This window comes from Pusillimonas sp. MFBS29, from assembly GCF_020687695.1.
Classification (GTDB): Bacteria; Pseudomonadota; Gammaproteobacteria; order Burkholderiales; family Burkholderiaceae_B; genus Pusillimonas_C.
This window is the reverse complement of the sequence record NZ_JAJEWL010000002.1, coordinates 401,462-496,428: the sequence shown is the minus strand read 5'-3', so window position 1 is coordinate 496,428 and position 94,967 is coordinate 401,462. Positions and strand designations below refer to the sequence as shown.

The window sequence follows — 94,967 nt, the reverse complement described above, 5'->3', positions numbered from 1 at the left end:
TCCGAGACCTATCGGCGCATTGCCCAGCAGTACTTTCCCAATGCCATGATCGTGGCTGATCGCTTTCATGTCGTGCGGTTGGTGAACCAGCATTTTCTGAAGCTATGGCAGCAGCACGACCCCGAGGGGCGCAAGAACCGCGGGCTACTGAGCCTGATGCGGCGCCATCACTGGAAGCTGTCTGCGGTGCAAAAGGAGCGGTTGCACCAGTACCTGGCCCAGTCGCCGGTGTTGAAGGCTCTGTATTTTGCCAAACAGCAGTTGAATGGATTTTTGGTGATGAAGAACATGAGGGCCGGGCGAGCGCAGCGGCTGTTGCCTAAGTTCCTGGCCTTGATCCGCCAGTTCGAGCAAAGTCCAGCCAAGACGCTGGCTGCCACGTTAACATCATGGCTTGAACCGATCGTGCGGATGTGGCGATTTAGCAAATCCAACGGGATTACCGAAGGGTTCCACACGAAGATGGAGATGCTCTCACGCAGAGCGTATGGATTCAGGAACTTTGAGAATTACCGTATGAGAGTCTTGGCTCAATGCGGTTGGAATGGTGTAATTAACCGAGTGTGATGAATGCCCTGATCCCCCGATAACGGAGTAGAGCCGCAAGGTCGGTGTCGCCAGGGGCAGGGTATTGGTAATCAAACAGCGCCTGCGGGAAACCGTAGAAGTCATGGATGGTTCGGGGATTGGGCATGGCAGTGATGGCTGTGGCACCGAAATACCAGTGTGCAGAAATGACAAGCAGCGCTTTGGGCCGGGGAAGATTCCGCCCGAATGCTTGCCACGCTTCGGTATAGCCATTCTGCTCGAACGTATTCATGGGACTTCCGTGGCCGACAAACAAAGCGGGTGTCTTGCTCATGTTCATTCCTTTAACGGTTGGTAATCCTGCTTTACGCTGTTCTGCATTCTAGCGGTTCAGGATCATGTGCGCAGCAGGGCAGTCGTGCCGTGTCGCGGGCTTGCGAGCCATGAGCGGATCGTTTTCAGTGGTGGAGTACGGGCGCAAAAAAACCCGCAAAGCCTTATGCTGTGCGGGTTATGTGGCTACATGGCCGGTTGTGTGCAACCTTATATGCAACCATGTAAGCAAGTATCTGGTAGGCAGTACTGGATTCGAACCAGCGACCTCTACGATGTCAACGTAGCGCTCTAACCAACTGAGCTAACCGCCTAGAAAGAACGAGATTCTATCCTATATATTTATTGTTTGTCAAAACGGGTTTTTTCACAACACCAGAGATTCCGTTAGCCGGGGTTTATCGCGCTATTTGCGGGCTGGCCGGCAGACAGCGCCGCAACAGGTGTTACACTTGAAGAACTTCTAATTTATGTATTCAAGCCCAATGACCACTACGCGAACTACGACCAGGCATTTCTAGCTGTCGCCGCGTACGGTTTATCTGCTAACTAGCAAAACAATATTCCCAGAACGCGGCTAGTGCCGCGTTTTTGCATTTCAGGACGTTCTATGGTTCAAATTACATTGCCCGATGGTTCACAGCGCGAATATCCCGGTCCGGTCACGGTCAGCGATGTGGCGCACTCCATTGGAACGGGACTGGGTCGTGCCGCACTGGCAGGCCGCGTAAGCACCGGAGGCGCCGAAGCCCGCCTGGTAGATACCAGTTTTGTGATTGAGCAAGATGCGAACCTGGCAATCATTACTGCAAAAGACGCCGATGGTCTGGACCTCATTCGTCACTCCACGGCGCATTTGCTGGCGTACGCGGTGAAATCGCTGTTTCCCGATGCGCAAGTAACCATAGGCCCGGTAATCGACAACGGCTTTTACTACGATTTCTCGTACAAGCGTGCGTTTACGCCTGAAGATCTCGAAGCCATCGAAAAGAAAATGGCCGAACTGGCCAAGAAAGACGAAATCGTTACGCGTGAAGAGTGGATGCGCGACGACGCCGTGGAATACTTCAAGAGCATAGGCGAGCACTACAAGGCTGAAATCATTGCATCGATTCCGTCCAACGAGGCGATCAGTCTTTATCGCGAAGGCGACTTCATCGACCTGTGCCGTGGCCCGCACGTGCCTTCCACAGGCAAGCTCAAGGTTTTCAAGCTCATGAAGGTGGCCGGCGCTTATTGGCGCGGCGACAGCAACAATGAAATGTTGCAGCGTATCTACGGCACGGCCTGGGCCAGCAAGGAAGAGCAAAACGCTTACCTGACCATGCTGGAAGAGGCCGAAAGGCGCGATCACCGCAAGCTGGGCCGCGAGCTTGACCTGTTCCATTTCCAGGAAGAGGCACCGGGCCTGATTTTCTGGCACCCCAAAGGCTGGGTGCTGTGGCAGCAGGTCGAGCAATACATGCGCTCGGTGTACAGTGACAACGGCTACCAGGAAGTCAAGGCGCCGCAAATCCTTGATCTTTCCCTTTGGAAAAAAACGGGTCATTGGGACAACTACGCCGAGAACATGTTCACGACTGAGTCCGAGAATCGTGTCTATGGCCTGAAGCCCATGAACTGTCCCGGACATGTGCAGATTTTCAATGCCGGCCTGCACTCCTACCGTGAACTTCCCATACGTTACGGTGAGTTCGGGCAGTGCCATCGCAACGAGCCGTCCGGTTCCTTGCATGGCATGATGCGCGTGCGCGGCTTTACTCAAGACGACGGCCATATCTTCTGTACCGAAGATCAGCTGCAAGACGAATGCGCCGATTTCACCGCATTGCTGCAGAAGGTCTACGCCGATTTCGGCTTCACCGAGATTCTGTATAAAGTGGCAACCCGCCCTGAAAAGCGTATAGGCTCAGACGAGGTCTGGGACAAGGCAGAGCAGGCGCTCATGGAAAGTCTGAACCGCACGGGTTGTGAATACGAAATCACACCCGGTGAAGGTGCCTTCTATGGTCCGAAGATCGAATACACATTGAAAGACGCCATTGGGCGCCACTGGCAATGCGGCACCATACAGGTTGACTTCTCTATGCCGCAGCGTCTGGGTGCCGAATACGTCGATGCCGGCGATCAGCGCCGTACCCCCGTTATGTTGCACCGTGCCATACTGGGTTCGCTCGAGCGTTTCATTGGCATGTTGATAGAAAACCATGCCGGAGCCATGCCTGCCTGGCTGTCTCCCGAGCATGCCGTAGTGTGCTGCATTTCCGAGTCGTCGGCCGATTATGCGGCAGAAGTTGCTCTAGGCCTGAAAAAACAAGGGTTTAGAGCGTTTTCCGATTTGCGTGGTGAAAAAATCACCCGTAAAATCCGCGAACACAGTATGCAAAAGGTTCCTTACATACTGGTAGTCGGCGAAAAAGAGCGTGAAACCGGACAAGTAGCGGTACGCGGGCGCGGCGGTGTCGACCTGGGGGTCATGTCGGTCAACGACTTTACCGAGCACCTGCGTAATGCCATCAATACCCGTCATAATGGCGGTGAGTCCGGCCAAGCCTGATTTTTTTATTAATTCTAGGAGTTTTAGACATCGCAACCGAAAAAGCCCATCGCATCAATGGCGAAATTCGTATTCCCGAGGTGCGTCTTATTGGAGTAGACGGCGAGCAACTGGGGGTCGTAAGAACCTCCGAAGCGCTCCAGCTATCAGAGCAACACGAAGTCGACCTTGTCGAGATCGCGCCTAATGCGTCGCCGCCTGTATGCCGTCTGATGGATTACGGCAAGTTCAAATACCAAGAACAAAAACGCCAGCATGAGGCCCGTGCGAAACAGAAGGTTATCCAGGTTAAGGAAGTAAAGTTCCGTCCTGGCACCGATGAAGGTGACTATCAGGTCAAGCTGCGCAATTTGCGCCGCTTCATTGAAGATGGCGATAAAGCCAAGGTGACTTTGCGCTTCCGTGGCCGTGAAATGGCGCACCAGGAACTGGGCATGCGCGTACTCGAACGAGTGCGTGATGATCTGGCTGAAATTTGTCAGGTTGAAGCGATGCCCAAACTTGAAGGCCGCCAGATGGTCATGGTGCTTGCGCCACGCAAGAAAACCGCGCCAGGCAAGGCAGGCGACTAGGCGGCTGGCTCTGCGTCCCATTAACGCCCTTGTCGGTCAACACCGGCAAGGGCAGGCAGGTGCGTTTTATGCATGTATTGTTTGTTATCGATCCTTTACCCACGCTGAAGGCTTATAAAGACTCTTCAGTGGCAATGATGCGTGCACTGACGGCAAGGGGCCATACCCTTAGCGTCGCATATCAGCAGGGGCTGTATATCGACGAAGGCGCCGTCAAGGCCGTGTCTACAGGCATAGGTCTGGTGCCCGATGCCGATCTGCACGAGCAAGGCTGGTGGGTCGAACGGACACCATCCTGCGAGACCCTGTTGTCGGAATTCGACGCCGTGGTCATGCGCAAGGACCCCCCATTCGACATGGAATACGTGTATGCCACGCATTTGCTCGAATATGCGCAGGGGCAGGGCGCGCGGGTATTCAATTCGGGTGCAGCCATACGCAACCATCCGGAGAAGCTCACGATTACCGAGTTTGCAGAACTGACATCGCCTACGATAGTTACGCGCGATATGGCACGCTTGCGCGCCTTCCATGCCAAGTACAACGATGTCATCGTCAAGCCGCTGGACGGCATGGGCGGGACGGGCATATTCCGCATGCGCGAAGCAGAGCCCAACATCGGCGCCATACTGGAAACGCTTACCGAGAACGGTACGCGATCCATCATGGCTCAACGCTACATTCCGGAAATTGCCCAGGGCGACAAGCGTATTCTGTTGATAGGCGGCAAGCCTGTGCCTTATGCGCTGGCTCGCATACCGCTGGCAGGCGAAACGCGGGGCAACCTTGCTGCCGGCGGGCGTGGTGTGGCGCAGCCCCTGACCACGCGCGATCTCGAGATCGCCGAAATCGTCGGCTCGCGCCTTGCGGGCCGAGGACTGCTGTTGATCGGGCTGGATGTCATCGGCGATTACCTTACCGAGGTCAACGTCACGAGTCCGACTTGTTTCGTGGAAATTACCGAGCAAACCGGTTTTGATGTAGGCGACTGTTTTGCTGCAGCGCTGGAGCAGGTCGTTGCCAACAGCCCGGACGCGACTGCGGGTGCGAGTGCGGCCTGAAATGACTAGCATAGTATTGGTCATGCACGAGCCTCTTGGTTCGTCTTTCGCGTCTTGTTCGGAACACGTGCTGGGCGAGAAGCCCGATCTGACGGTATTCGATGTGCCGCCCGACGGTGATCCGGAAGTGCTGTCCAGCGAATTGGCCGGCATACTGAAGCAGACCTCTGACGGGCAGGCCACGCTGGTGCTTTGCGATATTTTTGGCGCGACACCATTCAACATTGCGAAGCGAGCGATTAAACTGGTCTCAGAGGAAGGTTACGGCGCCCATCTGATTACCGGCACCAATTTGTGCATGGTGCTTAAAGCCCTGACCGAGCGCCAGGATAACCCTGAGCAACTCAGCAAGAACGTTCAGCTAGGCGCCCAGAAAGGCATTGTCAACGCTGACAACGAATGCAAGTTCTGATCGGCCGGTTCAGGCCGATATTTCTATAAGAAAGAAACTTTATGCCATCCATTGATATCGTCATCAGCAATAAATTGGGGTTGCATGCAAGGGCCGCAGCCAAACTGACTCAGCTGGCTGGCCGCTACCAGAGCGAGATCTTCATTGCGCGCGGTGCGCAGCGCGTGAATGCCAAAAGCATCATGGGTGTCATGATGCTTGCTGCTGGGCTGGGCGTAACCGTCAAGGTCGATGCCGTCGGAGACGATGCGCAACAGGCGCTGGACGACATTCAGGCCTTGTTTAATAATAAATTCGGCGAACCGGAATAAACTACTTTCCCTTGTCAGGAACCGAAATCATGACTATGTCCGTACACACCGATACGCCGGATCTGTGCGCTTTGCTGTGCATGCAGGGGCAGGGTGTGGTCAAGGGCTATGCCATAGGGCGGGCGGCCGTCATGAGCGCTGCGGCACTCGAAGTTGCACACTATCGTATTGCCGAGCACGAAGTCGATGCTGAATGCGAGCGCCTGAAAACGGCGCTGACCAAGGCTCGCAACGAGCTGCAGCTTATGGCGGATACCTTGCCTGAAGATGCGCCACGCGAGCTGGGGCCTTTGCTTACCGTGCACGCATTGCTGCTCGATGATCCCATGCTGCTCGAGCAAACCTGTGCGCTCATCATCGAACGGCAGTACAACGCTGAATGGGCCTTGACCAGCCAGGGACAACTGCTGGTCGAGCAGTTTGCCCTCATGGAAGATGAATACCTGCGTGAACGCGCCGCAGATATTCGCCAGGTCATAGAAAGGGTATTGCGTGTGCTGTCGGGTTCCACAGCGCTTTTGCCCAACCTGCAAGCCGATCTGGGCGACGATCCGCTTATTGTGGTGGCACGTGATATTTCTCCGGCCGACATGCTGCGTTTGCGCGGCGGCCGGTTTGCTGCTTTTCTTACGGATCTGGGTGGCCCGACTTCCCATACGGCGATTGTTGCACGCAGCATGAATGTGCCGGCGGTGGTGGGGCTGGGACATTTCCGTGCGCTGGTGCGCGACGGCGATATTCTGGTTGCCGACGGATTCACCGGTGCCGTGCTGGTTAATCCTTCGGAAAAGGTACTCGAGGAATACCGGCAGCGTCAGGAAGCTTACCGGCTCCAGCGCGCCGAACTTGCCTTGCTGCGGGATACACCCGCCGAAACACTCGACGGTATTCCCATCAAGCTTGAAGCCAATATCGAGCTTCCCGAAGAGGCGCTCGAGGCAGTGGCTGCAGGTGCGGATGGCATCGGCCTGTTTCGCAGCGAGTTTCTCTTCATGGGGCGCCACGATCTGCCGTCCGAGGAAGAGCAATATCAGGCTTATTCCTCGGTGGTCAAAACCATGGGCGGACGCCCCGTCACGATACGTACTCTGGATCTGGGTGCAGACAAGAACCTTGACGGTGACGTAACGGTGGCAGCCAACCCGGCCCTGGGTCTGCGTGCCATACGGTATTGCCTGGCCAACCCTGATATTTTCAGAACCCAGCTGCGTGCCTTGCTGCGGGCATCGTTGCATGGTCATGTGCGCATACTGATTCCCATGATCTCGCATATGCACGAGGTTCGTGCCACCCAAGAGGCCATAGAGCAGGCCTGTGCCAGCCTGGATGCCGATGGCGTTCCCTATGAGCGCAATTTTTCGCTCGGTGCCATGGTCGAGATCCCCGCCATTGCGATTGCCATCGAGCCGTTCGTCGAGGCGCTGGACTTCTTGTCCATAGGAACAAACGACCTCATTCAATATACGCTTGCGATAGACCGGGGTGACAGCGAAGTAGCCGATTTGTATGACCCCATGCATCCCGCTGTGCTGCGTCTGATCGCCCACACGATCAATGCCGGCGAGCGGGCCGGCAAGCCCGTCTCGATATGTGGCGAAATGGCCGGCGATTCCACCGTTACCCGCATGCTGCTGGGCTTGGGTCTTACCGGCTTCTCCATGCATCCCCAGCAATTGCTCGACGTAAAAAATGAAGTGCGCCATGCGCACTCCAATGCCCTGCGTGTGAAAGTAGCGTCTGCCCTGAATCGGGCAGAGCGCATAGATCTGGCTACCTTGTCGGCTTGAAGGCATGTGTGGCGTGTACCCGCCACACATACTTAACGATGGTAGGCTGTTTCACCGTGGGTGCTGATATCCAGGCCTTCCCGCTCGACATCGGCACTAACCCTCAGGCCGCAAGTCTTGTCTGCAATAAAGTATGCGATCCACGCAACGATGGCTGACCAGACTATGGTAACCAGCACACCTTCAGCCTGCAGCCAAACCTGATAGGGAATTTCGCTCAGGCTTTCCAGGCGGGGGCCGCCGAGCGGCTTGGCATTGAATACGCCTGTCAGCAGCGCACCCACAATACCGCCTACGCCGTGTATACCAAACACATCCAGGGTGTCGTCTGCGCCGAGCAGGCGTTTCAGGCCATTCACACCCCATACGCATGCAGCCCCGGCGATGATGCCGATAATCAATGCCCCGCCTGGTCCAACCAGACCTGCTGCCGGCGTTATGCCCACCAAGCCCGCCACGGCGCCCGAGATGCCGCCAAGCAATGAGGGCTTGCCTTTGTATTTCCACTCGATCAGTATCCAGGCGAGCACACCGCCTGCTGTAGCGACCAGGGTATTGAAGAATGCCAGGGCTGCGGTTTCGTTGGCACTGAGTGCAGAGCCGGCGTTGAAACCAAACCAGCCCACCCACAACAGGGATGCCCCGATCATGGCCATGGGCAGGCTGTGCGGCTGCATGGATTCGCGGCCATAGCCTATCCGTTTGCCGACCACATAGGCACCCACCAGTCCTGCGATCCCGGAGTTGATATGTACGACGGTACCGCCGGCAAAATCCAGTGCCCCACGCTCAAGCAGCCAGCCTCCGGGCGCCCAGACCATATGTGCGATGGGGAGGTAGGAGAAGGTCATCCAGATAAGCGTGAAGACCATTACTGCCGAATACTTCGTACGTTCGGCGAAACCGCCTACTATCAGGGCGCAGGTAATACCCGCAAAAGTGGCCTGGAAGGCGGCAAAGCTCAGCTCGGGGATGCTGCCGGCCATTTCGAAAGTATATGTGCCCAGATCGAACATGCCGCTGAACATCAAGCGTGAGAAGCCACCTATGATGGCATTCGCTTCGGTAAAGGCGAGTGAATAACCGTATATGAACCAGAGCACGACCGCCAGTGAAAATGCCGACAGCACTTGCATCAGTACGGACAGGACGTTCTTGGCCCTGACCAGGCCGCCGTAGAATAGGGCGAGTCCGGGAACGACCATTAACAAAACCAGCAGGGTGGAAACACTCACCCACGCCAAATCGGCTTTATCCATTATTTATTCTCCAGTTGCGGACCGGTGCAGCGCATGGCTTGCAGGCCCGGAAATTTGACTTGATGGGTAAGTGGCTCAGAGTGCGCTTTCGCCGGTTTCGCCTGTGCGTATCCGTATCGCTTGTTCTATTGACGTGACGAATATCTTTCCGTCTCCGATCTTGCCGGTGTGTGCGGCAGCGCACAGGTTTTCCAGAGCCTGTTCGACCAGATGATCGGAGACAGCCATTTCAAGACGCAGCTTGGGGAGAAAATCGACCGTGTATTCTGCGCCACGATACAGTTCCGTATGACCCTTCTGGCGACCAAATCCCTTGACCTCGGTGACGGTCATGCCTTGTATTCCCAGTTCAGACAAGGCTTCACGTACCTCGTCCAGCTTGAAGGGCTTGATGATTGCGGTAATAAGCTTCATTGCAGTTCCTCGTGATGTGATGACAAGGATCAAGCAATAGTGATGCCAGTTTTTTACTACAGCTTTTGCACCGGATCGGCACTGCGGCAGGGTGCAAATGGCGCTGCAAGGGCATTAATGTGGTGCATGTCCAGGACGCTGCGCACCAAAACAGGGCATTGCAGGGATGCGCTGGAGTGTAAGCAAACAAGAGCGGCAGCCCGGATTTTGTATCGGTGTGTTCGGGGCCGTGCAAAGGGCGGAATGCTGTAAAGACTTGCCACTTAAGGGAAGTGGGGAAAAATCCCTTCAGCCAAATCAAAAAATAGAAATTAGTATTTACACTAGGTTTGATCGGTATCGGGTTTCTGTCGCTAGAATCATTTTCAAGCCAGTTGTAACAAGCTTGCCGCTGAACCGCTAGTCGCACCGGCATCAGTAGAAACAGACAGACGCGACATTGGATAAGAGAGGTAAATATGAAAAAGACTCGTACACATTTGGCTGTTATTGCCATGGTAGCTTCCATGAGCCTGCTCGCTGCATGTTCGGATGCAGACGATAGCAGCGCACCTATGGATGGTGCTGCCGGTACCGAAGCACCTGCTCCGACTCCTGCTCCTGCGCCAACACCTGCGCCAACACCCGATCCTGCTCCGGAACCAACGCCTGCTCCATCGTCGGGTTCGGCAACTGAGACTACGCCTGCGCCCACCGCCGGCGAACAGCTCTCGTCTGCTGCCGAGAAAATTGGCGATGCGGCTTCCGATGCCGCAAAGTCAACCGCTGACGCCATTAAAGACGGCGCGGCAAAAGCAGATAGCGCCATCCAGAACTCGGTTGGTGATGGCAGCCCCAACCCGGGCGTAACACCTCCCGCAGATGATTCGGCTCCCAAGTCGTAATTCTGCTGCCTGGGCCTGAATTGGCCCGATGGTATCGCCCGCGTTAAGCGGGCATTCGGAACACCCCTGCGCTGCGGCCCAGGGGTGTTTTAATATTGGGAGCAGCCTGCATTACACTAGCGGGTCGTCGCTGCAGGCAAATTCCTGTGCATGTATGAATGAATCCGGAGGTAGCAATGGTTAACCGCAATGATTGGTTTGAAGATTTTCAGAAGAATATGTCCGAGCTCATTGCCAAAAGCCCGGCGGCCGATATCGAGCGCAACGTCAAAGCCATGATGGCGCAAACATTTTCGCGTATGGATTTGATCACTCGCGAGGAATTCGATGTTCAGGCGCAGTTGCTGGAACGCGCTCTGGCCCGAATTACGGCGCTGGAGTCACGCGTGCAGGTGCTGGAAGGCCGGCCAGATACTCCCTTGCAGCCAGGGCCAGGCGCCACCGGTGCCCAATAAATCCGCTGATTCCCCTGCTTTATAGTAGTAGCGCTAATGGATGATCTGCTGCCCGGCAGGTCTTGTGGGCAGAAGGAGCGCTGCATACTGACCCCTGTGTGAAACAGTCATGGGGTTTGCATATGTCTTTAGCTGTGCTGGCCAGCCGTGCACTGTGCGGTCTTCAGGCCCTGCCGGTACGTGTCGAAGTCCATATGGCCCCAGGCCTGCCGGCTTTTCATGTGGTGGGCCTGCCCGATGCCGGCGTACGCGAAAGCCGTGAAAGGGTACGGTCGGCCATACTCAGCAGCGGTTTCGAATTTCCGGCAGGGCGTCTCACGGTCAACCTGGCGCCGGCCGATCTGCCCAAGGAATCCGGACGTTTCGATTTACCCATTGCGCTGGGTATCTTGCTTGCCTCGGGCCAAGTGCCGGAAGTGCTTTCGTCCGGTTATGCCGGCGAGCTTCAGGATTATGTCTTTGCAGGCGAATTGTCGCTAACCGGTGCCATTGCTCCGGTAGGGGCGCCGCTGGCGATTGCGCTGGCCGTGGCGCGCAGCAATCCCGATGCGGTGCTGGTCCTTCCGGCAGGGTGCGCCGGTCATGCGGCGCTGGTGCCCGGTCTTACGGTGTTGTCTGCGCCCACGCTGCTTGATGTGGCAGATCATCTCGCGGGGCTTCGGGCGCTGCCGCCTGCGCAGCCGCCGGTGCTGGCGGCGTGTCCTCATGTCGAACCCTGCCTGTCTGAAGTAAAGGGGCAGGAACTGGCGCGCCGCGTGCTCGAGATCGCGGCTGCCGGTGGTCATAGTCTGCTGATGTCGGGGCCGCCTGGTACCGGCAAAAGCATGCTGGCACACAGGTTGCCAGGCCTTTTGCCGCGTCTGGGCGCCGAGCAGGCGCTGGAAGTGTCAGCGTTGGCAGGTTTAAGTGGTCATCCGGCTACGTTTACCGACAGGCCGCCATTCAGGTCGCCGCATCACTCTGCCTCCATGCCGGCTTTGGTAGGCGGCGGTGCCTATCCCAGGCCTGGCGAGATAAGCCTGGCCCACCAGGGTGTTCTGTTTCTTGATGAGCTTCCGGAGTTCCAGCGGCGCGTTCTGGAGTCATTGCGCGAGCCGCTGGAAACCGGCGTTGTTTCCATTGCGCGCGCCTCGCGAACACTCACTTTTCCAGCCGCTTTCCAGCTGGTCGCAGCCATGAATCCCTGTCCTTGCGGCTGGCAAGGGCACAAGAAGAAAAGCTGCCGCTGCACACCGGATCGTGTCGAAGCCTACCGCAGCAGATTGTCTGGCCCCTTGCTCGACAGGGTGGATCTGCAGATCTCGCTGCCCGCGTCCGAGTCCAACTGGGTCGATTTACCTGAAGGAGAAGCCTCTGAACCCGTGCGTCTAAGGGTGGCGCAATGCAGGGCGCGTCAGCTGCAGCGGCAGGGTACGACCAACGCCAGGCTGGGGGTAGCCGATATCAGCACGCATTGCGGGCTGAATGAACAGGGCAAAATGCTGCTGGCGCAGGGTATGCAGCGCTGGAATTGGTCTGCCCGGGTCGTGCACCGGATTCTGCGGGTGGCGCGCACGCTGGCCGACATGGAGGGGCAGGGACAGATAGCGTCGGTGCATGTTGCTGAAGCCATACAATACCGGCTGCCCTGGAACGGCTAAGTTGTTGCGCGAATCAGTTAGACAAACGGCTTTAATTCATCGTATAATCAAGGGCTTTTCCAAGTGTATGCCCAATTTATGGCAACAAGCCTATTTGGGGTAGCCGGAAAAGAAATCAATAAGTGAATGCCGGGTTGTGCAAGCGCCGCCAGTTTGTTTGGGGGCCACCTACATTCATCAATCACAGAGTTACATCATGCCTAAGATGAAAACCAAGAAAGGCGCTGCCAAGCGCTTTAAGGTTCGTGGTAGCGGGTCTATCAAGCGGGGCCAGGCGTTCAAACGTCACATCCTCACCAAGAAAACAACCAAGAACAAGCGCCATCTGCGCGGTTCGGCTGCCGTTCACGATGCAGATGTGAGCGCAGTCAAGGCAATGTTGCCGTTCGCTTGATAGGAGATCTGATATGCCACGCGTAAAACGCGGCGTTACTGCCCGTGCCCGTCACAAAAAAGTTATTAAAGCAGCAAAAGGTTATCGTGGTCGCCGCGGTAATGTATTCCGTGTCGCCAAACAGGCGGTAATGAAGGCCGGGCAATATGCCTACCGTGACCGCCGCAACAAGAAGCGCACGTTCCGCGCCCTCTGGATCACCCGTATCAATGCGGCTTGCCGTGAACTGGGTGTTTCCTACAGCGTGTTCATCGCCGGCACCAAGAAAGCCTCGATTGAACTGGATCGCAAGGTTTTGGCCGACATGGCCGTAAACGATAAAGCCGGCTTTGCTGCCGTGGTTGAACAAGCCAAGTCTGCTTTGGCTGCTTGATCAATCTCGATTCTGTATTGCTGCAAACGGGGCTCTAGCGGGCTCCGTTTGTATTTGGAAACGCTACCTATGACTCCTTCGGTTGATGACCTGATCGTTCAGGCGCAAGAACAGTTTGCCCAGGCCAGTGATGCTGCGGCACTTGAAAATGCCAAGGCCCGATTTTTGGGCAAGCAGGGTGCGTTAACTGCCCTGATGAAAGGCCTGGCACAGTTGGCTCCTGATCAGAAAAAGGCCGAAGGGGCCCGTATCAACCAGGTCAAACAGCAAATCGAGGGTCTGCTCAACGCCAGGCGTCAGGAAATGGCCCAGGCTGAACTCGACAAGCGTCTGGCAGCCGAAACAATAGACGTCAGTTTGCCGGGGCGGGGCAAGGGGGTAGGGGGCATACACCCCGTCATACAATCGTGGCAGCGCGTTGAGGCCATATTCCGCTCCATCGGATTCGATGTGGCTGACGGCCCCGAAATCGAAAACGACTGGACCAACTTCACGGCCCTGAACAACCCTGAAAACCATCCTGCACGCTCGATGCAGGACACTTTCTATGTCGACATGCAGGATAGCCAGGGCTTGCCTTTGCTTCTGCGCACGCACACCAGCCCCATGCAGGTGCGCTACGCCCGCATGCACAAACCGCCCATCAAGGTTATTGCTCCGGGGCGTACCTATCGCGTAGACAGCGACGCTACTCACTCTCCTATGTTCCACCAGGTTGAAGGCCTGTGGATCGCCGAAGACATTTCTTTTGCCGACCTGAAGGGTGTTTACACGGACTTCTTGCGCGCTTTCTTTGAAACCGAAGATCTTTGCGTGCGCTTCCGCCCGTCATTCTTCCCCTTTACCGAGCCCTCGGCCGAAATCGACATGATGTTTACGTCGGGACCGAACCAGGGGCGGTGGCTCGAAATTTCCGGCTCGGGCCAGGTGCACCCGCAGGTGGTGCGCAATTTCGGGCTCGACCCTGAGCGCTATATCGGTTTCGCATTTGGTTCAGGGCTGGAACGCCTGACTATGTTGCGCTATGGCGTCAATGATTTGCGCCAGTTCTTTGAAGGCGATTTACGCTTTCTGCGCCAGTTCAACCGCTGAAAACCTGCAAACAGGCGGCACTGCGCCTGATCGCGGCCGGCCTGGCCCCGCTGTAAAACGAATACGACGAGTACATTATGCAATTTCCTGAGTCCTGGCTACGTGCTTTTGCAAATCCCGACCTAGACACCGACGCCTTGTCGCATCGCTTGACGATGGCGGGTCTTGAAGTCGAGGAAACCACCACGGTGGCGCCTCCCTTCAGCGGTGTGGTGGTTGCGCATATCAAGGAGATTGCGGCTCACCCCAACGCCGACAAGCTGCGCATTTGCCAGGTCGACGATGGCTCAGGCGAGCTGCTGCAGATTGTTTGTGGTGCGCCCAATGCGGCAGCCGGCCTCAAGGTGCCGCTGGCTCGCGTAGGTGCCGAACTGCCCGGCGGCATGAAGATCGGCGTTGCCAAAATGCGAGGTGTGGCCTCTGCGGGCATGCTGTGCTCGGCGCGCGAGCTTGGTCTGTCACAAGACCACGCAGGTTTGCTCGAGCTCGATCCGGAGGCCCCGGTCGGCGTATCCATACGTACTGCGCTTGATCTGGACGACACGCTGTTCACCCTGAAAATGACCCCCAACCGGGCCGACTGCCTGTCCATTCTGGGTGTGGCACGCGAAGTGTCTGCCCTGACCGGCGTGCCGCTGACACGTCCCGCGTTTGAGCCAGTACCCGTTACCCTGGACGATCGTCTTTCAGTGAGCGTACAGGCGCCTGACCTTTGTGGACGCTTTGCCGGCCGCGTCATTCGCGGCGTCAATGCGCGCGCAGCCACTCCTGACTGGATGAAAACACGTCTGGAGCGTGCGGGGCAACGCTCCATTTCAGCGCTGGTCGATATTTCGAACTATGTCATGCTGGAATTGGGTCGGCCCACTCACGTCTTCGACCTGAAGCGCATACAAGGCGGCCTGACCGTACGCTGGGCGCAACAAGGCGAGCAGCTGGAACTGCTGAACGGACAAACCGTTACCCTTGAGCCTGATGTCGGTGTAATTGCAGCGGGCGATGCCGTCGAAAGTCTGGCAGGCATCATGGGCGGTGAAGCCACCGCCGTGACGCTGGATACGACCGATATCTATCTGGAAGGTGCTTTCTGGTGGCCGGAAGCCATCATGGGTCGCCCGCGTCGTTATAAATTCAGTTCCGAAGCCAGCCATCGCTTCGAGCGGGGCGTTGACTTTGCTTCGATCACCGACGATCTGGAGTTCATGACCCGCCTGCTGGTTGACATCTGCGGTGGCCAGGTCGGCCCTCTGGATGATCAGGTAATCAACTTGCCGGCGCGCGAGCCGGTATCCATGCGTTTGTCACGCTGCCACAAGGTTCTTGGGGTGCAGGTTTCGAGTGCGGAAATAGCAACCATTTTTACCAACCTGGGCCTGCCTTTCGAGGTTCAGGAAGGCGACGTGTTCGTCGTCAGCCCGCCATCTTATCGATTTGACCTCTTCATCGAAGAGGACCTGATCGAGGAAGTGGCGCGTGTATATGGCTTTGAGCGTATTCCCGATGTGCCTCCTGTAGCACGTGCGCACATGCTGGCCAGCCCTGAAGTGCTGCGTGGGCCGCACGCCTTGCGTGCGAGCATGGCAAGCCAGGACTATCAGGAAGTCATCAATTTTGCTTTCGTGGAAGAGTCCTGGGAGCGCGACTTTGCAGGTAACGACAATCCGATCAGGTTGTTGAACCCGATCGCCAGCCAACTGGCGGTCATGCGGTCCAGTCTGATGGGCGGCTTGCTGGCCAATATCGTGCACAATGCCAACCGCAAGCAAAGCCGTGTTCGGGTGTTTGAGCTCGGGCGTGTTTTTGCGCGCGATGACCAGGTCGCCGATGGCGGTCTGACGGTGGCCGGCATCAATCAGCCCCAGCGCCTGGCTGGTGCTGCCTGGGGGCCTGCCGTGGAAGAGCAATGGGGCACTCCATCGCGTCCCGTTGATTTCTATGATGTCCGCAATGATGTTGAATGCCTGCTGGGTGCACGGGCCGGCAATCTGGTGTGTGTCGCCGATACGCATCCCGCCCTGCATCCGGGTCGTTCGGCCAGGCTGGAACTCGATGGCAAGGCTATCGGCTGGCTGGGCGAGTTGCATCCGCGTTGGGCCCAGCAGTACGATCTTGCACACGCGCCAGTAGTGTTCGAGCTGGATGTCGAGGCGATTTCCGTTGGTGAATTGCCCGTACCTGCAGAGCTTTCACGTCAGCCTGTGGTGATTCGCGATCTGGCGGTATTGGTCGATCTGGATGTGTCGTACCAGGATTTGTTAAATACACTTACTCGCGCGATCGAATCTAATGCTACTCTTGGCATCGTCAAAGATATTAAACTGTTCGACGTGTGGCGAGATAAATCGGCCCAAACAGCCGAGAAAAGTATGGCCTTCCGTTTCTGGCTTCAGAATCCGGAAGCTACACTCGACGATGCCACCGTTGAACAATGCATGACACTGCTGCTTGATGCGCTGGTCAGTGCCCACGGCGTACGCCAGCGCGCATAAGGAACAACAAATTATGAATCCGGAACGTACCCTGACCAAGGCTGAGCTGGCGGAGTTGCTGTTTGACCGCGTGGGATTGAACAAGCGTGAAGCCAAGGATATTCTCGATACCTTCTTCGAGGAAATTCGCGACTCGCTTGCGCGCGGTGTCGAGGTCAAGTTGTCCGGTTTCGGTAATTTCCAGGTGCGCGACAAGCCGCCTCGTCCCGGACGCAATCCAAAAACCGGCGAAGTCATCCCTATCGCGGCGCGCCGGGTCGTTACTTTTCATGCCAGCCAGAAACTCAAGGTTGTTGTCGAATCAGCCGGCAAGACCCCTGCATCCATCGGGTAACACATGAGCACCAGCGAAACTCCAGTCACTTTGCCGCCCATCCCGGCCAAGCGCTACTTCACCATTGGCGAGGTCAGCGACCTTTGCTGCGTCAAGCCCCACGTGCTGCGCTACTGGGAACAGGAGTTTACGCAGCTCAAGCCGGTGAAGCGCCGTGGCAACCGACGCTACTACCAGCACCACGAAGTGCTGCTGATCCGTCGCATACGCGACCTGCTGTACGAGCAGGGTTTCACCATAAGCGGTGCACGTAACCGGCTGGGTGATCTGAACGAAGTTCCGCATGACCAGGATGCAGCAGTACGGCTTTCCGGTGCGGAACTGCAGGCTTTGCGCAATGATCTGAGTGCAGTCAAGGACATGCTTTCCCAGGCGCTTGAGCAAACCTCCGGCACCGAACCCATCCAGAACACCTTGCCAACCTGATGGATATTCCCTGCCAGTGCAGGGAGCTATTCCAGCAACCCCGGTATCGCCCTGAGCGAAACCGGGGTTTTGTATTTTTTAGACAATTTTTGTCATATTGATGTCAAAAATCTACAAAAACTAATAAAGGGCTAAATGTTTGGACAAACGGGTCGCAGCACCGTAACTTTATGCCTGTCCCTGTTTATGCTGCGCGCCGGGTCGATTGTTTGTGCCTGTCCGTCACGCCTCTCATGTATTACCCTCCTCCGGTCATTCAAATAGAAGAAAACAACGAGCAACAACTGCTGACAGCGGTGAAGCAGTATGTCGCAAATGGCCCGGCAACGCTTGGCCTCGATGATTTGGCACACGTCACTGGCTGCAATAAAAAGCAACTGTCAAACATCTTTCGCAAGCAGTACGGAATCAGCCTGTCGCAATTCCTGCGCGAGGAGCGCATGTGCCGGGCGCAACGCCTTTTGGTGCAGACGTCACTGGGTATACACGGGATTGCGCAGCGTCTGGGCTATTCCAGTACCGCCAATTTCTCTAACGCTTTTCGCGATCACGTCGGTATGTCGCCAAGTGAATTTCGCGAGAATGCGCCGATAGAATCGATCACGGCCTTGCAAGGCTCAATGCGGTGGTCGTCATCGTCCGAGATCTGATGGAGCCGTACTGACGGCATGCCGCCAGTGCGGGCTTGCTGGACTCCCGGCAAGCACAGTGTAGAATCGGCGAGGACTATATCCGGGGTTCCGCCATGACACTTTCTGTATTCGATATTTTCAAGATAGGCATAGGGCCGTCAAGCTCGCACACTGTGGGCCCCATGCGTGCCGCGCGCAATTTTGCCCGCAACCTTCAGGGGCGCGGCCTGCTGGAGCAGGTGGCAACACTGAATGTAGCGCTGTATGGCTCTCTTGCCGAAACAGGGCGCGGTCACGGCACCGATGTAGGCATTATGCTCGGACTCATGGGCGCCTCGCCCGATACCGTAGAGCCCTCTGATAGCGGTCGCCTGATTGGCCAGATCAAAACGACCGGAAAGCTGGAGCTCTGGGGCGCCCATGCCATTGCGTTCGATCCCGCACGGGCCTTTTCCTACCGGATCAAGCCTATGGTCGAGCATCCGAACGGCATGCGCTTTCAGGCGTTCGATGGCAGCGGAACCAGCATCAGTGATGAGCGCTATGTGTCCATCGGAGGTGGTTTCATACGCGCCCTGGACGTCATTGAAACCGATGAAACCGTCCCTCAGCATGATCCTGTTCCATATGAGTTCTCGACCGGGGCACAGTTGATGGACATTTGCGCTTCAAAGAACCTTTCGATTGCGCAGATCATGATGGCCAACGAAACTGCACTGGCCCCCGAGCACGAGGTCAGGCAAGGTGTGTTGCATATAGCCGATGTCATGAATGCCTGTATAGACCGGGGTTGCGGCATCGACAATCCGCAGGCCGGCCAGATCCTGCCTGGCGGGTTGAAAGTGCGTCGCAGGGCCCCTGCGTTGTATCGCGAATTGCTCAGGGATTCAAACAAGGCCGATGTCCTGTACGCCATGGACTGGGTCAATTTGTTTGCCATGGCGGTAAACGAAGAAAACGCGGCCAGCGGTCGCGTCGTGACGGCGCCCACCAACGGAGCGGCAGGCCTGTTGCCGGCGGTATTGCGGTATTACCAGAAATTCATACCCGGCTATAACGAGCAAGGCGTAATCGATTTTCTCCTGACCGCCGCAGCCGTGGGCTTTCTGTACAAGCAGAATGCGTCGATTTCAGGGGCAGAAGTAGGGTGCCAGGGTGAAGTGGGCGTAGCCTGTTCCATGGCTGCCGCTGGGTTGGCAGCCGTTTTGGGCGGCACGGCGCAGCAGGTGGAAAATGCCGCAGAGATCGGCATGGAGCACAATCTGGGCCTCACCTGCGACCCTATCGGAGGGCTGGTTCAGATTCCCTGCATCGAACGCAATGCCATGGGCGCAGTCAAGGCCATCAATGCAGCAAGGCTGGCGCTGCAGGGCGACGGCGTACATCACGTATCCCTCGATGCAGTCATAGAGACCATGCGCCAGACCGGTGCCGACATGCGCACCAAGTACAAGGAAACTTCTCGTGGCGGCCTGGCTGTTAATGTGGTGCTGTGCTAGCGACCTTGTCTGGCTCAGCTTGTGCAGGCGCGCCGAAAGTTACCATGCGGCCTATGAAAAGTATGGGCCCGCTTGGGCTGGCCGTGGGTGAGCCGCCTTTTGGTTCCAGCGTCATTTCGAAAATTTGATCAGGGCCTATGCTACCCATCAGCGACCCCGGTACCGTAACGGGCTGATTCGGATCGATCAGGCCCAAAGAGCGAGCTTCCGGGATGGTCTTGTTATAGGTCCATAGCTGCACCGAGGCATCGGACGGAATATCGCTGCGAACCTTCGGGCTCATCAATATATTGTTGTTCGGATCTACCGTAACGACCCAGGCCGGCGTAGAGCTGCTTCCGGGCGCCTGCAATATGGCCGCCTGTGTGGGAGCCACCTGGACGATATTGATGGGTGGGGGAACGGGTTCGGATGGAATCAGGGCGAGTGCCAGGGCAAGCAATGCGAAAACCACCGTTGCACAACGCCAGAACCAGATATTGCCTTGCTTTGCGCACTTGCCTCGGCTAGCTTGCGAACTGACACGCCGTTCGGAGGGCTCAACACTGATATGCAGTTCAGGCTCGCTCTGCGTGGCATCGTCCTCAGGCTGCGTATCTGGTGTGGTAATCGTGTCGGAAGATGATAAGGGTGGGGTCGGGGCTGCGTTTGTGCGGGTCGTGGGTACAGAGGGTGTCCCGGTGCTGACTGGCGCTGCAGCGGGCTCCGGAATTACGGGGGTGGTCTGGGTATGAATGGCAGCACTTTCAGGCGCGGGCCGGCTGTCGCTGTCGGGCTTGCGATACAGGCTCGCCGGCGTGGGCATGACATCATGCCCCAGACTGCTTTGTATCCGCTGCAGCAGCAGCGGTGAAGGATCTACCGGCGCCAGCAGATCGGTGAGTTCAAGCAGGCTTTCTTCCCAGGCCAGCGCAGTGCGGGCGGCATCTTGTTCGTTGGCCAGCAGGGCATGCGCCTGAGCCGTTTCGTTGGTATTCAACAGGCCCAGCGTGTATTCGGCCAGGAGAACGGGGTGGGGGGTGCTGCTGCTCATGCTTGTTGCTGCTCCGCGAGCCTGGCCAGCCCTTTTTGTACACGTGCCTTGATATTAGGCGCCGATGCCTTCAGACGCTCGGAAATTTGTTCGTAGTCGTAGCCGTGGTAATAGGCCAGCAGTATGGCCTGGCGTGGAATCTCGTCCAGTTCGTTCAGGGCCTGTGGCAGGCTGTCGGGATCGCCGTGAGGAGGAAGGGCAGGTAGCGCTTCGGACCACGATGCCAGACCAGGGCGTGCGCGACCGGTCTGGCGCAGTTTCATCAGGGCCCGGTAGCGAAGTATGCTGTGCATCCAGGCACGGGCACCGCTTGTTTGCGGGTCGTAGCCGTCTGCATTCTTCCAGATCAGGACGAAGGCGTCGCGAACGAGTTCTTCTGCGCTTGCGCGCTCGGTGAGCATCTTCAGGCCCAGCGCCAGCATGTGCGGGGCCTCTCGCTGGTACAGGTGCTGGAAGGCGTGTTGATCGCCCTGCGCGCACGCCAGCAGCGCAGCTTCGTAGTCAAAAGGTGGAACAGCCATACATTCTCCGATACGCCCCCGTCGGGGTAGAGGGTATTGTATTAGCTGTTCCGGCCTCGTTTGAGTGCAAGCTGAAAATCAGCCGTAACAGGAGTTAACTTACGACGGCTCTATGCCTGCATTTTTGATGATGGTGCCCCATTTTTCAGTTTCTTCCGCCTGAAATTTGGCCAACTCTTCGGGTGTGGAAGTAACAGGCTTGGTGCCGGTCTGTTTGTAGAACTGCTGTGCGGCATCGCGCTTGGACGCGTTGATGATCAGGTCGTTCAGTTTGGATACGACGTCGGCCGGTGTATTGGCGGGTACGTAGGCACCGAACCAATAGCCCATTTTGTAGCCAGGCACGCCGGCACTGTCTATCGTCGGGACATCTGGTGCCAGTGGCAAGGGCTGGTTATCGGTAACGCCCAGTGCACGAAGCTTGCCGGCCTTGACCTGAGGCAGACCCGTGGCCATGTCGGCCATCATCATGTCGATCTGGCCGCCCAGCAAATCGGTAATGACCAATGGATTGCTTTTGTATGGAACATGCAGCAATTCGACATCGGCCATTTGCTGGAACAATTCACCAGCTACCCGGCTGCTGGAGCTGCCGCTGCCAAAGCTGAGCTCGCCCGGCTTGTCTTTGGCAAGCTGAATGAACTCCTTGACGGTCTTGGCAGGCGAATCCAGATTCACCACCATGATCTGTCCGCCGGTACCCAACAGGGAAACAGGCTGAAAATCCTTGACCGGATCGTAGCTCAGTGTCTTGTACAAATGAGGGTTGGCTGACTGTGAAGTATTGGTCGTGATCAGTACACGGTAGCCATCGGGCTGAGCCCTGGCCACGTCGCTTGCACCTATCATGGCACTGGCGCCGGGTTTGTTCTCGATGACGACGACCTGGTTCGTTTGTTCGGTGATGCCTTGTCCGATGGCGCGGGCCAGTTGATCGGTGGCGCTGCCTGGTCCGAACGGAACCACGAAGGTAATGGGTTTGTCGGGATAGCCTGCAGCCACGGCCTGTCCGGCCAAGGGCAGGCTGAGCATGCCGATCAGACCGGCCAGCAGGGTTTTGCGAAATGTTGCAGGTGTCATAAAGGTCTCCTTTTGTAGATATGTTTGAAGCTCAGGTGGGATCCACCAGGTTTGCTTCCGGTGTGCCGTCGAGCATTACCGGATAGTCGAGTAAATGAAAGGACAGGGCCTTGCCATGGGTATCGAGGTTCAGGGCGTCGTTTACGCCGCCGTCAAGAACGCCGTGCAGCACGAAGTTCAGGGCCTGTATCGATTCGATGACGTGGCGTTGTATGCGGACCGGATGCCGGAAAGCGAACCAGTCTGATACCGCTAGCTCTGTAAGTTGTGTCTTGAGCAAGGGAAAGCATTCTGGTCTCAGGGCGATGACGCTGATATTGGATATATCGCCTTTGTCGCCGCTACGGCTGTGTGCCAGTCGGTACAAGGGTATTGTTTTGTGCTGGTTATCCGATGGCATTATGCGTCCTCCATAAAGGACCAGCTGGCCGGTGCCAGTTCACGTGGAATGGTGCTGGACAGACTGTTCAGCCGGGGCCGCAGGGATGTGCGTACACCGCCTCCGCCGGCCGGTCCGCAACAATACAAGGCCGTGACTTCACGCAGCACCCGTTCGGCAACCTCTTTTTGTGCGTGAGTACCGGCAATGCGCAAGCGCACATCGCGTGCGGCGCCGACCGGGTATGCGCGCAAATAATCACCCGCGTCATCGCCAAACACGCTGGCTACGCCTATCAGGTCGGCTCGCAGTGGCATGGCGCTGCCCAGTCGCTTGCGTACGACGTCGGCCGCCAGTCGTGCGCGGGCTTCGGCCTGTACGCCGGCGTATGAAATCTCGGCTTCAGCCAGCCACCCTCCGTGATGGCAAATGTTGACCTTCAGGGTGTCGGGCCGCTGATGGCCTGTAACCTGACCGACGCGCACAACGTCCGGCCCCGACTGGGCCACGGTAACCTGGCTGATGTCGGCCGTGACGTCGGGGGTCAGATAAGCCGCCGGGTCGTGTACCTCGTACAGCAGTTGTTCCTTGACGGTTTGCTCGCTGACCAGCCCGCCTGTGTTGGCTGCCTTGCTGATGGCGATGTCGCCCGCAGCGCTGATTTCAGCGATTGGAAAACCCAAATTATCCATGCCTGGCACGTCCTTGAGGCCGGGCACGGCAAAGTAGCCGCCGCTGACCTGGGTTCCGCATTCGAGCAGGTGTCCGGCTATTGTGGCGCAGCCCAGCCGGTGCCAGTCGTCATCGGCCCAGCCGAAATGAGCCAGGGCAGGGCCAAGCACAAGGGAAGGATCGGCAACCCGACCGGCGACGACAATGTCCGCCCCGGCACGCAAGGCCTGCGCAATTTCGCCTGCACCTTGATAGGCATTGGCACTGACGATGTCCAGTCCGTCCAGGTCGGGGCCAAGTTGCTCGCGCAGATAAGCCAGCTGATCGGGTCGATTAAGCTGGTCGCCCGACAGTACGGCAATGCGTGGGGCGCGCAAGCCCAGTTCCTGGGCCAATAACTGGATCCGGCGTGCTGCTGCCGGAGGGTTGGCGGCGCCGAAATTACTGATGATGCGGATATTGTGCTGCAGGCACATGCCCAGCACCGGGGTCAGTAGATCGACCAGCAGCGGCTCGTAGCCCAGCTCGGGATTGCGGTTCTTTTCAAGTTGCGCCAGGGCGAGCGTGCGCTCGGCCAGCGTTTCGAATATCAGTGCGTGACCACCCGTATCCACGAGCGTGCGGACCACGGGCAGAACGCCATCGCTGCGGTCGCCGGAAAAACCAGTGGCGCAGCCTATCTTGAATGAGTTTGTCTCCATGATCGCGCTTGTCTGTTGTTGCTTTGCCTGTACTATACGGTCATGGTATTAATTAGTTAAATAGAAATATCTTATTCATTGATACTGTTTTTTTATGAATCTTTCGTCACGCCAGTTGCGTGCCTTTGTAGCCCTGGCTCAGGAAAAGCATTTCACCAAGGCCGCAAGCCGTTGCCACCAGACCCAGCCAGCCTTCAGCGCGCTCATACGCTCGCTGGAAGATGCGGCAGGGGTGCGTCTGTTCGACCGAACCACACGCCGGGTCGAGCTAACGCCGGAAGGGCGCCTGTTCAACGAGTCGGCGCAGCGGCTGCTGAACGATCTGGATGCGGTCCTGGGCGATATCCAGGATCATGTTGCCAAGCGCAAGGGTAGCGTGGCCGTGGCCGCCTTGCCCTCACTGGCAGCAGGCTGGTTGCCCGGCATATATGCACAGTTTCACGAACGCTATCCGGGTGTCGAACTGCATCTGCATGATGCCTTGCTGATGCCATGTCTGGATATGGTCAGGCTGGGGGCAGCTGATATTGCGGTGGCGGCCAAAAGCGGCGACATGAACGGTCTGCATGCCGAACCGCTGTGTGAAGACTATTTTTATCTGGTCTGCCGCGACGACCATCCTCTGGCGCAGCATGAGACCGTACGTCTTGCCGAACTCAAGGGCAATGCCATCATTCATCTGGGAAAGGGAAGCAGCATCCGCCAGAGTCTTGCCAGCCACCCGGTGCTTTCCGGCTTGAACGGCTTCCTCGAGGTCGACCATCTGGCAACGGTCACGGGTCTGGTAACGGCAGGTCTGGGCATCAGTCTGTTGCCCTCCATGACCCTGTTCCAGTTCAAGCATGAGCGCATCCGGGTCATTCCTCTGGCGCCGCGCAGCCGAATAAAGCGGTCTTTATATTTGATACGTCGCAGCGATAAAAGCCTGTCCAGTGCCGGGCGTGCCTTCTATGAATTGCTGCTGAGTCAGCGCGGTGTGCTGGCTCAGCGTAACGACCTGAACCCTGACACCGGTACAATTAAGGCAGCAGATACTTTTCCAGCTTCTTCATGAAATTCACTCATCGCGGCCCCGCACCAGCTCGCCGCAACGACTTCCAGACCTTGAAATCCCTGCTGCCTTATGTGTGGCAATTCAAGTGGCGGGTGATCACCGCAATAGCCTGTCTGGTGGCCGCCAAAGTGGCCAGCGTCGTCCTGCCCCTGTATCTTAAAGATATCGTCGACCAACTGAGCGTGCCCGCGACGGTGCTGGTGTTGCCGGTTGCCGCGTTGCTGGGCTACGGTTTTGCACGTCTGGCCACTAGTGTATTCGGTGAGCTGCGTGATGCACTGTTTGCCCGGGTTACTCAGGGCTCAATACGACGTATTGCGGCGCAACTGTTCAAACATCTGTTTGCCTTGTCATTGCGCTTTCACATGCAACGTCAGACTGGCGGCTTGAGCCGTGACATCGAGCGCGGCACCAAAGGTATTGGTTTCCTGCTCAATTTCATGGTTTTCAATATTTTACCGACCTTGCTCGAGATCAGCATGGTGGCTGCCATTTTGCTCTGGCGCTATGACTGGCCGTTTGCCGTAGTCACACTGGGTACGATAGGCGCTTATATTTTATTTACCTTGCTGGTAACCGAGAAGCGCATGGTGTACAGGCGCAGCATGAACGATCTGGACAGCAAGGCCAACAGCAAAGCCATCGATGCACTGCTCAATTATGAAACGGTGAAGTATTTCGGCAACGAGGGCTACGAGCTGGATCGATACGACCGCAACCTGGGCAAATGGGTAGACTCTGCCGTCAAGAACCAGGTGTCGTTGAATTTCCTGAATGTAGGGCAGGGCGCCATCATCACGATTGGCGTGACTGTACTGCTGTGGCTCTCGGCCGATGGTGTGGTCAAGGGCGATATGAGCGTGGGCGACGTGGTGCTGGTTTCGGCCTACCTGACGCAACTTTATGCACCGCTTAATTTCCTGGGGTTCGTGTACCGGGAAATCAAGCACGCCCTGGCCGACATGGAGCGCATGTTCGCCCTGATGGAGCAGGGCCAGGAGGTCGCCGATGCGCCCGACGCCCGCAATCTCAAGACCAGCAATGCGTCGATAGAGTTCGAGCATGTGGATTTCGGTTACGAGGGCAACCGTCAGATTTTGTTCGATGTAAGCCTGACCATACCGGCGGGCAATACCCTGGCGGTGGTGGGTTCCTCGGGTGCGGGCAAATCTACTTTGTCGCGCCTGCTCTTTCGCTTCTACGATGTAACGGCCGGGACCATACGGATCAATGGCAAGGACATCCGCGGTCTCACCCAGGCCAGTTTGCGCCAGCATATAGGCATCGTGCCGCAAGATACCGTGCTGTTCAATGACAGCATTTTGTACAACATTGCCTACGGCAATCCTTTGGCGAGCCAGGATGAAATTGTTCAGGCCGCCCGTGCTGCCAGCATTCATGATTTCATAATGGGGCTACCTGACGGCTACCAGACCCAGGTTGGCGAGCGGGGCCTGAAGCTTTCGGGCGGCGAGAAGCAGCGTGTTGCCATTGCACGTACTTTGCTGAAGAACCCACCCATAATCATTCTGGACGAGGCTACCAGTGCACTGGATACCCGCACCGAACGATTGATACAGGATGAGCTGAACCAGATCGCCAAAGAGCGCACCACGCTCATCATTGCGCACAGGCTGTCCACCATCGTTGATGCGGATGAAATCCTGGTGCTGGATCACGGCAGAGTGCTGGAAAGGGGAACGCATCGCGAGCTGCTGGCACAGCGTGGGCGCTATGCCCAGATGTGGGCTTTGCAGCAGGCTGGGGACGATACGGATTGACCTTTTTTGATTTGCGCATACAGTACCAAAGTAGTACTATATGGTTACTGTAGCAAGTCGGAGGCAGCGAGTGCTGCGCATCAGTAAAATCATCGATTACGGCACCTTGGTGCTAACCCACATGGCGGCCAGCCCTGAACGCATATTCAGTGCGTCGGATCTGGCCGGCGCGCTGGGCTTGGGCCAACCTACCGTCAGCAAGATACTCAAGTTGCTGGGCCAGCATGAATTGGTCAACAGCAGCAGGGGTGCGCGTGGCGGATACATGCTTAGCCGGTCGGCCAGCGAAATCAGCGTGGCCGACATTATAGACGCTTTGGAAGAACAGCCCTTTGGGCTGACTGAATGCACAGCATTGCCTGGCGCTTGCAGCGTCGAGGCCGGCTGCCACATCCGCAGCAACTGGCAGCGCATCAACGCCATTGTAAGGCGTACGCTCGAAGAGGTCAGCGTAGCCGACATGATTCAAACCACACCCAACGAATTTCCCATGAGCAAGCATCCGGTTTCCAAATCAAGTGTCCGGGTCCAATCACGTCCCATGACATGGAGTCAAGCCAAATGAGTTCTGTAACCGAACCCAAAGTCAAGCCAGCGGGAGTCAAGCCCGCCGCCGATCCCATCGAATCTTTCCTCGATCGTGAATATTCGGCGGGCTTTGTGACCGAGATCGAATCGGTCACCATACCCAAGGGGCTGAACGAAGACACCATACGTTTGTTGTCGCAGAAAAAGGGCGAGCCCGAATTCATGCTCGAGTGGCGGCTGGCCGCCTACCGTCATTGGCTGACCATGGATTTGCCCGAGTGGGCCAAGGTCAGTTTTCCGGCCATAGATTTTCAGGATATCAGCTATTATTCTGCGCCCAAAAGCAAGAAAGACGCGCCCAAAAGCCTGGACGAGGTCGATCCTGAATTGCTGCGCACCTACGAGAAGCTGGGTGTGCCTTTGCACGAACGCGCCCGTCTGGCTGGTGTCGCGGTCGATGCCGTGTTCGATTCCGTTTCGGTAGCCACGACTTTTCGCAAGCAGCTGGCTGAGGTCGGCGTTATTTTCTGTTCCTTCTCTGAAGCCGTCAAAGAGCATCCCGAACTGGTTCGCAAGTATCTGGGTACTGTAGTGCCCCCGGGCGACAACTTTTACGCTGCGCTGAACTCGGCCGTATTCTCCGACGGGTCCTTCGTGTTCATTCCCAAGGGCGTACGTTGCCCCATGGAGCTGTCCACATATTTCCGCATCAATGCGCAAGATACCGGCCAGTTCGAACGTACCCTGATCATTGCCGAAGAGGGCGCATCGGTCAGTTATCTGGAAGGCTGTACAGCGCCCATGCGCGACGAAAACCAGCTGCACGCTGCTGTAGTTGAGCTGGTTGCGCTCGACGATGCCAAGATCAAGTACTCCACCGTACAGAACTGGTATCCGGGCGACAAAGACGGCAAGGGCGGTATCTACAATTTCGTTACCAAGCGGGGCGACTGCCGCGGCGCACGTTCGCGCATCTCCTGGACGCAGGTGGAAACGGGCTCGGCCATTACCTGGAAATATCCCAGCGTGATCTTGCGTGGCGATGACTCCACCGGAGAATTCTATTCCGTGGCGCTCAGCAACCACCGCCAGCAGGCCGATACCGGCACCAAGATGATACATATCGGGCGCAATACGCGCAGCACCATCATCTCGAAGGGTATCTCCGCCGGCCATGGCAGCAACGCTTACCGCGGCCTGGTGCGCGTCACGCCCAAGGCCGAGAATGCCCGCAACTATACGCAGTGCGATTCGCTGCTGATAGGCAGCAAATGTGCCGCACATACCTTCCCGACCATGGAAGTGCAGAACCCCTCGGCCAGTGTTGAACACGAGGCCACTGCATCGCGTATCGGTGAAGATCAGTTGTTTTATGCCATGCAGCGCGGCTTGTCCGCGGAAGACGCCGTGTCGATGATCGTCAACGGTTTCTGCAAGGAAGTTTTCAAGGAATTGCCCATGGAATTTGCGGTCGAAGCACAGAATTTGCTCGGCGTAAGTCTGGAAGGCAGCGTAGGTTAATGGAGAAGTCAGTAATGCTCAGCATCAAGAATCTGCACGCCTCGGTCGAAGAAAAGTCGATCCTGCGAGGCTTGAATTTGGAAGTCAAAGCCGGCGAAGTACACGCCATCATGGGGCCTAACGGTTCAGGCAAAAGCACCTTGTCACAAGTGCTGGCCGGTCGCGAAGACTACAAGATAGAAAGCGGTGAAGTCGACTGGATGGGGCAAGACCTGTTGTCCATGTCCATTGAAGATCGGGCCCGTTCGGGCCTGTTCCTGGCCTTCCAGTATCCCATCGAAATACCCGGTGTTTCGAATGCGTATTTCCTGAAGGCTGCGGTCAATGCAACCCGTCGCCACCAGGGTCTGCCCGAGCTTGACGCCATGGACTTCCTGAAGCGCGTCAAGACCGAAATGCAAGCCGTAGGCATGCGTGAAGAATTCCTGTATCGCTCTGTGAACGAGGGCTTTTCGGGTGGTGAGAAAAAGCGCAATGAAGTCCTGCAAATGACTTTGCTTGAGCCCAAGCTGGCCATTCTGGACGAAACCGATTCCGGCCTGGACATCGACGCGCTCAAGGTAGTGGCCGACGGCGTCAACCGCCTGCGCTCGCCAGAACGTGCCCTGATCGTCATCACGCACTATCAGCGCCTGCTCGACTACATCGTGCCTGACTTCGTGCATGTACTGGCCGGTGGCCGCATTGTCCGTTCGGGCGGTCGCGAGCTTGCACTCGAACTCGAAGAGCGCGGCTACGGCTGGATCACCGAGAACGCCCAGGCACAGAAAGGGGCAGCGGCATGAGTACTGTACAAGCCTGGACGGCTGACTTTGCCGCCCGAGGGCAAGGCCTGGCAGGCGCAAACGTACCCTGGCTGGCCGCCCTGCGCAAACGCGCTATCGACAGGTTTGCCAGCCAGGGCTGGCCTACCACCAAACTGGAAAACTGGCGCCACACTTCGCTGGCCACACTTGAGCAGCAGACTTTCCTGCCGGCCGGGCAAGCCTCCGCAGCCGACCTGGTCAGCAAGGTCCGGGCGAACGAGCCCGGTCACTGGCTGGTGTTCATTGATGGCCGGTTCGATGCCTCGCTCTCCGATATCGGAGATCTACCCAGTGGTGCACAAGTGCTGGCGTTGTCAGATGCATTGAACGACGCGCCCGATACCGTACAGGAACTGTTCGGCGATGAAACGCAGGGTTCCAGCACGGCCGCGCTCAATCTGGCCCTGGCCAGCGATGGTGCAGTCATACGGCTGGCTCGTGGTGTTGAACTTGAAAAGCCGGTGCATGTTGTATTCATTGCCGCCAGCCAGCAGGCTGCCAGCTTTCCCCGCAACCTGATTCAGGCAGAGGCCGGTGCGCGTGCGGTGATTGTCGAGCATTTTCTCGGTCAGAACAGCGGTGCCAGCCTGACCAATACCGTGACGCGCGCGCAACTGGCTGCCGATGCACACGTCACCCACTTGAAGCTGCAGCATGAAGATGAACAGGCTTTTCATCTGGGTGCGATCGATGTAGTGCAAGGGAAAGGTTCAGTGTACAACTCGCACTCGATGTCGTTTGGCGCGCGCCTGGCCCGCCACGACATTTCCACCGACTTTACCGGCGATCATTGCGAAACCTTGCTTAACGGGCTGTATTACGTCAATGGCAAGCGCCATGTCGATCACCACACATTGATCGGCCATTCCATGCCCCACGGCGTCAGTCGCGAGTATTATCGCGGGGTTCTGGCTGATACCGCCCGAGGTGTATTCAGTGGTCGTATCCTGGTGGCACCTGGCGCCGACAAGACCGATGCGGTGCAGCGCTCCGACAGTCTGTTGCTGTCGCGCATGGCCAAGGCGGATGCCCGTCCCGAACTGGAAATCTATGCCGATGACGTCAAATGTGCGCACGGCGCCACCGTGGGCCAGATAGACGAAGACAGTCTGTTTTACCTGCGTACCCGTGGTCTGGATGAGTCGAGCGCACGCAGCGTTCTGACTTATGCATTTGCGGCCGAAGCGGTAGCCCGCATCGAACCTGAAGTCTTGCGTCGGCGCATCGTGGGTGCCATACGTTCTTTGGCGCCAGTTGGTCTGGACCTTGGAGAATTTGCATGAATGCACCTACCCTGGTCGAGTCGCAGACGCCTCAATTGAACCTCACGGGTGATTTCCCCATCCTGTCGCGTCCCGTCAAGGGGCGTCGACTGGTCTATCTGGACAACGGCGCCACGACGCAAAAGCCGGCGGCAGTCATTCAGGCGGAATGCCAGTATTACGAGCAGTCCAACGCCAATATTCATCGAGGCGTTCATTTCCTGTCGCAGCACGCTACCGACTTGTACGAGCAGGGCCGGGAAAGTGTGCGTCGCCTGCTCAATGCCGCCCGCGATGAAGAAATCGTCTTTACGCGCGGTACCACCGAATCCATCAATCTGGTGGCTTACAGCTGGGGCTGGGCCAATCTGAAAGAGGGTAATGAAATCCTTGTCACAGGCATGGAGCATCACTCCAATATCGTGCCCTGGCAATTGCTGTGCGAACGCACCGGGGCCCGGTTGCGGGTCGTGCCGGTGACCGACAGCGGCGAGCTCGATATGGACGAGTACCGCGCATTGCTTAATTCGCGTACCCGGCTGGTCGGCATCGTTCATGTATCCAATGCCCTGGGTACCATTAATCCGGTTCAGGAAATGACCCGCATGGCACACGAGGCGGGTGCGCTGGTGCTGGTCGATGGCGCACAGGCAGTGGCCCATACCGTGGTCGATGTGCAGGCCATAGACTGCGATTTCTATGTTTTTTCTGCCCACAAGCTTTATGGCCCCACCGGCATGGGTGCGCTGTATGCACGCTACGACGTATTGAAAGACATGCCGCCTTGGCAAGGCGGTGGCGACATGATTCACACCGTCAGTTTCGAACGCAGCACCTACGCCGATGTACCGCAGCGCTTTGAAGCCGGCACGCCCAATATTGCCGGCGTGGTGGGCCTGGATGCGGCCATCCGGTATGTTCAGGGTGTAGGACTGGAAGCCATCGCCAGCTACGAAGACCATTTGCTGCAGCTTGCCACCGAACAGTTGCTTGAGTTGCCGGGCATACGCCTCATAGGCACGGCCGCTGCCAAGGCGGGCATTTTGTCCTTTGTGGTCGACGGGATCCATCCGCACGATTTGGGCACCATCCTTGACACTGATGGGGTTGCCATTCGCGCCGGACACCATTGCGCCATGCCCTTGATGACACGGTTCGGCATACCTGGCACCGCACGCGCATCGCTGGCCTTATACAACACCGAAGAGGATGTTCTCGCGCTGGTGGCTGCGTTACGCAAGGCTCAAAAATTGTTTGGAACGGGACGCGAAGCATGAGCGATCTACGCGAGCTTTATCAGGAAGTTATCTTTGACCATAACCGTCACCCGCGCAACTTCCATGCCATGGATGACGCCAGCCATCGTGCCGATGGGCATAACCCGCTGTGCGGCGATCAACTGACGGTCTATGCGCAGGTCGATGGCGGCATCGTTCAAGAGGTCAGTTTTATTGGCCACGGCTGTGCCATCTCGACGGCATCGGCTTCGCTGATGACCGAGGCAGTCAAGGGCAAGACCATAGAAGAAGTGGAAGCATTATTCCGCGATATGCACGCCATGCTGACTGAAAAACACCCGGAACAGCGTGATTTCGGCAAACTCGAAGTTTTGTCGGGAGTGCGGGAATTTCCGGCGCGAGTCAAATGCGCCACACTGGCCTGGCATACGCTGCATAACGCCATTACCCAGGCGCGCGATATTGCGCGCACCGAATAGAAAGAGGTCAGTCATGAGTTACACGCGTGAAGACGTCATTGTCAGCCGGGATTGTCCGGCCGTGACGGTTCCTTATGGTTCTCCAGTCACCATAGAAAAAGGCTGCGAGGCAACCATTACCCAACAATTGGGCGGAAGCTACACGGTCATGGTCGAAGGCAACCTGTACCGGGTAGAAGGTGTGGATGGTGATGCTTTGGGTTTCGAGCCCACTGAAGATCCCGTTCACAAATACGACGGCCCGATTACCGAGCAGTACGTCAAAGATGCGGCATGGAGCATGCTGGCTACCTGCTACGACCCGGAAATTCCCGTTGATATCGTGAATCTGGGCCTGGTGTATGCCTGCGACATCATTCCTATCGGTGAAGAGCTCTTTCGCATAGAAGTGAAAATGACGCTGACTGCGCCCGGTTGCGGCATGGGTACATTCATTGCCGACGAAGCACGCAGCAAGTTGCTCTCGATACACGGCGTGGATGCCGTCACGGTTGATCTGGTCTGGGATCCACCCTGGAGCCGCGAGATGATCAGCGAGCCCGCTCGCCTGCAGATGGGCTTGCTGTAGTCCAGCCCAAAGACGCTCCCCGGGCAAACGCCTCATAAACGGCGGCATTGCGGTTGTGCACATCCAGACGCTGGTACAGCGTTTCGGTATGTGCCTTGGCTGTCGCCACCGAAATGTTCAAGTGGCGGCCAACTTCTTTCATGCGAAAGCCGCGCGCAAGCAGTACCAGCACTTCATACTGGCGCGGGGTCAGGCCCAATAGTTCACACTCAATACGCACGACTCGATCGTCGGGCCTGGCTGACGGCGCCCCGTCGGTGGCCGGCCATTTCGACGGCTTCAGACGAGGGAGCAAATCTTTCTGTCCGCTGGCTTCTGCGGTGCTGCTCAAGGGAAAACACCGTCCACCGGCCAGGACCAGCAGGACAGATGCCTGAAGGGTTGCCGGGCAGGTATGCTTGGGTATATAGCCTGCGACTGACGCCGGCAGCCCGTGCAGCCTGTGCGGCATCTCGTCGCTTTCGGCAAGCAGCAATATGGCTTTGGGTGAGTGAACGCGTTCGGTGGCAGCGGCCAGCCGTTGTATATCGTTAAAAGAGCTTATGGACAGCAGGGCAAGATCGCATTTCTCACCTGGCGTATCTTTGTCCAGGGTTGAATAATCTTCGACATGGATAATACAGGCTGGGGTGGTGATTTCGGCCAGAATCCGCTGCAGGCCAAGTTGTTGCAGAGGATGCGGCTCGATGATGATAAGGGTGGTCATGCGCATTTCCGAACTTGAAGTTTGTAAATATTCGAGCGCTATGCCAAGGATTATCTCTGGTGCTTGCCAGATGCAATATCAGCCAAACATTCAGGAAAATGTCGTAATCCTACCCAGCCATTTTGGTGGTGTTCGCTCTTAGCGACGCATATATTTGTTACCACTATATCGCAAAAAGGCGTCAACTTTTCATAAACATGAAATTATTTGTATCTACTGTAATGTAATGTACACGCTTGCGACCGTATATACGGCCCCGTTCAGAAGTTTCACGGCTGCCTTCCGGTGAACTTGTCGACTTTCAGCTGATCCAGCACATCAGCTTGAGCGGAATTCTCTGGCTGTCCCAATGCAACGGCATGGTTGTGAACTGCTCGGCAAAGCAGGTTGCGCGCAAGCTGTAGCCCGAAGTCGGCAGCCAATTGTCAAGCAGATAGTCATAGATGCGCGGCAATTCATGTGACCGGCATTCAGCACTCAGGACTGCCACGCGCCCGGCCGGCAGGGAAATTTCAAACGCCTCTTCAGGTTTGCGGCAGATATCACGACATGCCGGTACGCCGCAGTAGTAACGCATGAAGGATTGCGGTACGAACATGGGAGTATCGTAGCTCAGCCCTGAAAAATAATTTCCTCGTCCTTCTGGTACATGCTGTTCATACAAATGCCTGAAATCATTCCAGCATGCATGTTTTTGTCGGGATAGCCCTTCATAACGGGCGGCCCAGATCTGCGTACCCGGCATATTCGTAACTTTGACTTCGTATTGATCAGCATCGCCGACCGGCAGTTCGGCGGTCTTTTTTCGCATCGCAGTGTAGTAGGCGTGAGCCTGGCGAAAATGTTGTGGCGCGATGCCCCAATACTTGGTAAAGGCGCGCGTGAACGCCTGCTGATTCGAGAACCCCATGTCGATCGCGATAGAAAACATGGACTGTGTCGTATGCGCAATCATCAGTGCACATCGGCCCATCAGATTGTGCTGGATATAGTCGTGTGGCGAGTACTTGAACTCTTTCAGGAACAGTCGCGTCAGGTGAAAGCGAGTCAGGTTGATATGACTCGCCAGTTCCTGAACGAGCGCATCGTGCGCATTGAATTCAGTTGATCCGTTAAGTATTTTGTGCTCGATCTGCGTCACGCAGTATTGAATTCTCGGGTCCACCTCTTGTCTCCCAGTTCTCATCTTATCCGCTTGTGCAGATTTATTTTTAAATAATCTTCAATATCACAAAGTGTGAATATTATTAAAACGCACGAACCTAGAATAAGCACAAACATAAGAAGCGATACGTGCAAGTTATTAATCAGCTACGTCATCCTCTTATTCATAAGTTAACCAACAGAGTTGATTGAATGTTGATGAATACGATTGGGGTGGATTATGTAACCAAGGCTTGCAATTTGGAATAGGCCATAAGGTTTAAACAATAAAGCCTCCTCTTTTTGTCGGGAGGGATTACCCGAAATGAGTGATGAATTGGGCCGCCAGGGCTCAGGGGAGAGGCTTTGCCTGGGTTTTGTGAACGCACTGTTTGCCATATCTGGATTCGAATGGCGCAGGGCTTCAAACAGCAGTCGTCAGGGCTCCGGCATTAATTGCATGGAGCCACGACAAGGAGCAGTACCGCGTCGAGACGGTTTCTCGAATTATCAGGAGACACATCATGAAAAAAGCAATTTTGGCTGCAGCATTGGCAGTGAGTTCCATCGGTATGGCGCAAGCCGCAGGTTTTGGCGTAGGCGTTTTCGGAAGTATGGGTAACGCTGGTTCCAGCGTAAGTGGCGGTTCGACCGCATCCAGCGGCAGCGCTTCTATCGGTAACGGTGCCGCGCTACAGGGAACGCAGTCGGGTAGCCAGTCCATGGCGGGTGCTTCAGTTGCCCTGACTCCTCAGGGTGTCGCAAGCCAGTCAGCAGGTCAGACGGTGACAAGCTCGACCGGTGGTGGCTTCACCCTGGGTACTGCAATCGGTGGTACTTCGGGTAATTCATGGGGCAACCACACAGCAGGTAGCGGCGGCGTTACCGGCAACCTCGGTTTTGGCGCATGGACCTGGTAATTCACTTCTCAGGAATGTGAGTTTGATGTGTGTGGGGAGGACACTTCCCACACACTCGGAGAAATGTCATGAAACTGCCTACGCTGCTTATCTGCATGGTTTGCGTTATGAACGTCGCAGCCACCGGTAGTGCGCAGACATCAGAAAATACTTGTGGTCCCGAGCAATCATTCAGCGCTCTGCACGGCGGCGAATTTGAGGCTATCGCCGGGTACGGCAAGAACATGTCATTCCCTCCGGATTACCGTCAGGACTGGCTGTCCGGGGTGGATGGCGCTTTCTCTTGTGTGCCGCAGGATCAGCCGATGCGGTGGCAGGCCCCTGGCGCACAGGCACTGGAGGCTATGCGCTTGTTGCCCAGTTATCCCAGCTCCAACAATCCATCGGTTCTTTCGTCGGGTTGGCGAAGGCTCAAGGCGGAATGACGGCAGGCGGGCTTGTGCCTGTGGGGCAAAGGGAGAGGAGTGATGAGTGAGAAAGAAGACTTACTGGTTAACGGAAAAACCAGCGACGAGATCAAGCGCTGGACTGTTCGCCGTAAAAGCGTGCTGGTCATGGATATTATCCAGGGAAAAATGACTGTCAAGGAGGGCAGCCAGGCATTTGATCTTCCCGTCTCGGAAATTGAGCGTTGGGTAGCCGAAGGAAAACGCGGGCTGGAAAATGCCTTGCGCGTGAATCCCTTGGAGGTGAAAGAGCAGTACGAGCGGCAGATCAAGGAGCTGCAACAAGCCTATGGTGAAGCCATGCTTGAGCTACGAGGCAAAAAGAAGCAGCAAACCCAGACTCCAAACGAAGATACATAATCGTCGATCGATTTTATTTGCACTTAAATTGTTACTTTATCGATTAGTTATTTTTCGCTGGAATTAAGTTATTCACTAAACAAAAATCAGCATTTATTTAGATACGTATCACAAAATGTATAAAAGATTAGCTTCGTGTTTACCTAGAATAAATACAACTTAATAAAAATTCTTGGTTATATCCAGAAGGCAGAATATCGCCGCAAGGGGTTAGCCCCGCAGGAGAAGACAAATGAAACGGTTTTTATTGATATCACTGATCTTATGTGGCGGCAACAGCGTTGCATGGGCTCAAAGCAATACGGCTGCCGATGCAGTCTCTAATGCATCGGGTGGCTCGACTGCGACTTCTCAGTCAGGGAATATGTCGTCGCAAATGGGGCAGCAGGCCGAGATGGGCATGGGAAACATTACCTTTGGCGATTCGATATATCCGGATAGCCAACGCATACGCACCACGCCCAACGTTTATACGGCGCCAAGCATGTTTGGCGGGGCCAATAGTTGCGGTCAAAGCAATACCCTGGGGGTGGGGGTAACGGGCTTTGGCATTGGCGGTTCCATGGCCAGCGAAAGCGACCCTTGCAATGCGCGTGAAGATACCGCTACGGCTTATCGCCTGGGATATCAGGACGTGGCAGTACTGCGTTTCTTCTGCTTTGGAGAAGATGAAAACCGACTGGCCTGGGTGGCATTGGGCAATAGCTGCCCGCCAACAGCCCAGCCTATTGCGCAGGTCAAACAGCGTGTGGTCAGCAATTCCAGCACATTGTCCGGAGACACTGTGCAGGAAAGCATTCCGCACTGATCGTCATTCACGGAGAAAGACATCATGACCAGGATAATATTTGTGATGATGGCAATCGGAGCAACAGGGTATGCCTGTGCCGCCGGAACCATACCGGGTGGCAACTTGTCCCTGACACAGACTCATACCAACAACATGCTGGCGGCAAGTTCCAGTTCCGGTTCGCCCTCGGGTAGCCCGTTGACTTCAGTGTCGTCGCGCGCCAGTGCGGGCATTAACACCACCATGACCTCGGTTGAAACCTATTCGTTTGGCAGTGCTGAAACTGCTATTCAAACCGAGGCTTCATCAACAGGATCCGGTTCGAGCAGCATGAGTGCAAGCATCTCCAGCGAATATCGGGCCACTGCTGAAACCGGCAGCGAAGATCCTGACTCAAGTGCCGATACGGCCTTGGGCTTTGGCGGGTTCACCAGTTGGTAGGCAAAACAGAATACACAGAATAATTCCGGGCAGCCCCCGAAGCTGTATATCTCAGAGGAGAATAACCATGAAACGCTTGATACTTACGGCGCTGGTCTTGTGCAGTACGGCAGCTTTCGGGCAAACCGGAACCACCGCCAATTCAACAGCAGATGCGGTCAGCAACTCCGACGCAAGTTCCCAGTCGGGCATCATGACCAACGAAATGGGGCAGGGCGCGTATATGCAAATGGGCAATATCACGTTTGGCGACTCGATAATGCCTGATAAACAACGTATACATACCACGCCTAATGTTTACATGGCACCCAGCATGTTCGGGGGCTCGAACAATTGCGGCAAGAGCAATACCCTTGGTGTTGGCGTAACCGGGTTCGGCATAGGTGGCTCGGTTGCAAGCGAAAGCGTGGCTTGTAACGCCCGCGAAGATACCGCTACGGCCTACAGACTGGGTTTTCGTGAGGTGGCTGTCGTGCGTTTCTTCTGCTTTGGTGAAGCAGAAAACCGCCTGGCCTACGAGGCTGCCGGTCATAGCTGTCCCGATCTGGATATGATAGCCAGCCGGGCCGCTGGCGCGCCCGCTGCCGCTCCGGCGAGCGGCGCGCAGACCGTCCCTGTTCAGGAACCGCGTACGCCGGTACCGAATGAACCCGCCCCTGGCGCGAATACGAGCCGCGGCTATCCTGGTGTCGATGTGGCAGCAGTGGTTGTGGCCGGGCCTGTCGATCTGAGTCGCGATATCCATGGTACGGTCGTGCAGTCCGCTGTCCGTGAGCTGGCAGCGCCAGCAGTTGAAGTTGTGGCGTCGCGGGCGATCAAGCTTGCCGTCAAGGCATCGGGCCCGGTCGGCAGCATAAGAATTACTGAAACCGAAGTGCTGGCAGCCGCGCCTGACGCAGCCAGTCCCGTTGTGACGCTGGATGTAACCGACCCGGCGCATCCCACCCGCAACATGGATCCGGAGCAACTGCTGGCCCTGGCCGCAGACCAATAAAGATTGGGCGGGCAGCACCCGAACAAATAAAGGGGAAGAGGCAAACAAGTGGGGGAAAGAGGGCTTACAGGCACACAAGGCTTGTAAGCCCTTCTGCATTTGGCTGGAATGCCCGTCAATGCCGTCACCAACTTGACATGAAGCTTGAGGCGCTCCTGAGCCGTTGGGTGGAGCGTGAAGAGTCGCACTATGCCGCTGAACTGGAATCCAACCCAACTCCGGAACGCCGCGTGAAATTGCATTTGAGCCAAACAGAGCATGAGTCGCTCTCCGCCGGCATAGCGGTTTGCACGATGCTTGCCGCGCTGTCAGGCAATGCGGAAATGTGCACGGCCATGCAAAACTGGTATATGTGAGCAAAGAAAAAGGGCTTACAAGCAAAAACTTGTAAGCCCTTTCTGTATTTGGTCGGGACGGAGTGATTCGAACACTCGACCCCTTGCACCCCATGCAAGTGCGCTACCAGGCTGCGCTACGCCCCGAGACTAATGGCCATTCAGCCTTTAGCGGTTTCGCTGGCCGACCAAATCAAGACCAGAGAAGAACGAGATTCTAGCATAAATTTTGCGGCTTTTCGCAAACTCACGGCAAAAGCGCGGCAAGTGCCTGAGAGCGCCGAATATTTGCCCCGGCGTGGGCTGAAACATATGAAAATATGGGCTGACAGCCTTCAAAAGAAGTTATTCACGAGGAAAACATGAGCAAACCGTTAAGCGGAGTCCGTGTCCTGGAAATGGGCCAGTTGATCGCAGGGCCCTTTGCGACCAAGATGCTGGGTGAGTTTGGGGCCGAGGTCATCAAGGTCGAGCCGCCTGTGAAAGGCGACCCTTTAAGAAAATGGCGCCTTATCCATGACGATACGTCGGTATGGTGGCAGGTACAGTCACGCAACAAGAAGTCCATTACCCTGGACCTGCGCCAGCCCGAAGCCCAGGAAGTTGTTCGCAAGCTGATCAAGGAAACTGACGTGCTGGTCGAGAACTTCAAGCCCGGCAGCCTGGAAGGTTGGGGTCTGGGATGGGAAGATCTCAAGACCATCAACCCTGCGCTCGTCATGCTGCGCGTGTCGGGCTACGGCCAGACGGGGCCGTACCGTGATTTGCCCGGGTTTGGCGCGATAGGCGAGGCCATGGGAGGCTTGCGCCATCTAAGCGGAGAGCCGGGGCGCACACCGGTGCGGGTGGGCGTTTCCATCGGTGACTCCTTGTCGGCCCTGCACGGCGTCATAGGCGTTTTGCTGGCCTTGCGCGCACGTGATCAGGGCAGCGGCCAGGGGCAAGTGATCGACGTTGCGTTGTATGAATCCGTTTTCAACATGATGGAAAGCCTGCTGCCTGAATATTCTGTTTTTAATGAAATCCGGCAAGCGGCCGGCAGCAGTCTGCCGGGCATTGCGCCCAGCAATGCGTATCGCTGCGCCGATAACAAGTATGTGCTGATTGCAGGCAATGGCGACAGTATTTTCAAAAGACTGATGACAGTCATAGGCCGCGAAGACCTGGGCAATGATCCAGCGCTGGAAAACAACGTGGGTCGGGTCAGGCAGGTAGAGATGATAGACGCGGCGATTTCAGAGTGGACCGGACAAAACCGGCTGGACGATGTTCTGGCGGCCTTGAATGCAAGCCATATACCAGCCGGAAAGATTTACGATGTGGCCGACATCGCTGACGACCCGCATTATCAGGCCAGAGACATGATCCTGGATTCATCGTTGCCCGACGGAACACCGATCAAGCTTCCGGGCATCGTGCCCAAATTAAGCGCCACACCGGGCGATGTGCGCAGCGCGGCGCCGAGCCTGGGTCAGCACACCGATGAGGTCCTGGAAAGTATCGGCATCAGCGAAAGCACACGCAGCGATTGGCGCGAGCGCGGCATTATTTAAGTGTGGCGCACTTGCATGGGGTGCAAGGGGCAGAGGGCCCTGCCTGGCCAGCCAGAAGCCCGGTAATCCCGTTAACCCACCTGAAATTCGGTTTCCGGGTAGCGCACACGGCTGCGTTTCTGGGTTGCCAGGCTATATATCAGGGTCAGGGGGCCCAGGCGCCCGGCAAACATCAGCAGGGCAATGACTGCCTGGCTGGCCGTTGACAGCTGTGGCGTGAGATCACGACTCATGCCTGTGGTGCTTACAGCTGATACAACCTCGAATAGCAGGCTGATGAAGGGGGCCTTTTCCAGTATCGTCAGAATCAATACACCCAGGAAGACCAGGGCGCTGTTAACCAGCAGCAGCGCCAGGGATTTCTGGACAGTATCCGACGATATGGATCGCTTGAAAAGCACCACTTCCTGGCGATGCCGCAGGTAGGAGTAGACAGCAGCCAGCAGGATGACGAAGGTTCCGATCTTGATGCCGCTGGCCGTACTAAGTGACCCTCCGCCTATAAACATCAGCAGCATGATGATCAGGGTGGAGCTGTCGTGCAATTGGGTGATGTCGAGCGTAACGAAGCCGGCAGTGCGTGAGGTGACGCTTTGCATCCACGCCGCCAGCGCCTGTTCGTGCCATGGCAAGCCGGCCAAGGTTGCATAGTTGTTTGATTCCAAAGCCCACAACACCACAAAGCCGGCCAGGTTCAGGATCAGGGTGGCCATCAGCATGACTTTTGTATAGGGTCGCAAGGGCGCCCAGCGCTTCTTGTGGCCAACATCGTTCAGAACGGAAAAGCCTATGCCGCCCAGAATGATGCAAGAGGTGAATACGAATACGGTAACAGCGTCGCCAAGGAATTGCGCCAGGCTGTTGGGAAACAATGAGAAGCCTACGTTGTTGAATGCGCCGATCGCATGGAACACCCCGTAATAGATGGCGGTAAGTGGTGGATAGTCCAGCGACCACCATAGCGCCAGTATGACGGCAGCAATCAACTCAATGACCAGAGAGATCTTGAATACGGCAAAAGCGGTTCTTCGTATCTTCGACACGCTGGTCTGGTTCAGGGCTTCAAGTGCGAGTGCCTGCTGGCTAAGGCTCATTCTTTTGCCCAGCGCGATTGCCGCGACGACGGAAAAAGTCACAAAGCCCAGTCCACCCAGCTGGGCGAGTGAGATCAATACTATCTGACCGAAATTGGTTAGGGCTATCGATGGCTCGATGGTGGCCAGGCCGGTAACGGTTACGGCCGACGTCGCCATGAAAAACGCCGTGAACGCGCTGATAGGTTCCCGGGCCGCCATGGGCAGGGACAGCAGCAGGGTACCAAGCAATATCAGGAGCAGGAAACCCGAAGCCAGCACCACAGGTGGGCTGGAACGGAACATTCCGGTGCGCCTGACGCGTTGGTAATACTGATAACTATGTAAGGGAAGCCAGTTGCGCATGAGGTCAGGCGAGCTTGGGTGCGATGGTCTTCAGGGTGCCAAGCTGGCCCAGCAGGACCAGTATGTCGTTGGCCTGCAAGGTGAATTCACCGGGGGGGTGTACGGTGATGTCGGCACGTCGCTTGACCAGCAGGACATGTATGGTGTCCGGTACATCCTTCAGGATTTTGCTGAGCGAGGTTCCTTCCAGGCGTTCACTGACATCTATCTCGACAACGAATTCGCCGTTGCCTATCGAAATATAGTCGTTGACCATGGGGTAGCTCAGTGCCTGGGCGACCCTTATGCCCATTTCTTCTTCGGGGTGAATAATGCGAGCCACGCCCAGCTTGCTTAGAATCAGATGCTGGGCGTGTGAGGTGGCCTTGACCCAGATGGTGGAAATGGCCAGCGACTTAAGATGCACGACGCAAACCAGGCTGGCCTGTACATCCTCTCCGATGGCAACCAGAACCACGTCGTAGTTATCCAGTCCCAGCTCTTCCAGGGCCTCGCGGTCGGTTACGTCGGCGATGACCGCTCGAGTGACCTGGTCTGCCATCTTATCCACGACCTTGTTGTTGGAATCCACGGCGAGTACCGAATGGCCCATCTTCATGAGCTCGAGCGAAGCGGCGGATCCGAAGCGTCCCAGGCCGATGACGGCAAATTGTCCCATGCTGCATCCTTGTTTTATATCAAGCGAAAAACCTGCCGATACGATAGTCGATTGCTAGGATGGCCGAAATTCTGGTACAAACCCTTATGGACAACAAATTAAGGCAACAGTAATGGTGATAAGTTTGTTTGATCCCGTTCAGTTAGGTTCTGTAACATTACCCAATCGCGTTGTCATGGCACCCCTGACGCGCAGTCGTGCGTCCAGCGGCCGGATCCCGAATGATCTGATGCGCTCCTACTATGCACAGCGGGCAACGGCCGGACTCATCCTGTCTGAGGCTACCTCTGTTTCGCCTCAGGGGGTCGGCTATGCAGATACCCCCGGGATCTGGACTACCGCCCAGGTCGAGGGCTGGAAGCTTATTACCCAGGCCGTCCATAACAAGGGCGGCAAAATATTCCTGCAGCTTTGGCACGTGGGCCGTGTATCCGATCCCGAATTCCTGAATGGCGAAATACCGGTTGCCCCCAGCGCGATTGCCTGCGACGGCCCTGTACGTCTGCTGCGACCCGAACGCCCCCATCCGGTACCGCGTGCACTTCATATAGAAGAGATTCCGGCTATTGTTTCGGATTTTGCGGTCGGGGCCCGCAATGCCTGGGAGGCCGGCTTTGACGGTGTCGAGGTCCACGCGGCCAATGGTTACCTGATTGACCAGTTTTTGCACGACGGCAGCAACAGGCGTATTGACGAATATGGCGGTTCGATACCGAACCGCGCGCGCTTGCTGCTTCAGGTGGTGGATGCCTGCATGAGTGTCTGGGGCGCAGGGCGCGTCGGGGTACACCTTTCACCACGTGGCGACGCGCATTCCGTCAGTGATTCCAATCCCAGGGCGTTATTCAGTCATGTGGCGCGTGAGCTCGGTGAAAGAGGCCTGGCATTCCTGTTTATCCGAGAATCATTCGGACCAGACAGCCTGGCGCCTGAAATGAAGCAGCTGTTTGGCGGTGCGGTGATCGTGAATGAAGGTTACGATGCTAGCAGTGGCCAGCAAGCCTTGTCAGAAGGTCGCGCCGACGCAGTCGCCTTTGGCAAGGATTTCATCGCCAATCCCGATCTGGTTACCCGTTTGCAAACGGATGCGCCATTGAACGAATGGGATGCTTCTACCTTCTATTCCGACGGTGCACGTGGTTACACCGATTATCCCTGCCTGAACAGCGCAATGGCGGCCGAGGCCTGCGCCTGAAAAAGCTTTTCCGATAGTGTCGGACATGCTAACTTTCTAGTTTTCCGGTGTGCAATGCGCGTGCGGCTTACCGGCTTACTGTATGCATGGAAACGGTCATGAGACGTAGTGTTAAGGCTTTAGTGTCCGGTATCGGAGTGCTGGCAATGTTGTCGGGATGCGTGGGCATCGAACCAGACGGCAGTTCTCCCAGCGTGTCGTACACCGTGCCGCGCAACTATCAAATCGTTTATCTGCGCGCCCAAAATCAGGCGGGCGAATGCCTGACAGGCAAAAATCAGTACGATATCTATGCGCAGGTTGATCCAGACATGCAGACTGGCACGGTAATCGTGCGCAGTCCGCTTGGCGGGGTGGTGGCCCGCAGTGATATCCGGGCCATAGATGCCAGCCACACAGAGGTTACCCACACGGTATGGGGGCACCCTCCGTGGGATAACGGGGCTTTGCAAGCCATGCGGGAATCCGTATTAATGGATACCTCGGTGTGCGTGGCCTACAAGTAAATCACCTGTTACAGCAGCTTTTGCCTGACCTGGGCTGATACCGCCGACATATCGGCGCGGCCGGCCAGTGCTGCCTTGACCAGGCCCATGACTTTCCCCATGGCCGGTGCACCCGTAACCCCTTCGCTGCTTACTTGGGCAATGGCGCCGGCAATAACGGCTTCGATCTCGGACGCATCAGCCGCTTCAGGCAGGAACTCCTGCAACACGGCGAGTTCGGCTTTTTCCTGTTCTGCCGTTTCGGTGCGTCCTGCCTGCTCGAAGGCGGCAATGGATTCACGCCGTTGCTTGACCTGCTTTTCGATGATGGCAACGATTTCTGCGTCGTCCAGCTCGCGGCGCTCGTCCACCTCTTTCTGTTTGACGGCAGCCTGCAGAAAGCGCAAGGTTCCCAGGCGAGCCGAATCTTTGGCACGCATGGCGGTCTTCACGGCCTCGGCCAATTGAGGTTTCAACGAATTGCCCATGAGTATATCCAGTGTAAAGGGAGTCATTTTAATGGAAGTTGCCGTGCCGGGTGGCGCCGGTTATGGGGCCGCAGGCTATCTGACGTACAATTTCCATTGTTTCAAACCAGGGATTTCTACCGCATGGCGACCAAACCGGGCCTTCCCGAACCTATGATTTTTGTTCCGGCGCAGGGCCGGCCACAGCTGCTGTTTGTTTTATTGCACGGAGAAGCGGCCGGACCTGAACAGCTGATGCCGCTCGCTGACGCCCTCAAGCAGGCATTTCCCTTGTGTATGGTGGTTTTGCCCCACGGTTACCACGACCCCGCCAATCAGTTGCCCGATCTGATCGCACAAATTCAGCACTGGCAGCAGGCTTATGGCCTGTCAGGGCAGCAAACAGCACTGGCGGGTTTCTCGCAAGGCGCTACGCTGGCACTCGAGGCCAGTCATGCCCAACACGATCTGGCCGGTCGTGTGCTGGCATTTTCCGGCCTGTACGCAACCCCGCCCACCGATGTTCCTCCCGCCACGATGTTCCATTTCTTCCATGGCGCAAACGACAAGCAGGTTTCAGTCGACAACGTAGAGCTCACGCTCAGCCGGCTGGCCGAACTGCAGGGTGACGCTACGCTGGATGTGGCGTCCAGAATCGGACATGAATTGCATGATGCGCTGATCAAGCAGGCTATCGTAAGGCTTCAGACCTGTGTGCCTTTGCGTAGCTGGGAGGCAGCCATGAACTCCCTGCAGCAGCAGGGCAGTGAGAGCGTGCCGTCAGCTGATACAGGGCGGACATTGCACTGATCAGGCGCAGGCTGCTGGCGCGTCGGCCCTGTCGGTGGCCTGAAACGGCCAGTCATGGCGTTCGGTGGCCGCCCCGGAGGCGTCATAACTGATTTCACTGAGCAACCCGCGTCCGCTGGCATGCAGCGCGATGACCGTAGAGCAGCGTGTGCCGTATTCAGGGCTCACGATAAAGGGGCTGCTGAGCAGGCGTTCGCGCTCCAGGCTAAGGCCTGTACTGGGCAAGTGATCGTCGGGCGCAGGCGTGCCGTCTTTAAGCATCTCAAAAACCGGTGTCAACGACCGTTCCAGATTTTCCAGCGGAAAGGCGTCAAGCGCCTGACGCAAGCGCTCGGCCTTGGGCCAGGCGGTGTCCAGCAGGTGATTGCTCAGCACGTATCGGCCCGGTGACAGTTGGCGAGGTCCGGTAGATTCCTCCCGGTTTGCCGTATAAAACGCTGCGTTCCTGTCCCCGACAATAAGGTTAAAGCCGTTGTAGGCGGCTGCTTGCGCATGGACCTTGTCTGCATAAGAATGCGGCGGCTCCTGACCAGTCAGATAGCGGCTGACCAACTTCCCCCGTGTCGGGGCGTTATTCATCACGTGGGCGGGGTCCCGGTAATTGGTGATGAGTGCGAATCGTCCTTGTCGCGTAACGCCAAGCCAGCTGCCGCTGGCCTGACAGTCCAGTCCGGCAATAATATCCGGGTGTTGCGCCCATGGAGCAGCGGGCAGGCAGGGCCTGTCGTGGTATTCGTCGCGGTTCGCCGCGATGAACAATGGCCAGTCAGGGTGCGCGGCAATGGCAAGGTAGGCGATACACATTCCGGCGGGATCAGAGCAGTGCCAGCTTGCTTTCGTTCTCAACCAAAAGCGTGCGTATACGTACGGCATCACCTATGCGGGTGTGGTTGCTGGCATTCAGCAGAACAATCGCCACGTCGCGGTTATCGATGCGGGTAAGCATGACCAGGCACTCGCCGGCCTCGTTGATGAACCCGGTCTTGGATACCTGGATATCCCATTTGGCATTGCGTACCAGCCGGTTGGTGTTGCGGTAGGCCAGCTGACGGCCTCGACTAACGGTAAATTCGTGCTTGTCGTCGGTGCTGTAGCGATGGATGAGCTTTTGTTCACGGGTGGCTTGCAGCAGTTTGACCAGATCGCGCGATGTAGATACGTTTTCACTGGACAGTCCGGTAGGCTCGATGAAATGTGTGTTGCGCATGCCCAGGGCACGGGCCTTGTCGTTCATGGCGCGAACAAAGGCCGGCATGCCGCCCGGATAATAGCGCCCCAGCGCGTGGGCCGCGCGGTTCTCGGACGACATCAGGGCCAGATGCAGCATTTCGCCACGCGTCAGTTCGGTACCGACCGGAAGGCGAGAGCGCGAATAGCGCATGCGGTCGACATCGGCGTCGGAAATCGTCAGCACTTCGTCCATGGGCAGACCGGACTCGGTAACGACCAGGGCCGTCATGAGCTTGGAAATGGAAGCAATGGGGCGAATTGCGTCGCTGTTCTTGTCGTACAGTACATGCTGGGTTTCGAGATCCTGCACGAAAGCAACCTCGGCGCGCAGGCTGGCCAGGTCAGTCAGCGGTGCCAGATCGTCATCAGGCGCGGGCCGGTTTACTACGATGTCGCTGCCATTCTGGCCGGGATGGCGTATGCCGACCCGTAGCTGACCACGCGACGCACGATTGGCGGCGTAGCTGACCGGCTGCAGGTTCTGGCGTTTGACGATGTGGGTTTGCTGTATGGCGGACCGGGCGTCTGATGCCTGCGCTGAAGTGCTGGATTCTGCGTGAGCGTGTGCGCCAAGCCCAGGCGCGAGCAACAGCGAGGCTGCGGCCAGGAACGAACAAAAAGGACGGGGTGGATTCCAGGGGAAAGGCATTGCCGGTCATCCAGGTATTTTTGATTCAACAGATAATATCAGAAAAAATGCTATATATTAGATAGTTACAGAAGAAATTTAAGTTATTTTTTAACTCATCCGCATAAGCTGTGGGGATATTTGAATTTCACTGTTTTTATATACAGCCAAATAGGTGTGAAAAAAGCCGCCTGGCGTAAAACGCGCGGCGGCTTCTGATCGGATTCCGAAGTCGGCGACCAATTTGCCGATCCGGTGAGCCGACCATAGCCGCTACGGCGGCGCATCGACCGCTGCTATAGATCAGGCCTGTACCGGCGAACCTGCCTGGCCGGGTCCGCGTTTGAGGCGGTAGAGCAGGAATCCCATGATGGCGACATTCAGCAGATTCCAGGCGATGCCATTGACAAAGGCGGCCTGGTACGAGCCGCTAAGGTCGAAAATGGCGCCCGACAGCCAGCCCCCCAGTGCCATGCCGAACAGGGTTGCCATGAGTACCGTGCCCACTCGGGCTCCGGCCTCGGAAGGCGAAAAGTATTCGCGTACGACCAGGGCATAGGCCGGTACGATGCCACCCTGGAACAGCCCGAACATTCCCGATACCACATAGAGCGATACCAGACCCTTGGCAGGCAGAAACATGAGCAGTGCAATGCCCTGAAGCAGCGACCCCAGCAACAAGGTGCGAAGGCCGCCGATGTGATCCGATATCCAGCCGGATCCGAGCCGGCTGATGATGCCCAGGCCCAGCATCAGCGCCAGCATTTCGGCGCCACGTGCCGCGCCGAAGCCCAGATCACCGCAATATGCCACGATGTGCACTTGCGGCATGGCCATGGCCACACAACAGGCTACCCCTGCGATGCACAGCAGAGTCTGCAGCGCGGCGGGCGACATACCGATGGGACGCGACGGGTGAAAACGTGCCGCCTCGAGTACAAAAAATTTCTGCCGCTGTGTTGACGGGCCGGGGGCGGCCACGGGTATGGAAGGAGGACGCCTGCGATAAACCAGTGCGAGCGGCAGCATGACTGCCAGGCAGAACACCCCGACACCCATATAGGTCTGGCGCCAGCCCACAGTGTCGATGAAGTGCTGCAATATGGGGGGCCAGACTGTGCCTGCGACATAGTTTCCGCTCATGCAGATGGCCAGAGCAATGCCGCGCCTGCGCGTGAACCATTGCGAGGTGTCGGCCACCAGGGGAGCAAAGCTGGCTGCCGTGCCCAGCAGGCCGATCAGCAGGCCCTGAATCACAATAAACTGCCACAGCGAGCTGGCCGAGCCGGCAAGGATGAAACCCAGACCCAGGCCCAGCGTTCCCACCACCAGCGGCACAATCACGCCGAAGCGATCAGACAAGCGTCCCATCAGGATGCCGCCCACACCAAAGCCCAGCATGGTCAAGGTGTAGGGCAGCGAGGCGTCGGAACGGCTTATATTGAACTCAGCCTGGATCTGCGGCAGCACAACGGTGACCGAATACATGCCGACCCCGCCCAGCGTCATAAGCAAAAGGGAAACAACCAGCCTGGCCCATGCGTAGGGCGTTTCTGCAGCGTCGGTCGATGAGGTGGTTGTGGTCATGAGTCTGGCGGAAACAATGCTGGCTCACATGATACCCCCTGGCGCATCACAACTGTGAACATAAGCCAGGTTGTTAGGGTGATTGCCAGCTTTGTAATCTGGTGCAGGGCAGATACAATCTTTTGCAACTCAAGCAACACCTGAAGCAACCCGGAGCACAAGGATCATGACGATCAACCCCGAGGTTGACCGCCTGATCCGGCGACTCGACCTTAAGCCTCATCCTGAAGGCGGTCATTACATCGAGACCTACCGCAGCACTGATTCCGTCGTGCGCGAAGGGTCCGGCAGTTCGCGCAGTGCCTGCACCGCCATTTATTACCTGTTGTCGGCAGGCGCGTATTCGGCCTGGCATCGTATCGATGCCGATGAACTATGGCATTTCCATAAAGGTGGGCCGGTACTCATACACGTAATCGATGCAGCGGGCGCCCAGCGTACTCATGTGCTGGGCGATGCCCTGCATGTTGACGATGCTTCTTTCCAGGTAATGGTGCCCGCCGGCTGCTGGTTTGCGGCCGAACTAGCCAATCCCGACGACTACGCCCTGGCCGGCTGCACGGTGGCGCCCGGTTTTGAATTCGACAAGTTCGAATTGGCCGTGGCAGCGGCACTTATCGAGCGTTACCCACAGCATACGCCCCTGATTCAACGACTGAGTAAGACAGTATGAACCTGATTGCCTTGACCTTACGTACCTTGCTGCCGGCCTTGTTGCTTGCGCTGACGCTGGTACGGCCTGCCGTGGCTGCGCCATGGCTGGACGAAACTCCCAGAGTTGCCGTGATCTCGGCTTTCGAACCCGAATTAAGCCTCTTGCTGGACCAGACCAAACAAGCACGCCATTTCTCGGTTAACGGCACTCGCTTCACCACCGGCGTGCTGCGGAATAAACCAGTCGTGCTATTTCTGAGCGGCATCAGCATGACCAATGCTGCCATGACGACCCAACTGGCGCTTGATCACTTCAAGATCACTCATATCGTGTTCAGTGGCATTGCCGGCGGGGTCAATCCCGATTTGCACATCGGCGACGTGGTGGTTGCACAAAAATGGGGGCAGTATCTTGAGCTGCTTATGGCGCGGGAAGATTCGCCGGGCGTATTCGGCTCCGGCTCGCCCAACGATCTGGGCTTGCCCGGCTACGGCATGATGCGTACTCGTCCAGTCAAAGTGATCACCGCCGACCAACCAAAGGTGCATAAAAAGTTCTGGTTTGATGTCGACCCTGAAATGCTGGCCGTGGCTCAGAATCTAAAGGATATTGCCCTGCAGTCCTGCGATACCGGCAGCCAGTGCCTGCGTCGCCAGCCGCGTCTGGTAGTCGGAGGCAACGGTGTTTCGGGTGCTGCATTTGTCGATAACGCCGAATACCGAAAGTATGTATTCAATACATTCCAGGCCAATGTCCTGGACATGGAAAGCGCTGCATGTGCAATGGTGGCTTATGTCAACGCCGTTCCCTTTATTGCCTTTCGCTCACTCAGCGACCTGGCCGGCGGCGGCGAGGGGGCGAATGAAATGCATACTTTCATGGGCATTGCTGCCGATAACTCGGCCAAGGTCTTGCTTGCCTTTCTTGACGCCTGGACGCCTGATCCCTGAGCTGCGTATGAGACCAAATCCGGATCAGGTGGCCTGCCAGGATAAAGCGCCCATACGTTTTTTCGTGATATTGTCCTGTGGCGGCCATCAGCCCGGCATCCTTCCATCCTTTAGTCACCAAAAGTGGCTTTTAACCTGAAACACCCCTGTCATCATGCACCCTGTATTGCCTGCTTCCCTTATTGCCCGCTGGCTACTGGTGCTGCTTATTCTGGTTGGCCTGTATTTCCTGAGTGGTTTCCTGGTTCCCGTATTGGCAGCAACCATCATCAGCCTGGCCAGTTGGCCGCTGTATCAGCGGCTGCTGCGGCGTTGTAACGGCCGCAATGCGCTGGCTGCGTCGCTTGCGCTGATGATTGTGATCCTGGTGCTGATTGTGCCCCTGACGCTGGCACTCAGCTACGCATTCACCGAGGCCAGCAATTTCATTGCCTGGGCGTTAGCCGCGAACCGTCACGGTATGCCCGTGCCGGCCTGGATACTGGCTTTGCCGCTGGTGGGGGCGCGGCTGGCCGAATACTGGACAACTTATTTGGGCGAACCTCACGCCTTGGGCGAAATGGTGGAAATCGTCAGTGGCGAGCATTTGGGCAATATATACCGCATGCTGCTGTCGGCAACCGGTGACGTATTCAGGCTGCTGCTGGGCGTGATCTTCATGCTCATCACCCTGTTCTTTGTCTACAAAGACGGGGAACACATACTGGGCCAGCTCGATATCGTGGGCGACCGCATCCTGCCGGGGCGCTGGCGCCGTTTTTCCCGGGTAGTGCCGGCGACCGTTAACTCCACGGTAACGGGCATGGGGCTGATTGCTCTGGGGGAGGGTGTGGTGCTGGGCCTGGCCTATTGGATTGCGGGCGTACCTTCGCCGGTGTTGTTGGGCGTCATCACCGGCTTCATGGCCCTGATACCAGGCGGTGCACCTTTGTCATTCAGCCTTGTTTCGCTCTACCTTGTTGGTTCGGGCGAACCCATGGCAGGCCTTGGGCTGTTCATCTGGGGGACGGTTGAACTCTTCATTGTCGACAAAACCTTGCGTCCGCGCCTGGTGGGCGGACCGGTCAAGCTACCTTTCCTGCCCACCTTTTTCGGTCTGGTGGGCGGCGTTCAGACCATGGGGCTGGTCGGCCTGTTCGTCGGCCCCGTCCTGATGGCCTTGCTGGTGGCCATCTGGCGCGAGTGGATACACGAGGACGATCACAAGTTGGTGAAGAAGGGCGCTTGAAGTGCCGGCTCGTTGCTCGTTACACACGGGCTGTCAATTAATGCTGATCACTCTATGTTCTGCGTCTGCTCGCGCATCTGTTCGATAAGCAGTTTCAGATCGATGGCGGCGCGGGTCACGCTTAGTGCGCTGGCCTTGGAACCCAGGGTATTGGCCTCGCGGTTCATTTCCTGGAACAGAAAATCAAGTCGCTTGCCCACGCTGCCGCCCTGGGACTTGGCGCCGGGGCGGGCTGCTTCTGGTTCGGCACTCAGCAGATGTTCAAGCTCGGCAATGTGCGAACGCAGGCGCGAAAGCTCTTCGGCGACGTCTATGCGCAGGGAAAACAGCGACGCTTCCTGGGCGATGCGTGCGGTCAGCTCTGTGCCGCTGATCTGGGCAAAGCCTTCCGGGCTCGCAGCAGTCAGCGCGTCGCGCAGCTTCGAGGCGATCTTTGCCTGATGCTCGGCGAGCAATTCCGGCAGTTCGACTTCGACCTGGTTGACAATGGCGGTGATGTTGCGGGCACATTCCAGCATCATGTCGGCCAGGCGACGACCTTCGCGTTCGCGGGCAGCCAGCAATTCCGTCAGGGCTTGTGTACTGGCCTGCGTGCACAATGACAGCCAGACAGATGTGTCGGTAGATGGCGAGTTCTGCGCGCTGGCGCTTGTCAGTTCTGCCAGGCTGGGCGCGGCGATGTCCGGCAGGTACTGGCGGGCCAGCTCGAGCTGAGTGGCGATGCGGGTAAGGTAGTGCAGGTCGAGCGAGCTTTGGTCCTGTACTTCAGGACGCGTATAGCTGGCACGAATCTCGACCTTGCCGCGTTTTACGACTTGACCCAGTTGCTCGCGTATCGGGCTTTCGGCCAGTCTGAGTTCGTCGGGCAGGCGAAAGCTGACATCCAGAAATCGGCTGTTGACCGTACGAAATTCGATGGAAACACTGCCTTGTGGGGATTCGGCACGTGCATTGCCAAAAGCGGTCATGCTGCGGATCATGAAGGTCGTTGTCCTGAAGAAGTGTTAAACCGGTTATTGTAAGGTTTTTAATTTTTAATCGGAGTTAGTCTTGACTGATACGGGTCTTTCCACACCATCCATCCCCACGCGCGCATCCGGGCGTGGCGCATCAGAGCTGCGTCCGCTGGTCATTGAAACCGGCTACACGCGCCATGCCGAGGGATCCGTGCTGATCAAGGCGGGCGATACGCATGTGCTGTGCAATGCCAGCGTGCTCGATAAGGTGCCGCCCTTTCTGAAGGGCAAAGGGCAGGGCTGGGTAACGGCCGAATACGGAATGCTGCCACGCTCCACGCATACGCGTTCGGATCGCGAGGCGGCGCGCGGCAAGCAAAGCGGCCGTACTCAAGAAATCCAGCGCCTGATAGGCCGCAGCCTTCGTGCGGTGTTCAATCTGAATGCCTTGGGCGAACGAACCTTGCATCTGGATTGCGACGTACTACAGGCTGATGGCGGCACGCGGTGTGCAAGCATCACCGGCGCCTGGGTGGCTGCCGCGCTGGCTGTGCGCGGCCTGGTCGAGCAGGGCGTGCTGACTGAAAGTCCCATGCTGGATCATGTGGCTGCGGTGTCGGTAGGGCTGGTAAACGGCCACGCCTTGCTGGACCTGGACTACACGGAAGATTCGGGTTGTGGTGCCGACATGAATATTGTCATGACGGGCGCCGGTCATTTCGTTGAAGTGCAAGGCACGGCCGAGGGGCAGACTTTCGAGCGCAAGACGCTCGATAATCTGCTGGATGTGGCACAGGCCGGCATAGCGCAGTTGCTGTCAGCACAAAAACAGGCCCTGGCCTGAGCGGCGCGGCCTGCGCTGCTGTCTTGCAAGCAATCAGCCCAGGTAATGCCCGGCCCGCTCGGCATCGGCCTGGCTCCAGACCTTGCTGATGATGGCTTGTACTTCTTCGCGGCTGGCTGCGTTGCGGTAAGTGCCCAGCCGCATGGCCTTGTCTTCCAGTTCGGGGCGCGACAAGGTATTGCCCGGATCGCCTTTGGGCTCGTCGACACGGCCTGTCAGGGTGCGCCCATCAAGGGTCTGAACGGTGACCTTGCCTATCCATTGTGCCGGATAGGCAGCGTCGACTTCGGCGTCGAGTTCCATTGAAACCCGTTCGCGGAATGCCGCGGTTTCGGGGTCATTAAGCGCTGCATCGAATTCCGGCAACCCGGCCCGCCCATGCAAGGCGATCAAACCCAGGACCGTACCCATTGAAAACTTGGACTGGTGCACGGTTGCAGGCTTGGTCACAGGCCCCAGGACATCGATGGCCCCCTGGTGTACGTGCGCCACAACCCAGGCAATATCGCTTGCTGCGAGTTGATGTGACTGCAAGACTTGCTGCAGGGCGTCTGCAGCGGGGTGGGTGTGGCGACAGGACGCATGAAATTTGAACGAGGTTTCCAGCACGGTCCAGCGTGTGCCCAGGCCGTCAGTAAGTTTGGCGGGATTGGCATCGGTGGACATGCCTGCAGCCATGCCCTGGGGGCCTTCAAGTATCTGTCGTGCGCCTGTGAATCCGTCATGCGCCAGATAGGCGGCAATCACACCGTTGACTGCCGCCTTGGATGTGTGCAGCTGCTTGGAGTCGGCGGCATCGCGCAGGAACTCCCACAGGCCTGCCGCCTGTGTACCAGCTGAACCCAGGGCGTTCAGCATTTGCTCGCTGTTAAGGTTGAGCAGCCGACCGGCCGCCACGGCGGCGGCCAGTGCGCCGGCCGTACCTGTGGTGTGGAATATCTTGTAGTGTGAGCGGCCCAGGAATTCACCGATCCGGATACCCGCCTCGTAGCCGGCCACAGAAGCGACCAGCAGGTCTTTGCCCGAACGGCCCAGTGCCTGTGCCACGGCAACCGCGGCCGGAAAGACGACAGCAGCCGGATGAAATACCGAGCCGTTGTGTACGTCGTCCTGCTCGACCATGTGGGCTGACGCGGCATTCACCATGGCTGCGAACATCGGGCTGGTACTGCGCCGGGTTACCAGGTTTTCGCAAGGGCCGCTGGTCGGCCCCATCGTATCGGCGAACTGCGCAATGCTTTGGACTGCACGCGCGCTGGAGCCTGCCAGCGCAGACACCAGATAGTCGAGCAGCAAGTCTTCGGTACGGCGCAGTACGGCCTCGGGAATGTCTTCATAACTGAGTTGGGAAACGAATTCGGCGAGTTGGGCGCTGGGGTGGCTCATGGGGTACATCCTTGTTAGACCAGTGAATGACGGTGTGTTCGCTGCAGTTGTTTAAAAAGAGCGCGGCAGACCCAGTACATGCTCGGCCACATACGACAAAATAAGATTGGTCGAAATAGGCGCAACCTGATACAGGCGGGTTTCGCGGAATTTGCGCTCGATATCGTATTCGTTGGCAAAGCCAAATCCGCCATGAAATTGCAGGCAGGCGTTGGCGGCTTCCCACGAGGCATCGGCGGCGAGCATTTTGGCCATATTGGCCTGGGCGCCGCAGGGCTGATGGGCATCGTACAGACGGCAGGCCTCGAAACGCATCAGGCTGGCGGCTTCAACGTTTATGTGAGCGCGGGCAATGGGAAACTGCACGCCCTGATTCTGGCCAATCGGACGATTGAAAACAATGCGCTCTTTGGCGTAGGCAGTGACTTTGTCTATGAACCAATGCCCATCGCCGATACATTCGGCGGCGATCAGCGTGCGCTCGGCATTCAGCCCGTCGAGGATGTATTTGAAACCTTTGCCTTCTTCGCCAATCAGGTTCTCGACGGGAATCTCCAGATTGTCGAAGAACAGTTCATTTGTTTCATGATTGACCATATTGGGGATCGGGCGTACTTCCATGCCGTTGCCTATGGCCTGATGCAGGTCGACCAGGAAAATCGACATACCTTCGGATTTTTTCTTGACCTGCTCCAAAGGCGTGGTGCGGGCCAGCAAGATCATCAAGTCGGAATGCTGTATGCGCGAGATCCATACTTTCTGGCCATTGATCACGTAGCGGTCGCCTTTTTTCACGGCGGTCGTCTTGATTTTGGTGGTGTCTGTGCCAGTGGTGGGCTCGGTGACGCCCATGGATTGCAGGCGCAGTTCACCGCTGGCGATTCGGGGCAAATACAACTGCTTCTGCTCGACCGAGCCATGGCGCAGCAAGGTACCCATGTTGTACATCTGGCCATGACAGACACCGGAGTTGCCGCCATTGCGGTTGATTTCTTCCATGATGACCGAGGCCTCGGTCAGGCTCAGCCCAGAGCCGCCATACTCTTCGGGAATCAGGGCGGCCAGCCAGCCTGCTTCGGTCAGCGTGTTGACGAATTCTTCCGGGTAGCCGCGCTCTTCGTCGATCTTGCGGAAGTATTCAGGCGGAAACTGGGCGCAGAGGTCGCGAATTGCATCACGGATGTCCTGAAAGGAATTATTGTGCTGGGTCATGTCGGGGGTGTCCGGGTTCATTACAATAGGGCTTACTTTGCCCGAATCAGGCATTCTTGCCAATTATTGCTTGCTTAAGCCGGGGTTTGCCAATTTTTAAGAGAACACCCGTGGGAACACACGATGGCCATGCACTTTGATTTGACCGACATGCAGCTGATGGTGAATGTGGCCAGCATGCAGAGCATGACCAAGGGCGCGGAACGTTCCTTCCTGTCGTTGCCGGCAGCCAGCAATCGGGTCAAGAATCTGGAAAATCATTTGGGCACGGCCCTGTTTTATCGCAACAGCCAGGGCGTTACCCTGACGCCATCGGGCGAGGCTTTTGTACGCCATGCGCGCATAGTGATGCGTCAGCTCGAGCACTTGCGCGGCGATATACAGGAATACGCCAGCGGCGTGAAAGGGCGTGTACGTGTCTATGCCAACACGACAGCCATGAACGAGTTCATGCCGAATATTCTGGCCCACTATCTTGGCACGCATCGCGACGTCAATGTAGAGCTGCGCGAACGGCTGAGCTATCTTGTGGTCAAGGCGGTGGCCGACGGCTCGGCCGATATCGGTATTACCGCCCAGGCGGGCGGCGGCGAAAATATAGAATTCCTGCCTTACCGGACAGACAGGCTGGTACTGGTTACCCATCGGGATCACCCTCTGGCCGGGCACGACACCATAGATTTCGATGACACCCTGGCGTACGACTATGTCGGCCTGTCCGAGACCAGCGCCATTCATGCCTTTTTATTGCAGGCAGCCGATGATCTGGGCCGTGTCTTGCGCTTTCGTGTTGAAGTCAGCAATTTTGAAGCCGCCTGCCGCATGATTGCTTCGCATGTCGGAATAGGTGTCGTTCCCGAAACGGCCGGGCGGCGCTATCTGAAAGATCTTCCGCTGAAGCTGATTGCCCTGAACGATGCCTGGGCATTGCGACGCTTGCATATTTGTGTGCGGCAGTTCGATCGCCTTCCTGTGTTTGCCAAGGAATTGGTGTCGTTGCTGGTCCAGGATGCGGCCGCAAGCAAAACATCTGAACAAGGATAATGAACATGTCTGAAGTAGTATTGGCTTCCAATAATGCAGGCAAGCTGAAAGAGTTTTCCTCGATACTGGCCCAGGCCGGCATCACCATGGTGGCCCAGGGTGAGCTTGGCGTGTCCGAGGCTGAAGAGCCTCACGTGACCTTTGTCGAGAACGCGCTGGCCAAGGCCCGCCATGCCAGCCGGCACACGGGTTTGCCGGCTTTGGCCGATGACTCCGGTTTGTGCGTGGCGGCGCTGGATGGTGCTCCCGGGGTCTATTCGGCCCGATTTGCCATGATGGCGGGCGGCGAGAAAAGCGATGCCGCCAATAACCGCCACCTGGTGGCGCAACTGGCAGACCACGACGATCGTTCAGCCTGTTATGTGGCGGTGCTGGCGTATGTCAGATCGGCTGATGATCCCATGCCTCTGATCGCTCAGGGTGTCTGGCCCGGCCAGATTGTGGACCAGCCACAAGGCGCCAACGGCTTTGGCTATGATCCGCATTTCTATCTTCCCGAGCTGGGCAAGACGGCTGCCGAACTTGAGCCTGCACAAAAGAACTCGCAAAGCCATCGGGCGCGCGCCTTGCGGATCTTGTTGCAAGCCATGCTGGACCAGGCCGGAAAATGAAGAGGCCTACCGTAGTCCCCAGGGTCGATGAAACCAGCCCTGCGGCCGGCCGCCGGCCGGGTCTGGGCACGCAGTCTTTGGTTATGCCTGCGGCAGGCGGGAAAACCATATTGACCAGTCTGCCGCCGCTTTCCTTGTATGTGCACGTGCCCTGGTGCGTGCGCAAATGCCCGTATTGCGATTTCAACTCGCACGAGCTGGGCGCCGAACTGCCTGAACAAGACTATCTGGCCGCACTGCAGGCTGATCTGGAGCAGGCATTGCCCCTGGTGTGGGGCCGGCAAGTGATTTCGGTCTTTATCGGCGGAGGCACTCCCAGCTTGTTGTCCGGCCAGGCAATAGACCAGATGCTGGCAATGATACGCGCCTGCCTTAATCTGCTGCCCGATGCCGAGATCACTCTGGAAGCCAACCCGGGTACGGTAGAAGCAGGGCGGTTTGCCGAGTATGCCGCCAGCGGTGTCAATCGTATCTCTTTAGGGATACAAAGTTTCAACAACAGGGCGCTTGGCGCTTTGGGACGGATTCATGATGCCAGTCAGGCCTGCGCAGCCATAGAGATGGCACAGAAGGCAGTCGACAGGGTCAATCTGGACATCATGTACGCCTTGCCGCAGCAGTCGCTCGGAGAATGTGCAGAGGATCTGCGTCAGGCCATGTCTTTCCAGACCGGTCATTTGTCGCTGTATCACCTGACGCTGGAACCGAACACGGTCTTTGCCAAGTATCCGCCCAGTGTCCCCGATGATGACACCAGTGCCGCCATGCAGGATCTGATCACCGAGACAACGTCTGCGGGCGGGTGGGAGCGCTACGAGGTTTCTGCCTACGCACAAGCAGGGCAGCGTTGTCGCCATAATCTGAACTACTGGGAATTTGGCGATTACCTTGGCATAGGCCCGGGCGCTCACGGGAAACTGTCATTTCACGACAAAATCGTGCGCCAGGCCAAGCTGAAGAATCCTGCAAGCTGGATGAAGAACGCGGTTCTGCGTGATGGCAGCCATCTTGCGCAGGACCAGCAGGTGGATTGGCAGGATCTGGGATTTGAATTCATGCTCAATGCCTTGCGCCTGAAGCAGGGCGTGCCACGCAGCAGTTTCATTGAGCGCACAGGTCAGTCCATACTTGCGATTGCGCCGGCCATCGACCGTGCGGTCGCCAGGGGTCTGCTCGAGCCATCGCGTGATCGCTTGCAGGCAACGCCGCGGGGTTGGGAATTCCTTAATGACTTGCAATCTGAATTTTTGGACTAGGAACACCCTCTTACGCACTATAATATGCACCATAATAGTGCGTTGCGCCCGTTAATGGTGCGCGCAACGGCTCAGGCGTGCACGATCTGGCATGAACCATGGCGATAGAATCTGGCATGGGTTTTGCTTAAGCTGTAATGTCTTTATTTTTTCGCATTCATTGGTCCAGGAGCCTTACATGTCCACACCCGAAGACGTCATCAAACTCATATCAGAACGGGAAGTTGCTTTTGTAGATTTCCGCTTTACCGACACGCTGGGCAAAGAACACCACCTGACGATACCGGCACACACTGTCGATGAAGACAAGCTTGAAACTGGTGTCGCTTTCGATGGCTCCTCGATTGCCGGCTGGAAGGGTATCGAAGCGTCCGATATGGTGCTCATCCCCGACGCCAAGTCCGCGCGCATGGATCCCTTCCGCGAAGAGCCCACGCTGAACCTGACTTGCGATGTGGTTGAGCCTTCGGACCTGAAAGGGTATGACCGTGATCCCCGTTCGCTGGCCAAGCGCGCGGAAGCGTATCTGAAGTCCAGCGGCCTGGGTGATACCGCCTATTTTGGCCCCGAGCCCGAGTTTTTTGTATTCGACGGCATCACATGGAACGACGATATGTCGGGTTGCTTCGTCAGGATCAAGTCCGAAGAGGCTCCCTGGTCGCGCGGCATGGAACTTGATGGCGGCAATCTGGGTCACCGCCCCCGCACCAAGGGTGGCTATGTGCCTGTGCCGCCGGTTGATTCCTTTCACGACATGCGTTCCGAAATGTGCTTGTTGCTTGAGCAGCAGGGCGTGCCTGTCGAAGTGCATCACCACGAAGTGGCCGGTGCCGGTCAGCTGGAAATCGGCACCAGGTTCAGCACGCTGGTAGAACGTGCCGACTGGAACCAGATCCTGAAATACACGGTACACAATGTGGCCCATGTATATGGCAAGACAGCCACCTTCATGCCCAAACCCGTCGTTGGTGACAACGGCTCGGGTATGCACGTGCACCAGTCCATCTGGAAAGATGGCCAGAACCTCTTTGCCGGTAACGGCTATGCCGGGTTGTCGGAATTTGCCCTGTATTACATTGGCGGCATCATCAAGCATGCAAGAGCGCTTAATGCCATTACCAATCCCGGCACCAACTCCTACAAGCGCCTGGTTCCCCACTACGAAGCGCCGGTCAAGCTGGCATATTCCGCCCGCAACCGTTCGGCATCCATCCGTATCCCGTATGTTGGCAATCCCAAGGCACGCCGTGTCGAGGCACGTTTCCCCGATCCTCTGGCCAACCCCTACCTGGCATTCTCTGCATTGATGATGGCCGGCCTGGACGGCGTGCAGAACAAGATTCACCCTGGTGATCCCGCCGACAAGAATCTTTACGACCTGCCTCCTGAAGAAGACGCAAAGATTCCGACAGTGTGCGCATCACTGGAAGAGGCCGTTGCTGCGCTCGATCAGGATCGCGAGTTCCTTACACGTGGCGGTGTGTTCAGCAATGACATGCTGGATGCCTTCATTGAGCTCAAGATGGCCGAGGTCACCCGCCTGCGCATGACTGCCCATCCGGTCGAGTTCGATATGTATTACAGCCTGTAGTACTCCGGGGCGGTTTCCGGACCGCCCCTTGCCAGCAATATCCGGAACCATCATGGACGTAGCCAGTTACGACTTACTATCGACCGCTGTGCTGTTGCTGAACGACGATGGTTGCGTCGAGCACGCGAACACGGCGGCCGAAGAGCTCTTCAGCATGTCGCGCCGTCAACTGATCGCGCAGCCCGTCTACAAGCTGTTTGGGTCGGACGAGGCATTGGCCGAACGGCTTCCGGATGCCATCGCCGGCAGGTTCGGCATCTTGCGCCAGGACCTTATGGTCGACAGACGGGGCGAGCGGGTAACGGCCAGTCTGGCTGTTGTGCCGCTGGACAAGCAGCCCTGGAAGGCCTTGATCGAAGTCAGGCTGATAGAAAACCATATTCTGCTCGGGCGCCATCAGCAGCTCAGCAAGGAATTGACCGCGCAACGGGAATCGCTGCGCAATCTGGCGCACGAGGTGAAGAATCCGCTGGGTGGCATACGCGGCGCGGCGCAATTGCTGGAAGCTGAATTGAACAACGATGCGCTGGCTGAATACACCAGCGTCATTATTGCGGAGGCTGACCGGCTTGCAGGGTTGATCGACAGATTGATTGCACCGCAAGGTGAAACGCTGCAGCAAAGCGTTTTCAATATTCACGAGATTTGCGAACGCGTCAGCACCCTGGTCAAGGCAGAGTTCCCGCAAATCACGCTGACACGCGACTACGACGCTTCTGCGCCCGACGTCAAAGGCGATTTTGCCCGCCTGTTGCAGGCTCTGCTGAACATTACTCGCAACGCTGCGCAGGCACTTAGCGAGGCGCCTTCGATCGAGGCGCCGGGCATTATTCTGCGTACGCGAATAGGGCGCCAGCTGTTGCTGGCCAACCATCAGGCCAAGCTTGCCATCGTGGTGTCGGTGCTGGATAACGGTCCGGGTGTTCCGGCCGCGCTGCGCGACAGGTTGTTTCATCCCCTGGTGACGGGGCGGGCCAGCGGTACGGGCCTGGGACTGAGCCTGGCGCAGGAGTTCGTCCAGCAGCATGGCGGCATTGTGGAGTTCGATACGCTAGAGGGTCAGACGGAGTTCCGCATGATCCTGCCTTTGGAGCCAGTTTGATGAAAGCGGTATGGATAGTAGACGACGACCAGAGCATACGCTGGGTGCTGGAGAAAGCCCTGGCACGCGTGTCGGTGACGGCCCGCAGCTTTGAGTCGGCCCGCGAAGCGCTCGAGGCGCTTGAGTCCGACACGCCCTCGGTGCTTGTGACGGATGTTCGCATGCCCGGCGAGGACGGCCTGAGCCTTCTGCACAGGATCAAGCAATCTCATCCCGATCTGCCGGTCATCGTCATGACCGCGTTTACCGACTTGAACAGTACCGTGCAGGCCTTTCAGAAGGGCGCGTTCGACTACCTGCCCAAACCTTTTGATGTGAATGCGGCGGTAGGGCTGATACAGCGTGCCACACGCACTGATGAAGCAGAAGTCTCGACGGAACAGGGTTCGGGTAGCGGCCCCAGGCCAGCCGGGCGCGTCATGGCTCAATCTGCATCACCCGCCATGCAGGAGGTTTTCCGTGCGATAGGTCGTCTGGCAGCCTCAAGTGTCACGGTGCTGATCACGGGTGAGTCGGGCACCGGTAAAGAACTGATCGCCCGTGCCTTACATGATCACAGCAATCGGGCCGGCGGGCCTTTTATTGCGCTTAATGCAGCCGCGATACCTAAAGATTTGCTCGAGGCCGAGCTGTTCGGTCATGAGCGCGGCGCATTCACGGGTGCCACGCAGCAACGTCGCGGCCGCTTTGAAGAAGCCCATAACGGCACGCTGTTTTTCGATGAAATCGGAGACATGCCCCTTGAGCTGCAGACGCGTTTGTTGCGTGTGCTGGCCGAGGGCAGCTTCTACCGTGTGGGTGGCTCGCAGGCCATACAAGCCAATGTCCGCATCGTGGCGGCCACACACCAGCCGCTGGAGCAGCGCGTGGCTCAAGGTCGTTTCCGGGAAGATCTTTTTCATCGTCTGAATGTAATCCGTCTTCGCTTGCCACCCCTGCGCGAGCGCACCGAAGATATACCTGCGCTGGTCAGGCTTTTCCTGCAGAACAGTGCACAGGAGCTGGGCGTGCCGCCACGCCGCATTTCTGCCGAAGCCATGCGTTGCCTGTCGTCGTTTGAGTTTCCGGGTAACATCCGCCAACTCGAGAACTTCTGCCAATGGCTGACGGTGATGTCTTCGGGTCAGGTGATAGAAACCAAGGATTTGCCTCCCGAGGTGCTGGAGCACGCGCTTGGCCAGGGCCAACCAGCCTTGTCCGGCGCCACCGGCCTTGATTCGAACGATAGCTCGATTGCGGCTCCGGGTATGGCGCGCTCTGAGCTTGACGCGAGCGGCGATGATCAGACGCCGGCCTGGATACATGCGTTGACGCGGGAAGCAGGGCGCAGGCTGGCTCGCAACGAACCCGCCGTTATGGTGACGCTGATGCGGGATTTCGAGCGTGTGCTGATAGAAGCGGCGCTGTCGCACAGCCGCGGCAAGCGTATGGAAGCCGCACAACGCCTTGGAATCGGGCGTAATACGCTAACGCGCAAATGCACCGAGCTGGGGCTGGATCCCTAAGAAAGCCTGAGCCAGGCGGGAGTACCCCTAGGGATTGCCACCGCGCAAATAGGCCTGGGCGCGCAATGCCATCAGGGTTTCACGCTTGATGAAGTCGGCCACAAATTCATTCGCCGGATGCTGATGCAGGCCGTGCGGGGTATCCCATTGAACGATGCGGCCTTGCTGCATGACGCCGATACGATCAGCAATCGCAAAGGCTTCAGCCTGATTGTGAGTGACCAGAAGCGCGGTATGGCCGGTTTTCTTCAGTATGTCGCGCACCTCGAACGCCAGGCGCTCACGGGTATCGACGTCGAGGTTGGAAAACGGTTCATCGAGCAGCAACAGATCAGGCTCTGGTGCCAGGGCGCGGGCCAGCGCCACCCGCTGCTGCTGGCCGCCCGATAACTCATGGGGATAGCGGTGCTCCGAGCCGCTAAGGCCGGTCAGCGTCAACAATTCGCTAACTCGCTGCTTGCGGCGTGATTTTTCCCATTTGCGCAATCCAAAGGCAATGTTTTTTTCGACCGTCAGATGAGGAAAAAGCGCGTAGTCCTGAAACATCATGCCGACATTGCGAAGCTCGGGTTCGCGTTGCCAGCTGACTTCCGACAGGCAGGCATCGCCCAGCGAAATAGAGCCTGAACGCAAGGGTTCGAACCCGGCAATGGCACGCAGGACAGTGGTTTTGCCGCAGCCCGATGCGCCCAGCAGACAGCCTATGTTGCCGCGCTCAAGCGACATCGACAGTGACTGCACCACCGGCGTCAGGCCTTCGGGCGTGTCGTAGGCCAGGGTGACATTATCGAGCTTTAGAGATTCTGACATAACAGCGTTAATGACTTGTTTTGAGTTGAGCGCGCGCCAGCAATATCACCGGCAAAAGCCCGGCCAGGACGATGGCCAGGGCTGCCACGGCGCCTTCTTCGTAGGTGCCGCGCGCGGCTTCGGCATACAGCCAGGTAGCCAGTGTTTCAAAATTGACAGGCCGCAGCAGCAGTGTAGCGGGCAACTCCTTCATGGTATCAACAAAGACCAGCAGTGCTGCCGCACCGAGCGCCGGACGCAACAAAGGCAGATGAACCCGGCGTAGTGTGCCGCTGGATGTTTCACCGAGCAACCTTGAAGCATGCTCCAGCGACGGCGGAATACGGGCAAGACCCGCCTCTATCCCGCCTATGGAAATGGCCAGGAATCGGATCATATAGGCGCCAACCAGCGCACCGCTGGTGCCCATGAACAACAAGCCGGGTTCAGGATTGCCCAGTGCCTGCCAGATCCAGGCGGCTGACTTGTCCAGCAGCATAATGGGCATCAGCAGGCCTATGGCCAGCACGGTTCCAGGAATGGCGTAGCCCGAGGTGGCTACGCGGGCACAAAGCCTGGACATATTCATGGGTGCGCCGTGCCGTACCAGACGGGCCGTCCAGGCCGCCACAAGACCGGCGGCAACCGTCAGTGTCGTGGCGATCAGGGCGATCTTTACAGTGTTGTAGCCGCTGTTCAGGAGCTGGTCGGAGATAGAGCCTACGTCGTTGAAATGCTTGATGGTCTCGTTAAGCAGATAAAGGCCGGGCGCAACGAACCCTATGACTATCGGTGACCATCCCAGCGCCATGGCGGTCAGTGCATAAACACCCTTGAGCTTGCGTGGCCGCAGCGTACGCGTGCGTTGCGTGCTGGCATAACGCTGACGTCTCCTGCCATAACGCTCGCAAAGTATCAGCACGGCCACAATGCCGAGCATGGCCAGAGCGATTTGTGCAGCACCGGCCAGGTCGGATCGGGTGACCCAGGTTGTATAAACGGAAACGGTCAGGGTTTGCACGCCTAGAAACTCGGAAGCTCCGATGTCGTTCAGCGTTTCCAGCAAGGCCAGGCTGACACCCACAGCAATGGCCGGGCGGGCCATGGGCAGGGCTACCCGGAAAAATGCACTGCGGCCGCTGGATCCCAGGATGCGTGCGGCTTCAAGCAGGCTGGCTGCCTGCGTGGCAAACATGACGCGTGTGCTCAGATAAACGTAGGGGTAGAGCACAAAGCCCAGCAGGAAGATGGCACCGGGAAGTGAGCGAAGGTCCGGCAGGCGGAATTGTCGCGGGCTGTCGTAGCCCAGCAAATCACGCAGCAGAGTCTGGATGGGGCCTATCGGATGCAGCAAATCAAGATAGGCAAAGGCGACGATATAAGTGGGTACTGCCAGGGGCAACAGCAGCGCCCAGGAAAGCATGCGTCTTGTGGGAAAGTCGTACGCGGTGATCAGCCAGGCACTGCCTACGCCCAGGCAGCTGACCAGCACCCCGGTGCCCAGCAGCAGCAATACCGTGTTGCGGAAAGCAACGGGCAGCACGAACTGCAGCAGGTGAGCCCAGTGGTCGGCCGAACCCTGCACGGCGAACCACAGCAAGGCCGCTACCGGAGCCAGCACACACAGGGCGATCAATAACGTGACGATACGCCAGCCCAGCCCAGGCCTGGAAAAATAATTTACGAATGAAAGCAACTGCGGCTGTCCCTGCGTGAGTCGAAAAAATGCGGGCCCGCAGGCCCGCGCCAAGTCGTACTGTAACCGGACTTAGTTGTTGAACCCGACCTTGTCGACCAACTCGCTGGCCTGCTTGCGGTGTTTGGCGATTTCCGCCAGGGGCAGGGGATCGACAACCAAAGGCCCGAAGCTGGCTACAACGGGATCGAGCTTAACGCCGTCACGAATGGGGTATTCGTAATTGGCATTCGCATACAAGCCCTGGGCTTTGGGTGACACCAGGTATTCAAGCAGCTTGACTGCGTTGTCTTTGTTGGGCGCATGTTTGGCCACGGCAGCGCCAGAAATGTTCACGTGCGTGCCCTTGCTGTCGGCGCTGGCAAAAGTCGGGCGTACCACTTTGATGGCGTCACCCCATTTGCGCGCATCGGTGCCTGGCTCTGCGTTCTTCATGCGGCCAACATAATAGGCGTTGGCAATGCCGATGTCGCAAATCCCGCCCAGAATGTCGCGAGCCACATCGCGGTCACCCCCTGCGGCCTTGCGACCCAGGTTGTTCTTCACGTTACGCAGCCAGTCTTCGGTAGCCTCGGCGCCATTGTGAGCAATCATGGCGGCTATCAGGGCGGTGTTGTATGGATGCTGGCCAGACCGGATGCAGACCTTTCCTTTCCATTTCGGATCGGCGAGAGCTTCGTAGGTAATGGCACTGACGTCCAGGTCGGCAGCAACATAGGCCACGCGATCACGCAAGGACAAGCTATACCAGTGGTGATCGGCGCCGCGCAGGTTGGCCGGGATGGTGTCGTCAAGTACCTTCGATTGAATTGGTTGCGTGATGCCTGCTTCGACCAGGTCAAGCAGGTTGCCGATATCAACGGTCATGAGCACGTCGGCAGGTGATTTTTCCCCTTCGGCTTTAACCCGTTCTATAAGGCCGTCCTTGACGAATACGGTATTGACGTTAACGCCTGTGTCTTTGGTGAACTCATCAAGCAGAGGCTGTATAAGTTTGGGTTCACGTGTGGTGTACAGGTTGACGTCAGCAGCCATGGCGGCGGTAGACAGGGCAGAGATGGCGGTAAACCCCGCCACCGCCATGGATTTCAGCAAGGCGTGCTTTACTTTTAGGGTGCGCATGAATTTCTCCGGGCAAATGGATATCGGATGAGGTAGTTGCGTATATTAACGAAAATCATTCTTATACAGACGGAAAAGATATCATGTAAAAGGCGGACTGCCCAACAGAAATGCCGGAAATGATGCCCGCAGGCATGCAAATTATTGATCCAGATTAAACAATTGGCGTGTTTTGCCCCGAACGCCCTTGAATTCCGGGTATTGAACCTTAATATACCCTTATGCCCATGCAGGCTTGGGCAACAATATGTGCGGGTAGGCTAAAATCGGTTTTCCTTCGTTTGCGCGCCCCGGTACAAAATTGGCCGTTTATTCATCTGCCCGCAGGCAATCACTTTTTATCAGACACATGGCAGCTTTTAATACAGAGCAGGTTCTTAACGTTCATCATTGGAACGACACGCTGTTTTCCTTCACAACCACCCGTGATTCGGCCTTGCGTTTTCACAACGGCCATTTCGTGATGCTGGGCCTTGAGGTCAATGGCAAACCTCTGATGCGAGCCTACAGCATCGCCAGTGCGAACTACGAAGAGAATCTTGAGTTCCTGAGCATCAAGGTGCAAGACGGCCCCCTTACTTCGCGTCTGCAGCACCTGAAGAAGGGCGATACGGTACTGGTCAGCAAGAAGCCGGTAGGCACTCTGGTCGCCGACGACCTCAAGCCCGGCAAGCATCTTTATCTTTTCGCAACCGGCACCGGCCTGGCGCCGTTCATGAGCATCATCAAAGACCCCGAAGTCTATGATCGTTTTGAAAAAATAGTACTGTTGCATGGCGTGCGCTACAAAAGCGAGCTGGCCTACTCAGACTACATCCAGAACGAATTGCCCAATAACGAATATTTTGGCGATGTCGTGCGCGAGAAGCTGATTTATTACCCCACCGTCACGCGTGAGGCGTTCGAACATCAAGGGCGCATCACCCATGTGGTCGAGTCAGGCCAGTTGTTTGACGATATTGGTTTGCCGCCGCTGGATCCGGCCGTCGACCGTGCCATGCTGTGCGGCAGTCCCAACATGCTGGCCGACATCAGTGCCATGCTGGACAAACGCGGGTTTGTCGTGTCAGCCGGAGTGGGGCAGCCCGGCGATTACGTCATCGAAAGAGCTTTCGTCGACAAGTAATCCATCGCGGTGCGGGCTGTACATCAGACCACGGTATGTTGAGTATGGGGCTTTTAATTTTAGCTATAGATGATTAAACTCCAATAGTTGTTGCTGTGACTTAACCGAGACTCATCATGACCAAACAGATCATTCATACCGATGCAGCCCCCGCCGCTGTAGGCCCTTATTCACAAGCCGTTGCGGCCGGACCTGGCAAGACCGTTTATTTGTCTGGCCAAATTGGCCTTGAACCGGGCACCGGAGAACTGGTTTCCGAGAATTTCGAAGGCCAGGTCAGACAATCTTTCGCCAATATGCAGGCGGTAATTGAAGCGGCCGGCGGTACGCTGGACAGTATCGTCAAGCTCACGCTGTATCTGACTGACCTCAGCAAGTTCGCCAGTGCCAATGCCATCATGGCCGACATCATTCCCCAGCCTTTTCCAGCCCGCTCCACGCTTGGTGTGGCCAGCCTGCCCAAGGGCGCCCAGTTCGAAGTTGAAGCAATTATCGTCATTTAAACGGGCGAGCGGTGGCTGCTTCCCAAGCGCCCGTCCGTGCTGCCGGCAAGCGCCCTGGAAGGCAGGCAACTGACAAGAAGGGCGGGTCGCTGATCGAGCGCAAGCTGCAGCACTTGGGCTTGCATCAGCCTTCGGACTTCATTGTCCATCTGCCCCTGCGCTACGAAGACGAAACCCGTATCATGCCGATAGCCTCGATACAGGTGGGTGCGTCGGCGCAAGTGGAGGGCGAGATCATACGCAGCGAGGTCCAGTTCAGGCCGCGCCGGCAGTTGCACGCCACCATACAAGACGACACCGGGCAGCTTGCATTGCGCTGGCTTAATTTCTATCCCAGTCAGCAGAAGCAGGTAGAAGCCGGCAAGCGGGTCCGGGTCAGGGGCGAAGTGCGCAGCGGATTTGGCGGGTACGAGATCGTACATCCTAAAGTTAGCGTGGCGGGCATGCCGCTACCCACAGCCTTGACGCCGGTTTATCCGACGACCGACGGCTTGTCGCAACTGAGTCTGCGCAAAGCCATAGATGGCGGGCTGGCGGTGGCAGATTTGACTGACAGCCTGCCTGGCGAGCTATGCGAGCGCTATGGCCTGATTCCGTTTGCCGATGCCATACGGACTTTGCATCACCCGCCGGCCAATGTGTCTTACGCCGACCTGATCGAGCGTGAGCATCCGGCCTGGGTGCGCATCAAGTTTGACGAACTCCTGGCGCAGCAGTTATCGCTTGCCGCTGCCCGAGCTGCCCGGCGCCGGCAACGTGCGCCTGCGCTGGATGGCGCGCAGGCCGATTTGCCTGAGCGGCTGATGCGCAGTCTGCCTTTTTCCCTGACGAACGCCCAGGCGCGTGTGGTCAAGGAAATATCTCAAGACCTGCTGCGCACCTTCCCCATGCACAGGCTGCTGCAAGGTGATGTGGGCAGCGGCAAAACCATTGTTGCTGCGCTGGCAGCGGCCCAGGCGATTGCCAGCGGTTGCCAGGTTGCCATGATGGCGCCCACCGAAATTCTGGCGGAGCAGCACTTTCACAAGCTGCGGGCCTGGCTCGAGCCTCTGGGTGTCGAGCTGGCGTGGTTGTCGGGCAGCCTGTCGGAAAAGCAAAGGAAGCCGGCTTTCGACAAGGTGGCATCGGGGCAGGCCCAATTGATTGTCGGTACCACTGCCTTGATTCAGGAAAAAGTTGCCTTCTCCCGGCTGGGTCTGGTTATTCTTGATGAGCAGCATAGATTCGGAGTGGGGCAGCGCCTGGAACTCAGCCGCAAGGGCGAGGAATCTTTGGGCGAGCAGGCACTGATACCCCATCAACTGAACATGAGTGCAACGCCTATACCGCGCACGCTGGCCATGACCTTTTTCGCTGATCTGGATGTGTCGGCCATAGACGAGCTTCCGCCGGGGCGCAGTCCTGTACTGACCAAGCTTATCGCCGATGCCCGGCGCGATGAAGTCCTGGGGAGCGTCATGGCCGAGGTGCGCCAGGGTCGGCAGGCTTATTGGGTCTGCCCGCTGGTAGAAGAGAGCGAGGCGCTGCAGTTACAGACCGCGGTCGATACCCACGCCCGACTGGAGCAGGCTTTGCCCGACATGCGGGTGGGTTTGATACATGGCAAGCTGCCAACCGCAGAAAAACAGCTGGTCATGCAGGATTTTCGCGAAGGCCGCATAGACCTTCTGGTGGCCACCACCGTTATTGAGGTCGGTGTGGATGTACCTAACGCCTCGCTGATGATCATCGAGCACGCCGAGCGTTTTGGCCTGGCCCAACTGCACCAGTTGCGCGGACGGGTAGGGCGGGGCAGTAATCAGTCAATATGCGTGCTGATGTATCAATCGCCACTGTCGGCCATTGCGCGTCAGCGGCTGCGAGCCATGTACGAAACGGCAGATGGTTTCGAGATCGCCCGACGAGATCTGGAACTGCGCGGGCCGGGAGAGTTTCTGGGTGTGCGACAGTCCGGCCAGGCCTTGCTGCGTTTTGCCAGCATAGAGACCGATGCGCGCATTGCCGAACAGGCGCGTGAGGCGGTTGCCGAGCTGCGCGATCGTTATCCCGACCACGCACAGGCCCATATGCGCCGCTGGATGCGCAACAAACAGGATTTTCTGCGAAGCTGAATTCGCACCGGGCAAGCCGGTACAAGGGCTCCGGCCTGGTCACCAACATATACATTATTGCGAGACACAAAACATGACCCTGACTGAACTGAAATACATCGTGGCTGTTGCCCGGGAACGGCATTTTGGCAGGGCTGCGGAAGCCTGCTTCGTCAGTCAGCCCACCCTGTCGGTGGCCATACGCAAGCTCGAGGACGAGCTGGGCGTCGTGCTGTTCGAGCGTGGCGGCACCGAGGTTGGCATAACGCCCATAGGCTTGCGTGTGGTTGCCCAGGCGCAGCGAGTGCTGGAAGAGGGGGCCAATCTGCGTGAAATAGCGCGCCAGGGCCATGATCCGCTGGCGGGGCCACTGCGTGTAGGCATCATTTACACGATAGGACCTTATCTGCTGCCCAAACTGGTTCCCGAGCAAATCAAGGCGACGCCGCAAATGCCATTGCTGCTGCAAGAGAACTACACCATGCGTCTGCTCGAACTGCTGCGACAAGGAGAAATCGATTGCGCCATCGTCGCCTTGCCCCTGCCGGATACCGGTCTGGCGATACATCCGCTCTACGACGAACCATTTCTGGTGGCCGTTCCCAAGACTCATCCCTGGGCGGGACGCAAGGAAATTGCCTCGACGGAGCTTAAGGACGAAACCATGCTGCTGCTGGGTTCGGGCCATTGCTTTCGCGATCAGGTACTTGAAGTCTGCCCCGAGCTTTCCCGCTTTTCCGCCGCCAGTGAGGGCATACAGCGCACCTTCGAGGGCTCATCGCTGGAAACCATACGTCATATGGTGGCGGCGGGCATAGGGGTAACGGTTTTGCCGTCCAGTTCCCTGTCGATGCCAGGCGTGCAGAACGATCTCCTGGATTTCATACCGTTCAAGAAACCCGTGCCTGACCGCCGTGTTGTATTGATCTGGCGTAAAAGCTTCCCGCGTCCGGCGGCTATTGACGCGTTGATAAAGACCGTCAGCTCGTGCGATTTGCAGGGGGTGAAGTATCTGGATCCGGAGCTGGTCGAAGCATAGGCATGGTTCCAGCGTCGTTCGAATGCGGAATGCATGTATTTACCTGTGCTTTTCCTGGCTGCGTGTTATTCTGGGGTTAACCCGAATTATTTCTACTTCCCGGAGGTTTCTATGGCAAGAACAAGCAAGCTGGCAAGCAGTAAAGTGGAAAAAATGAGCTCCAAGGGCTTGCCCATCGACATCGGTATTTCTGACAAGGATCGCGCCACCGTTGCGACTGAACTGTCCAAAATGCTGGCCGATTCCTACACGCTGTACTTAATGACGCATAACTTTCACTGGAACGTCACCGGGCCGCTGTTCAATACGCTACACCTCATGTTCATGACTCAATACACGGAAGAGTGGCAGGCGCTTGACGCCATTGCCGAACGTATCAGGGCGCTGGGCCATTTTGCGCCAGGCACGTATGCAGAATATGCCAAGCTTTCGTCCATCGCGGAAAGCTCGTCGGTGCCCGATGCCGAAAGCATGATCCGGTTATTGGTCAAGGGTAACGAGTCAGTCGCAAAAACTGCGCGCGCCGCGTTGAAGAAGGCAGAAGGGGTTGATGACCAACCCACCGTCGATTTGCTGACCCAGCGGCTGGACGTCCACGAGAAAAATGCCTGGATGCTGCGCAGCCTGCTGCAATAGGCATCTCGCATCTGCCAAGACACCCCGGTCGCCTTGTGCTCCGGGGTTTTTTTCGCCTTTCTAGCGGAAAACCCTGAAGCCGACCAGCGGCGCTGCTGTAGCTTTCGGTGTATGCTTTCTGGCGTACTTTCAGGAGGTTGTATGAATATTCGTTTTACTCCCATCGCCGGCGTAATCAGCGTCGCGGCGAGTCTGTTTGTTTCGGGTGGTGCTTTCGCTGCCGATACCATCAAGATCGCTATCGCAGGCCCGTTCACGGGTGCGCTTACCCAGTATGGCGACATGGTCAAGGAAGGCGTGGATACGGCGGTTGAGCAAATCAACGCGGCGGGCGGTGTGCTCGGCAAGCAAATCGAAACCGTCACCATCGATGACGGCTGCGAACCCAAGCAGGGCCCTGTGGTAGCCAACCGTGTAGTCAATGACGAAATCAATTACGTGGTCGGGCACGTATGCTCCGGTGCCACCATTGCCGCCACCGATATCTATAACAACGAAGGCGTCGTAATGGTCACCCCGTCGGCGACTTCCCCGGCCGTTACCGATGACAAGAACTACGACATGATCTTCCGCACCATCGGTCGCGATGATCAGCAAGGTCCCGCTGCTGCGCAGTTCATCATCGAAAAAATCAAGCCGTCGGCAGTTGCTGTCTTGCACGACAAGCAGTCCTATGGTCAGGGCATTGCCAACTCGGTCAAGTCCGAGCTTGAAAAGGCCGGCGTCAAGGTCGTGCTGTTCGAAGGCATCAACGCAGGAGACAGCGACTACTCGGCCGTCATCACCAAGCTCAAGAGCTCCGACGCCGACTTCGTGTACTACGGTGGCTATCACCCCGAAATGGGCCTGCTGTTGCGTCAGGGCGCGGAACAAGGCCTGAAGGTGAAGTTCATGGGCCCTGAAGGTGTGGGTAATCCCGATATCAATGCCATCGCCGGCGAGGCGGTTGAAGGCCTGCTGGTTACATTGCCCGCCGACTTTACCCAAGACCCTGCAAACGCTGCGATTGTAAAAGCCTTTACCGACAAGAAGCGTAACCCGGGCGGTGCCTTCCAGCTAACGGCTTACTCGGCCACGGTCGCCATTGCCGAAGGCATCAAGGGCGTTGGCGCCGATGATCCGATCAAAGTTGCCGAGTGGCTGCACGCAAACAAAGTGTCCACGCCTATCGGCGAGGTGTCCTGGAACAAGCAGGGTGACCTGAACGAGTTCAAGTTCGACATCTTCAATTGGCACAAAGACGGCTCCAAGACCGTCTACAAATAAGCCGGCGACCAGGTTTTTCGGCGGGTACGGCCCGTACTGAAAAGCCTGGCCCTGGTAAAGAAATGCCGGCGTATGCCGGCATTTTTATTCTGGTCGTGCGTATCAGTCTTCGATACGTTTCCCTGACTCGGGATCGAACCAGTGCAGCGGGTGTTTGCCGTCGCTGCCAACCTGAACTGCCTCGCCGATTTCCAGCGGATAGTCTTTCGTGACGCCAACCGGGCAACGCAAAATAATGGGCGTATCACCCAGCCGTCCGTGAATCAGCTGCTCGGAACCCAGGATTTCCACCATCTCGACTTCCATCTTGAGTCCGCTGGCATGCAGCTGCATGTGCTCGGGGCGTATGCCCATAATCGCTTTGCGATTCCGCAAGGAGGCAGGCACCGAGTCGGCATCGAATTGCAGCAAGGCACCGTCTGCGTCGTGTATCTGACGTTGATCATCGATTTGAACCGGGATCAGGTTCATGGGAGGCGAACCGATGAAACTGGCCACGAAAGTCGATGCGGGTTTCTCAAATACCTGGGCAGGCGTGCCGATCTGCTCGGGTATCCCCTTGTTCATCACCACCATGCGCTGCGCCAGTGTCATGGCTTCCACCTGGTCGTGGGTAACATACAGGCTGGTGGTTCTCAGACGATGATGCAGTTTCTGGATCTCAAGGCGCATCTGCACGCGCAGTTTTGCGTCAAGGTTTGACAGTGGTTCGTCGAACAGGAATACCTTCGGGTCGCGCACGATGGCACGCCCCATTGCAACCCGCTGACGCTGGCCGCCCGACAACTGACGGGGACGACGCTCGAGCAGATGGGACAGCTCGAGAATACGGGCGGCATCTTCCACACGACGCTGAATCTCGGCTTTGCCGAGCTTGCGTATCTTCAGCCCGTAAGCCATGTTGTCAAAGACCGTCATGTGCGGATACAGCGCATAGTTCTGGAACACCATGGCAATATCGCGTTCGGCGGGCTCGAGCTTGTTGACGACCTTGCCGTCTATGCTGATCTCGCCGCCGCTGATGCCTTCCAGCCCGGCCACCATGCGCATCAGTGTGGATTTCCCGCAGCCGGACGGCCCCACGATAACAATGAATTCGCCATCGGCAATTTCCATGTCTATGCCGTGTATGACGGCGATATTCCCGGGGTAGGTCTTGGTGACTTTGTTAAAGCTTAGAGTAGCCATGTGTACGTCCAAATTCTGTATTGATGAGGGCTGTCCTGAGTATTATTTTTCGGCATCCACAAGGCCTTTGACAAACCACTTCTGCATGAAGATCACGACTGCGACCGGCGGGATCATAGCCAGCAGGGCGGTCGCCATGACCAGATTCCATTCGGTGACGGCGTCACCCCCGGCTATCATGCGCTTGATGCCTATCACCACCGGGTACATTTCTTCGTTAGTGGTGATGATCAGCGGCCACAAATACTGGTTCCAGCCGTAGATGAACTGAATCACAAAAAGGGCGGCAATGCTCGTGCGCGACAACGGCAGCAGCACGTCCCAGAAAAAACGCATGGGGCCGGCGCCATCGATGCGGGCCGCTTCGATCAGTTCATCGGGAACCGTAAGGAAAAACTGGCGGAACAGAAAGGTGGCTGTGGCCGAGGCGATAAGCGGCAGGGTCAAGCCGGCGTAGCTGTTCAGCATGCCCAGGTCGGCCACCACTTTATAGGTAGGCGATATCCTCACCTCGACCGGCAACATCAGTGTGATGAAAATCATCCAGAAAAAGAACATCCGGAAGCGGAAGCGGAAATACACCACGGCAAAGGCCGATAGCATCGAAATGACGATCTTGCCGATGGTAATCGCCAGTGCCATGACGGTACTGACCCACATCATCCGTGCAACCGGCGGTGTGTTGGCCGCTTCGCCTGTCAGGACGGTGCGAAAATTCTCCAGAAACTGGTTACCCGGCAACAGCGACATGGGTGCCTGCGCCACTTCTTGCGCGGTTTGGGTCGATGCGATAAAGGTGACGTACAGCGGAAAGGCGATAACCGCCACTCCGATGATCAATATCACATGAGTGATGATATCCAGGATAGGGCGTCGTTCAATCATGGAAGCCTTGACGGTAAAACATTGAGAGGCATGGTTGGTGCATCAGTAATTGACCTTGCGGTCGATATAACGGAACTGTACGACGGTAAGCAGCACGACGATGAGCATAAGAACGACCGACTGGGCGGCGGAAGAGCCTATGTCCAGGCCTTTGAAACCCGTGTTGTAGACCTTGTAGACCAGAATGGCTGTGCTGGATCCGGGGCCACCTTGCGTCATGATGTCGATGATCGCGAAAGTATCAAAGAAAGCGTAGATGACGTTGATGACGAGCAGGAAAAAGGTCGTGGGCGACAGCAGGGGAAAGACTATGCTCCAGAATCGGCGTGCGGGACTGGCTCCGTCGATGGCTGCGGCTTCAATCAGCGAACGGGGAATCGATTGCAGGCCGGCCAGAAAAAACAGGAAATTATAGGAAATCTGCTTCCAGACCGAAGCAAGCACCACGAGTATCATGGCGTGATCGCCGTCGAGCCTGGGATTCCAGGCTATGCCGCTGTCGGCCAGGAACACGGCAAGTATCCCGACCGAAGGGGAAAACAGAAACAGCCAGAGTACCCCGGCTACCGCAGTCGCGACGGCATACGGCCAGATCAGGAGTGTCTTGTATATGCCGGCAGCCTTGTGCACGACACGGTTGGCCATGACGGCCAGCAGCAACGAGATGGACAAGCCCAGGACGGCCACCAGCACTGAGAATACGGCAGTGACCTTGAAAGATTGAACATAGTCGTCGTCGGCGAACAGCTCGACAAAGTTGGAGAGCCCCACAAACTGCGAGGATAGTCCAAAGGGATCTTCCAGCCGGAATGACTGCCACATGGCCTGGCCCGCAGGCAGGAAGAAAAATATAACGGTAATCACCAACTGCGGTGCAAGCAGCAGGTAGGGTAGCGTCTTGTGGTTGAAAGTTACGCGTTTTTCCATGTCGGAACGGGTATGGATAGGTGCTGACCGGGATTAATACACAGGCAATCGTCGCCCGCGGGGGTGAAAATTACAATTGTGTCGTGCATGGAAAATGCCGCAAGGGACGCCCGGCGGCACCCTTACGGCAGGGATTTTAAGCCTAAATGGCTTAGTTCACGCTTTTCTCGAAACGGCTGAGCAATTCGTTGCTGCGTTTGACGATGTCTTTCAGGCCTGCTTCGGCCTCGACTTTACCCGAAAAGATCTCTTCCATGACGCCATCTTCGATTTCACGGATCTGGGGCAGATAGCCCAGACGGATGCCACGCGAGTTCTCGGTGGTAGTGGCGTCAAGCTGCTTGACGGCTACGTCGGTACCTGGGTTCTTTTCGTAGAAACCGGACTTTTTGGTGAGCTCGAAGCCAGCTTTGGTGACTGGAACATAGCCGGTGCCCTGGTGCCATTGGGCAGCCTGCTCGGGGCTGGAAAGGAACTTGAAGAATTTGGTCACGCCTTTGTAGACTTCCGGGCTCTTTTTGGCAAATACCCACAGCGATGCGCCACCGATAATCGAGTTCTGTGGTGCGCCGGCTACGCCTTCATGGTAGGGCAGGGAAGACGTACCGAATTCGAATTCGCCGGTTTTGATGATGTTGGCACGACTGCCGCTGGAACCGGTGAACATGCCGCATTTGCCTGCTGTGAACAGTGCTGTCGATGTGTCGCCGCGGCCGCCATACGTGAATGTGCCAGCCTTGGACATATCGGCCAGGAAGCTGATGTGACGGACAAACAAAGGCTGATCGATGGCCAGGCGTGCATCCAGACCGCCGAAACCGTTGTCTTTCGTTGCGTAAGGCGTGTTATGCCATGCGCCGAAGGTTTCCAGCTGGATCCAGGAAGGCCAGGTGGTGGTGTAGCCGCATTCCATGCCTGCGTCGCGCAGCTTCTTGCCGGCTTCGGCGACTTCTTGCCAGGTTTTGGGAGGTGTTTCTGGGTCAAGACCCGCTTTCTTGAAAGCGTCTTTGTTGTAGTAGAAAACTGGTGTGGAGCTGTTGAACGGCATGGATACCAGTTTGCCATCGGCCGACGAGTAGTAGCTGGCTACCGCACCCAGGAAATCATCTGGATTGATCGGGTCACCGGCTTCTTCCGACATTTCCTGCACCGGCTTGACTGCGCCCTTGGCGTACATCATGGTGGCGGTACCGACTTCGAAAACCTGAAGGATATCGGGGGCCTGGCCGCCACGGAAGGCGGCGATGCCCGCATTCATGGACTCGCCGTACGTACCCTTGTAGATCGCATGCACGACGTAATCTGACTGGCTTTTGTTGAAGTCTTCTACCAGCGCATTGACGCGTTCGCCCAAGGCGCCTTGCATCGAGTGCCAGAAGTTGATGTCGGTAGCGGCGTGTGCCGTGCCCATGCTGGCAATGATGCCGGCCAGGGATAATGCGCAAAGCTTGACTCGCATGATTTTCTTCTCCAGAGTTGTCTGTTGTGCCGCGTATGATTGTTGACCCGGCGCGGGACTGAGTTTATTTCACGTTTATGACGCTGGCGTGACTGTAACGATAAGCGTTGACTTTCGTCAAACTGAAATTCCAAGGGGCTACAATATTCTTCCTATGACAAAAGAACTCACTATCGCCTTCATTGGTGGCGGCAACATGGCCTCTGCCTTGGCTGCAGGCCTTATCGGCAAACGTTGTGGCGCCCACGACGTGCATGTCATCGATGTCAATGCTCCAGCCCTTGAGCGCTGGGCTGCGCAGGGCACTACTGTGTCGCAAACGCCCGATGATACGCTCGCACGGCGCCGGGTCTGGATATTTGCCGTCAAACCCCAGGTGCTGAAAGAAGCGGTCATGCAGTGCCGGCCCTTCCTGCAGGAAGACACACTCGTTGTCAGCATCGCGGCAGGCATTTCCGCCGATACGCTATCGGGCTGGCTGGGCCGCGACGGCGAGCCCTTTACCCGTATAGTCCGGTGCATGCCCAATACGCCCGCTTTAATAGGCAATGGCGCGAGCGGCTTGCTGGCGCTGTCGGGCGTCTCGCAAGACGACAAAATGGTCGTGAACCAATTCATGAAAGCGGTCGGAGACGTCGTTTGGGTCGATACCGATAGCCAGATTGATGCCGTCACCGCTTTGTCAGGCAGCGGCCCGGCTTATGTATTCCTTTTCCTCGAAGCACTTATACAGGGTGGCATCAAGCAGGGGCTGTCCGATGATCAGGCACGAACCCTGGCTCTGGCGACGCTAACGGGTGCAACCCAGCTTGCGGCCTTATCGCACGAAAATTTGCAAACACTGCGCGAGCGGGTTACCTCGAAAGGTGGCACCACCGCTGCCGCACTTGATGTCCTGCAGGGCCAGCACTTTCCCGAGATCGTCCAGCAAGCCATGCAGGCCGCTTATCAGCGTGCTGCCGAGTTGTCCAGCGAGTTCGACAAGTAAGCCTTATTGGTGCTCTAAGGGCTTATCCGTAGTGACATGCCTGTTACGAATCGTCAGAATACGCTAGCCGTTCTAGGCGCACGCTAACAAAACTGGCCCGCCGCAATAAACCATATGAATTCGCACAACGAATTCCTGAAGCGGCGGGCTTAAAACCCGGAGAAGCACAGGCATGAAGGCTCTTAAAAAACTAACACCCCTGGTCGTGGCCTTGGGCGCACTAACCATCGCTGGCAGCGTCTATGCTGCCGACACCATCAAGATCGGTATTCCCCAGCCCATGACAGGGCCAGCCACGCAGTACGGCGACCAGATTCAGGCGGGCGCGCTGACCGCCATCGAAGCCATCAATGCCGCCGGCGGTGTCAAGGGCCAGAAACTTGAGCCTTTGCTTATTGACGATGGTTGCGAACCCAAGCAGGCGGTACCTGCTGCAAACCGTGTCATCAACGAAGGCGCCAAGTTTGCCGTTGCTCACGCATGCTCGGGTACTACCGTTCCTGCAGTAAACGTATACGAACAGGAAGGTATCGTTGCCATCACTCCCGGAGCCACTTCTCCGCTGGTTACCGACACCATCAAACCTCATTATTTCTTCCGCACCATCGGTCGCGATGACCAGCAAGGCCCCTTTGCGGCCAACTACATCATCAATACGGTCAAACCCAAAACCGTCGCCATTCTGCACGACAAGCAAACATACGGTACGGGTGTTGCCACGCAGGTGCGTGATAACCTCAGCAAGGGCGGCACCGATGTCGCACTCTTCGAGGGTATCAACGTTGGCGACAGCGATTACTCGGCCGTCATCACCAAGCTCAAGGGCCTGAATCCCGACCTGATCTACTTCGGCGGCTATCATGCCGAGCTCGGCCTGTTGCTGCGCCAGGCTCGCGAACAAGGTTTGCAAACTCAGTTCATGGGCCCTGAAGGCGTTGCCAACAAAGATCTCGTCGCCATTGCCGGGCCTGCTGTAGCCGGTCTGCTGGTTACCTTGCCCGCCGACTTCACCAAGCTGCCTGGCAACGAGAAAGTGCTGGAAAACTTCAAGAAAGCCAATCGCAGCCCCGACGGCGCCTTCACACTGACAGCCTATGCAGCCGTGCAAATTTTGGTCGACAGTATCAACGCTGTAGGTCAGGATCCCGCCAAAGTTGCTGATTACATGCACAGCAACACTTTCAACACGGCCATCGGCAAGGTTGAATACGATGCCAAGGGCGACCTGAAGGAATTCGAATTTGCCGTCTACAAATGGGACAAAGAAGGTAATCTCGAGCAGCTGAAGCTCTAATATCGCAGCACAGTAGTATGCTCCGGTCCGGTCGGGCCGGAGCCTTTCTTTCTTCCCCGGTTAATCTGTGAATTCACCCGGATTACCGTACCGGAAATATCTGTTTTATGTCTGATCTTCTTCCCCAACTTACGCAACAGCTGTTTAACGGCTTGTCGCTTGGCGCCATCTATGCCTTGATAGCCATCGGCTACACCATGGTTTACGGCATTATCGGCATGATCAACTTCGCGCATGGTGAGATCTATATGATCGGCGCCTACGTGGGGCTTGTGACCTTGTCAGCCATAGGCGTAGGCAGTGGCCTGCCGCTGGTCGTCATTATCCTGATCATGCTTATTGTTGCCATACTGGTCACAGGCGTATATGGCTACGCCATTGAAAAGGTTGCCTACGCACCATTGCGTGGTGGTCCACGTCTGGTACCGCTGATCTCTGCGATCGGCATGTCAATATTCCTGCAGAACTGGGTCGCCATCGGCCAGGGTGCACGCGATATGGCTGTGCCTGCCCTGGTTACGGGTTCCTTCCAGTTCCAGATGGGTAGCGACTTCGTTATTACCGCGCCTTATTCACGCATCATGATCATCGTGGTCACCGTGCTAATGATGATCGCACTGTCGCTGTTCATCAAATACTCGCGTGTGGGCCGTGCTTCCCGCGCCTGCTCCCAGGATTTGCGTATGGCAAACCTGCTGGGCATAGACACCAACCGCATCATTTCCTTCACCTTCATCATAGGCGCCATGCTGGCGGCCGTAGGCGGGGTGCTCATCGCCCTGGCTATCGGCAAGCTCAATCCGTTCATCGGGTTTCTGGCTGGTATCAAGGCGTTTACCGCGGCTGTTCTGGGTGGAATTGGCAGCATTCCCGGTGCGATGCTGGGTGGCGTGTTGCTGGGGTTGGCTGAAACATTTGCAGCCGCCTATATCTCGTCCCAATACAAGGATATTGTCGCATTCAGCCTGCTGGTCTTCATCTTGCTGTTCCGGCCTACAGGACTGCTGGGCAAACCTGAAGTGGAAAAAGTGTAATGGGTAACAACATAAAAAACGCACTGATCGCGGCCTTCATGGCCGGGGTCATTATTGCGCCGATATTTGGTTTGCAAATCGTCAGGGTGGGGATGGAAACGCATCTCAAGCCCGAATGGAACATGATCCTTTGGGGCATGGCCATAGTGTTTGCCTTTCAGGCTATCGTCAGGCCTGCGCTCGGCAAGGTATTCAAATCACCGGCCAAAAAGCGCAGTCTTCCGGTACTTAACGATTCCATGCGGCGCGGCTTGATCTTCCTGCTGGTCGCCATTGCCCTGGTCTGGCCGTTTTTCACTGGTCGCGCACAGGTTGACATTGCAACGCTGGTGCTCATCTATGTCATGCTCGGGCTGGGCCTGAACATCGTGGTGGGTTTCGCCGGACTGCTTGATCTTGGGTTCGTGGGGTTTTACGCCGTCGGCGCCTACACGTATGCCTTGCTGTATCACTGGGCTGGCTGGGGTTTCTGGGAAGCATTGCCATTTGCCGGAGGCATGGCAGCATTGTTCGGCTTTCTGCTGGGCTTCCCGGTATTGCGCCTGCGTGGCGATTATCTGGCCATTGTCACCCTGGGTTTCGGCGAGATCATTCGTCTGCTGTTGATCAACCTGTATTCGCTTACCGGTGGGCCTGACGGCATTTCAGGCATTCCCAAGCCTACGGTTTTCGGCTTTCCCATGGCACGCCGTGCACCTGAAGGCGTCACCACCTTTCATGAACTGCTGGGGTGGGAATACAGCACACAAGACGTCATCGTGTACCTGTACCTGATGGCCCTGTGCCTGGCGTTGTTCACCTTGTTCGTTTCCAACCGCGTCATACGCATGCCCATAGGTCGTGCCTGGGAAGCTTTGCGCGAAGACGAAATCGCCTGCCGCTCACTCGGTCTGAATCCTACCCGCATCAAGCTGTCCGCATTTACGATGGGCGCCATGTTCGCCGGATTCGGCGGGGCATTTTTTGCGGCACGGCAAGGTCTGGTCAATCCGGAGTCCTTCACCTTCATCGAGTCGGCCCTCATTCTGGCCATCGTGGTGCTGGGCGGCATGGGTTCTCAGGTGGGTGTAATACTGGCCGCCATCGTGCTGACCGTCGTGCCCGAGATCGCACGCGAGTTCGCCGAGTACCGGATGTTGATCTTTGGTTTGGTTATGGTGTTGATGATGATGTGGCGCCCGCAGGGTCTGCTGCCCGTTAAACGCCCGCAGGTGGAGTTGAAAGCATGAGCGAAGTATTGCTTGAAGTAACGGGCCTCACCATGAGGTTCGGAGGCCTGCTTGCCGTCGACAATGTTGAATTCAATGTGAAGTCTGACGAGGTCTTTGCCATTATCGGCCCGAATGGTGCGGGCAAGACCACGGTGTTCAATTGCGTGGGTGGATTCTACAAACCCACGACGGGTTCCATCGTGATGGACGGCAAGCCTATCAATGGCTTGCCCAGCCATAAAGTTGCCCAGCATGGGCTGGTCCGCACCTTTCAGAACGTGCGCCTGTTCAAGAACCTTACGGTACTCGAGAATCTTCTGGTTGCGCAGCACACGCACATTGAAACCGGCATGCTGCACGGCCTGCTGAAAACGCCCGCATTCCGCCGCTCGGAAGAGCAGGCGCAAAAGCGCGCAGCCGAATGGCTGGACTTCATGGATATACGGCAGTATGCCAACCGTGAGGCTGGCAATCTGGCCTATGGTCACCAGCGCCGTCTCGAGATTGCGCGTTGCATGATCACTCACCCGCGCCTGCTGATGCTGGATGAGCCCGCTGCAGGCTTGAACCCTCAGGAAAAACGCGATCTACAGCAGCTGATCGATCAATTGCGCAAGGAGTTTGGTGTGGCAGTCTTGCTGATCGAGCACGACATGAGCCTGGTGATGGGCGTGTCCGACCGCATACTTGTTATGGAACATGGCAAGCCAATTACTACAGGCTTGCCGGCCGATGTCCGTGTCGACCCTCGTGTCATCAAAGCCTATCTGGGGGAAGAATAAGTGCTTAAGCTCCAAAACGTACATACCTACTATGGTGCCATTCAAGCGCTTAACGATGTGTCGGTCGAGGTCAACAAGGGCGAAATCGTCACTCTGATCGGCGCGAACGGCGCCGGCAAGACGACACTGTTGATGACCGTTTGCGGTTCGCCTCGGGCAAGCAGTGGCACGGTCAGCTTTCTGGGTGAAGACATTACCCAGATGCACACGCACAAGATCATGCAGCGGGGTATTGCCATTTCCCCCGAGGGTCGTCGGGTATTTCCCGATCTGACGGTGGCTGAAAACCTGAAGATGGGTGGTTTTTTCCTGAAGCGCGATGACATCGATGCCGGACTGGATCACGTCTACACGCTATTTCCACGCCTGAAAGAACGTGGCAATCAGCGTGCGGGCACGATGTCTGGTGGCGAGCAACAGATGCTGGCGATAGGCAGGGCCTTGATGACCCGGCCGCAGTTGCTCTTGCTTGACGAGCCCACGCTGGGCCTGGCGCCGCTTATCATTGCGCAGATCTTCGACATTATCCGCACGATCCGGGAAGAGGGTGTCACAGTATTTCTGGTCGAACAGAACGCCAACAAGGCCTTGCAAGTGGCAGATCGCGGCTACGTTCTGGAAACCGGCAAAGTGGTGCTGGCTGATACCGGCGCCAATCTGCTGGTCAACGATGAGGTGCGCAAGGCTTATCTGGGGTCGTAATTCCAGGCTGTTATTGCGTAGTTATCAGGCCGGCGATGGTTTTTACCATCGTCGGCTTTTTTTTTGCGGCTGCGGTGCTTGATGGGTTTTATTGACAGATGTGCTTCTGGGAAAGCACATGCTGGTCAAGAGAACCACAGCTACGGCTGGTATTTGCGCTCGTTTTCAAGCATGGCGTTTGTCTCCTCGGTCAGAATAGCCAGAGCATGACAGAAGGTAGCGTATTCGGTCTCGGTCAAGCGAGAACGCAACTGATGCTCACGATGCATTGAGTATGGTAACCCCTGGCGCACAGTTTCCATGCCTTTTTCCGTCAGAGTAAGCACCTGCTTGCGCCGGTCTGTGTCGTCCATGCGCTGTACGGCGAGTCCCAGGCTCGTTAACTCAGCTGCCACGCGGCTGACCTGGCTGTGGTCGAAGCCTGCTGTTTTGGCGACTTCTCCTGAGTTCGCAGTGCCCAGGTGGTTAAGCACGACCAGGATGCGCCATTGCCGACTGGTCAGCTTCAGCGATGATCGTACCGAGGTATCGACCAGCCGCGACATTGCCTGCGCAGCCATGAATATCCGGTAGGTAATGAGCGTTTGGCTTCGCTGGGGCTGTTCGGTCCTGTTTATGCACAAACCAATGACTTCCCGAAACGGGCCGTGACTTTAGTTATCCCACAGGGGCCGGGTTCTGGAAGCGACATGGTCGGCCGGATGCTGGCGGAATTCATGGCGCCCAAACTTGGTCAAACAGTTATCGTCGAGAATCGTCCTGGGGCAGGCGGTGTTATCGCTCATCAATCGGTGAAACGTGAGGCCGCAGATGGCTATACAGTTTTGTTCAGTTCCACAGCACAATTGCTGATCGTACCAATTCTGAACCCGGCAGCCAACTACACCCTTAAAGATTTTACTCCCGTGGCACCGTTAATGTGGGCGCCGTTTGCTGTGTTGGTCGCCAATACTCCCGATGCACCGAACAGCATTCAAGAACTTGTCGACATTATTCGCTCTCGACCGACGGCGTACTCTTCCTCAGGCATCGGTAACATGACGCATCTCGGATCCGAGAGTTTCCTGCGGCGTGCCGGTGTGCAATCCACTCATGTTCCTTATCAGGGTAGTGGCGCATCACTGACTGATCTGATGGGTGGGCAAGTACTGTTTTCAGTTGACTCATTGACGGCATCGATGACACACATCAAGAGCGGGAAGTTAAAAGCTCTGGCCGTCACCGGTGAAGCGCGTGAAGCGTCTCTGCCCGATGTGCCCACTCTCAATGAAGCTGGTTTGGCCGGACCGCCCATTGGCGTGCTTGGCGGGCTCTTTGCCCCAGCCGGTGTGCCCGATCAGGCCATCGGCAAGATCAAAGCTTCGGTTGAGGATGCGTTAAACAATCCCCGACTGCTTGAGCGCTTTGCTGCTACCGAGACAGCAGTGTTGAAGCTGAGCAATGATGAGTTCCTCGCTAAATTGCGTGAACAAGCACCTTACTGGGAAGGCCTGGTGAGCGAGCTTGATCTGCAAATCAAATGACGAAGGGGTTGAATTTCCTGAACCTGTCATCGGTCGTGGCAGATCCGTCGATGCAAGGCGTATTGAGCAGTGTCCGGGTGCTGGACATGTCCCGGCTCGTTGCCGGGAACATGCTGTCGTTGCAATTAGCGGATTTTGGGGCAGACGTCATTAAGGTGGAGTCGCCGCGAGCCGGCGACACCTTGAGGCATTGGCAAATAGAATTACCGGAGGGAGGGGCGCTCGATGCATGGTGGCGTGTCTATGCTCGCAATAAACGTAGTTTGGCACTTGAATTGCGTGATGCTGGAGCCCGCGAAGCTCTGTGCAAGTTGATTCAATCAGCTCAGGTGCTGATAGAAAGCTTCCGGCCCGGCACACTTGAAGCCATGGGTTTTGACCCACAAAGCCTTCATGCCATCAATCCAAAGCTTATTATCATACGAGTATCGGGTTGGGGGCAGACTGGGCCGTACAAAGATCTCCCTGGCTTTGGCAGCCTGATCGAGGGATTCAGTGGATATGCTCATAAGCATATCCAGCCGGACGGAACCCCGCAGTTGCCGAACCTTGCACTGGCCGACATGATTGCTGGCCTGACAGGAGCGTTTGCCACGTTAGCTGCGCTACGTGAGGTAGAGGTCAATGGCGGGGAAGGGCAGGTCGTCGACTTGTCGCTTCTGGAGCCTATGCTGGCCATATTGGGATCTGATCCGGCTGTTTATGCTGCGACCCGCGTTCAGCCGGATGCTACACAGAAGCTTGCATCCCCCCGCAATGTCTATCGCTGTCGGGATGGGCGGTGGGTCGCGCTGTCGGGTTCGACAGATGTAATGGCAAGGCGAGTTATGGAAGCGATAGGCCATCCAGCGCTTGCCGACGATCCACGTTTTTCGACGAACGAAGCCAGACTCAAAAACGATGTGGAGCTGGACCAGTTGGTTGCGGATTATGTCAAAGGCATGACACAGGAGGAATGTCTCGAGTTGTTCCGCGGAAAAGGCGTGACCATGGGTCCGGTTTACGATACCGCTCAGGTGCTGGCTGACCCGCATATTATTGGTCGTGAATGCTACCTTGCACTGGGCGACGATGAGGAGGGGGTGGTTATGCATAACATCACTCCCCGGTTGAGTCGGACACCTGGATCCATACGTCGCCCTGCTCCCAAGCTTGGCCAGCACACCGTTGAGGTCTTGAGTGAAGCAGGCATAAGTAATGACGAAATCACCGCCATGCAGGAAAGGGGAGCAGTGAAATGTCAATGATGAAATGCTTCCGTTCGCTCCTGTTCGTTCCAGCGGTGTCTACGCAACTGTTTGCCAAGGCAGCAGAGCGAGGCGCGGACGCATTGATTCTCGACCTGGAAGATGCTGTACCGTTGAATAGCAAAAGCGAGGCTCGCAAAAATCTGGCTCGGGCGATTGATAGTGTGGGCCAGGCCGCGCCCATTCTGGTGCGAGTCAATGCTGAGCCAGACCTTTTGAGCGAAGACCTGAAGTGTTTGCCGCTGGCATCTATCGCTGGCGTTATGCTGCCCAAGGTAGAGTCGGCGGAACAAGTACAGCAGTTAGCCGATCAGTTACGCCATGAAGGTGCAGAGATTCCCATCATCGCCCTGATAGAGACTCCGAAGGGAGTCCTGCATCTGGAATCCATCGCTTCCGCGCATGCCGATCTGGCAGCCCTGGGCTTTGGCGGGGAAGACTACGCTGCTGCCCTGGGCATTTCTCCCGATAGCCCAAGCTTGGTTTGGGCGGCGCATGCGGTCGTCAACGCAGCCCATGCATTCGGCCTTGCTTGCTGGGGCTTGCCGGGGAGTGTCGCCACCATTGAAGATCTCGAAGCATTTGCCCGATTGGTCTCGCAAGCACGGTCCATTGGTTTCACTGGCACTGTATGCATTCACCCCGCGCAAATCCCCCTGGCAATCAAAGGCTTTAGTCCTACGAAAGCAGAGCTGGAATGGGCCCGCACCGTTGTTGCTGCGGGAGACGAGGCACTGGCGCGTGGCCTCGGCGCTGTCGTCGTGCGCGGACAGATGATAGATAAACCCATCATTGAGCGTGCACGACGCTGGCTGTCATTGGAAGGACGATAGACGCCGCTGCTCCTGGATACCACACAGCAGAGCGCAACTGCGGCTGGAACGAACACTTGCTGCCCGACGGCAAAAGCTGTCAGCTCAGCCCTTGCGCCTTCAAAGCCGCCTGTACGCCGCTGTCTTGTTCCATACGCTCATGGAAAGCCGACAGGTTCTTCATTGCTGACAGATCGATATTCTTTGCCTTGGCCCAGCGCAGAACGGTATACAAGTAGGGATCTGCGATGGAACGCGTGCCGGCTAACCACTCCTGGCCTTCCAGCTGCTGGTCGGCCAGCGCAAACAGCGCCTGCAGCCTGGCAGCAGACTTTTCCACCACTTCCTGCTGAGCCTCGGGCGTGCTGGCCAGACCTTGTACCCCGAAAATATTCCCGAAAGTGCGGTGGATATCGGCATTGCATAACCCCAGCCAGCGACGCACCTCGGCACGCCCGCGTGCGGTGTCGGGCAGCAGCCCGGCTTCGGGATTCAGGTCGGCAATGTATTCCAGTATGGCGGAGCTCTGGGTAAGGATGAAATCACCATCGACCAGCGTGGGTACGGCGCCCAAAGGATTCAATGCCAGGTAAGCAGGTTGCTTGAGTGCTTCGCGGCTGACCAGCTTCAGCTCGTAATCCTGGCCGGCCCATTCCATGGCGATATTCGATGCCAGTGGGCAGGCGCCCGGAAGATAATACAGTTTCATGATCGGTTTCCTTTAAGTTGATTCGGGCTGTGATGGTTTCAGATGCTGCGCAAGAAAAGCCTCCATGCGCTCATAGAATTCAAACTTGTTTTCATCATTGTGAAAGCCATGCCCTTCGTTATCTTTCACCATGTATTCCACATCCACGCCGCGAGCCTGCAGGGCGGCAACCATTTGATCGCTTTCGTCTTTGTTGACCCTGGGGTCGTGCGCACCTTGGGCGATGAATAGCGGCGTGATGATGTGCTCGGCGTTCAGGGCGGGCGAAGTCGCCTTCAGGCGTTCGAGGTCTGTTTCAGGGTTGCCCACCATGCTGTGCATTTTTGTGAGCATGGGTTTCCAGTACGGCGGTATCGTATTCATGAAGGTCAGCAAATTCGAGACGCCTACATAGTCTACTGCGGCCGCGTACAGTTCGGGGGTATAGGTGATGCCGGCCAGGGTGGCATAACCGCCGTAGCTGCCACCGTAGATGGCGATGCGTCGCGGATCGGCAATACCCTGGTCGACAAGCCATTGAACGCCGTCGGTGATGTCGTCCTGCATGGCCAGGCCCCATTGGCCGAAGCTGGCTTCCCAGAACTCGCGGCCGTAGCCGGTAGAGCCTCTGAAATTCATTTGCAGTACACAATAACCACGATTGGCCAGAAACTGTGCCTCGGGATTGAAGCCCCATCCGTCTCGTGCCCAGGGGCCGCCGTGGGGATTGATGATGCACGGAAGGTTTTTCGCTTCCCGGCCCACGGGCAAGGTCAGGTAGCCGTGTATGGTCAGGCCGTCTCGTGATTGATAGCTTACAGGCTGCACCGTGGCCATGTCGCTTTCGGCCAGGGCCGGATTGATGTCGGCCAGCTTGTCCAGTGTATCTTGCACGGCATCGTAAATATATCGGCTGCCCGGGGTACGATCGTTGTAGGCGGCAACAATGAACTTGTTCTCGTCTTTGGTGCTGCTTTGCAGTGCTACATCGTAGCCTTGAAGCTTGGCGCAGATGCGGTTGTAGCGTTGGGCGCTGATGTCATCAAAGAAGTGATACTGAGGCTTGTCCGACTGATAAACCGCAACGGTCAGCACCTGGCGCAGCCGCGAATACCCCGCACCATCCAGGTCGTTGTGTGTGGCGCTGAAGATCTCTTCTTCCTGGTCCGGGCTGGCGGGGTCGATAAGAACCAGGGCCAGGAAGTTGCGTCCACGATTGCTTAATGCGTACATGCGACGGTTATCGGGGGTGAAGAACTGCGGCACGACACTGGTACGGAAGTCGGTCGTGATAATGGGCTTGAACTCGTCTGCCTCGGTGGCACGATAGAGCAGCGTGGTATGCAGGCCGTCGCTGGCAATCCCGGCGCGCACCCGACCGTCGTGGTCGGTCTGCCATCCGATGATGTTGCCTGGGTTCTCTGCTACGAGTGTCAGTTCACCGCTGCGGATATTGACGCGATAGACATCAAATGCCTCGGGGTTACGGCCATTATGGCTGATGAGCATGTGATCCGGATCATCCTCCAGGTCGTCTTCTATGCTTGCACGCACGCCGGGAAAGGGGGTCAGGTCGGTAAGTGCACCGCTGTGTGCATCGACGGCAAGCACATGAAAGTTTTCATCACCATTGAAATCTTTTTCATAGATGATGGTGTCCGACCCTTTCCAGAAGAACTGGGCGATATCCCTTTCGGTTTCCCGGGTCAGGCGTCGTATGGTGCCGGTGGGCGTGCTGCCGTTCAGTTCCTGCACGCAAACATTCATGCGGGCTGCCTGGCCGTCGATGGACACGGGCTCCATGAATCCCAGCAGAGCGCCGTCATCAGACAGGCGAAAGAAGCCGCGCTCGGGGTTGCGGAAGAAGTCCTGGACTGCATATTTCCGTGGTGTCATTTTGAATTCTCGTTGGTCGCGCAATGCGTTGGATTGCGATAGTTCGTGTCGTATACGTTTCCTATTACTATATCGGATTATCAACCGGTCCCGCCGCAGCATGGGCGGTCCGTATTGCCATCTATCAAATAACAGGGTACCCAATGGCCACTCAAGCGCTGCAAGTCGTTTTTCTGGATCGCGACACCATTTCACCTGAAACCGTCATGCGTCCGTTTTCATTCGAGCATGAACTCACGGTCTACGAACGTACCAGCAGCGAACAGGTCGCCGAACGGATAGCCAACGCCGATATCGTCATCACGAACAAGGTCCCGGTGCGCCGCGCGGCGCTTGAAACCGCGACCCGGCTGAAGATGGTCGCTGCAGCGGCAACGGGTACTGACAATATCGATCTCGAGGCCTGCGCGGAAAAAGGCATTGTGGTGTCCAATATTCGCGGCTATGCCGTGAATACCGTTCCCGAGCATACCTTCGCCTTGATATTTGCACTGCGTCGCAGCATCGTGGCCTATCGGGAGTCAGTCAAGGCCGGGCGCTGGCAGGAGGCGCGGCAGTTTTGCTATTTTGACTATCCTATCAAGGATCTGGCCGGCTCCACCCTGGGTATTATCGGCGAGGGCTCGCTAGGTCAGTCAGTGGCGGCCATAGGCCGGGCCCTGGGGATGAAAGTATTGTTTGCGGCACGTAAAAATGGTCCGAAGCAGGGCAGCTTGTACACGCCGTTCGAGCAATTCCTGGAACAGTCTGATGTCATTACTCTGCATTGTCCGTTGAATGACCAGACCCGAAATCTCATTGGCGATGATGAGTTTGCGAAAATGAACCGCAAGCCATTGCTGATCAACACGGCTCGCGGTGGCCTGGTCAACGATGAAGCATTGGTACGCGCCATGCGCTCGGGTCAGTTGGGTGGCGCCGGTTTCGACGTAACCACGCCCGAGCCGCCTGAAAGTGACCATCCCCTGATGCAGCTGCTTGATTTGCCTAATTTCATCCTGACGCCACATGTGGGGTGGGCCAGCCAGGAAGCCATACAAGGCCTGGTTGACCAGCTGGTTGCCAATATCGATGCGTTTCAGCAGGGCAGTCCGCGTAACGTGGTGTGTGTACGCAAGTAAGCCGCTTGATGCAACCCGACAGGTTGCTCCAATACTTTAATAAGGTTGTTTTGCATGCGTATCGTTATAGCGCCAGATTCATTTAAAGAGTGCCTGAGTGCGGCAGAGGTTGCTGAAGCTGTTGCCGATGGGGTTCGTGAGGTATTGCCGGCCGCAGAGATTATTTGCGTTCCCATGGCCGATGGCGGCGAAGGCTCGCTCGATGCCGTTCTGGCTGCAACGGGTGGGCAGGAACGATGGCTCGATGTCGTCGATGCCAATGGCCGTGCGTGCCAGGCCAACTGGGGCTGGCTCGGCGACGGTAAGGCGTTCATAGAGATGGCGGCGGCAGCGGGGCTCGAACAGATTGCCCCGTTGGAGCGTCAGCCTTTGCAGGCCAGCAGCTACGGCGTCGGCCAGTTGGTTCAGGCGGCGGTCCAGGCAGGGGCCAGGCATATCGTTCTGGGATTGGGGGGCAGTGCAACCAATGATGCCGGCGCCGGTTTGCTGCAGGCTCTCGGTGTGCGCCTGCTCGATGCGCAAGGTCATGAGTTGCCTCGAGGTGGCGCAGCATTGCGTCAGCTTGACCGCGTTGTGCTTGATGGCGTCGATGCGCGGCTAAAAGACGTGCAATTTGAAATCGCTGTCGATGTCGATAACCCCTTGTGCGGCTTGCGTGGTGCTTCGGCGATATTCGGGCCACAAAAAGGCGCGTCGGCCGAAGACGTGGCCGTTCTCGACGATGCGTTGTCACATTTTGCCGACGTCTGTGCAAGGCAGTTCGCTGTGGATCACCGCAATATTCCCGGCATGGGTGCTGCCGGCGGACTGGGTTTTGCTGTGAAAACCTGCTTTAACGCCTCGTTCCGGCCGGGTGTGGAGCTGGTGGCAGAGCTGTCCGGCCTGGCTGCGGCCGTGGAAGGGGCGGATCTGGTCTTCACCGGCGAAGGACGTATGGATGCGCAAACCTTGCTGGGCAAGACGCCGGCGGGTGTAGCCCGATACGCCAGCCGTAACGGTATTCCGGTAATTGCGCTGGTTGGTTCACTGGGTGACGGTTACGAAGCCCTATACCAGGCAGGCATTACCGCCGCCTTTAGCCTCGCTCCGGGGCCGGTGTCACTCGAGCAGGCCTATGCGCATGCTGCGCAATATCTGCGTCAGCGCGCCGGCGACTGCACGCGTGCTTGGCTGGCAGGATCAAAAGCTGTCTTAAGGTAATCAACCAGAGCCCGTACGGCCAGCGGCACATAGGCGCTATAGGGCCGGATGGCGTATATGGCATCACCAAATACGCCGACGGGCTTCCAGCCCGGCAGCAGGTGCACCAGCCGGCCGGCATCCACCTCGGACTGTGCGGTGAAATCGGGTAGCAAGGCTATGCCTTGGCCGGCCAGCACCAGCTCGCGCAGGGCTTCGCTGTTGTTGGCACAAAAATTGCCTTTGATTGCTACGCTATGACGCTCGTTCTCGCGCCTTATCGGCGCGAAACTCCAGGCGGGTGCTGCTGCCGAGCGCAGGTAATACAGGCAATTATGAGCGGCAAGATCCTGGGGCTTTTTGGGATGACCGTGTTGTTGCAGGTATTCGGGGGTTGCCACAAGCAGGGTGGTTGAGGTTTGCAACAGCCATGCCACGTGTGTATCGGGTACGTGTCCGGTGTGCCGTATGGCAAGGTCAAAGCCCTCGCGTGCCAAAGAGCTTATGTGGTCCGACAGTTCGATTTCCACGCGTACATCGGGATGGTTCCGCAGAAAGCCGTCCATCATGGGCATGATTATCTGTCTGCCCAGCGCGACCGGTGCCGTTACGCGCACGACACCGCGCGGCCTGTTTGCCAGGTCACGTATGCTGTCGAAGCCCTGTTCAATTTCCAGAAACGCCTGGCGTGTGCTTTCGACGAGTGCCTGACCGGCTTCGGTAAGCCTCACGCTGCGGGTAGTGCGCTGTACGAGTGCCACTCCCGATACCTGTTCCAGCTCGGCAATGCGCAGGCTGACTGCACCCTTGCTGACGCCCAGTCGCCGGGCCGCAGCCGTATAGCTGCCGGTGGTGCCCAACATGCCCAGCCAGTAGATATGTGACCACATCAGCTCATTTTTCTGTTCTTTCAATTGGGTGACTCCCGATGGTCATGGCGCGCAGAAATGGATTCCGGTCGCCTGTCATGCTTATTGTCTATTAAATTAAACAATGTATCCAGTGATATGGTCTTGTTGACCGGGCCCTGGGTGCCTATACTTTTTCTGTCAGAAATCCAATTTCCGGAGACCTTCATGAAAGATCAAAATCAGGCGACAAGCACACTGAGCGCACAGGCTGCCTACACGGATGGCGCAGACGTCGTCAACTTCATCAATGGGCAAACCGTTGCCAGCAATGGCACGCGCAAGCAGGATGTTTTCAATCCGTCTACCGGTGTTGCTACCCGCAAGGTCGTGCTGTCGACGCTGGATGACCTGAATGCTGCGGTGGCCGCAGCAGCTGCGGCCGCACCCGCCTGGGCAGATACGCCGCCGGTCAAGCGTGCGCGGGTCATGAACAAATTCCTGCAACTGATGAACCAGCATACCGATGAACTGGCTGCGATGATCACGTCAGAGCACGGCAAAGTGTTCACGGACGCGCAAGGTGAAGTCGCGCGTGGCATTGATGTGATCGAATTTGCCTGCGGCATTCCCCAATTGCTGAAAGGCGACTACACCGAGCAGGTGGCCAATGGCATAGACAACTGGACCATGCGTCAGCCGCTGGGCGTTGTCGCCGGCATCACTCCGTTTAATTTTCCCTGCATGGTGCCATGCTGGATGTTTCCCATGGCCATTGCGGCCGGTAACGCCTTTATCCTGAAGCCCAGCGAGCGTGACCCGAGCGTGTCGCTGCTGATGGCCAGGCTTTTCAAGGAAGCAGGCTTGCCCGACGGCGTGTTCAACGTTGTTCAGGGTGACAAGGTAGTGGTTGACGGCTTGCTCGAGCATCCCGATGTCGCAGCAGTCAGCTTTGTGGGTTCTACGCCGATCGCCCAGTACATTTACGAGCGCGGTGCACACTTTGGCAAACGTGTTCAAGCGCTTGGTGGTGCCAAGAATCACATGATCATCATGCCGGATGCCGATATCGAACGCACCATAGACGCATTGGTCGGTGCAGCCTACGGCTCGGCCGGCGAGCGTTGCATGGCGATTTCCGTGGCTGTACTGGTTGGCGACGTTGGCAAGAAGATATTGCCGGCCCTGCAAGAGCGCGCCAAAACCCTGAAGATCAAGGATGGCATGTACCTGGATGCTGAAATGGGTCCCGTGGTAACCGACGAGGCCAGGAAACGCATCGAAGGCTATATTGCCCTGGGTGTGGAAGAGGGT

Annotated in this window: 96 protein-coding genes and 2 tRNA genes (1 of these 98 cut by a window edge); 66 read left to right on the top strand and 32 right to left on the bottom strand. The window is 57.0% G+C overall.

Translation table 11 applies throughout. The annotated features are described in order from the left end of the window. Positions 1-567: transposase (locus LKR43_RS05030; protein ID WP_227682797.1), on the top strand; the 567-nt coding region annotated here is incomplete at its 5' end. Here the strand turns inward: LKR43_RS05030 and LKR43_RS05025 are convergent. Next, positions 554-862 (bottom strand): dioxygenase, encoded by a 309-nt coding sequence (locus LKR43_RS05025; RefSeq protein ID WP_227682795.1) that lies wholly within the window; start codon positions 860-862, stop codon positions 554-556. The genes LKR43_RS05030 and LKR43_RS05025 overlap by 14 nt on opposite strands. Before the next feature lie 236 nt (positions 863-1,098). Continuing rightward, positions 1,099-1,175 (bottom strand) — tRNA-Val (locus tag LKR43_RS05020). A 296-nt stretch (positions 1,176-1,471) separates the two neighbouring features. Here LKR43_RS05020 and thrS point away from each other — a divergent pair. The 6 genes from thrS to ptsP all read left to right on the top strand — a co-directional run bounded on the left by thrS (position 1,472) and on the right by ptsP (position 7,561). After that, positions 1,472-3,418 (top strand): threonine--tRNA ligase, encoded by a 1,947-nt coding sequence (thrS, locus tag LKR43_RS05015; protein ID WP_227682793.1) that lies wholly within the window; start codon positions 1,472-1,474, stop codon positions 3,416-3,418. Further along, complete coding sequence (gene infC / locus LKR43_RS05010) at positions 3,418-3,990, top strand: translation initiation factor IF-3 (protein ID WP_370632068.1); 573 nt, start codon at positions 3,418-3,420, stop codon at positions 3,988-3,990. Before thrS ends, infC begins: the two co-directional genes overlap by 1 nt. 68 nt (positions 3,991-4,058) lie before the next feature. Continuing rightward, complete coding sequence (gene gshB, locus LKR43_RS05005) at positions 4,059-5,051, top strand: glutathione synthase (RefSeq protein WP_227682791.1); 993 nt, start codon at positions 4,059-4,061, stop codon at positions 5,049-5,051. Between the two features lies 1 nt (position 5,052). Continuing rightward, positions 5,053-5,463, top strand: coding sequence for a PTS sugar transporter subunit IIA (locus LKR43_RS05000; protein WP_227682789.1), 411 nt, complete (start codon positions 5,053-5,055; stop codon positions 5,461-5,463). Positions 5,464-5,504: 41 nt separating this feature from the next. Further along, entirely contained in the window at positions 5,505-5,774 is a 270-nt protein-coding gene (locus LKR43_RS04995; RefSeq protein ID WP_227682788.1) for an HPr family phosphocarrier protein, read from the top strand. Positions 5,775-5,869: 95 nt separating this feature from the next. Further along, complete coding sequence (gene ptsP / locus LKR43_RS04990) at positions 5,870-7,561, top strand: phosphoenolpyruvate--protein phosphotransferase (RefSeq protein ID WP_227682837.1); 1,692 nt, start codon at positions 5,870-5,872, stop codon at positions 7,559-7,561. 32 nt (positions 7,562-7,593) lie between these two features. Here the strand turns inward: ptsP and LKR43_RS04985 are convergent, their stop codons facing one another. Both LKR43_RS04985 and LKR43_RS04980 read right to left on the bottom strand, forming a co-directional pair. Further along, positions 7,594-8,820, bottom strand: coding sequence for an ammonium transporter (locus tag LKR43_RS04985; RefSeq protein ID WP_227682786.1), 1,227 nt, complete (start codon positions 8,818-8,820; stop codon positions 7,594-7,596). Positions 8,821-8,895: 75 nt separating this feature from the next. Beyond that, positions 8,896-9,234 (bottom strand): P-II family nitrogen regulator, encoded by a 339-nt coding sequence (locus LKR43_RS04980; RefSeq protein ID WP_227682784.1) that lies wholly within the window; start codon positions 9,232-9,234, stop codon positions 8,896-8,898. Between the two features lie 458 nt (positions 9,235-9,692). Here LKR43_RS04980 and LKR43_RS04975 point away from each other — a divergent pair, with 458 nt between their 5' ends. The 11 genes from LKR43_RS04975 (at position 9,693) to LKR43_RS04925 (ending at position 19,452) form a co-directional block, all read left to right on the top strand. Continuing rightward, entirely contained in the window at positions 9,693-10,118 is a 426-nt protein-coding gene (locus LKR43_RS04975) for a hypothetical protein (protein WP_227682782.1), read from the top strand. A gap of 176 nt (positions 10,119-10,294) precedes the next feature. Continuing rightward, positions 10,295-10,573 carry an accessory factor UbiK family protein gene (locus LKR43_RS04970; RefSeq protein WP_227682781.1) on the top strand — a complete coding sequence of 93 codons (279 nt, stop codon included), beginning with the start codon at positions 10,295-10,297 and terminating at the stop codon, positions 10,571-10,573. 122 nt (positions 10,574-10,695) lie between these two features. Next, positions 10,696-12,213, top strand: a complete 1,518-nt coding sequence (locus LKR43_RS04965) for a YifB family Mg chelatase-like AAA ATPase (RefSeq protein WP_227682779.1) — start codon at positions 10,696-10,698, stop codon at positions 12,211-12,213. A 196-nt stretch (positions 12,214-12,409) separates the two neighbouring features. Further along, a complete protein-coding gene (rpmI, locus tag LKR43_RS04960) occupies positions 12,410-12,607 on the top strand; it encodes a 50S ribosomal protein L35 (RefSeq protein ID WP_227682778.1) in 198 nt (65 codons plus the stop codon). Positions 12,608-12,620: 13 nt separating this feature from the next. Then, on the top strand, positions 12,621-12,980 hold the full coding sequence (gene rplT, locus LKR43_RS04955) for a 50S ribosomal protein L20 (RefSeq protein ID WP_227682776.1): 360 nt from the start codon (positions 12,621-12,623) through the stop codon (positions 12,978-12,980). A 69-nt stretch (positions 12,981-13,049) separates the two neighbouring features. Beyond that, positions 13,050-14,072, top strand: a complete 1,023-nt coding sequence (gene pheS / locus LKR43_RS04950) for a phenylalanine--tRNA ligase subunit alpha (protein WP_227682775.1) — start codon at positions 13,050-13,052, stop codon at positions 14,070-14,072. 77 nt (positions 14,073-14,149) lie between these two features. Beyond that, positions 14,150-16,561, top strand: a complete 2,412-nt coding sequence (pheT, locus tag LKR43_RS04945; protein ID WP_227682773.1) for a phenylalanine--tRNA ligase subunit beta — start codon at positions 14,150-14,152, stop codon at positions 16,559-16,561. Between the two features lie 13 nt (positions 16,562-16,574). After that, entirely contained in the window at positions 16,575-16,895 is a 321-nt protein-coding gene (locus LKR43_RS04940) for an integration host factor subunit alpha (RefSeq protein ID WP_227682771.1), read from the top strand. Positions 16,896-16,898: 3 nt separating this feature from the next. Further along, positions 16,899-17,321 carry a MerR family transcriptional regulator gene (locus LKR43_RS04935; RefSeq protein ID WP_227682769.1) on the top strand — a complete coding sequence of 141 codons (423 nt, stop codon included), beginning with the start codon at positions 16,899-16,901 and terminating at the stop codon, positions 17,319-17,321. A gap of 209 nt (positions 17,322-17,530) precedes the next feature. Beyond that, positions 17,531-17,971: a helix-turn-helix transcriptional regulator gene (locus tag LKR43_RS04930; protein ID WP_227682768.1), complete on the top strand. Its 441-nt coding sequence runs from the start codon at positions 17,531-17,533 to the stop codon at positions 17,969-17,971. 95 nt (positions 17,972-18,066) lie between these two features. Next, a complete protein-coding gene (locus LKR43_RS04925) occupies positions 18,067-19,452 on the top strand; it encodes an L-serine ammonia-lyase (RefSeq protein ID WP_227682766.1) in 1,386 nt (461 codons plus the stop codon). Here the strand turns inward: LKR43_RS04925 and LKR43_RS04920 are convergent. The 5 genes from LKR43_RS04920 to LKR43_RS04900 all read right to left on the bottom strand — a co-directional run bounded on the left by LKR43_RS04920 (position 19,433) and on the right by LKR43_RS04900 (position 23,838). Then, positions 19,433-20,485 carry an anti-sigma factor domain-containing protein gene (locus tag LKR43_RS04920; RefSeq protein WP_227682763.1) on the bottom strand — a complete coding sequence of 351 codons (1,053 nt, stop codon included), beginning with the start codon at positions 20,483-20,485 and terminating at the stop codon, positions 19,433-19,435. The two genes, LKR43_RS04925 and LKR43_RS04920, sit on opposite strands and share 20 nt — an antisense overlap. Beyond that, on the bottom strand, positions 20,482-21,006 hold the full coding sequence (locus LKR43_RS04915) for a sigma factor-like helix-turn-helix DNA-binding protein (protein ID WP_227682762.1): 525 nt from the start codon (positions 21,004-21,006) through the stop codon (positions 20,482-20,484). Before LKR43_RS04915 ends, LKR43_RS04920 begins: the two co-directional genes overlap by 4 nt. Before the next feature lie 99 nt (positions 21,007-21,105). After that, positions 21,106-22,086 carry a tripartite tricarboxylate transporter substrate binding protein gene (locus LKR43_RS04910; RefSeq protein ID WP_227682760.1) on the bottom strand — a complete coding sequence of 327 codons (981 nt, stop codon included), beginning with the start codon at positions 22,084-22,086 and terminating at the stop codon, positions 21,106-21,108. Between the two features lie 31 nt (positions 22,087-22,117). Next, positions 22,118-22,486: a hypothetical protein gene (locus LKR43_RS04905; protein WP_227682757.1), complete on the bottom strand. Its 369-nt coding sequence runs from the start codon at positions 22,484-22,486 to the stop codon at positions 22,118-22,120. Beyond that, positions 22,486-23,838 (bottom strand): acyclic terpene utilization AtuA family protein, encoded by a 1,353-nt coding sequence (locus tag LKR43_RS04900; protein WP_227682756.1) that lies wholly within the window; start codon positions 23,836-23,838, stop codon positions 22,486-22,488. Before LKR43_RS04900 ends, LKR43_RS04905 begins: the two co-directional genes overlap by 1 nt. Before the next feature lie 94 nt (positions 23,839-23,932). On the opposite strand from LKR43_RS04900, the gene LKR43_RS04895 reads away from it, so the two are divergent. The 9 genes from LKR43_RS04895 (at position 23,933) to sufT (ending at position 33,075) form a co-directional block, all read left to right on the top strand. Then, on the top strand, positions 23,933-24,892 hold the full coding sequence (locus tag LKR43_RS04895; RefSeq protein WP_227682754.1) for a LysR family transcriptional regulator: 960 nt from the start codon (positions 23,933-23,935) through the stop codon (positions 24,890-24,892). Beyond that, positions 24,889-26,673: an ABC transporter ATP-binding protein/permease gene (locus LKR43_RS04890; RefSeq protein WP_227682752.1), complete on the top strand. Its 1,785-nt coding sequence runs from the start codon at positions 24,889-24,891 to the stop codon at positions 26,671-26,673. Before LKR43_RS04895 ends, LKR43_RS04890 begins: the two co-directional genes overlap by 4 nt. Before the next feature lie 70 nt (positions 26,674-26,743). After that, complete coding sequence (locus LKR43_RS04885; protein WP_227682750.1) at positions 26,744-27,238, top strand: SUF system Fe-S cluster assembly regulator; 495 nt, start codon at positions 26,744-26,746, stop codon at positions 27,236-27,238. After that, the gene (gene sufB / locus LKR43_RS04880; protein WP_227682749.1) at positions 27,235-28,722 is read left to right on the top strand and encodes a Fe-S cluster assembly protein SufB; all 1,488 of its coding nucleotides are present in this window, start codon (positions 27,235-27,237) and stop codon (positions 28,720-28,722) included. The genes LKR43_RS04885 and sufB overlap by 4 nt, the downstream gene beginning before the upstream one ends. A gap of 14 nt (positions 28,723-28,736) precedes the next feature. Beyond that, positions 28,737-29,507 carry a Fe-S cluster assembly ATPase SufC gene (sufC, locus tag LKR43_RS04875; RefSeq protein ID WP_227682835.1) on the top strand — a complete coding sequence of 257 codons (771 nt, stop codon included), beginning with the start codon at positions 28,737-28,739 and terminating at the stop codon, positions 29,505-29,507. Then, positions 29,504-30,811 (top strand): Fe-S cluster assembly protein SufD, encoded by a 1,308-nt coding sequence (gene sufD / locus LKR43_RS04870; RefSeq protein ID WP_227682747.1) that lies wholly within the window; start codon positions 29,504-29,506, stop codon positions 30,809-30,811. The genes sufC and sufD overlap by 4 nt, the downstream gene beginning before the upstream one ends. After that, complete coding sequence (locus LKR43_RS04865; RefSeq protein WP_227682745.1) at positions 30,808-32,067, top strand: cysteine desulfurase; 1,260 nt, start codon at positions 30,808-30,810, stop codon at positions 32,065-32,067. Before sufD ends, LKR43_RS04865 begins: the two co-directional genes overlap by 4 nt. Beyond that, a complete protein-coding gene (sufU, locus tag LKR43_RS04860; RefSeq protein WP_227682744.1) occupies positions 32,064-32,507 on the top strand; it encodes a Fe-S cluster assembly sulfur transfer protein SufU in 444 nt (147 codons plus the stop codon). The genes LKR43_RS04865 and sufU overlap by 4 nt, the downstream gene beginning before the upstream one ends. A gap of 13 nt (positions 32,508-32,520) precedes the next feature. After that, complete coding sequence (gene sufT, locus LKR43_RS04855; RefSeq protein WP_227682742.1) at positions 32,521-33,075, top strand: putative Fe-S cluster assembly protein SufT; 555 nt, start codon at positions 32,521-32,523, stop codon at positions 33,073-33,075. Here sufT and LKR43_RS04850 read toward each other — a convergent pair. Both LKR43_RS04850 and LKR43_RS04845 read right to left on the bottom strand, forming a co-directional pair. Further along, complete coding sequence (locus LKR43_RS04850) at positions 33,038-33,781, bottom strand: response regulator transcription factor (RefSeq protein WP_227682741.1); 744 nt, start codon at positions 33,779-33,781, stop codon at positions 33,038-33,040. The two genes, sufT and LKR43_RS04850, sit on opposite strands and share 38 nt — an antisense overlap. Positions 33,782-34,082: 301 nt before the next feature. After that, positions 34,083-34,946: a helix-turn-helix domain-containing protein gene (locus tag LKR43_RS04845; protein WP_227682740.1), complete on the bottom strand. Its 864-nt coding sequence runs from the start codon at positions 34,944-34,946 to the stop codon at positions 34,083-34,085. Positions 34,947-35,448: 502 nt separating this feature from the next. On the opposite strand from LKR43_RS04845, the gene LKR43_RS04840 reads away from it, so the two are divergent. The 7 genes from LKR43_RS04840 to LKR43_RS04810 all read left to right on the top strand — a co-directional run bounded on the left by LKR43_RS04840 (position 35,449) and on the right by LKR43_RS04810 (position 39,231). After that, positions 35,449-35,844: a hypothetical protein gene (locus tag LKR43_RS04840; RefSeq protein WP_227682738.1), complete on the top strand. Its 396-nt coding sequence runs from the start codon at positions 35,449-35,451 to the stop codon at positions 35,842-35,844. 68 nt (positions 35,845-35,912) lie between these two features. Beyond that, positions 35,913-36,269, top strand: a complete 357-nt coding sequence (locus LKR43_RS04835; RefSeq protein WP_227682736.1) for a hypothetical protein — start codon at positions 35,913-35,915, stop codon at positions 36,267-36,269. Between the two features lie 42 nt (positions 36,270-36,311). Then, positions 36,312-36,650 carry a DUF1153 domain-containing protein gene (locus tag LKR43_RS04830; protein ID WP_227682734.1) on the top strand — a complete coding sequence of 113 codons (339 nt, stop codon included), beginning with the start codon at positions 36,312-36,314 and terminating at the stop codon, positions 36,648-36,650. 232 nt (positions 36,651-36,882) lie between these two features. Then, complete coding sequence (locus tag LKR43_RS04825) at positions 36,883-37,458, top strand: hypothetical protein (RefSeq protein ID WP_227682733.1); 576 nt, start codon at positions 36,883-36,885, stop codon at positions 37,456-37,458. A 24-nt stretch (positions 37,459-37,482) separates the two neighbouring features. Continuing rightward, entirely contained in the window at positions 37,483-37,881 is a 399-nt protein-coding gene (locus LKR43_RS04820; RefSeq protein WP_227682731.1) for a hypothetical protein, read from the top strand. 67 nt (positions 37,882-37,948) lie between these two features. Then, complete coding sequence (locus LKR43_RS04815; RefSeq protein ID WP_227682729.1) at positions 37,949-38,875, top strand: hypothetical protein; 927 nt, start codon at positions 37,949-37,951, stop codon at positions 38,873-38,875. A 137-nt stretch (positions 38,876-39,012) separates the two neighbouring features. Beyond that, entirely contained in the window at positions 39,013-39,231 is a 219-nt protein-coding gene (locus tag LKR43_RS04810; RefSeq protein WP_227682727.1) for a hypothetical protein, read from the top strand. Positions 39,232-39,280: 49 nt separating this feature from the next. On the opposite strand, the gene LKR43_RS04805 is transcribed toward LKR43_RS04810, so the two are convergent. After that, positions 39,281-39,357 (bottom strand) — tRNA-Pro (locus LKR43_RS04805). A 215-nt stretch (positions 39,358-39,572) separates the two neighbouring features. Between LKR43_RS04805 and LKR43_RS04800 the strand changes: the two genes are divergently transcribed. Next, positions 39,573-40,763, top strand: coding sequence for a CaiB/BaiF CoA-transferase family protein (locus tag LKR43_RS04800; protein WP_227682726.1), 1,191 nt, complete (start codon positions 39,573-39,575; stop codon positions 40,761-40,763). Between the two features lie 71 nt (positions 40,764-40,834). Here the strand turns inward: LKR43_RS04800 and LKR43_RS04795 are convergent, their stop codons facing one another. Together LKR43_RS04795 and LKR43_RS04790 are read right to left on the bottom strand one after the other, a co-directional pair. Then, positions 40,835-42,142, bottom strand: a complete 1,308-nt coding sequence (locus LKR43_RS04795; RefSeq protein WP_227682724.1) for a TrkH family potassium uptake protein — start codon at positions 42,140-42,142, stop codon at positions 40,835-40,837. Between the two features lie 64 nt (positions 42,143-42,206). Then, on the bottom strand, positions 42,207-42,860 hold the full coding sequence (locus LKR43_RS04790; RefSeq protein ID WP_227682723.1) for a TrkA family potassium uptake protein: 654 nt from the start codon (positions 42,858-42,860) through the stop codon (positions 42,207-42,209). A 115-nt stretch (positions 42,861-42,975) separates the two neighbouring features. Here LKR43_RS04790 and LKR43_RS04785 point away from each other — a divergent pair, with 115 nt between their 5' ends. Together LKR43_RS04785 and LKR43_RS04780 are read left to right on the top strand one after the other, a co-directional pair. Beyond that, positions 42,976-44,055: an alkene reductase gene (locus LKR43_RS04785; RefSeq protein WP_227682833.1), complete on the top strand. Its 1,080-nt coding sequence runs from the start codon at positions 42,976-42,978 to the stop codon at positions 44,053-44,055. A gap of 98 nt (positions 44,056-44,153) precedes the next feature. Further along, entirely contained in the window at positions 44,154-44,561 is a 408-nt protein-coding gene (locus LKR43_RS04780) for a BPTD_2524 family lipoprotein (RefSeq protein ID WP_227682721.1), read from the top strand. 8 nt (positions 44,562-44,569) lie between these two features. Here the strand turns inward: LKR43_RS04780 and LKR43_RS04775 are convergent, their stop codons facing one another. Beyond that, entirely contained in the window at positions 44,570-45,028 is a 459-nt protein-coding gene (locus tag LKR43_RS04775) for a GatB/YqeY domain-containing protein (protein ID WP_227682719.1), read from the bottom strand. A gap of 123 nt (positions 45,029-45,151) precedes the next feature. Here LKR43_RS04775 and LKR43_RS04770 point away from each other — a divergent pair, with 123 nt between their 5' ends. Further along, positions 45,152-45,817, top strand: a complete 666-nt coding sequence (locus tag LKR43_RS04770) for an esterase (RefSeq protein ID WP_227682717.1) — start codon at positions 45,152-45,154, stop codon at positions 45,815-45,817. On the opposite strand, the gene LKR43_RS04765 is transcribed toward LKR43_RS04770, so the two are convergent. The 3 genes from LKR43_RS04765 to LKR43_RS04755 form a co-directional block, all read right to left on the bottom strand. After that, on the bottom strand, positions 45,818-46,621 hold the full coding sequence (locus LKR43_RS04765; protein ID WP_227682715.1) for an NRDE family protein: 804 nt from the start codon (positions 46,619-46,621) through the stop codon (positions 45,818-45,820). A 10-nt stretch (positions 46,622-46,631) separates the two neighbouring features. After that, positions 46,632-47,696 (bottom strand): D-alanyl-D-alanine endopeptidase, encoded by a 1,065-nt coding sequence (pbpG, locus tag LKR43_RS04760; protein WP_227682713.1) that lies wholly within the window; start codon positions 47,694-47,696, stop codon positions 46,632-46,634. A gap of 282 nt (positions 47,697-47,978) precedes the next feature. Further along, a complete protein-coding gene (locus LKR43_RS04755) occupies positions 47,979-49,262 on the bottom strand; it encodes an MFS transporter (RefSeq protein ID WP_227682711.1) in 1,284 nt (427 codons plus the stop codon). 166 nt (positions 49,263-49,428) lie between these two features. On the opposite strand from LKR43_RS04755, the gene LKR43_RS04750 reads away from it, so the two are divergent. The 3 genes from LKR43_RS04750 (at position 49,429) to LKR43_RS04740 (ending at position 52,095) form a co-directional block, all read left to right on the top strand. After that, entirely contained in the window at positions 49,429-49,935 is a 507-nt protein-coding gene (locus tag LKR43_RS04750) for a cupin domain-containing protein (protein WP_227682710.1), read from the top strand. Continuing rightward, positions 49,932-50,867, top strand: coding sequence for a 5'-methylthioadenosine/S-adenosylhomocysteine nucleosidase (locus tag LKR43_RS04745; protein WP_227682708.1), 936 nt, complete (start codon positions 49,932-49,934; stop codon positions 50,865-50,867). The genes LKR43_RS04750 and LKR43_RS04745 overlap by 4 nt, the downstream gene beginning before the upstream one ends. A gap of 154 nt (positions 50,868-51,021) precedes the next feature. Continuing rightward, positions 51,022-52,095: an AI-2E family transporter gene (locus tag LKR43_RS04740; protein ID WP_227682707.1), complete on the top strand. Its 1,074-nt coding sequence runs from the start codon at positions 51,022-51,024 to the stop codon at positions 52,093-52,095. A gap of 47 nt (positions 52,096-52,142) precedes the next feature. Here LKR43_RS04740 and LKR43_RS04735 read toward each other — a convergent pair whose 3' ends face one another. Next, positions 52,143-53,075, bottom strand: a complete 933-nt coding sequence (locus tag LKR43_RS04735) for a YicC/YloC family endoribonuclease (protein WP_227682705.1) — start codon at positions 53,073-53,075, stop codon at positions 52,143-52,145. A gap of 70 nt (positions 53,076-53,145) precedes the next feature. Here LKR43_RS04735 and rph point away from each other — a divergent pair, with 70 nt between their 5' ends. Beyond that, positions 53,146-53,895: a ribonuclease PH gene (gene rph / locus LKR43_RS04730; RefSeq protein ID WP_255675952.1), complete on the top strand. Its 750-nt coding sequence runs from the start codon at positions 53,146-53,148 to the stop codon at positions 53,893-53,895. A 33-nt stretch (positions 53,896-53,928) separates the two neighbouring features. On the opposite strand, the gene LKR43_RS04725 is transcribed toward rph, so the two are convergent. Continuing rightward, on the bottom strand, positions 53,929-55,281 hold the full coding sequence (locus LKR43_RS04725; protein ID WP_227682703.1) for an MmgE/PrpD family protein: 1,353 nt from the start codon (positions 55,279-55,281) through the stop codon (positions 53,929-53,931). Between the two features lie 51 nt (positions 55,282-55,332). Continuing rightward, complete coding sequence (locus LKR43_RS04720; RefSeq protein ID WP_227682830.1) at positions 55,333-56,493, bottom strand: acyl-CoA dehydrogenase family protein; 1,161 nt, start codon at positions 56,491-56,493, stop codon at positions 55,333-55,335. A gap of 123 nt (positions 56,494-56,616) precedes the next feature. Here LKR43_RS04720 and LKR43_RS04715 point away from each other — a divergent pair, with 123 nt between their 5' ends. The 6 genes from LKR43_RS04715 to ntrC all read left to right on the top strand — a co-directional run bounded on the left by LKR43_RS04715 (position 56,617) and on the right by ntrC (position 63,602). Next, complete coding sequence (locus LKR43_RS04715; RefSeq protein WP_227682701.1) at positions 56,617-57,537, top strand: LysR substrate-binding domain-containing protein; 921 nt, start codon at positions 56,617-56,619, stop codon at positions 57,535-57,537. A 5-nt stretch (positions 57,538-57,542) separates the two neighbouring features. Next, entirely contained in the window at positions 57,543-58,148 is a 606-nt protein-coding gene (rdgB, locus tag LKR43_RS04710; protein ID WP_227682700.1) for an RdgB/HAM1 family non-canonical purine NTP pyrophosphatase, read from the top strand. An 83-nt stretch (positions 58,149-58,231) separates the two neighbouring features. Next, entirely contained in the window at positions 58,232-59,404 is a 1,173-nt protein-coding gene (gene hemW / locus LKR43_RS04705; RefSeq protein WP_227682828.1) for a radical SAM family heme chaperone HemW, read from the top strand. A gap of 178 nt (positions 59,405-59,582) precedes the next feature. Continuing rightward, positions 59,583-60,995, top strand: a complete 1,413-nt coding sequence (gene glnA / locus LKR43_RS04700) for a type I glutamate--ammonia ligase (RefSeq protein ID WP_227682699.1) — start codon at positions 59,583-59,585, stop codon at positions 60,993-60,995. A gap of 52 nt (positions 60,996-61,047) precedes the next feature. Further along, complete coding sequence (glnL, locus tag LKR43_RS04695; RefSeq protein ID WP_227682698.1) at positions 61,048-62,097, top strand: nitrogen regulation protein NR(II); 1,050 nt, start codon at positions 61,048-61,050, stop codon at positions 62,095-62,097. Next, positions 62,097-63,602 (top strand): nitrogen regulation protein NR(I), encoded by a 1,506-nt coding sequence (gene ntrC / locus LKR43_RS04690; protein WP_227682697.1) that lies wholly within the window; start codon positions 62,097-62,099, stop codon positions 63,600-63,602. The genes glnL and ntrC overlap by 1 nt, the downstream gene beginning before the upstream one ends. A gap of 27 nt (positions 63,603-63,629) precedes the next feature. Here ntrC and LKR43_RS04685 read toward each other — a convergent pair whose 3' ends face one another. The 3 genes from LKR43_RS04685 to LKR43_RS04675 form a co-directional block, all read right to left on the bottom strand. After that, positions 63,630-64,412 (bottom strand): ABC transporter ATP-binding protein, encoded by a 783-nt coding sequence (locus LKR43_RS04685; RefSeq protein WP_227682696.1) that lies wholly within the window; start codon positions 64,410-64,412, stop codon positions 63,630-63,632. Positions 64,413-64,419: 7 nt separating this feature from the next. After that, positions 64,420-66,087 (bottom strand): iron ABC transporter permease, encoded by a 1,668-nt coding sequence (locus LKR43_RS04680; RefSeq protein WP_227682695.1) that lies wholly within the window; start codon positions 66,085-66,087, stop codon positions 64,420-64,422. Between the two features lie 72 nt (positions 66,088-66,159). Continuing rightward, positions 66,160-67,209, bottom strand: coding sequence for a Fe(3+) ABC transporter substrate-binding protein (locus LKR43_RS04675; protein WP_227682694.1), 1,050 nt, complete (start codon positions 67,207-67,209; stop codon positions 66,160-66,162). A 349-nt stretch (positions 67,210-67,558) separates the two neighbouring features. Here LKR43_RS04675 and LKR43_RS04670 point away from each other — a divergent pair, with 349 nt between their 5' ends. The 6 genes from LKR43_RS04670 to LKR43_RS04645 all read left to right on the top strand — a co-directional run bounded on the left by LKR43_RS04670 (position 67,559) and on the right by LKR43_RS04645 (position 73,869). Continuing rightward, positions 67,559-68,335: a ferredoxin--NADP reductase gene (locus tag LKR43_RS04670; RefSeq protein WP_227682693.1), complete on the top strand. Its 777-nt coding sequence runs from the start codon at positions 67,559-67,561 to the stop codon at positions 68,333-68,335. Between the two features lie 116 nt (positions 68,336-68,451). Then, positions 68,452-68,838 (top strand): Rid family detoxifying hydrolase, encoded by a 387-nt coding sequence (locus tag LKR43_RS04665; protein WP_227682692.1) that lies wholly within the window; start codon positions 68,452-68,454, stop codon positions 68,836-68,838. 11 nt (positions 68,839-68,849) lie between these two features. Continuing rightward, positions 68,850-70,949, top strand: a complete 2,100-nt coding sequence (gene recG / locus LKR43_RS04660; protein WP_370632063.1) for an ATP-dependent DNA helicase RecG — start codon at positions 68,850-68,852, stop codon at positions 70,947-70,949. Positions 70,950-71,022: 73 nt separating this feature from the next. After that, positions 71,023-71,967, top strand: a complete 945-nt coding sequence (locus LKR43_RS04655) for a LysR substrate-binding domain-containing protein (protein WP_227682691.1) — start codon at positions 71,023-71,025, stop codon at positions 71,965-71,967. Positions 71,968-72,078: 111 nt separating this feature from the next. Further along, positions 72,079-72,603, top strand: a complete 525-nt coding sequence (locus tag LKR43_RS04650) for a Dps family protein (RefSeq protein ID WP_370632062.1) — start codon at positions 72,079-72,081, stop codon at positions 72,601-72,603. A 141-nt stretch (positions 72,604-72,744) separates the two neighbouring features. Continuing rightward, positions 72,745-73,869 carry a branched-chain amino acid ABC transporter substrate-binding protein gene (locus LKR43_RS04645; protein WP_227682690.1) on the top strand — a complete coding sequence of 375 codons (1,125 nt, stop codon included), beginning with the start codon at positions 72,745-72,747 and terminating at the stop codon, positions 73,867-73,869. Positions 73,870-73,971: 102 nt separating this feature from the next. Here LKR43_RS04645 and LKR43_RS04640 read toward each other — a convergent pair whose 3' ends face one another. The 4 genes from LKR43_RS04640 to ugpB form a co-directional block, all read right to left on the bottom strand. After that, on the bottom strand, positions 73,972-75,057 hold the full coding sequence (locus LKR43_RS04640; protein WP_227682689.1) for a sn-glycerol-3-phosphate import ATP-binding protein UgpC: 1,086 nt from the start codon (positions 75,055-75,057) through the stop codon (positions 73,972-73,974). Between the two features lie 42 nt (positions 75,058-75,099). After that, positions 75,100-75,942 (bottom strand): sn-glycerol-3-phosphate ABC transporter permease UgpE, encoded by an 843-nt coding sequence (gene ugpE, locus LKR43_RS04635; protein WP_227682688.1) that lies wholly within the window; start codon positions 75,940-75,942, stop codon positions 75,100-75,102. A gap of 42 nt (positions 75,943-75,984) precedes the next feature. After that, positions 75,985-76,869, bottom strand: coding sequence for a sn-glycerol-3-phosphate ABC transporter permease UgpA (gene ugpA / locus LKR43_RS04630; RefSeq protein WP_227682687.1), 885 nt, complete (start codon positions 76,867-76,869; stop codon positions 75,985-75,987). A 151-nt stretch (positions 76,870-77,020) separates the two neighbouring features. Further along, entirely contained in the window at positions 77,021-78,328 is a 1,308-nt protein-coding gene (ugpB, locus tag LKR43_RS04625; protein ID WP_227682686.1) for a sn-glycerol-3-phosphate ABC transporter substrate-binding protein UgpB, read from the bottom strand. A 154-nt stretch (positions 78,329-78,482) separates the two neighbouring features. Here ugpB and proC point away from each other — a divergent pair, with 154 nt between their 5' ends. The 6 genes from proC to LKR43_RS04595 all read left to right on the top strand — a co-directional run bounded on the left by proC (position 78,483) and on the right by LKR43_RS04595 (position 84,339). Then, positions 78,483-79,316, top strand: coding sequence for a pyrroline-5-carboxylate reductase (gene proC, locus LKR43_RS04620; protein ID WP_227682685.1), 834 nt, complete (start codon positions 78,483-78,485; stop codon positions 79,314-79,316). Between the two features lie 172 nt (positions 79,317-79,488). Beyond that, positions 79,489-80,610: a high-affinity branched-chain amino acid ABC transporter substrate-binding protein gene (locus LKR43_RS04615; protein WP_227682684.1), complete on the top strand. Its 1,122-nt coding sequence runs from the start codon at positions 79,489-79,491 to the stop codon at positions 80,608-80,610. Between the two features lie 107 nt (positions 80,611-80,717). Next, complete coding sequence (gene livH / locus LKR43_RS04610) at positions 80,718-81,644, top strand: high-affinity branched-chain amino acid ABC transporter permease LivH (protein ID WP_227682683.1); 927 nt, start codon at positions 80,718-80,720, stop codon at positions 81,642-81,644. Beyond that, positions 81,644-82,873 (top strand): high-affinity branched-chain amino acid ABC transporter permease LivM, encoded by a 1,230-nt coding sequence (locus tag LKR43_RS04605; protein ID WP_227682682.1) that lies wholly within the window; start codon positions 81,644-81,646, stop codon positions 82,871-82,873. Before livH ends, LKR43_RS04605 begins: the two co-directional genes overlap by 1 nt. Continuing rightward, entirely contained in the window at positions 82,870-83,637 is a 768-nt protein-coding gene (gene livG, locus LKR43_RS04600) for a high-affinity branched-chain amino acid ABC transporter ATP-binding protein LivG (RefSeq protein WP_227682681.1), read from the top strand. The genes LKR43_RS04605 and livG overlap by 4 nt, the downstream gene beginning before the upstream one ends. After that, complete coding sequence (locus LKR43_RS04595; RefSeq protein ID WP_227682680.1) at positions 83,638-84,339, top strand: ABC transporter ATP-binding protein; 702 nt, start codon at positions 83,638-83,640, stop codon at positions 84,337-84,339. A 140-nt stretch (positions 84,340-84,479) separates the two neighbouring features. Here the strand turns inward: LKR43_RS04595 and LKR43_RS04590 are convergent, their stop codons facing one another. After that, complete coding sequence (locus LKR43_RS04590) at positions 84,480-84,899, bottom strand: MarR family winged helix-turn-helix transcriptional regulator (protein ID WP_227682679.1); 420 nt, start codon at positions 84,897-84,899, stop codon at positions 84,480-84,482. A gap of 24 nt (positions 84,900-84,923) precedes the next feature. Between LKR43_RS04590 and LKR43_RS04585 the strand changes: the two genes are divergently transcribed. Genes LKR43_RS04585 through LKR43_RS04575 form a run of 3 tightly spaced genes read left to right on the top strand, consistent with a single transcriptional unit; the run spans position 84,924 to position 87,942 of the window. After that, complete coding sequence (locus LKR43_RS04585) at positions 84,924-85,862, top strand: tripartite tricarboxylate transporter substrate binding protein (RefSeq protein ID WP_227682678.1); 939 nt, start codon at positions 84,924-84,926, stop codon at positions 85,860-85,862. Further along, entirely contained in the window at positions 85,859-87,109 is a 1,251-nt protein-coding gene (locus tag LKR43_RS04580; RefSeq protein ID WP_227682677.1) for a CaiB/BaiF CoA-transferase family protein, read from the top strand. The genes LKR43_RS04585 and LKR43_RS04580 overlap by 4 nt, the downstream gene beginning before the upstream one ends. Beyond that, positions 87,100-87,942, top strand: a complete 843-nt coding sequence (locus LKR43_RS04575; protein WP_227682676.1) for a CoA ester lyase — start codon at positions 87,100-87,102, stop codon at positions 87,940-87,942. Before LKR43_RS04580 ends, LKR43_RS04575 begins: the two co-directional genes overlap by 10 nt. A gap of 79 nt (positions 87,943-88,021) precedes the next feature. On the opposite strand, the gene LKR43_RS04570 is transcribed toward LKR43_RS04575, so the two are convergent. Further along, positions 88,022-88,630 (bottom strand): glutathione S-transferase family protein, encoded by a 609-nt coding sequence (locus LKR43_RS04570; protein WP_227682675.1) that lies wholly within the window; start codon positions 88,628-88,630, stop codon positions 88,022-88,024. 12 nt (positions 88,631-88,642) lie between these two features. Further along, positions 88,643-90,505 (bottom strand): S9 family peptidase, encoded by a 1,863-nt coding sequence (locus LKR43_RS04565; RefSeq protein WP_227682674.1) that lies wholly within the window; start codon positions 90,503-90,505, stop codon positions 88,643-88,645. Positions 90,506-90,648: 143 nt separating this feature from the next. On the opposite strand from LKR43_RS04565, the gene LKR43_RS04560 reads away from it, so the two are divergent. Both LKR43_RS04560 and LKR43_RS04555 read left to right on the top strand, forming a co-directional pair. Next, positions 90,649-91,626, top strand: a complete 978-nt coding sequence (locus LKR43_RS04560) for a D-2-hydroxyacid dehydrogenase (RefSeq protein WP_227682673.1) — start codon at positions 90,649-90,651, stop codon at positions 91,624-91,626. 54 nt (positions 91,627-91,680) lie between these two features. Next, the gene (locus LKR43_RS04555; RefSeq protein ID WP_227682672.1) at positions 91,681-92,826 is read left to right on the top strand and encodes a glycerate kinase; all 1,146 of its coding nucleotides are present in this window, start codon (positions 91,681-91,683) and stop codon (positions 92,824-92,826) included. Here the strand turns inward: LKR43_RS04555 and LKR43_RS04550 are convergent. Next, on the bottom strand, positions 92,766-93,719 hold the full coding sequence (locus tag LKR43_RS04550) for a LysR family transcriptional regulator (protein WP_227682671.1): 954 nt from the start codon (positions 93,717-93,719) through the stop codon (positions 92,766-92,768). The two genes, LKR43_RS04555 and LKR43_RS04550, sit on opposite strands and share 61 nt — an antisense overlap. Before the next feature lie 162 nt (positions 93,720-93,881). Between LKR43_RS04550 and LKR43_RS04545 the strand changes: the two genes are divergently transcribed. Next, positions 93,882-94,967, top strand: partial view of a CoA-acylating methylmalonate-semialdehyde dehydrogenase gene (locus LKR43_RS04545; protein WP_227682670.1) — the 5' portion only. It continues 462 nt past the right edge of the window; 1,086 of the gene's 1,548 nt are visible here — the first part of the coding sequence; the start codon lies at positions 93,882-93,884; its stop codon lies beyond the right edge, outside the window.

Excerpts from the sequence above, each read along its gene's own strand:
- LKR43_RS04770 (WP_227682717.1), top strand. The coding sequence starts at position 45,152 with ATGGCGACCAAACCGGGCCTTCCCGAACCTATGATTTTTGTTCCGGCG.
- LKR43_RS04920 (WP_227682763.1), bottom strand. The coding sequence starts at position 20,485 with ATGAGCAGCAGCACCCCCCACCCCGTTCTCCTGGCCGAATACACGCTG.
- ugpB (WP_227682686.1), bottom strand. The coding sequence starts at position 78,328 with ATGCGAGTCAAGCTTTGCGCATTATCCCTGGCCGGCATCATTGCCAGC.
- LKR43_RS04670 (WP_227682693.1), top strand. The coding sequence starts at position 67,559 with ATGGCAGCTTTTAATACAGAGCAGGTTCTTAACGTTCATCATTGGAAC.
- LKR43_RS04800 (WP_227682726.1), top strand. The coding sequence starts at position 39,573 with ATGAGCAAACCGTTAAGCGGAGTCCGTGTCCTGGAAATGGGCCAGTTG.
- livH (WP_227682683.1), top strand. The coding sequence starts at position 80,718 with ATGTCTGATCTTCTTCCCCAACTTACGCAACAGCTGTTTAACGGCTTG.
- ntrC (WP_227682697.1), top strand. The coding sequence starts at position 62,097 with ATGAAAGCGGTATGGATAGTAGACGACGACCAGAGCATACGCTGGGTG.
- LKR43_RS04915 (WP_227682762.1), bottom strand. The coding sequence starts at position 21,006 with ATGGCTGTTCCACCTTTTGACTACGAAGCTGCGCTGCTGGCGTGCGCG.
- sufT (WP_227682742.1), top strand. The coding sequence starts at position 32,521 with ATGAGTTACACGCGTGAAGACGTCATTGTCAGCCGGGATTGTCCGGCC.
- LKR43_RS04810 (WP_227682727.1), top strand. The coding sequence starts at position 39,013 with ATGAAGCTTGAGGCGCTCCTGAGCCGTTGGGTGGAGCGTGAAGAGTCG.
- LKR43_RS04775 (WP_227682719.1), bottom strand. The coding sequence starts at position 45,028 with ATGGGCAATTCGTTGAAACCTCAATTGGCCGAGGCCGTGAAGACCGCC.
- LKR43_RS04570 (WP_227682675.1), bottom strand. The coding sequence starts at position 88,630 with ATGAAACTGTATTATCTTCCGGGCGCCTGCCCACTGGCATCGAATATC.
- LKR43_RS04795 (WP_227682724.1), bottom strand. The coding sequence starts at position 42,142 with ATGTTCCGTTCCAGCCCACCTGTGGTGCTGGCTTCGGGTTTCCTGCTC.
- LKR43_RS04895 (WP_227682754.1), top strand. The coding sequence starts at position 23,933 with ATGAATCTTTCGTCACGCCAGTTGCGTGCCTTTGTAGCCCTGGCTCAG.
- ugpA (WP_227682687.1), bottom strand. The coding sequence starts at position 76,869 with ATGGAAAAACGCGTAACTTTCAACCACAAGACGCTACCCTACCTGCTG.
- LKR43_RS04665 (WP_227682692.1), top strand. The coding sequence starts at position 68,452 with ATGACCAAACAGATCATTCATACCGATGCAGCCCCCGCCGCTGTAGGC.
- LKR43_RS04740 (WP_227682707.1), top strand. The coding sequence starts at position 51,022 with ATGCACCCTGTATTGCCTGCTTCCCTTATTGCCCGCTGGCTACTGGTG.
- sufC (WP_227682835.1), top strand. The coding sequence starts at position 28,737 with ATGCTCAGCATCAAGAATCTGCACGCCTCGGTCGAAGAAAAGTCGATC.
- LKR43_RS04715 (WP_227682701.1), top strand. The coding sequence starts at position 56,617 with ATGGCCATGCACTTTGATTTGACCGACATGCAGCTGATGGTGAATGTG.
- LKR43_RS04580 (WP_227682677.1), top strand. The coding sequence starts at position 85,859 with ATGACGAAGGGGTTGAATTTCCTGAACCTGTCATCGGTCGTGGCAGAT.
- pheT (WP_227682773.1), top strand. The coding sequence starts at position 14,150 with ATGCAATTTCCTGAGTCCTGGCTACGTGCTTTTGCAAATCCCGACCTA.
- pheS (WP_227682775.1), top strand. The coding sequence starts at position 13,050 with ATGACTCCTTCGGTTGATGACCTGATCGTTCAGGCGCAAGAACAGTTT.
- LKR43_RS04615 (WP_227682684.1), top strand. The coding sequence starts at position 79,489 with ATGAAGGCTCTTAAAAAACTAACACCCCTGGTCGTGGCCTTGGGCGCA.
- LKR43_RS04985 (WP_227682786.1), bottom strand. The coding sequence starts at position 8,820 with ATGGATAAAGCCGATTTGGCGTGGGTGAGTGTTTCCACCCTGCTGGTT.
- LKR43_RS04925 (WP_227682766.1), top strand. The coding sequence starts at position 18,067 with ATGACACTTTCTGTATTCGATATTTTCAAGATAGGCATAGGGCCGTCA.
- LKR43_RS04565 (WP_227682674.1), bottom strand. The coding sequence starts at position 90,505 with ATGACACCACGGAAATATGCAGTCCAGGACTTCTTCCGCAACCCCGAG.
- LKR43_RS04940 (WP_227682771.1), top strand. The coding sequence starts at position 16,575 with ATGAATCCGGAACGTACCCTGACCAAGGCTGAGCTGGCGGAGTTGCTG.
- LKR43_RS04685 (WP_227682696.1), bottom strand. The coding sequence starts at position 64,412 with ATGTCAGAATCTCTAAAGCTCGATAATGTCACCCTGGCCTACGACACG.
- LKR43_RS04835 (WP_227682736.1), top strand. The coding sequence starts at position 35,913 with ATGAAACTGCCTACGCTGCTTATCTGCATGGTTTGCGTTATGAACGTC.
- LKR43_RS04815 (WP_227682729.1), top strand. The coding sequence starts at position 37,949 with ATGAAACGCTTGATACTTACGGCGCTGGTCTTGTGCAGTACGGCAGCT.
- LKR43_RS04675 (WP_227682694.1), bottom strand. The coding sequence starts at position 67,209 with ATGCGCACCCTAAAAGTAAAGCACGCCTTGCTGAAATCCATGGCGGTG.
- LKR43_RS04655 (WP_227682691.1), top strand. The coding sequence starts at position 71,023 with ATGACCCTGACTGAACTGAAATACATCGTGGCTGTTGCCCGGGAACGG.
- rpmI (WP_227682778.1), top strand. The coding sequence starts at position 12,410 with ATGCCTAAGATGAAAACCAAGAAAGGCGCTGCCAAGCGCTTTAAGGTT.
- LKR43_RS04865 (WP_227682745.1), top strand. The coding sequence starts at position 30,808 with ATGAATGCACCTACCCTGGTCGAGTCGCAGACGCCTCAATTGAACCTC.
- glnL (WP_227682698.1), top strand. The coding sequence starts at position 61,048 with ATGGACGTAGCCAGTTACGACTTACTATCGACCGCTGTGCTGTTGCTG.
- LKR43_RS04900 (WP_227682756.1), bottom strand. The coding sequence starts at position 23,838 with ATGGAGACAAACTCATTCAAGATAGGCTGCGCCACTGGTTTTTCCGGC.
- LKR43_RS04720 (WP_227682830.1), bottom strand. The coding sequence starts at position 56,493 with ATGACCCAGCACAATAATTCCTTTCAGGACATCCGTGATGCAATTCGC.
- proC (WP_227682685.1), top strand. The coding sequence starts at position 78,483 with ATGACAAAAGAACTCACTATCGCCTTCATTGGTGGCGGCAACATGGCC.
- gshB (WP_227682791.1), top strand. The coding sequence starts at position 4,059 with ATGCATGTATTGTTTGTTATCGATCCTTTACCCACGCTGAAGGCTTAT.
- LKR43_RS04850 (WP_227682741.1), bottom strand. The coding sequence starts at position 33,781 with ATGACCACCCTTATCATCATCGAGCCGCATCCTCTGCAACAACTTGGC.
- LKR43_RS04840 (WP_227682738.1), top strand. The coding sequence starts at position 35,449 with ATGAAAAAAGCAATTTTGGCTGCAGCATTGGCAGTGAGTTCCATCGGT.
- LKR43_RS04725 (WP_227682703.1), bottom strand. The coding sequence starts at position 55,281 with ATGAGCCACCCCAGCGCCCAACTCGCCGAATTCGTTTCCCAACTCAGT.
- pbpG (WP_227682713.1), bottom strand. The coding sequence starts at position 47,696 with ATGCCTTTCCCCTGGAATCCACCCCGTCCTTTTTGTTCGTTCCTGGCC.
- ugpE (WP_227682688.1), bottom strand. The coding sequence starts at position 75,942 with ATGATTGAACGACGCCCTATCCTGGATATCATCACTCATGTGATATTG.
- sufD (WP_227682747.1), top strand. The coding sequence starts at position 29,504 with ATGAGTACTGTACAAGCCTGGACGGCTGACTTTGCCGCCCGAGGGCAA.
- LKR43_RS04820 (WP_227682731.1), top strand. The coding sequence starts at position 37,483 with ATGACCAGGATAATATTTGTGATGATGGCAATCGGAGCAACAGGGTAT.
- LKR43_RS04965 (WP_227682779.1), top strand. The coding sequence starts at position 10,696 with ATGTCTTTAGCTGTGCTGGCCAGCCGTGCACTGTGCGGTCTTCAGGCC.
- LKR43_RS04825 (WP_227682733.1), top strand. The coding sequence starts at position 36,883 with ATGAAACGGTTTTTATTGATATCACTGATCTTATGTGGCGGCAACAGC.
- LKR43_RS04980 (WP_227682784.1), bottom strand. The coding sequence starts at position 9,234 with ATGAAGCTTATTACCGCAATCATCAAGCCCTTCAAGCTGGACGAGGTA.
- LKR43_RS04935 (WP_227682769.1), top strand. The coding sequence starts at position 16,899 with ATGAGCACCAGCGAAACTCCAGTCACTTTGCCGCCCATCCCGGCCAAG.
- glnA (WP_227682699.1), top strand. The coding sequence starts at position 59,583 with ATGTCCACACCCGAAGACGTCATCAAACTCATATCAGAACGGGAAGTT.
- LKR43_RS04640 (WP_227682689.1), bottom strand. The coding sequence starts at position 75,057 with ATGGCTACTCTAAGCTTTAACAAAGTCACCAAGACCTACCCCGGGAAT.
- hemW (WP_227682828.1), top strand. The coding sequence starts at position 58,232 with ATGCCTGCGGCAGGCGGGAAAACCATATTGACCAGTCTGCCGCCGCTT.
- LKR43_RS04765 (WP_227682715.1), bottom strand. The coding sequence starts at position 46,621 with ATGTGTATCGCCTACCTTGCCATTGCCGCGCACCCTGACTGGCCATTG.
- rplT (WP_227682776.1), top strand. The coding sequence starts at position 12,621 with ATGCCACGCGTAAAACGCGGCGTTACTGCCCGTGCCCGTCACAAAAAA.
- sufU (WP_227682744.1), top strand. The coding sequence starts at position 32,064 with ATGAGCGATCTACGCGAGCTTTATCAGGAAGTTATCTTTGACCATAAC.
- LKR43_RS05025 (WP_227682795.1), bottom strand. The coding sequence starts at position 862 with ATGAGCAAGACACCCGCTTTGTTTGTCGGCCACGGAAGTCCCATGAAT.
- LKR43_RS04555 (WP_227682672.1), top strand. The coding sequence starts at position 91,681 with ATGCGTATCGTTATAGCGCCAGATTCATTTAAAGAGTGCCTGAGTGCG.
- LKR43_RS04905 (WP_227682757.1), bottom strand. The coding sequence starts at position 22,486 with ATGCCATCGGATAACCAGCACAAAACAATACCCTTGTACCGACTGGCA.
- LKR43_RS04830 (WP_227682734.1), top strand. The coding sequence starts at position 36,312 with ATGAGTGAGAAAGAAGACTTACTGGTTAACGGAAAAACCAGCGACGAG.
- LKR43_RS04910 (WP_227682760.1), bottom strand. The coding sequence starts at position 22,086 with ATGACACCTGCAACATTTCGCAAAACCCTGCTGGCCGGTCTGATCGGC.
- LKR43_RS04745 (WP_227682708.1), top strand. The coding sequence starts at position 49,932 with ATGAACCTGATTGCCTTGACCTTACGTACCTTGCTGCCGGCCTTGTTG.
- LKR43_RS04560 (WP_227682673.1), top strand. The coding sequence starts at position 90,649 with ATGGCCACTCAAGCGCTGCAAGTCGTTTTTCTGGATCGCGACACCATT.
- LKR43_RS04645 (WP_227682690.1), top strand. The coding sequence starts at position 72,745 with ATGAATATTCGTTTTACTCCCATCGCCGGCGTAATCAGCGTCGCGGCG.
- LKR43_RS04755 (WP_227682711.1), bottom strand. The coding sequence starts at position 49,262 with ATGACCACAACCACCTCATCGACCGACGCTGCAGAAACGCCCTACGCA.
- LKR43_RS04890 (WP_227682752.1), top strand. The coding sequence starts at position 24,889 with ATGAAATTCACTCATCGCGGCCCCGCACCAGCTCGCCGCAACGACTTC.
- LKR43_RS04975 (WP_227682782.1), top strand. The coding sequence starts at position 9,693 with ATGAAAAAGACTCGTACACATTTGGCTGTTATTGCCATGGTAGCTTCC.
- LKR43_RS04735 (WP_227682705.1), bottom strand. The coding sequence starts at position 53,075 with ATGATCCGCAGCATGACCGCTTTTGGCAATGCACGTGCCGAATCCCCA.
- LKR43_RS04590 (WP_227682679.1), bottom strand. The coding sequence starts at position 84,899 with ATGGCTGCGCAGGCAATGTCGCGGCTGGTCGATACCTCGGTACGATCA.
- thrS (WP_227682793.1), top strand. The coding sequence starts at position 1,472 with ATGGTTCAAATTACATTGCCCGATGGTTCACAGCGCGAATATCCCGGT.
- LKR43_RS04780 (WP_227682721.1), top strand. The coding sequence starts at position 44,154 with ATGAGACGTAGTGTTAAGGCTTTAGTGTCCGGTATCGGAGTGCTGGCA.
- LKR43_RS04995 (WP_227682788.1), top strand. The coding sequence starts at position 5,505 with ATGCCATCCATTGATATCGTCATCAGCAATAAATTGGGGTTGCATGCA.
- LKR43_RS04605 (WP_227682682.1), top strand. The coding sequence starts at position 81,644 with ATGGGTAACAACATAAAAAACGCACTGATCGCGGCCTTCATGGCCGGG.
- livG (WP_227682681.1), top strand. The coding sequence starts at position 82,870 with ATGAGCGAAGTATTGCTTGAAGTAACGGGCCTCACCATGAGGTTCGGA.
- LKR43_RS04575 (WP_227682676.1), top strand. The coding sequence starts at position 87,100 with ATGTCAATGATGAAATGCTTCCGTTCGCTCCTGTTCGTTCCAGCGGTG.
- LKR43_RS05000 (WP_227682789.1), top strand. The coding sequence starts at position 5,053 with ATGACTAGCATAGTATTGGTCATGCACGAGCCTCTTGGTTCGTCTTTC.
- LKR43_RS04970 (WP_227682781.1), top strand. The coding sequence starts at position 10,295 with ATGGTTAACCGCAATGATTGGTTTGAAGATTTTCAGAAGAATATGTCC.
- sufB (WP_227682749.1), top strand. The coding sequence starts at position 27,235 with ATGAGTTCTGTAACCGAACCCAAAGTCAAGCCAGCGGGAGTCAAGCCC.
- LKR43_RS04790 (WP_227682723.1), bottom strand. The coding sequence starts at position 42,860 with ATGGGACAATTTGCCGTCATCGGCCTGGGACGCTTCGGATCCGCCGCT.
- rdgB (WP_227682700.1), top strand. The coding sequence starts at position 57,543 with ATGTCTGAAGTAGTATTGGCTTCCAATAATGCAGGCAAGCTGAAAGAG.
- LKR43_RS04650 (WP_370632062.1), top strand. The coding sequence starts at position 72,079 with ATGGCAAGAACAAGCAAGCTGGCAAGCAGTAAAGTGGAAAAAATGAGC.
- LKR43_RS04750 (WP_227682710.1), top strand. The coding sequence starts at position 49,429 with ATGACGATCAACCCCGAGGTTGACCGCCTGATCCGGCGACTCGACCTT.